The sequence below is a fragment of the Pseudomonas carassii genome (assembly GCF_036324045.1).
Taxonomy (GTDB): Bacteria; Pseudomonadota; Gammaproteobacteria; order Pseudomonadales; family Pseudomonadaceae; genus Aquipseudomonas; species Aquipseudomonas peradeniyensis.
The window spans coordinates 1-113,000 of sequence record NZ_JAZDCT010000011.1; the positions used below are offsets into that span (position 1 = coordinate 1).

103 protein-coding genes and 3 pseudogenes (1 of these 106 running past the window's edge) are annotated in these 113,000 nt (G+C 64.4%); 40 read left to right on the forward strand and 66 right to left on the reverse strand.

Annotation, left to right across the window (positions count from 1 at the left end):
• Positions 1–446: 446 nt before the first annotated feature.
• Both rhtA and V0R62_RS10270 read left to right on the forward strand, forming a co-directional pair.
• The gene (gene rhtA / locus V0R62_RS10265) at positions 447–1,334 is read left to right on the forward strand and encodes a threonine/homoserine exporter RhtA (protein ID WP_330103642.1); all 888 of its coding nucleotides are present in this window, start codon (positions 447–449) and stop codon (positions 1,332–1,334) included.
• A gap of 186 nt (positions 1,335–1,520) precedes the next feature.
• The gene (locus tag V0R62_RS10270; protein WP_330103643.1) at positions 1,521–1,802 is read left to right on the forward strand and encodes a hypothetical protein; all 282 of its coding nucleotides are present in this window, start codon (positions 1,521–1,523) and stop codon (positions 1,800–1,802) included.
• Between the two features lie 54 nt (positions 1,803–1,856).
• Here V0R62_RS10270 and V0R62_RS10275 read toward each other — a convergent pair whose 3' ends face one another.
• Together V0R62_RS10275 and V0R62_RS10280 are read right to left on the reverse strand one after the other, a co-directional pair.
• Positions 1,857–3,659, reverse strand: a complete 1,803-nt coding sequence (locus V0R62_RS10275; protein ID WP_330103644.1) for an aminopeptidase P family protein — start codon at positions 3,657–3,659, stop codon at positions 1,857–1,859.
• Between the two features lie 140 nt (positions 3,660–3,799).
• Positions 3,800–4,180 carry an antibiotic biosynthesis monooxygenase gene (locus V0R62_RS10280; protein WP_330103645.1) on the reverse strand — a complete coding sequence of 127 codons (381 nt, stop codon included), beginning with the start codon at positions 4,178–4,180 and terminating at the stop codon, positions 3,800–3,802.
• A gap of 88 nt (positions 4,181–4,268) precedes the next feature.
• Here V0R62_RS10280 and soxR point away from each other — a divergent pair, with 88 nt between their 5' ends.
• The gene (gene soxR / locus V0R62_RS10285) at positions 4,269–4,757 is read left to right on the forward strand and encodes a redox-sensitive transcriptional activator SoxR (RefSeq protein ID WP_186714889.1); all 489 of its coding nucleotides are present in this window, start codon (positions 4,269–4,271) and stop codon (positions 4,755–4,757) included.
• On the opposite strand, the gene V0R62_RS10290 is transcribed toward soxR, so the two are convergent.
• Positions 4,724–5,701, reverse strand: coding sequence for a GlxA family transcriptional regulator (locus V0R62_RS10290; protein ID WP_330103646.1), 978 nt, complete (start codon positions 5,699–5,701; stop codon positions 4,724–4,726). The two genes, soxR and V0R62_RS10290, sit on opposite strands and share 34 nt — an antisense overlap.
• 82 nt (positions 5,702–5,783) lie before the next feature.
• Between V0R62_RS10290 and V0R62_RS10295 the strand changes: the two genes are divergently transcribed.
• Complete coding sequence (locus V0R62_RS10295) at positions 5,784–6,332, forward strand: cysteine hydrolase family protein (RefSeq protein ID WP_330103647.1); 549 nt, start codon at positions 5,784–5,786, stop codon at positions 6,330–6,332.
• A 4-nt stretch (positions 6,333–6,336) separates the two neighbouring features.
• Here V0R62_RS10295 and V0R62_RS10300 read toward each other — a convergent pair whose 3' ends face one another.
• Entirely contained in the window at positions 6,337–6,900 is a 564-nt protein-coding gene (locus V0R62_RS10300; protein WP_330103648.1) for a helix-turn-helix domain-containing protein, read from the reverse strand.
• 84 nt (positions 6,901–6,984) lie between these two features.
• Here V0R62_RS10300 and V0R62_RS10305 point away from each other — a divergent pair, with 84 nt between their 5' ends.
• From V0R62_RS10305 to V0R62_RS10335, 7 genes are all read left to right on the forward strand, one after another.
• Positions 6,985–7,929 (forward strand): DMT family transporter, encoded by a 945-nt coding sequence (locus tag V0R62_RS10305; RefSeq protein ID WP_330103649.1) that lies wholly within the window; start codon positions 6,985–6,987, stop codon positions 7,927–7,929.
• 300 nt (positions 7,930–8,229) lie between these two features.
• A complete protein-coding gene (locus V0R62_RS10310; protein ID WP_330103650.1) occupies positions 8,230–11,136 on the forward strand; it encodes a monovalent cation/H+ antiporter subunit A in 2,907 nt (968 codons plus the stop codon).
• Positions 11,136–11,480: a Na+/H+ antiporter subunit C gene (locus V0R62_RS10315; protein ID WP_028690551.1), complete on the forward strand. Its 345-nt coding sequence runs from the start codon at positions 11,136–11,138 to the stop codon at positions 11,478–11,480. The genes V0R62_RS10310 and V0R62_RS10315 overlap by 1 nt, the downstream gene beginning before the upstream one ends.
• Complete coding sequence (locus V0R62_RS10320; RefSeq protein ID WP_330103651.1) at positions 11,477–13,156, forward strand: monovalent cation/H+ antiporter subunit D; 1,680 nt, start codon at positions 11,477–11,479, stop codon at positions 13,154–13,156. The genes V0R62_RS10315 and V0R62_RS10320 overlap by 4 nt, the downstream gene beginning before the upstream one ends.
• Positions 13,153–13,641 carry a Na+/H+ antiporter subunit E gene (locus tag V0R62_RS10325; RefSeq protein WP_330103652.1) on the forward strand — a complete coding sequence of 163 codons (489 nt, stop codon included), beginning with the start codon at positions 13,153–13,155 and terminating at the stop codon, positions 13,639–13,641. The genes V0R62_RS10320 and V0R62_RS10325 overlap by 4 nt, the downstream gene beginning before the upstream one ends.
• Positions 13,638–13,916, forward strand: a complete 279-nt coding sequence (locus V0R62_RS10330) for a K+/H+ antiporter subunit F (protein WP_011534656.1) — start codon at positions 13,638–13,640, stop codon at positions 13,914–13,916. Before V0R62_RS10325 ends, V0R62_RS10330 begins: the two co-directional genes overlap by 4 nt.
• On the forward strand, positions 13,913–14,278 hold the full coding sequence (locus V0R62_RS10335) for a Na+/H+ antiporter subunit G (RefSeq protein ID WP_330103653.1): 366 nt from the start codon (positions 13,913–13,915) through the stop codon (positions 14,276–14,278). Before V0R62_RS10330 ends, V0R62_RS10335 begins: the two co-directional genes overlap by 4 nt.
• A 3-nt stretch (positions 14,279–14,281) precedes the next feature.
• Here V0R62_RS10335 and V0R62_RS10340 read toward each other — a convergent pair whose 3' ends face one another.
• The 5 genes and pseudogenes from V0R62_RS10340 to V0R62_RS10360 all read right to left on the reverse strand — a co-directional run bounded on the left by V0R62_RS10340 (position 14,282) and on the right by V0R62_RS10360 (position 17,939).
• The gene (locus tag V0R62_RS10340) at positions 14,282–14,491 is read right to left on the reverse strand and encodes a hypothetical protein (RefSeq protein ID WP_330103654.1); all 210 of its coding nucleotides are present in this window, start codon (positions 14,489–14,491) and stop codon (positions 14,282–14,284) included.
• On the reverse strand, positions 14,488–14,958 hold the full coding sequence (locus tag V0R62_RS10345) for a hypothetical protein (protein WP_028690546.1): 471 nt from the start codon (positions 14,956–14,958) through the stop codon (positions 14,488–14,490). Before V0R62_RS10345 ends, V0R62_RS10340 begins: the two co-directional genes overlap by 4 nt.
• Before the next feature lie 506 nt (positions 14,959–15,464).
• Positions 15,465–15,658: pseudogene (locus V0R62_RS10350) on the reverse strand (hypothetical protein).
• A 116-nt stretch (positions 15,659–15,774) separates the two neighbouring features.
• A complete protein-coding gene (locus tag V0R62_RS10355) occupies positions 15,775–17,373 on the reverse strand; it encodes a methyl-accepting chemotaxis protein (RefSeq protein ID WP_408005665.1) in 1,599 nt (532 codons plus the stop codon).
• A 161-nt stretch (positions 17,374–17,534) separates the two neighbouring features.
• The gene (locus tag V0R62_RS10360) at positions 17,535–17,939 is read right to left on the reverse strand and encodes a TraR/DksA family transcriptional regulator (protein ID WP_050704989.1); all 405 of its coding nucleotides are present in this window, start codon (positions 17,937–17,939) and stop codon (positions 17,535–17,537) included.
• Between the two features lie 353 nt (positions 17,940–18,292).
• Here V0R62_RS10360 and V0R62_RS10365 point away from each other — a divergent pair, with 353 nt between their 5' ends.
• Positions 18,293–22,825 (forward strand): hypothetical protein, encoded by a 4,533-nt coding sequence (locus V0R62_RS10365; RefSeq protein ID WP_330103655.1) that lies wholly within the window; start codon positions 18,293–18,295, stop codon positions 22,823–22,825.
• Between the two features lie 38 nt (positions 22,826–22,863).
• Here the strand turns inward: V0R62_RS10365 and V0R62_RS10370 are convergent, their stop codons facing one another.
• The 8 genes from V0R62_RS10370 to V0R62_RS10405 form a co-directional block, all read right to left on the reverse strand.
• Positions 22,864–23,637: an enoyl-CoA hydratase gene (locus V0R62_RS10370; protein WP_330103656.1), complete on the reverse strand. Its 774-nt coding sequence runs from the start codon at positions 23,635–23,637 to the stop codon at positions 22,864–22,866.
• Positions 23,638–23,650: 13 nt separating this feature from the next.
• Positions 23,651–24,778 carry an acyl-CoA dehydrogenase gene (locus V0R62_RS10375; RefSeq protein WP_110738759.1) on the reverse strand — a complete coding sequence of 376 codons (1,128 nt, stop codon included), beginning with the start codon at positions 24,776–24,778 and terminating at the stop codon, positions 23,651–23,653.
• A gap of 8 nt (positions 24,779–24,786) precedes the next feature.
• Positions 24,787–25,980, reverse strand: coding sequence for an acetyl-CoA C-acyltransferase (locus tag V0R62_RS10380; protein WP_330103657.1), 1,194 nt, complete (start codon positions 25,978–25,980; stop codon positions 24,787–24,789).
• Positions 25,981–25,992: 12 nt separating this feature from the next.
• Positions 25,993–26,760, reverse strand: coding sequence for an SDR family NAD(P)-dependent oxidoreductase (locus V0R62_RS10385; protein WP_330103658.1), 768 nt, complete (start codon positions 26,758–26,760; stop codon positions 25,993–25,995).
• Between the two features lie 12 nt (positions 26,761–26,772).
• Positions 26,773–28,419, reverse strand: coding sequence for an AMP-binding protein (locus V0R62_RS10390; RefSeq protein ID WP_330103659.1), 1,647 nt, complete (start codon positions 28,417–28,419; stop codon positions 26,773–26,775).
• A gap of 89 nt (positions 28,420–28,508) precedes the next feature.
• Positions 28,509–33,062 (reverse strand): NEL-type E3 ubiquitin ligase domain-containing protein, encoded by a 4,554-nt coding sequence (locus V0R62_RS10395; RefSeq protein WP_330103660.1) that lies wholly within the window; start codon positions 33,060–33,062, stop codon positions 28,509–28,511.
• A gap of 56 nt (positions 33,063–33,118) precedes the next feature.
• Entirely contained in the window at positions 33,119–34,159 is a 1,041-nt protein-coding gene (locus tag V0R62_RS10400; protein WP_330103661.1) for an AraC family transcriptional regulator, read from the reverse strand.
• Between the two features lie 64 nt (positions 34,160–34,223).
• Positions 34,224–35,087, reverse strand: a complete 864-nt coding sequence (locus tag V0R62_RS10405) for a LysR substrate-binding domain-containing protein (RefSeq protein WP_330103662.1) — start codon at positions 35,085–35,087, stop codon at positions 34,224–34,226.
• A 114-nt stretch (positions 35,088–35,201) separates the two neighbouring features.
• On the opposite strand from V0R62_RS10405, the gene V0R62_RS10410 reads away from it, so the two are divergent.
• A complete protein-coding gene (locus tag V0R62_RS10410; protein ID WP_330103663.1) occupies positions 35,202–36,308 on the forward strand; it encodes a 2-aminoethylphosphonate--pyruvate transaminase in 1,107 nt (368 codons plus the stop codon).
• 34 nt (positions 36,309–36,342) lie between these two features.
• Positions 36,343–37,170, forward strand: a complete 828-nt coding sequence (phnX, locus tag V0R62_RS10415; RefSeq protein WP_330103664.1) for a phosphonoacetaldehyde hydrolase — start codon at positions 36,343–36,345, stop codon at positions 37,168–37,170.
• 58 nt (positions 37,171–37,228) lie between these two features.
• Here the strand turns inward: phnX and V0R62_RS10420 are convergent, their stop codons facing one another.
• Complete coding sequence (locus V0R62_RS10420; protein ID WP_062363610.1) at positions 37,229–37,789, reverse strand: NADPH-dependent FMN reductase; 561 nt, start codon at positions 37,787–37,789, stop codon at positions 37,229–37,231.
• Between the two features lie 158 nt (positions 37,790–37,947).
• Here V0R62_RS10420 and V0R62_RS10425 point away from each other — a divergent pair, with 158 nt between their 5' ends.
• The gene (locus V0R62_RS10425; RefSeq protein ID WP_028690532.1) at positions 37,948–38,166 is read left to right on the forward strand and encodes a hypothetical protein; all 219 of its coding nucleotides are present in this window, start codon (positions 37,948–37,950) and stop codon (positions 38,164–38,166) included.
• On the opposite strand, the gene V0R62_RS10430 is transcribed toward V0R62_RS10425, so the two are convergent.
• From V0R62_RS10430 to V0R62_RS10445, 4 genes are all read right to left on the reverse strand, one after another.
• A complete protein-coding gene (locus V0R62_RS10430) occupies positions 38,150–40,393 on the reverse strand; it encodes an Orn/Lys/Arg family decarboxylase (RefSeq protein WP_330103665.1) in 2,244 nt (747 codons plus the stop codon). The two genes, V0R62_RS10425 and V0R62_RS10430, sit on opposite strands and share 17 nt — an antisense overlap.
• A gap of 150 nt (positions 40,394–40,543) precedes the next feature.
• Entirely contained in the window at positions 40,544–41,299 is a 756-nt protein-coding gene (dnaQ, locus tag V0R62_RS10435) for a DNA polymerase III subunit epsilon (protein WP_330103666.1), read from the reverse strand.
• 161 nt (positions 41,300–41,460) lie between these two features.
• A complete protein-coding gene (rnhA, locus tag V0R62_RS10440) occupies positions 41,461–41,907 on the reverse strand; it encodes a ribonuclease HI (protein WP_330103667.1) in 447 nt (148 codons plus the stop codon).
• Positions 41,908–41,920: 13 nt separating this feature from the next.
• Positions 41,921–42,694, reverse strand: coding sequence for a class I SAM-dependent methyltransferase (locus tag V0R62_RS10445; protein WP_028690528.1), 774 nt, complete (start codon positions 42,692–42,694; stop codon positions 41,921–41,923).
• An 84-nt stretch (positions 42,695–42,778) separates the two neighbouring features.
• Between V0R62_RS10445 and gloB the strand changes: the two genes are divergently transcribed.
• The 10 genes and pseudogenes from gloB to V0R62_RS10495 all read left to right on the forward strand — a co-directional run.
• Entirely contained in the window at positions 42,779–43,558 is a 780-nt protein-coding gene (gene gloB, locus V0R62_RS10450; RefSeq protein WP_330103668.1) for a hydroxyacylglutathione hydrolase, read from the forward strand.
• 100 nt (positions 43,559–43,658) lie between these two features.
• Positions 43,659–45,086 (forward strand): lytic transglycosylase domain-containing protein, encoded by a 1,428-nt coding sequence (locus V0R62_RS10455; RefSeq protein ID WP_186733930.1) that lies wholly within the window; start codon positions 43,659–43,661, stop codon positions 45,084–45,086.
• 249 nt (positions 45,087–45,335) lie between these two features.
• Positions 45,336–47,168, forward strand: coding sequence for an extracellular solute-binding protein (locus tag V0R62_RS10460; RefSeq protein WP_330103669.1), 1,833 nt, complete (start codon positions 45,336–45,338; stop codon positions 47,166–47,168).
• Positions 47,165–48,997, forward strand: coding sequence for an extracellular solute-binding protein (locus V0R62_RS10465; protein WP_330103670.1), 1,833 nt, complete (start codon positions 47,165–47,167; stop codon positions 48,995–48,997). The genes V0R62_RS10460 and V0R62_RS10465 overlap by 4 nt, the downstream gene beginning before the upstream one ends.
• A 1-nt stretch (position 48,998) precedes the next feature.
• Entirely contained in the window at positions 48,999–50,072 is a 1,074-nt protein-coding gene (locus tag V0R62_RS10470; protein ID WP_011534684.1) for a microcin C ABC transporter permease YejB, read from the forward strand.
• A gap of 1 nt (position 50,073) precedes the next feature.
• The gene (locus V0R62_RS10475; protein WP_028690523.1) at positions 50,074–51,093 is read left to right on the forward strand and encodes an ABC transporter permease; all 1,020 of its coding nucleotides are present in this window, start codon (positions 50,074–50,076) and stop codon (positions 51,091–51,093) included.
• 1 nt (position 51,094) lies between these two features.
• A complete protein-coding gene (locus tag V0R62_RS10480; RefSeq protein ID WP_330103671.1) occupies positions 51,095–52,696 on the forward strand; it encodes an ABC transporter ATP-binding protein in 1,602 nt (533 codons plus the stop codon).
• Between the two features lie 1,163 nt (positions 52,697–53,859).
• Positions 53,860–54,105 carry a hypothetical protein gene (locus V0R62_RS10485; RefSeq protein ID WP_330103672.1) on the forward strand — a complete coding sequence of 82 codons (246 nt, stop codon included), beginning with the start codon at positions 53,860–53,862 and terminating at the stop codon, positions 54,103–54,105.
• A gap of 198 nt (positions 54,106–54,303) precedes the next feature.
• Positions 54,304–54,573, forward strand: a complete 270-nt coding sequence (locus tag V0R62_RS10490) for a DUF3077 domain-containing protein (RefSeq protein ID WP_062363628.1) — start codon at positions 54,304–54,306, stop codon at positions 54,571–54,573.
• Between the two features lie 173 nt (positions 54,574–54,746).
• A pseudogene (locus V0R62_RS10495) lies at positions 54,747–55,187 on the forward strand (GNAT family N-acetyltransferase); the annotation flags it as partial.
• Positions 55,188–55,527: 340 nt separating this feature from the next.
• On the opposite strand, the gene V0R62_RS10500 reads toward V0R62_RS10495, so the two are convergent.
• The 5 genes from V0R62_RS10500 to V0R62_RS10520 form a co-directional block, all read right to left on the reverse strand.
• Positions 55,528–55,914, reverse strand: coding sequence for a response regulator (locus V0R62_RS10500; protein WP_330103673.1), 387 nt, complete (start codon positions 55,912–55,914; stop codon positions 55,528–55,530).
• Positions 55,915–56,077: 163 nt separating this feature from the next.
• The gene (locus tag V0R62_RS10505; RefSeq protein WP_330103674.1) at positions 56,078–56,482 is read right to left on the reverse strand and encodes a DUF7878 domain-containing protein; all 405 of its coding nucleotides are present in this window, start codon (positions 56,480–56,482) and stop codon (positions 56,078–56,080) included.
• Between the two features lie 26 nt (positions 56,483–56,508).
• The gene (locus tag V0R62_RS10510) at positions 56,509–57,672 is read right to left on the reverse strand and encodes an AAA family ATPase (RefSeq protein ID WP_330103675.1); all 1,164 of its coding nucleotides are present in this window, start codon (positions 57,670–57,672) and stop codon (positions 56,509–56,511) included.
• Between the two features lie 82 nt (positions 57,673–57,754).
• A complete protein-coding gene (locus V0R62_RS10515) occupies positions 57,755–59,071 on the reverse strand; it encodes an APC family permease (protein WP_330103676.1) in 1,317 nt (438 codons plus the stop codon).
• A gap of 281 nt (positions 59,072–59,352) precedes the next feature.
• Positions 59,353–60,165, reverse strand: a complete 813-nt coding sequence (locus V0R62_RS10520) for a LuxR C-terminal-related transcriptional regulator (RefSeq protein ID WP_062363637.1) — start codon at positions 60,163–60,165, stop codon at positions 59,353–59,355.
• Between the two features lie 122 nt (positions 60,166–60,287).
• On the opposite strand from V0R62_RS10520, the gene V0R62_RS10525 reads away from it, so the two are divergent.
• Positions 60,288–61,103, forward strand: a complete 816-nt coding sequence (locus tag V0R62_RS10525; protein ID WP_330103677.1) for a carbon-nitrogen hydrolase family protein — start codon at positions 60,288–60,290, stop codon at positions 61,101–61,103.
• Positions 61,104–61,166: 63 nt separating this feature from the next.
• Here the strand turns inward: V0R62_RS10525 and V0R62_RS10530 are convergent, their stop codons facing one another.
• From V0R62_RS10530 to V0R62_RS10540, 3 genes are all read right to left on the reverse strand, one after another.
• A complete protein-coding gene (locus tag V0R62_RS10530; RefSeq protein WP_330103678.1) occupies positions 61,167–61,709 on the reverse strand; it encodes a hypothetical protein in 543 nt (180 codons plus the stop codon).
• A gap of 118 nt (positions 61,710–61,827) precedes the next feature.
• Positions 61,828–62,700 (reverse strand): contractile injection system protein, VgrG/Pvc8 family, encoded by an 873-nt coding sequence (locus V0R62_RS10535; RefSeq protein ID WP_330103679.1) that lies wholly within the window; start codon positions 62,698–62,700, stop codon positions 61,828–61,830.
• Positions 62,701–62,887: 187 nt separating this feature from the next.
• A complete protein-coding gene (locus V0R62_RS10540) occupies positions 62,888–63,991 on the reverse strand; it encodes a polyamine ABC transporter substrate-binding protein (protein ID WP_186733918.1) in 1,104 nt (367 codons plus the stop codon).
• 138 nt (positions 63,992–64,129) lie between these two features.
• On the opposite strand from V0R62_RS10540, the gene V0R62_RS10545 reads away from it, so the two are divergent.
• Positions 64,130–64,921 (forward strand): helix-turn-helix transcriptional regulator, encoded by a 792-nt coding sequence (locus tag V0R62_RS10545; protein ID WP_330103680.1) that lies wholly within the window; start codon positions 64,130–64,132, stop codon positions 64,919–64,921.
• A 47-nt stretch (positions 64,922–64,968) separates the two neighbouring features.
• On the opposite strand, the gene V0R62_RS10550 is transcribed toward V0R62_RS10545, so the two are convergent.
• Together V0R62_RS10550 and V0R62_RS10555 are read right to left on the reverse strand one after the other, a co-directional pair.
• The gene (locus tag V0R62_RS10550) at positions 64,969–65,400 is read right to left on the reverse strand and encodes an MAPEG family protein (RefSeq protein WP_330103681.1); all 432 of its coding nucleotides are present in this window, start codon (positions 65,398–65,400) and stop codon (positions 64,969–64,971) included.
• Entirely contained in the window at positions 65,397–65,711 is a 315-nt protein-coding gene (locus V0R62_RS10555) for a DUF2834 domain-containing protein (protein WP_330103682.1), read from the reverse strand. Before V0R62_RS10555 ends, V0R62_RS10550 begins: the two co-directional genes overlap by 4 nt.
• Before the next feature lie 112 nt (positions 65,712–65,823).
• Between V0R62_RS10555 and V0R62_RS10560 the strand changes: the two genes are divergently transcribed.
• On the forward strand, positions 65,824–66,648 hold the full coding sequence (locus V0R62_RS10560; RefSeq protein ID WP_330103683.1) for a helix-turn-helix domain-containing protein: 825 nt from the start codon (positions 65,824–65,826) through the stop codon (positions 66,646–66,648).
• Positions 66,649–66,693: 45 nt separating this feature from the next.
• Here V0R62_RS10560 and V0R62_RS10565 read toward each other — a convergent pair whose 3' ends face one another.
• A complete protein-coding gene (locus tag V0R62_RS10565; RefSeq protein ID WP_330103684.1) occupies positions 66,694–68,046 on the reverse strand; it encodes a spinster family MFS transporter in 1,353 nt (450 codons plus the stop codon).
• A gap of 321 nt (positions 68,047–68,367) precedes the next feature.
• On the opposite strand from V0R62_RS10565, the gene V0R62_RS10570 reads away from it, so the two are divergent.
• Both V0R62_RS10570 and V0R62_RS10575 read left to right on the forward strand, forming a co-directional pair.
• Positions 68,368–68,562, forward strand: a complete 195-nt coding sequence (locus V0R62_RS10570) for a hypothetical protein (protein WP_330103685.1) — start codon at positions 68,368–68,370, stop codon at positions 68,560–68,562.
• A complete protein-coding gene (locus tag V0R62_RS10575; protein WP_330103686.1) occupies positions 68,559–68,891 on the forward strand; it encodes a low molecular weight protein tyrosine phosphatase family protein in 333 nt (110 codons plus the stop codon). Before V0R62_RS10570 ends, V0R62_RS10575 begins: the two co-directional genes overlap by 4 nt.
• A gap of 7 nt (positions 68,892–68,898) precedes the next feature.
• Here V0R62_RS10575 and V0R62_RS10580 read toward each other — a convergent pair whose 3' ends face one another.
• The 3 genes from V0R62_RS10580 to V0R62_RS10590 all read right to left on the reverse strand — a co-directional run bounded on the left by V0R62_RS10580 (position 68,899) and on the right by V0R62_RS10590 (position 71,454).
• On the reverse strand, positions 68,899–70,122 hold the full coding sequence (locus V0R62_RS10580) for an amidohydrolase family protein (RefSeq protein ID WP_330103687.1): 1,224 nt from the start codon (positions 70,120–70,122) through the stop codon (positions 68,899–68,901).
• Between the two features lie 172 nt (positions 70,123–70,294).
• On the reverse strand, positions 70,295–70,765 hold the full coding sequence (cynS, locus tag V0R62_RS10585; RefSeq protein ID WP_330103688.1) for a cyanase: 471 nt from the start codon (positions 70,763–70,765) through the stop codon (positions 70,295–70,297).
• Positions 70,766–70,794: 29 nt separating this feature from the next.
• Entirely contained in the window at positions 70,795–71,454 is a 660-nt protein-coding gene (locus tag V0R62_RS10590) for a carbonic anhydrase (protein ID WP_330103689.1), read from the reverse strand.
• Positions 71,455–71,564: 110 nt separating this feature from the next.
• Between V0R62_RS10590 and cynR the strand changes: the two genes are divergently transcribed.
• Positions 71,565–72,452: a transcriptional regulator CynR gene (gene cynR / locus V0R62_RS10595; protein ID WP_330103690.1), complete on the forward strand. Its 888-nt coding sequence runs from the start codon at positions 71,565–71,567 to the stop codon at positions 72,450–72,452.
• On the opposite strand, the gene V0R62_RS10600 is transcribed toward cynR, so the two are convergent.
• Positions 72,412–72,837, reverse strand: coding sequence for a hypothetical protein (locus V0R62_RS10600; RefSeq protein WP_330103691.1), 426 nt, complete (start codon positions 72,835–72,837; stop codon positions 72,412–72,414). The two genes, cynR and V0R62_RS10600, sit on opposite strands and share 41 nt — an antisense overlap.
• An 84-nt stretch (positions 72,838–72,921) precedes the next feature.
• Here V0R62_RS10600 and V0R62_RS10605 point away from each other — a divergent pair, with 84 nt between their 5' ends.
• A complete protein-coding gene (locus V0R62_RS10605) occupies positions 72,922–73,278 on the forward strand; it encodes a MerR family transcriptional regulator (protein ID WP_330103692.1) in 357 nt (118 codons plus the stop codon).
• A gap of 241 nt (positions 73,279–73,519) precedes the next feature.
• On the opposite strand, the gene V0R62_RS10610 is transcribed toward V0R62_RS10605, so the two are convergent.
• Positions 73,520–73,858, reverse strand: coding sequence for a hypothetical protein (locus tag V0R62_RS10610; RefSeq protein WP_330103693.1), 339 nt, complete (start codon positions 73,856–73,858; stop codon positions 73,520–73,522).
• 80 nt (positions 73,859–73,938) lie between these two features.
• On the reverse strand, positions 73,939–74,853 hold the full coding sequence (locus V0R62_RS10615) for a LysR family transcriptional regulator (protein ID WP_330103694.1): 915 nt from the start codon (positions 74,851–74,853) through the stop codon (positions 73,939–73,941).
• Between the two features lie 228 nt (positions 74,854–75,081).
• Between V0R62_RS10615 and lysA the strand changes: the two genes are divergently transcribed.
• Entirely contained in the window at positions 75,082–76,311 is a 1,230-nt protein-coding gene (gene lysA, locus V0R62_RS10620) for a diaminopimelate decarboxylase (RefSeq protein WP_330103695.1), read from the forward strand.
• Positions 76,312–76,325: 14 nt separating this feature from the next.
• Here lysA and V0R62_RS10625 read toward each other — a convergent pair whose 3' ends face one another.
• From V0R62_RS10625 to V0R62_RS10690, 14 genes are all read right to left on the reverse strand, one after another.
• Positions 76,326–77,021 carry a response regulator gene (locus V0R62_RS10625; RefSeq protein WP_330103696.1) on the reverse strand — a complete coding sequence of 232 codons (696 nt, stop codon included), beginning with the start codon at positions 77,019–77,021 and terminating at the stop codon, positions 76,326–76,328.
• On the reverse strand, positions 77,018–79,672 hold the full coding sequence (locus V0R62_RS10630) for a sensor histidine kinase KdpD (RefSeq protein ID WP_330103697.1): 2,655 nt from the start codon (positions 79,670–79,672) through the stop codon (positions 77,018–77,020). Before V0R62_RS10630 ends, V0R62_RS10625 begins: the two co-directional genes overlap by 4 nt.
• Positions 79,673–79,831: 159 nt before the next feature.
• A complete protein-coding gene (kdpC, locus tag V0R62_RS10635) occupies positions 79,832–80,395 on the reverse strand; it encodes a potassium-transporting ATPase subunit KdpC (RefSeq protein ID WP_330103698.1) in 564 nt (187 codons plus the stop codon).
• Positions 80,396–80,405: 10 nt separating this feature from the next.
• Positions 80,406–82,460: a potassium-transporting ATPase subunit KdpB gene (gene kdpB, locus V0R62_RS10640; protein WP_330103699.1), complete on the reverse strand. Its 2,055-nt coding sequence runs from the start codon at positions 82,458–82,460 to the stop codon at positions 80,406–80,408.
• A gap of 10 nt (positions 82,461–82,470) precedes the next feature.
• Positions 82,471–84,165: a potassium-transporting ATPase subunit KdpA gene (gene kdpA, locus V0R62_RS10645; protein WP_330103700.1), complete on the reverse strand. Its 1,695-nt coding sequence runs from the start codon at positions 84,163–84,165 to the stop codon at positions 82,471–82,473.
• Between the two features lie 9 nt (positions 84,166–84,174).
• A complete protein-coding gene (gene kdpF, locus V0R62_RS10650; RefSeq protein ID WP_011534724.1) occupies positions 84,175–84,264 on the reverse strand; it encodes a K(+)-transporting ATPase subunit F in 90 nt (29 codons plus the stop codon).
• A gap of 245 nt (positions 84,265–84,509) precedes the next feature.
• Positions 84,510–85,553 (reverse strand): AI-2E family transporter, encoded by a 1,044-nt coding sequence (locus tag V0R62_RS10655; RefSeq protein WP_330103701.1) that lies wholly within the window; start codon positions 85,551–85,553, stop codon positions 84,510–84,512.
• 12 nt (positions 85,554–85,565) lie between these two features.
• Positions 85,566–86,360, reverse strand: coding sequence for a DUF4892 domain-containing protein (locus V0R62_RS10660; protein WP_330103702.1), 795 nt, complete (start codon positions 86,358–86,360; stop codon positions 85,566–85,568).
• 102 nt (positions 86,361–86,462) lie between these two features.
• Positions 86,463–87,317: an alpha/beta hydrolase gene (locus V0R62_RS10665; protein WP_330103703.1), complete on the reverse strand. Its 855-nt coding sequence runs from the start codon at positions 87,315–87,317 to the stop codon at positions 86,463–86,465.
• Positions 87,314–88,102: an alpha/beta fold hydrolase gene (locus tag V0R62_RS10670; protein ID WP_330103704.1), complete on the reverse strand. Its 789-nt coding sequence runs from the start codon at positions 88,100–88,102 to the stop codon at positions 87,314–87,316. The genes V0R62_RS10665 and V0R62_RS10670 overlap by 4 nt, the downstream gene beginning before the upstream one ends.
• Before the next feature lie 89 nt (positions 88,103–88,191).
• The gene (locus V0R62_RS10675; RefSeq protein WP_330103705.1) at positions 88,192–88,548 is read right to left on the reverse strand and encodes a hypothetical protein; all 357 of its coding nucleotides are present in this window, start codon (positions 88,546–88,548) and stop codon (positions 88,192–88,194) included.
• A gap of 103 nt (positions 88,549–88,651) precedes the next feature.
• Positions 88,652–89,110, reverse strand: a complete 459-nt coding sequence (gene sixA, locus V0R62_RS10680; protein ID WP_330103706.1) for a phosphohistidine phosphatase SixA — start codon at positions 89,108–89,110, stop codon at positions 88,652–88,654.
• Positions 89,107–89,454 carry a DUF4389 domain-containing protein gene (locus V0R62_RS10685; RefSeq protein WP_186733896.1) on the reverse strand — a complete coding sequence of 116 codons (348 nt, stop codon included), beginning with the start codon at positions 89,452–89,454 and terminating at the stop codon, positions 89,107–89,109. The genes sixA and V0R62_RS10685 overlap by 4 nt, the downstream gene beginning before the upstream one ends.
• 11 nt (positions 89,455–89,465) lie before the next feature.
• Positions 89,466–90,491, reverse strand: coding sequence for an NAD(P)H-dependent glycerol-3-phosphate dehydrogenase (locus V0R62_RS10690; protein ID WP_186733895.1), 1,026 nt, complete (start codon positions 90,489–90,491; stop codon positions 89,466–89,468).
• Between the two features lie 192 nt (positions 90,492–90,683).
• Here V0R62_RS10690 and V0R62_RS10695 point away from each other — a divergent pair, with 192 nt between their 5' ends.
• The 5 genes from V0R62_RS10695 to fabB all read left to right on the forward strand — a co-directional run bounded on the left by V0R62_RS10695 (position 90,684) and on the right by fabB (position 97,600).
• Positions 90,684–92,831 carry a TonB-dependent receptor plug domain-containing protein gene (locus V0R62_RS10695; RefSeq protein WP_330103707.1) on the forward strand — a complete coding sequence of 716 codons (2,148 nt, stop codon included), beginning with the start codon at positions 90,684–90,686 and terminating at the stop codon, positions 92,829–92,831.
• Positions 92,831–93,721, forward strand: coding sequence for an ABC transporter substrate-binding protein (locus tag V0R62_RS10700; protein WP_330103708.1), 891 nt, complete (start codon positions 92,831–92,833; stop codon positions 93,719–93,721). The genes V0R62_RS10695 and V0R62_RS10700 overlap by 1 nt, the downstream gene beginning before the upstream one ends.
• The gene (locus tag V0R62_RS10705; protein WP_330103709.1) at positions 93,718–95,646 is read left to right on the forward strand and encodes a response regulator; all 1,929 of its coding nucleotides are present in this window, start codon (positions 93,718–93,720) and stop codon (positions 95,644–95,646) included. Before V0R62_RS10700 ends, V0R62_RS10705 begins: the two co-directional genes overlap by 4 nt.
• Positions 95,647–95,852: 206 nt before the next feature.
• Positions 95,853–96,368: a 3-hydroxyacyl-[acyl-carrier-protein] dehydratase FabA gene (gene fabA / locus V0R62_RS10710; protein ID WP_102684717.1), complete on the forward strand. Its 516-nt coding sequence runs from the start codon at positions 95,853–95,855 to the stop codon at positions 96,366–96,368.
• Between the two features lie 11 nt (positions 96,369–96,379).
• A complete protein-coding gene (fabB, locus tag V0R62_RS10715) occupies positions 96,380–97,600 on the forward strand; it encodes a beta-ketoacyl-ACP synthase I (RefSeq protein ID WP_050706509.1) in 1,221 nt (406 codons plus the stop codon).
• Positions 97,601–97,690: 90 nt separating this feature from the next.
• Here the strand turns inward: fabB and V0R62_RS26795 are convergent, their stop codons facing one another.
• The 3 genes and pseudogenes from V0R62_RS26795 to V0R62_RS10725 form a co-directional block, all read right to left on the reverse strand.
• Complete coding sequence (locus V0R62_RS26795) at positions 97,691–98,554, reverse strand: methyl-accepting chemotaxis protein (protein ID WP_404940847.1); 864 nt, start codon at positions 98,552–98,554, stop codon at positions 97,691–97,693.
• Positions 98,546–99,316: pseudogene (locus V0R62_RS26800) on the reverse strand (MCP four helix bundle domain-containing protein); the annotation flags it as partial. The pseudogene V0R62_RS26800 and the gene V0R62_RS26795, both read right to left, overlap by 9 nt.
• Positions 99,317–99,430: 114 nt before the next feature.
• A complete protein-coding gene (locus V0R62_RS10725) occupies positions 99,431–100,438 on the reverse strand; it encodes an amidohydrolase family protein (protein WP_330103711.1) in 1,008 nt (335 codons plus the stop codon).
• Between the two features lie 109 nt (positions 100,439–100,547).
• Between V0R62_RS10725 and V0R62_RS10730 the strand changes: the two genes are divergently transcribed.
• Positions 100,548–101,411: a pirin family protein gene (locus tag V0R62_RS10730; protein ID WP_330103712.1), complete on the forward strand. Its 864-nt coding sequence runs from the start codon at positions 100,548–100,550 to the stop codon at positions 101,409–101,411.
• Positions 101,412–101,526: 115 nt separating this feature from the next.
• Here V0R62_RS10730 and V0R62_RS10735 read toward each other — a convergent pair whose 3' ends face one another.
• From V0R62_RS10735 to V0R62_RS10750, 4 genes are all read right to left on the reverse strand, one after another.
• Positions 101,527–102,252 carry a dienelactone hydrolase family protein gene (locus V0R62_RS10735; RefSeq protein WP_050706513.1) on the reverse strand — a complete coding sequence of 242 codons (726 nt, stop codon included), beginning with the start codon at positions 102,250–102,252 and terminating at the stop codon, positions 101,527–101,529.
• Positions 102,253–102,405: 153 nt separating this feature from the next.
• Positions 102,406–104,310 (reverse strand): molecular chaperone HtpG, encoded by a 1,905-nt coding sequence (htpG, locus tag V0R62_RS10740; RefSeq protein ID WP_330103713.1) that lies wholly within the window; start codon positions 104,308–104,310, stop codon positions 102,406–102,408.
• Positions 104,311–104,404: 94 nt separating this feature from the next.
• Entirely contained in the window at positions 104,405–104,863 is a 459-nt protein-coding gene (locus V0R62_RS10745) for a PaaI family thioesterase (protein WP_330103714.1), read from the reverse strand.
• Positions 104,860–105,336: a PaaI family thioesterase gene (locus V0R62_RS10750; protein WP_330103715.1), complete on the reverse strand. Its 477-nt coding sequence runs from the start codon at positions 105,334–105,336 to the stop codon at positions 104,860–104,862. Before V0R62_RS10750 ends, V0R62_RS10745 begins: the two co-directional genes overlap by 4 nt.
• Positions 105,337–105,472: 136 nt before the next feature.
• On the opposite strand from V0R62_RS10750, the gene V0R62_RS10755 reads away from it, so the two are divergent.
• Complete coding sequence (locus V0R62_RS10755) at positions 105,473–105,748, forward strand: hypothetical protein (RefSeq protein WP_050706517.1); 276 nt, start codon at positions 105,473–105,475, stop codon at positions 105,746–105,748.
• 67 nt (positions 105,749–105,815) lie between these two features.
• On the opposite strand, the gene V0R62_RS10760 is transcribed toward V0R62_RS10755, so the two are convergent.
• From V0R62_RS10760 to odhB, 6 genes are all read right to left on the reverse strand, one after another.
• Positions 105,816–106,565, reverse strand: coding sequence for a DUF599 domain-containing protein (locus tag V0R62_RS10760; RefSeq protein ID WP_330103716.1), 750 nt, complete (start codon positions 106,563–106,565; stop codon positions 105,816–105,818).
• A 218-nt stretch (positions 106,566–106,783) separates the two neighbouring features.
• The gene (brnQ, locus tag V0R62_RS10765; protein WP_330103717.1) at positions 106,784–108,097 is read right to left on the reverse strand and encodes a branched-chain amino acid transport system II carrier protein; all 1,314 of its coding nucleotides are present in this window, start codon (positions 108,095–108,097) and stop codon (positions 106,784–106,786) included.
• Positions 108,098–108,480: 383 nt separating this feature from the next.
• On the reverse strand, positions 108,481–109,365 hold the full coding sequence (gene sucD, locus V0R62_RS10770; protein ID WP_004376004.1) for a succinate--CoA ligase subunit alpha: 885 nt from the start codon (positions 109,363–109,365) through the stop codon (positions 108,481–108,483).
• Positions 109,365–110,531, reverse strand: coding sequence for an ADP-forming succinate--CoA ligase subunit beta (sucC, locus tag V0R62_RS10775; protein WP_003254205.1), 1,167 nt, complete (start codon positions 110,529–110,531; stop codon positions 109,365–109,367). Before sucC ends, sucD begins: the two co-directional genes overlap by 1 nt.
• A 172-nt stretch (positions 110,532–110,703) precedes the next feature.
• Positions 110,704–112,140, reverse strand: a complete 1,437-nt coding sequence (gene lpdA / locus V0R62_RS10780) for a dihydrolipoyl dehydrogenase (RefSeq protein WP_330103718.1) — start codon at positions 112,138–112,140, stop codon at positions 110,704–110,706.
• 92 nt (positions 112,141–112,232) lie between these two features.
• A protein-coding gene (odhB, locus tag V0R62_RS10785) for a 2-oxoglutarate dehydrogenase complex dihydrolipoyllysine-residue succinyltransferase (RefSeq protein ID WP_330103719.1) crosses the window boundary here: on the reverse strand, positions 112,233–113,000 show its 3' portion. It continues 468 nt past the right edge of the window; 768 of the gene's 1,236 nt are visible here — the last part of the coding sequence; its start codon lies off the right edge, out of view; it ends in the stop codon at positions 112,233–112,235.

A 113,000-nucleotide genomic window follows, 5' to 3' on the forward strand; every position in this document is an offset into this window, starting at 1 on the left:
CACCACTGCCGATCGGGTGACCGAAGCGCCTCCGATACTACCTAAAACATCCAACCAATTGATTAGCAAGAGGTTTTTCGTTTCGACTACGTCGGAAGTGGGGCGCATTATAAGGGGATTTGACAGGGCGTCAACCGTTAATTTCATTAAATTGAAATATCGGGGGAACAGACCGTGTCAGGGCCACCAGGTGTTCGCCACGCCCCTTGCAGCGCCTATGAGATCGAGCGCCGCGCGGGCGGCGCTCGATCTCATAGGCGCCATAGAACCCTCGGCGAACACCTCGCACACACAACACAATCCCAAGACAGACACCTGGCGACCATCACACCCTCTATAAACCGCCCCCACCCAATCCAACAAACCACCACCCCAACCTTGCCAACCCACCTTCCCACTGCGCACTATATTGCGCACCCCTGCGCGCACAATAAACGGAAACCTCCATGAACACCCCAAACCGCAGCCTGACCGCCACGCTGTTCCCCATTGGTCTGCTGCTGATCGCCATGGCCTCCATCCAGTCCGGGGCCTCGTTGGCCAAGAGCATGTTCCCCGTCGTCGGCGCCCAGGGCACCACCGCCCTGCGCCTCATTTTCGCCAGCATCATCATGCTCCTGCTGTTGCGTCCCTGGCGCGCACGCCTGGACGCCAGCACCCTGCGCAGCGTGATCATCTACGGCATGGCCCTGGGCGGCATGAACTTCCTCTTCTATATGTCATTGCGCAGCGTGCCGCTGGGCATCGCCGTCGCCCTCGAGTTCACCGGTCCACTGGCTGTGGCGCTATGGGCCTCGCGACGGGCGCTGGACTTCCTGTGGATCGCCCTGGCGGTTGTCGGCCTGCTGCTGCTGATCCCCGTCGGGCAAACCGGTGGCGGGCTGGACCCGGTCGGTGCCGCCTATGCCCTGGGGGCCGGGGTGTGCTGGGCGCTGTACATCCTCTATGGGCAAAAAGCCGGTGCCGAGAACGGTATCCAGACCGCAGCCCTGGGTGTGGTGATCGCCGCCCTGTTCGTCGCCCCCATCGGCATCGCCCACGCCGGTAGCGCTCTGCTGACTCCCGCGCTGCTCCCCGTGGCCCTGGGCGTGGCCATCCTGTCGACGGCACTCCCCTACAGCCTGGAAATGGTCGCCCTGACCCGTATGCCCGCCCGCACCTTCGGCACGCTGATGAGCATCGAGCCGGCTTTTGGCGCGTTGTCGGGGTTACTGTTCCTGGGCGAGAAACTCACCCTGTGGCAATGGCTGGCGATCCTCGCCATCATCACCGCCTCGGTGGGCGCGACTCTTTCCATGAAACGGGACGCCACACCGCCCGTAGCTGCCGATTGATTTGAGAAATATTTGCATTTAGCCACCCCATAGCCTTGTACCACCCGGCGTGGCTGATTAAGCTGTCACCCGAATATAATCTTGACGCTATCTACTGAGCGGTACATGGACGCTGGGGACCATCAGGGAAGAGACAAAGCGCAAATCACAGGCCCGTGAATGCAGTCGGGCCGAATAAGGACAGGAATGAAACGTATTTTGCTCATCCTGGCCATCCTGGCAATCGCTGGATGCGCCGCGACAGCCAACACCGAGGTGAAGCGGGGGAAGAAGGGCCTGCACATCAACTGCTCGGGGCTCTCCTCGTCGTGGGACAAGTGTTATAGCAAAGCCGCCAGCTCCTGCAGCAGCAAGGGTTACAAGGTCATCGCCCGGTCCGGCGACACCGACGAAGAACCTGGCGACTACGTATTCGGCATCAATCCGGCCGGCTATACCAGCCGCAGCATGATCGTGATCTGCAAGTAAGCGATACACAAAGGGCAGCCAATGGCTGCCCTTTTCATTGTAACTGCCGCCTTTTCACAGCGCCGCAGTGCGCCGCTCCAACCAGGCCAGCGCCTCGCCTTCCAGCAGCGGTGCCAGCCGTTCCCGCACCGTCTGGTGGTATCGGTTCAGCCAGGCGATATCTTCACTGCCCAGCGCCTCGAGCAGTAGGCAACGCGTGTCGATCGGGCACAGGGTCAAGGTCTCGAAGTTCAGGAACTCACCGAACTCGCTGGTACCGGCCTCACGGTTGACCACCAGGTTCTCGATCCGCACGCCCCACTGCCCCGGGCGATAGGTCCCAGGCTCGATGGAACTGATCATGCCCGGCTGCATGGCCGTCTGCGGTGTGGCAGCAGCCTGGTAGGCGATCACCTGCGGGCCTTCGTGCACGTTCATGAAATAGCCGACACCGTGACCGGTGCCATGACCATACTCGACCTGATCGGCCCAGATCGGTGCCCGGGCAATGGCGTCGAGCAGCGGCGAGAGTATCCCGCGCGGGAAACTGGCCCGCGACAAGGCAATCATGCCCTTGAGCACCCGGGAGCAATCGGCCTTCTGCTCATGGCTGGGCTCGCCGATCGGCACCATCCGGGTGATATCGGTGGTCCCGCCCAGGTACTGGCCACCCGAGTCGATCAACAGCAAACCATTGCCTTCGATGACGGCGTGGGACTCTTCGGTGGCGCGGTAATGCGGCATCGCACCGTTAGCGTTGTAGGCCGCGATGGTGGAAAAACTCAGCGACACGAAGCCCGGGCGACGGGCACGGGCCGCGCTCAACTGGTCGTCGATGGTCAATTCGGTGATCGGTTGCGCGCCAAGGTTCGCTTCGAACCAGGCGAAGAATTCGCACAGCGCCGCGCCATCCTGCTCCATGGCCTTGCGGATATGGACGAGGTCGCCTTCCCCCTTGCGCGACTTGCTCAGGGTAGTCGGGTTGATGCTCTCGACCAGCCGCACCTGCTGGTGCAGGTTGTCCAGCAGGCCACGGGTGACCCGCGCCGGGTCGACCAGCAGGCTCGCCGCAGCCGGAATCTCGGCCAGCGCGTCATTAACCCCGGCGTAGTCGCGAACCTCGATGCCATCGGCCGCCAGCACCTGGCGCAGGTGGCCATCGACCTTGTCACGCCCGACAAACAGGAACGCCTTGTCCTGGCTGACCAGCGCGAAGGAAACGAACACGGGGTTGTAGGAAACATCGCTGCCCCGCAGGTTGAAAAGCCAGGCGATGTCGTCGAGGGTGGCGATGAAATGCCAGTCGGCGCCCTTCTCCCGCAGTGTGCTGCGCAACTCGGCGAGTTTTTGCGCACGGTTGACCGTGGCATGGGGTGGCAAGTGCTGGTACACCGGATTGCCCGGCAGCGAGGGACGGTCAGCCCAGACCCGCTCCAGCAGGTCGAGATCGGTACGCAACGTCGCGCCTCGCGCCTGCAGGCGCTCGCCCAGTTGCCGCGCCGAGGCCAGGGCCATGACCGCACCATCCACCGCGACGGTGCCGTCCACTTCCGTCCCCAGCCATTCCAACGCGCCGGGCTGACCGGGGCGCAGCTTCATCAGCTCGATGCCGCTGCCGGCCAGCTCCTTGTCCGCCTGTTCCCAGTAACGGCTGTCAGCCCACAGCCCGGCAAAGTCTGCGGTCACCACCAGCGTCCCCACCGAACCGAGGAACCCGGACAGCCACTGCCGCCCTTGCCAGTAACCCGGCAGGTACTCGGACAGGTGCGGGTCGGCCGAAGGCACCAGCAGGGCATCCACGCCCTCCCGGGCCATGGCCTCGCGCACGCGGGCAAGGCGCGCCGGGATGGATTCGTGAAGGGGGGACTGACTGTTCATGCGCACTCCTGCGGATAGGTGACGACGGGTCCAGGACGCTGATAATGGAACAGCCGACAGGCGCCCGCAATCTCCGCGACCGTAACAAGGCATGCATTGCCCCATGTGCCCTGATTCGGCACCCCGTGCTTGATGCTCCGCTATGCGCCCTGGGCAGCAAGCACCGCACCCAGCTGGCAATGCAGACCGCCATCGGCGCCACGTACCAGGCTGCGCAGCGTCTGGTACGCGGCGAAGTTCACCCCACGGGCCTGATGCTCGCCCAGCAGGTCGAGGAACGGCTCCTCGATGAAGCAGCCGGCGGCGGCGGCCCAGGCCTGGCGCGATTGCCAGCGCAGGTGCTGAAGTACCCGGCGGCCGTCGTCGCTGACCTGGATGCTGACGCTGAGCAGGCCGTCGCAGCGTTGCGCCAGGTGCTCGCTGCGCACCACCAGGGCCTCGGCCAGGGCATCCTGGCGCAAGGGTGGCACGTCGTACTCGATCATCTGGGTGAACCACAGGGATTGGGTGTTGGCCGCCATGACGCATCTCCTCGTTTCGGGCTCTTGCAGCAGATGGTCGTGGAGGGTAAAACCTCCAGCTAACTCAAGGTCAAGGATTTTATTGCCGATGAAGCCCCCTTCCGCCCAGGAGCGCCTGCTCAGCGTCGGCCAACTGGCCGCGCGCAGCGGCGTGGCCGTGACCGCCCTGCACTTCTACGAAACCAAGGGGCTGATCCACAGCACCCGCAACGCCGGCAACCAGCGCCGCTATCCACGGGCCATGCTGCGCCGGGTGGCGGTGATCAAGATGGCCCAGCGCCTGGGCATCGCCCTGGCCGACATCGCCAGCGCCCTGGAGGCCCTGCCCTGCGATCACACCCCCACTGCCGACGATTGGCAGCGCCTGTCGGCGCGCTGGCGCGACGACCTGAGCCGGCGTATCGACGAGATGGTGATGCTGCGCGATCAGCTCGATGGCTGCATCGGCTGTGGCTGCATGTCGTTGAAGGAATGCCCGCTGCGCAACCACCACGATCGCCTCGCCGATGAAGGCCCGGGGCCGCACCCGACCACCAGCGAGGCTCAACCGCTGATGACCGCGAAGCGCCGCCGGTAATCGCTGGGGGTCATCCCGGTCAGGCGCTGGAACACCTTGCGAAAGGCGCTGGGGTCCTGGTAGCCGACGCCCCAGGCAATCTGGTCGACGCTGCGCCGGGTGAACTCCAGCAAGCGGCAGGCCCGACCGACCCGCACCTGCTGCGCGTATTCGGTGGGACGCAGGCCGGTGGCGGCGCGAAAGCGGCGCAGGAAGGTGCGCGGCTCGAGACCCGCGCAACCGGCCATGTCGGCCAGGCCGGCATCCCGGGCCTCCTCGGCCTGCAACCAGTGCTGCACCTTCAGCACCGCCTCGTCGCCATGGTCCAGGCGCGGCTGAAACAAGGCGCCGAGCAACGGCGCCGGCGAGGGCTCGACCGCAAGATAGCGGGCTGTCTCGCGAGCCAGGGTGTGGCCGAGGAAGCGCTCGATCAGGTGCAGGCCGAGGTCGGTCCAGGCCATCAGCCCGGCGGAGGTGACAATGTCGCCGTCGTCGAGCAGCGGCTGGCTGCCCTGCACCCGCACCTTGGGAAAGCGCTCGGCAAGGGCCTGGGCATAGTTCCAATGGGTACAGGCCGCCCGACCATCCAGCAGGCCGCTGCCGGCCACCAGGAACACACCGATGCACACCGAAGCCAGCACGGTGCCCTGGCCATGCACCTGGCAGAGCGCGGCGCGATGGGCCTGCAGCACCTCGGTCGAGGGGGTCGCCGCCAGGCTCGGCGGAATCATCAGCGCCCGCAGCGCATGGTCGCTTGCCGGCTGGCTGTCATGCACCACCTGTAGCTGACCCGCGCCATCGAGCTGCCAATGGGTCACACGTAGCACCGGCAGATCGTGTGCACCCAGTTGCCCGGCGACCCGGTTGGCCACCGCGAACAGGTCGGTCAGGCCGTGCACCGCCGCGCTCTGGGCGCCGGGATAGATCAGCACGCCGATTTCCAGGCTGTCAGTTTTTGCCGTCATTGTGTCGCTCGCGCCTATCCTCGATCGGGTCGCTCCAGCCTATAACTATCGGCAGTTCATCACTACTGCCGCAGGAGGCACCATGAGCACGCGCGCCCTGATCATCATCGATATCCAGAACGACTACTTCCCCGGTGGCAAATGGACCCTGGACGGCGCCGAGGCGGCGGCCGACAACGCCGCCCGGTTGCTGGCCGCGGCCCGCAAGCGGGGCGACCTGGTGGTGCATGTGCGCCATGAGTTCGAGAGCGCCGACGCGCCGTTCTTCGTACCGGGCTCGGCCGGTGCGCAGATTCACCCCAAGGTCACGCCGGCGGCCGGCGAGGCGGTGGTGCTCAAGCACCAGGTCAACAGCTTCCGCGACACCCAGCTGAAGGCCCTGCTCGACCAGCACGACATCAAGGCACTGACCATCGCCGGGAGCATGAGCCACATGTGCATCGATGCCGCGACCCGCGCCGCTGCCGACTTCGGCTATGAGGTCAGCGTGGCCCACGATGCCTGCGCGACCCTGGCGCTGGAGTTCGACGGCAAGTCGGTGGCGGCGGCCGATGTGCACGCCTCGGCAATGGCCGCGCTAGCGTTCGCCTATGCCAGGGTGGCCAGTACCGACGAGCTGCTGGCCGGTTGAGGGCTCAGATCACCACGTTGCGCACGAAGCGCACCGGCTCCTGGCCATCGTTGCGGTAGGCGTAGCGGCAGTCGCTGGGGAAGACGAAGAACTCGCCCTTGCCCAGTTGCCGCTCCCCCCCTTCGATGATCAGGGTCAGGCGGCCTTCGCTCACATAGATCTGCTCGCTCCAGCCAGCGGCATCGGCTTCGCTGGCGTAGCACTCGCCGGGGGCCAGGGTCCACTCCCACAACTCGACCTCGCGTCGCGCCGGGCTGCTGCCGAGCAGCACGGCGCGGCTGGCAGGGTGAACACCGGCCCAGGCCAGCTCTTCGATGCGGCTGGGGTCGCGCCGGTCCGGCGCCTGGATCAGGGTGCTGAACGCCACCCCCAGCGCTTCGGCGATCAGGTCCAGGGTGGTGAGGCTGACATTCTTCTCGCCGGCCTCGATGGCCACCAGCATCCGCCGGCTGACCCCGGAGCGCTCGGCCAGGGCGGCCTGGCTCAGGCCGGCGTCGCCACGCAGGCGACGAACGTTCTGGCTGACATGCTGCAGCACCGATGCGCGGTGCTCGGAATCTTTGTGCACTATATTGCTCACTGGTAGGGGATGCGCAGTATACTGCCCACTTTGCGGCGAATTGTGCGCCGCCCCTTCCGAGTGCGCAAGACCATGAACCAGGCCCCCACCCGCAAACCCACTGTCAGCTTGCGCCTGAGCAAGGCCGAACTGGTGCTGGTGTTCATCACCATGCTCTGGGGCGGCACCTTCCTGATCGTGCACAACGTCATGACCGTCAGCGGGCCGATGTTCTTCGTCGGCCTGCGCTTTGCCGCCGCCGCGCTGTTCGTCGGCCTGGTATCGGCCCGTTCACTGTCGGGGCTGACCTTCACCGAGCTCAAGGCCGGCATGCTGATCGGCGTATCGATCATGCTTGGCTACGGCTTGCAGACCATGGGCCTGCAAACCATCAGCAGCAGCCAGTCGGCGTTCATCACCGCGCTCTACGTGCCCTTCGTGCCCCTGCTGCAGTGGCTGGTGCTGGGCCGCCGCCCGGGCCTGATGCCGAGCCTGGGCATCGGCCTGGCCTTCGTCGGCCTGATGCTGCTGGCCGGCCCCGAGGGCGGCGCGCTGCACTTCAGCGAAGGCGAACTGGTGACGCTGGTCAGCGCCGTGGCGATCGCCGGCGAGATCATCCTGATCAGCCGCTACGCCGGCAAGGTCGATGTGCGCCGGGTCACCGTGGTGCAGCTGGCCACCGCCTCGGCGCTGTCGTTCTTGATGATCGTGCCGACCCAGGAGCAACTGCCCGGTTTTTCCTGGCTGCTGCTGGCAAGCGCGGTGGGCCTGGGGGCCATGAGCGCGGTGATCCAGGTGGCGATGAACTGGGCGCAGCAGTCGGTTTCGCCGACCCGCGCTACCCTGATCTACGCTGGCGAACCGGTGTGGGCCGGCATCGTCGGGCGCATCGCCGGCGAGCGTCTGCCGGGCGTGGCATTGATCGGCGGGCTGCTGATCGTGCTGGCGGTGGTAGTGAGCGAGCTGAAGATCCGTCGCCAGGATGAGGCCGACGCCTTGCAGGATGATGAGGCGCGCGAGCGCGAGGCGGGGTTGTAGGCAAGGCAACCACCCTGTGTAGGAGCGGCCTTGCGCCGCGAAAAGGGCTGCAAAGCAGCCCCAGCGATTGAACACTGAATCCCCGGGGCCGCCATGCGGCCCCTTTTGCGGCACAAGGCCGCTCCTACACAGGGAACGCATAACCCCACGGGCACACGATCAGCCGCTATGCTCTGAAAGAAACTGTTATAAAAAAACAGCTTGTCACAGCACATTTGTAGGATCCTGCAAACCCTTGCGTGTTGGTGATCAACCGTCCGGCACGTATGATCCTTGGCAAACTTCTCAGAACAGAACGCTATGTCATTGATTGTGCTATTGCTTCTGCCCTTCCTGGGCAGTTGCCTGGCGGCTGTACTGCCGCACAACGCACGCAACGCCGAGTCCATTCTTGCCGGGCTCGTAGCCCTGGTCGGCACCGTCCAGGTAGCGTTGCTGTACCCTCAAGTCGCCGATGGCGGGGTCATCCGCGAAGAGTTCCTGTGGCTGCCGAGCCTGGGCCTGAACCTGGTCCTGCGCATGGACGGCTTCGCCTGGCTGTTCAGCCTGCTGGTGCTGGGCATCGGCACCCTGGTATCGCTGTACGCCCGCTACTACATGTCGCCCCAGGACCCGGTGCCGCGCTTCTTCGCCTTCTTCCTGGCGTTCATGGGCGCCATGCTCGGCCTGGTGATCTCCGGCAACCTGATCCAGCTGGTGTTCTTCTGGGAGCTGACCAGCCTGTTCTCCTTCCTTTTGATCGGCTACTGGCACCACCGCGCCGACGCCCGCCGCGGCGCCTACATGGCGTTGATGGTCACGGGGGCCGGCGGCTTGTGCCTGTTGGTCGGGGCCCTGCTGCTCGGCCATGTGGTCGGCAGCTATGACCTGGACAAGGTCCTGGCTGCCGGCGACACCATCCGCCAGCATGCGCTGTACCCGGTGCTGCTGCCCCTCATCCTGATCGGCGCCCTGAGCAAGAGCGCGCAATTCCCCTTCCAGTTCTGGCTGCCCCATGCCATGGCGGCGCCCACCCCCGTCTCGGCTTACCTGCACTCGGCGACCATGGTCAAGGCCGGGGTGTTCCTGCTGGCCCGCCTGTGGCCGGCGCTGTCGGGCAGCGAGGAATGGTTCTGGATCGTCAGCGGCGCCGGCGCCGCCACCCTGCTGCTCGGCGCCTTCGCCGCGATGTTCCAGAACGACCTCAAGGGCCTGCTGGCCTATTCGACCATCAGCCACCTCGGCCTGATCACCCTGCTGCTGGGCCTGAACAGCCCGCTGGCGGCGGTCGCCGCGGTGTTCCACATCCTCAACCACGCCACCTTCAAGGCCTCGCTGTTCATGGCCGCGGGGATCATCGACCACGAGAGCGGCACCCGTGATATCCGTCGCCTGAGCGGCCTGTTCCGCCTGGTGCCGTTCACCGCGACCCTGGCCATGGTCGCCAGCGCCTCGATGGCCGGCGTGCCGCTGATGAACGGTTTCCTGTCCAAGGAGATGTTCTTCGCCGAGACCGTGTTCATCACCTCCACGGCCTGGGTCGAAGCGGCCCTGCCGGTGATCGCCACCCTGGCCGGGACCTTCAGCGTGGCCTACGCGCTGCGCTTCACCGTCGATGTGTTCTTCGGCCCCCCAGCCCAGGACCTGCCGCACACGCCTCACGAGCCACCGCGCTGGATGCGCGCGCCGGTCGAACTGCTAGTGCTCACCTGCCTGGTGGTCGGCATCTTCCCGGCGCAATCGGTCGGCCCGCTGCTGGCCGCGGCCGCGACGCCCGTGGTGGGCGGCGTGCTGCCGGAGTACAGCCTGGCCATCTGGCACGGCTGGAACGCGCCGCTGATGATGAGCTTGATTGCCATGACCGGCGGCATCGTGCTCTATCTGCTGTTGCGCAAGCAGCTGCAGCGCGGCCGTTTCCCCTACCCGCCGCTGATCGAGCGCTTCAACGGCAAGCGCCTGTTCGAGCACGGCCTGGTGCGCCTGATGCTGCTGGCCCGGCATGTCGAGCGGCGGCTGACCACCAAGCGCCTGCAGACGCAACTGTTCATGCTGGTGCTGGCGGCCTTCATCGCCGGCCTGGTGCCGTTGCTGTACAGCGGCCTGAGCTGGGGCGACCGGCCGAAGATCCCGGGCTCCGGGGTGTTCGTCGCGCTCTGGCTGATCGCCATCGCCTGTGCCATCGGCGCCGCCTACCAGGCCAAGTACCATCGACTGGCCGCCTTGATCATGGTCGGCGTTTGCGGCCTGATGACCTGCATCACCTTCGTCTGGTTCTCCGCGCCGGACCTGGCGCTGACCCAGCTGGCGGTCGAGGTGGTCACCACCGTGCTGATCCTGCTCGGCCTGCGCTGGCTGCCACGGCGTATCGAAGGCGTATCACCGCTGCCTGGCAGCCAGGACCGCGCACGCCTGCGGCGCCTGCGCGACCTGGTGCTGGCGGTGCTGGTCGGCGGCGGCATGGCGCTGCTGTCCTACGCCATGCTGACCCGCCCGACACCCAACGACATCTCGTCGTTCTACCTCAGCCGCGCCCTGCCCCAGGGCGGCGGCACCAACGTGGTCAACGTGATGCTGGTGGACTTCCGCGGCTTCGACACCCTCGGCGAGGTCACCGTGCTGGTGGCCGTGGCGCTGACCGTGTTCGCCCTGCTGCGCCGCTTCCGCCCGCCGAAGGAGAGCATGCAGCTGCCGGCCCAGCAGCGCCTGCTGGCGCCGGACGTGGTCACCGACCTGGTCAACCCGCGCCAGGCCACCGACACCGCGCTTGGCTTCATGATGGTGCCGGCCGCCCTGGTGCGCCTGCTGCTGCCGATAGCCCTGCTGGTGTCGATGTACCTGTTCATGCGCGGCCACAACCAGCCGGGTGGCGGCTTCGTCGCTGGCCTGGTGATGTCGGTGGCGTTCATCCTGCAGTACATGGTCGCCGGCACCCAGTGGGTCGAGGCGCAGATGAGCCTGCGTCCGCTGCGCTGGATGGGCACCGGCCTGCTCTGCGCCACCCTCACCGGCGCCGGGGCGATGCTGCTGGGCTACCCGTTCCTGACCACCCACACCGCCCACCTGCACCTGCCGCTGCTGGGTGACGTGCACGTGGCCAGCGCGCTGTTCTTCGACATCGGCGTTTACACCGTGGTGGTCGGCTCGACCCTGCTGATCCTCACCGCCCTGGCCCACCAGTCGGTGCGCGCCTACCGCCCCGCCAAGTCCAGCCAAGCAGGAGCCGCCTGATGGAAGAAGTCATTGCAGTCGCCATCGGCGTCCTGGCCGCCTCCGGGGTCTGGCTGGTCCTGCGCCCACGGACCTACCAGGTAATCATGGGCCTGTGCCTGCTGTCCTACGGGGTCAACCTGTTCATCTTCAGCATGGGCAGCCTGTTCATCGGCAAGGAGCCGATCATCAAGGACGGCGTGCCCCACGACCTGCTGCACTACACCGACCCGCTGCCCCAGGCGCTGGTGCTCACCGCGATCGTCATCAGCTTCGCCATGACCGCGCTGTTCCTGGTGGTGCTGCTGGCCTCCCGCGGCCTGACCGGGACCGACCATGTCGATGGCCGGGAGCGTGAGGAATGAGCGGGATGAACCAACTGATCATCGCGCCGATCCTGCTGCCGCTGGTCACTGCGTCGTTGATGCTGCTGATCGGCGAGAAACACCGCTGGCTCAAGGCGCGCCTGAACCTGCTGTCCACCGCCATCGGCCTGGGCATCGCCGTCACCCTGCTGATGTGGGTGCGCACCCAGGGCCAGGCCGAATCCATCGGCGTCTACCTGCCGGGCAACTGGCCGGCGCCGTTCGGCATCGCCCTGGTGGTCGATCACCTGTCGGCGCTGCTGCTCACCCTCACCGGCATCGTCGGCTTGAGCGCCCTGCTGTTCGCCCGGGCACGCTGGGATGGCGCCGGAGCCAGCTTCCACGCGCTGTTCCAGATCCAGCTGATGGGCCTGTACGGTGCCTTCCTCACCGCCGACCTGTTCAACCTGTTCGTGTTCTTCGAGGTGCTGCTGGCGGCTTCCTACGGTCTGCTGCTGCATGGTTCGGGGCGGGCACGGGTCAAGGCCGGGCTGCACTACATCGCCATCAACCTGTTCGCCTCGTCGCTGTTCCTGGTCGGCGCGGCCATGCTCTATGGCGTGACCGGCACCCTGAACATGGCCGACCTGGCGCTGAAAGTACCGCTGGTGCCGGAAGCCGACCGCGGCCTGCTGCATGCCGGCGCGGCGATCCTGGCCATCGCCTTCCTGGCCAAGGCCGGGATGTGGCCGTTGAACTTCTGGCTGGTGCCGGCCTATTCGTCAGCCAGCGCGCCGGTGGCCGCGCTGTTCGCGATCATGACCAAGGTCGGGTTGTACGCCATCCTGCGCATGTGGACGCTGCTGTTCTCCGGCCAGGCCGGCGCCTCGGCGTTCTTCGGTGGCGACTGGCTGGTGTATGGCGGCCTGGCGACCCTGGCCGTGGCGGCCATGTCGATCCTCGCCGCCCAGCGCCTGGAGCGCCTGGCGGCCCTGAGCATCCTGATGTCCGCCGGCACGCTGCTGGCCGCCGTCGGCTTCGGTCAATCGATCCTGACAGGCGCCGCGCTGTTCTACCTGGCAAGCTCGACCCTGGCCCTGTGCGCGTTGTTCCTGCTGGCCGAGCTGGTGGAGCGCTCACGCTCGGCCAACGAGGCGCCGCTGGATGAGGAAGAGGACGCGATGCCCTCGCCGCTGGAGTCGCTGCACCCGCCCAAGGGCATCAACCTGGACGACGAGCAGCAGGTGGTCATCGGCCAGATCATTCCCTGGACCATGGCTTTCCTGGGCCTGAGTTTCATAGCCTGCGCCCTGCTGATCATCGGCATGCCACCGCTGTCGGGCTTCATCGGCAAGCTCAACCTGATCAGCGCGCTGTTCAACCCACAGGGCATGGGGATTGCTCCGGAGCAGCCACTGGGCGCCGCGGGCTGGACCCTGGTCACCCTGCTGGTGCTGTCCGGCATGGCCTCGCTGATCGCCTTCGGCCGCGTCGGCATCCAGCGCTTCTGGAAGCCCGAGGAGCGCCCCTCCCCGGTGCTGCGCCGCTATGAATGCGTGCCCATCGTCATCCTCCTGGGCCTGTGCATCTTCCTCAGCCTCAAGGCCGAGCCGCTGCTGCGCTACACCCAGGACACCGCCGCCAGCCTGCGCACGCCGGAAACCTACATCAAGGCGGTGATGTCGACCCGACCGCTGCCCGGCCCAACCACCACCGGCCTCGAGGTGCAGCCATGAACCGACTGTTCCCCGCGCCGCTGCTGTCCGTCGCGCTGTTCGTGCTGTGGCTGCTGCTCAATCTGTCGGTCAGCCCGGGCAACCTGCTGCTGGGCGCCTTGCTGGGCATCCTCGCACCGATCCTGATGGCCCCGTTGCGCCCGCAACATGCCCATGTGCGTAGGCCCTGGCTGATCGCCAAGCTGATCGGCCGGGTCGGCCTCGACGTGATCCATTCCAACCTGCAGGTCGCCCGTGGCGTGCTGCGCGCCGGCAGCACGCCACCGCGCTCGGCGTTCGTGCACATTCCCCTGGACCTGCGCGACGCCCACGGCCTGGCGGCCCTGTCGATGATCACCACCGTGGTACCGGGCACCATTTGGTCGGAGCTGGCACTGGACCGCAGCGTGCTGCTGCTGCACGTGTTCGACCTGGACGACGAACCGGCGTTCATCGAACACTTCAAACACACCTATGAACGCCCGCTGATGGAGATCTTCGAATGAGCGGCCTGCTTGCCAATGCCGTCCTCGCCAGCCTGTTCATCTTCGCCCTGGCCATGGGCCTGACGCTGATCCGGCTGTTCCGTGGCCCGTCCGCCCAGGACCGGGTACTGGCCCTGGACTACCTGTACATCCTCGGCATGCTGATGATGCTGGTGCTGGGCATCCGCTACGCCAGCGACACCTACTTCGAAGGCGCCCTGCTGATCGCCTTGTTCGGCTTCGTCGGCTCCTTTGCCCTGGCCAAGTTCCTCCTGCGTGGCGAGGTGATCGAATGAACGAAAGCGTGGTATTGCCGTTCTGGCTGGAGCTGATCACCGCCGCCCTGCTGCTCACCGGCAGCCTGTTTGCGCTGATCGGCGCCATCGGTCTGGTGCGCCTGAAGGAGTACTTCCAGCGCATGCACCCGCCCGCGCTGGCCTCGACCATCGGCGCCTGGTGCGTGGCGCTGGCCTCGATCCTGTACTTCTCGGTGCTCAAGCAGAGCCCGGTGCTGCACGCCTGGCTGATCCCGATCCTGCTGTCGATCACCGTGCCGGTGACCACCCTGCTGCTGGCCAGGGCCGCGCTATTTCGCAAACGCACCTCTGGCGAGGACGTACCGGAAGAAGTCAGCAGCGGGCGTGATCGCGGTAACTGAGCCTCAAGGCTGGCTCAGGCGCTGCAGTTCGCGTCGCACCATGGCGACGAAGGGTGGCGGACTCATCTGATAGAGCTCGCCGGCCACCCAGGCCAGCCACGCTCCCTGCAGTTCATCCCGGCGCGCCAGCAGGCGCTCAGCCTGCTCGACCGCCCGCACCTGATGCTCACGGTGGAAGTCGGCCCGCGAGGCGGGCGCGGCCTCGTCGCTCACTCGCTGGCCTTGAAGGTGGTCAGCTCGCCCTTGCGCCACTTGGCGACCTTGCCGGTCACCGCCTTGAGCAGTTTGCCCAGGCCTTCCTGGACTTGCTGCTGGGCTGCGAACACCAGCATCACGCCCTGCCCTTCACGGAACACGATGGCCTCGCCTTCCGGCACGGAAACAAAGGCGTAGTCACCCTGACCGTACACATTGAACTTGATCTCGCGAAAACGCAGTTCGAGCTTGCCGCCTTCGCGGCTGGGCAACACCGCCGCGCGGAAGTGGTCACCCACTTTCAGCTCCAGGCGCTGCTTGTCGTCGACCACCATGGCGTCGTCGGTATCGATCTCGGCCATGTACAGGCCGTCGGGGTTCTGCTCGGTGACATACACGAAGCGCCCCTGGAACAACTTGACCAGTTTGGCGCGCAAATCGCCCAGGGCAAACAACGCATGGGTATCAAGAGTACTGACTGCCAATGAAAAGCTCCTCACATCAATTACAGCGGGCCGCACCGCGCACGCCGCTGGGCGTGGGGTGGCAGCCACTTCAAGTCGAAGTCCGATGGACCATGGATACGGTCAGCGAAGATCCACGCACACGAACGTTACGCCAAGCAGGGAATTCTTCCCGCTGGAACATCCGGCGTGCTTCGGCAAACTATCCGCAAATAGGAAACGTAATACCTGACAGCTAAGGGGTCAGGAAAGATGCGACTACTGAGGGCGACACTTCAGCTCAAGTGTGCCCCAACCCTTCATCGCGCATTACAGGGATACGAATATGCACGAAAACACTGAAATCCGTCGAGAGGCGCGTAACATTTCTTGTCATACGGATGCGTCAGGCAAGCCGCGATATCGTGTCGTGGCAGCCGGTAAAGGCCTGTTCCACATCACCGAAAGCCCGTCAGGCAAGGTCCGTGGCTTTCGCCAGCGCTATCAGGACGCCTGTGAGCTGGCATGCTACCTGGAGCGCTGAGGTCTCACACCGCATGGTTCCTGTCCACTTGCTGCTGCCACGCCGCCTGACACTCCAGGGCCTCATCACGGCTGGCGAAGGCCGTGCCACGGCGCTCGCCGTCAACCAGTACACCCAGCAGGCCCTTTTACCCAAGGCCTGCAAGGAGCGCGGCACGCCACTGCCGATCATCACGGCCACATCGACTCGGCTAGTCATCATTCCCTCCGGAATTTAATTAGCAACCTAACGATGTGCGCATGATACGACCTGGGCACCCCGCGAATAAAGCGCAAAGCGGTACAGCAGTGTTGCATGCCAGGCAACAAATCGCCTCAGTCGAGCCCGGGTTCGGGCCGATATCCCAGGCGCAGTCCGCCCCAATGCTGTCCTGCAACGAAGATCGGCACCGACAGGTCGTGCATCAGCTCACCGGTGTCTCGCGTGTACGTCTGCAGCAATACCCGCTGCTGGTGGCTGCCGCAGCGCGCCCCCGTGCGGTCGTCAAACATGCGCTTGCTGCGATTATGTGCGGTGTCGTGGGCGGTATCACCAGTCAGCGGCTGGTTGAAGGCATTGTTGTGGGTCGGCACATACCCCTGCTGGGTGCAGGCGATGGCATACACCAACCCGTCCTGCTGCAGCAGCGGTTCCTGGAGCTGTGGCAGCACGGTATCGGTGTAGTGGTCGAAGCGCGTGGAGAAACGCGGGGGCTGCATGCCGGCAATCGGCCGGTACTGCCGGTCGAACAGATCGTCCAGGCCGATGCGCCCCTGGGCGATATCCGCCTCGAAACGCTCGCCGATCTGCCGCGCACCCGCCTGAGCCAGTTCGAACACCCGCTGGTGGTAGGCGTCCAGGCCGACCTCGGCCAGCCGTTCGCTGAGGCTTTCCACCTGCCCCTCCATCTGCACGGCCGCCTTGGCCAGGCGCTGGGTCTGCTGATCGCTGACCTCCAAATCACCACGCACCTGGGCCACAGCCTGGAACAGGGTATCGAGCTGGGCCTGGTTGACCTGAGTCCCTCCGGCGATCTCGCTCACCTGCCCCTCGACACTGGCCGCCAGACTGGCGATCTGCGCCAGCTGCCCGCCGGCCTGCTCGACCTGGCCGACACCCTTGCCCAGGTCCTCGGCCAGCGTGCGAATCTGCGCCACCACCTGAGCGGTGCGTGCCTGGATATCCGCCACCATCTGCCCCACCTCCTCGGTGGCGCTGGCGGTGCGCCCGGCAAGGCCGCGCACCTCGTCGGCCACCACCGCGAAGCCCCGCCCATGCTCACCAGCCCGAGCCGCTTCGATGGCGGCGTTGAGCGCCAGCAGGTTGGTCTGGCTGGCGATGCCCTGGATCACCAGGGTAACTCGCGCGATATCCTCGCTGCGCTGGTGCAGGGCCTCGATCAGCTCACGACTAGCCGAAGCGCGTTCACTCAGTTCGCGCATACACTGGATGGATTCGGCCAGCACCTCGCTGCCGACCACACTGCTGCCGTGAGCGGTGCGAGCGGCCTCCAGCGCCTGCTGGCTAAGCTGGGCAGTCTGCTCCTCGGTGGTGATCATGATCTCGGCGCTGCCGACGATCTCCTGCGCCGCCCCCAGTTGCGACTGCACCCGGGCAGCCAGTTGCTGTACCGAATGCGCCACGGCGGCGGCCGACAGGGCATTGTGGCTGGTGCCCCGGGCCAGTTCCTGAAGTAGAGCACCGTCCTGGGCTGGTGCCAGGGGCGGCTGCACCGCAGCCACCTTGCGCACACGCGGCAGCCACAGCACCAGAAGCGCCAGTGGCAAGGCCAGGTACAAGGGCAGCCCGGCGAACGCCATGGCCGCCAACACCGCACACAGTGCAACGCCCTGCAACAGGGTAACGGCGGTCCCCGCAAGGGCCGGGGTGGCCCGCGGTGATTCGCTGGCCGGCAGAGATCCTTCTCGCATCATCTTCGTGGTCCATCCGCATGTCGTTATTGTGACGCCATTAAACGCCACTATAACGCCATTATCCACGCTCACTTGGATGCAGCCGGCCACCCGTTGATACAGGGCAAGAAAACACGAAGGCCCCAGGGATCACTCCGTGGGGCCTTGCGCAAGGCGCTGGATCAGATCTGCCGCTGGTGGCGGTCGAGCTGCTCGTGACGCTCCTGGGCTTCGATGCAGTACTTGGTGGTCGGGCTGATCAGCAGGCGCTTCAGGCCGATCGGCTCGCCGCTGTCGTCGCACCAGCCGAAGCTTTCGTCGGCGATGCGGTCCAGGGCCATCTCCAGCTGCGGCAGCAGGCGCTGGTCGCGGTCGATGGCGTTGACCAGCCAGGTGCGCTCTTCCTCGACCGAGGCCACGTCAGCCGGATCCGACGGGCTGTCCAGGCTTTCGATGGAGGTGCGGCTGAGTTCGATGCGCTCGTGCGTTTCGACTTTCATCGCTTGCAGCAGCTTGGTGAAGAACGCGAGCTGTTCGGCGTTCATGTAGTCATCGGCCGACATGGCCAGCAACTGTTCCTTGGTCATCGATTTCTCTATGAAAAAATGTGCATTGGGCGATTCGGGTGCCGCCGACGAAGCTTCGTCGGCCGCGGAATTCTTCAAGCGCCAACCGGCACTCTTTTACAGGGGGCGGCAGTCTAAGGTGCCGCGCCCGAGTGGGCAACATAAATGACGGCGGATTTGGCCGAAACACGTGAGGAATCCGCTGACTGGCGCCGTGGAAGAGTACGGATTGCGTACCTGCGCGGAGCCACTGGGTAATATGCCGAAATAATAATGGTTCTCTCGGGTAGTAGCCAGCTAGCGCACGAATCGCCAGGCAAGCGCGCTTGATTGTGGCCCTCTCAACGACCCGAGGCCCCCTCATGAACGACAATTTGCACCAACGCCTGGCCAGCTTCAGCAGCTTGGACTGCAAGGTCGCCAAGCGCTTCAGCGACCGCCCCACCCTGCTGGACGCCGCAGATGACATCCTGCGTGAACAATGGCAACAACGCCATGTCAGCAGCGTACATGATCCACTTACCCTGTACCTGGCCAGCCCCCAACCCGATCCAGGGAGCGCTTGGGTCCGGCCGCTTTCGCAGGTCTTGGTGGAGCGTTACTGTCAACCGGGCACCTTGAACCTCACCGCCGAAGAAGACTATCTCACCACCCGAGCCGAGGCTGATCCGGCCTGGAGCGTGGATATCGACCTGCACGAGGTCGAACTGCTGATCAACGAAAGCGGACCGCTGCTGCTCGAGATCTACCTGAAGCAGTTGATCGCTTACTGGAGCCGCTTCGACAGCAGCGGCGTAACGCCGTGGAGCTGGTACTCCGGTTACCTGCGCAACCAGTTCCAGCAGGCTCAACGTAAGGCAACCCGCTTGCCGGGCTTTGCCCGTGCCATTTTGCAGATGGTGCACGACGATCCCGCCGAAGGTCAGCGCGACCGCTGGGCGAACACCCAAGGGCTCAAGGCACTCAATATGGGGTTGGACTTGTCAGCCGGCGGCAGGCTCGATGCCGATTTGTCCAGCGCGGTGCTGATCGAGCACAGCGACAAAGATCCCGCGCGCAACGTAGCGCTGCTCTACACACTGACCGGTCGCCTGTTCCGCTATCCATCACGCCCGGCGTTTCTGCAAGCGCTCAGCAACGCATTGCCGGTTCCGTTGCGTTCCACGCCCCGCCAACTCGAGATCGCGGCCTCGACCGACTCGGTATTTGAAGTCCAGGCCCTCGGCCTGCTGATCCAGCTAGTACGGCTCATCGAGCACCTTGCCGGACAATACCGCGGCAGGCTCGACGCGCTTGCCATGAACCGCGATCTGGATCGCCTGACATCATTGATCGATCTGTGCGACGAAGTCGAAACCGCGCAACGCCAGGCCCTCAGCAAACAACTGCCTGACTGGCTGCGCAACGCCACAAGCCGCTCACTGATGCAGTACAGCGAACGACTGATCGATGTCGCCCAGCAATACCGCGACAACAGTGGGCAATTCTGGCTTGACGGTATCGAGCAAGCCGAAGCCTTCGCCAACCGCCAACTGGCGGCACGACTGGCCAGCGACCATCCACAGGACACGCTCAAGCCCGAGGATGTGGTGGTCACCAACTACCAGACGACCGCCAGCGCAATCGCCGGTCAGGACGTGATCATCACATCGGGGGAGATCACCCCGGTGGACTTCTCGCTGGCGCAACTGGCCATCGGCAACTTGGGGCTGCTCAGGCCAGGGCGCGTAGCCCTGAGCCGAAAGGACGGCGATACCCTGCCAGCCTGGATGGACGCCGCTTATCTGCGCCGCCTGGTCTGCGAGCTCGACATTGGCCGCGCCTATCCCGCCATGCTACGCGAAAAGCTGCTGGACGATCCGCATCGACGTCCGCAACGTCAACGCCAGCTAAGCGACCAGTTGCGGGTACAACTGCCGGCACTGGCAATGGAGCTGTACCTTCGCGGCCAACTGCCGAGCCCTACCCTGGCAGAACACATCGCCCATGTGTTCTGCCCCGGCCCCGACCAGGGCACGACGCGCTGGATCATGCGAGCACTGGGGTTCATCAAGGCGCCCGGCTCATTACCGGATCATCCGCTCAATACCTGGCTGATCGAACCCGAAACGCCCGGTACCGAGGGGTGCCTGCTGTATCGCCCCCTGCACGTGGAGCCGCTGCTGTATTTCGACGACCGCATGGCCCTGTTCGTCGCCATCAGCACCGCAGGTGCGCTGCAGGACGACCTGCTGCAACGCTTGCCCGCCGAGGACCGACGCTTCTATGCCCACGGCGGCTTTCTCGAACCCCATCTTTTCGTGCCCCTGGACGATACCAGCGCCGTGCCGTTCGGCACTCCCGCTGCGGTCACCCTGTCCGTCGAGGATGCGCTCAGCGACATCGGCAAAGCGCTCTATGAGGGATGCGTGACCGAATCAATCCAACGTTTCGAGGCGCAGTCCGCCACCACCGCCCAGACACGCTGGGAAAGCTGGAAGGAACTGGGCTGGTTGCTGTTCAACACACTACTGCCCTTGGCAGGTAAAACCCTGGGCAAGATTGCATGGCTGGCCCAGATGGAAGTCGCCCTGACCGATTTCGTCGAATCCGATGCCGAGAAAAACCCGACAGGTCATGAGCTGGCGTTGGTCAACCTGCTGGTGAACATCGCCTTGTTGCTGTTTTCCCATTCCATGTTCCGCCTGGAACTGGAACCGAGCGATACAGTGCATACGCCGCTCGAGCAAGGGGCTGAGACCATAGCTGAGAAGAGCGTGCCCCTCTCCTTCAGTTCCCAATCGTCACCCTCCCGTCTCGAGTTCGGCTGGGCACACCCCAATCGCACGCTCAACGCCACGCAGCGCAAGACCCTGGAGACATTGCAGGCTGCGGTTGCCGCTCCCGCGTTGGGCAAACCGATTCCAAATGGTACGCTCCGAGGCCTCTACCTCAAGGGCACGCGTTTCTACACACTGCTCGAAGGTAAAGTCTACGAGGTGGAGCTGGCCGAACCACAAAAAATGCACATCATCGGCCCGGAGGGCACACAGGGACCCTGGCTGCACCGCGACGAGATCGGCCGCTGGCAACTGGATCTGCGTCTGGGCCTGAAAGGCGGCATGCCATTGTCCGAGCAGATCCGCAAACTGCGCCTGGACAAGGAACAGGCAATGCGCGCTGCCAATGAGGCGATCAAGGCAGACAAGCAAAGTCTCTCCACCAAGCTTGCGCAGATGGCCACGATTGAAAAACTGGTTCACGCCAGCCCGGACGACACCATCCTCGAACAGTGCCAAGGCAAGCTGCAGGCGCTCTCACAGTTCTGGGGCGAACACAGGGAACACCTCAGGGCACGCAACGACCTGGAACCGGTGAAGGACTTCAGGAAAGTGCATGCCTTTGCCTTTTATCAGGACGCCAGCTGCCAGCATTTACTGCGCAAGCTCCTGAACAAACGCTACAAACCTAGCCGGGAACAGTTGCTGACAATTGCCCGACAGCAAGAGCAGGACCGCGAGGAACTTTCCGCCGCCGATATCCAGATCGCTACCCAACGCCTGGACAAGCTGGTCCCCCTGCTCGAGCAGATGATCGACAACAACGACCGGTTGCGCCAACACCAGGAGGCGTTGGCCAGGCTGGCCAGCCAGCGACACCCGCAGATCGTCGAATGGCGCGACCTCGCTGCTCTGCCCGCGGCCACGGCACAAAAGGACCTGCTCATGCGCTTCCTGCTGCTGGAAGGCCAACTCAATCGCCTGACCCTCGTTCATGGTCTGACCAGCGAAGCCTGCTATTGGCGAGATCGATTCTGGAGCAACTTCCAGCTGGGTATCGTCCAGCGCAGCGAGCTTTACAATCTGGTCGACCCTGCACAAGAGCTCACGGTCCGCCTGCTGCGCAGCATCCAGGGGCACTTCCAGGCGGCAGCCCGCCAGCTCGGCAATCTCGGTGAGCTGATCCACGGCAAGGCCGCGCAGCAGACCTTGCGGCTGCTGCAAGACGAGTTGGAACACATACAGGCGTTGATTGCCCAGGACCTTGGCAACCTGCCCGACTATCCTCCGGTCAGCTCCCTGAAGCAATTGCGCAACAAGGCGCCCGGCCTGATCGAGACCACAGAGCATGGCCTGCTGCTGGCCGAGCCCCGAGCGGACGATGAGAACACCGTGGACATACCCGGCCCGGACAGCAAGACACCCGGCCAGACCTATCACCTCAAGCAAGGCGAATGGGTGGAAGTCACGCCACCCTCTGCGCCAAGCCGCCCCTCGGGGCACAGCCTCAAGCGCCTGCTAAAAGACAGCGACGGTTTGATAGCAGAAGCCCAGAAAGAGGTCGCACGGCTACAGCGCGCGTCGGACAGCTACCTGCCGGTGGAGATCGAAGAGTCCGTGTTGCACCAGCGCGATCGCGTCCTGGCCATGGTCGACGGTATCGAGGCACGCCTGACCCAGGACAACGAAACCGATGAAGCCAGCCAGGGAAAGGACGCCGAAACGGTTGCCAAACACCTGCGCGAACTGGCTGAGACGTTGACCAGCCAAGCGACACGGATGCGAATTGAGGCCGCAGTGACGCGCAAGCCCAAGATGGGCGAGGTGCAGTTCCTGCTGGAGCAGGGCGAGGCGCGTATCGCCACGGTGGGCCAACGCACGCGACTGGCCAAGGTCAAAGGGCGCCCCGTCAATTACATCGATGAGTACAGCATCAGCCATGACGGCCAGGTGCTGTGGTACGCGCATTTCCACTACCCGGCCCTGGAGACGGCCAAGACCGACTTCACCGCCGGACACCTGAAGACCGCCGCCCAGCGCCATGCTGCCGGCGGACGCTACACCGACGCCAGCGGCAAGGACGTCGAGGTCTACCGCGCGCCCATCACCAGCGCTGCGGCCGAGCGCTACTTCTTCAACCTGGAGTGACGTCAGTGAGGCGCCGCACGGACGGCGCCCCCGTTACATCAACGGTCCTTGAACTGCGCCTCGCGCTTGGCGATGAACGCGGCCATGCCTTCCTTCTGGTCTTCGGTGGCGAAGGCTGCATGGAATACCCGGCGCTCGAAGCGCACGCCCTCGCTCAGGGTAACCTCGAAGGCGCGGTTGACGCTCTCCTTGACCATCATGCTCACCGGAATCGACTTGCTGGCGATGGTCGTGGCCACCTTCAGCGCCTCTTCCACCAGCTCTGCCTGCGGCACGATACGCGCCACCAGGCCGGCGCGCTCGGCTTCCTCGGCCCCCATCAGACGCCCGGTCAGGCACAGCTCCATGGCCTTGGCCTTGCCCACGGCGCGGGTAAGGCGCTGGGTGCCGCCCATGCCCGGCAACACGCCGAGGTTGATTTCCGGCTGGCCGAACTTGGCGTTGTCGGCGGCGAGGATGAAGTCGCACATCATCGCCAGCTCGCAGCCACCGCCCAGGGCAAAGCCAGATACCGCGGCGATGATCGGCTTGCGCCGGTTGGCAATGCGATCGGCATCGCTGAACAGGTCCTCGACGTAGATCTGCGGGTATTGCAGCTCGGCCATTTCCTTGATGTCGGCGCCGGCGGCAAAGGCCTTGGCGGAACCGGTCAGCACCACGCAGCCGATGTTCGGGTCACGCTCCAGCTGGTCCAGGGCCTGGTTGATCTCGCCGACGATCTGCGCGTTCAGCGCGTTCAGCGCCTGGGGGCGGTTGAGGGTGATCAGGCCGACCTTGCCGTGGATGTCCAACAGGATGGTTTCGAATGCCATGCAGTCTGCTCCTTCAAAGATTGCGCGCAATGACCATGCGCTGAATGTCGCTGGTGCCTTCGTAGATCTGGCAGACCCGCACGTCGCGGTAGATCCGCTCCAGCGGGAAGTCGCTCAGATAGCCATAACCGCCCAGGGTCTGCAAGGCGTCCGAACAGACCTTTTCGGCCATTTCCGAGGCGAAAAGCTTGGCCATCGAGGCTTCCACCAGTGCCGGACGCCCGGCGTCGCGCAGGGCGGCGGCGTGCAGCACCATCTGCCGGGCCACGGCAATCTTCGTCGCCATGTCGGCCAGGCGGAAGGCCACGGCCTGGTGCTCGATCAGCGGCTTGCCGAAGGTCTGCCGCTCGTTGGCGTAGTCGCGCGCCGCTTCGAATGCGGCCCGGGCCATGCCCACCGACTGCGAGGCGATGCCGATGCGGCCGCCTTCAAGGTTGGCCAGGGCGATCTTGTAGCCCTGCCCTTCTTCACCGAGACGGTTGGCCACCGGCACGCGCACGTTGTCGAAGACGATCTGGCAGGTGTCGGAGGCGTGCTGACCGAGCTTGTCCTCGACCCGCGCCACCTGGTAACCCGGTGAATCGGTAGGCACGATGAAGGCCGTGATACCACGCTTGCCGGCGTCCGGATCGGTCACGGCGAAAACGATCACCACCCCGGCGTTCTGCCCGGACGTGATGAACTGCTTGCTGCCATTGAGCACGTAGTGGTCGCCTTCCAGACGAGCGCGGGTCTTCAGGCTGCTGGCGTCGGAGCCGGCCTGGGGCTCGGTCAAGGCAAAGGCGCCGAGCATCGCACCGCTGGCCAACGGCGCCAGGAACTGCTGTTTCTGCGCCTCTGTACCGAACTTGAGGATCGGCACGCAGCCCACCGAATTGTGCACGCTCATGATGGTCGAGCAGGCGCCGTCACCGGCGGCGATCTCTTCCAGGGCCATGGCATAGGCCACATAACCGGTGTCGCTGCCGCCGTACTGCTCCGGCACCAGCATGCCGAACAGGCCCAGGCCGGCCATCTCTTCGATGGCCTCCTTAGGGAAGCGGTGTTCCTTGTCCCATTGCTCGGCAAACGGCTTCAGGCGCTCCTGGGCGAAGTCGCGCACGGCGTCGGCGATCTGTTGTTGCTCTTCAGTTACCAGCATGATTCACCTCAGTACAGGCACTCGACCGCCATGGCCGTGGCTTCGCCACCGCCGATGCAGATGGCCGCCACGCCACGGCGCAGGTTGTTCTGGCGCAGGGCCGACAGCAGGGTTACCAGAATGCGCGCGCCCGAGGCGCCGATCGGGTGGCCCAGGGCACAGGCGCCGCCATGGATATTGACCTTTTCATGGGGCAGATCCAGGTGCTTCATGGCCGCCAGGGTGACCACGGCGAAGGCCTCGTTGATCTCGAACAGGTCCACCTCGGCCAGGTTCCAGCCGGTGCGCTTGAGCAGCTTGTCGATGGCGCCGATGGGCGCGGTGGGGAACAGTGCCGGGGTGTCGGCAAAGGCCGCGTGGCCATGGATCACCGCCAGCGGCTTGAGGCCGCGCTTTTCAGCCTCGGAGCGACGCATCAGCACCAGCGCGGCGGCGCCGTCGGAGATCGAGCTGGAGTTGGCCGCGGTGACGGTACCGCCTTCGCGGAAGGCCGGCTTGAGCTGCGGGATCTTGTCCAGGCGCGCCTTGGGCGGCTGCTCGTCGTCCTTGATGACGCGCTTCTCCTTGCCCTCGGTGACTTCAACCGGAACGATCTCGGCGGCGAAGCGGCCGCTCTTGATCGCGTCCTGGGCACGGGTCAGCGAAGCGATGGCGAAGGCGTCCTGGGCCTCACGGCTGAAGTCGCCCTTCTGCGCGCAGTCCTCGGCGAAGGTGCCCATCAGGCGGCCCTTGTCGTAGGCGTCTTCCAGGCCGTCCATGAACATGTGGTCGATGATCTTGCCGTGGCCCATGCGGTAGCCGCCACGGGCCTTGTCCAGCAGGTACGGAGCGTTGGTCATGCTTTCCATGCCACCGGCGACGATCACGTCGGCGCTGCCGGCCAGCAGTTGGTCATGGGCCATGATCGCCGCCTGCATGCCCGAGCCGCACATCTTGTTCAGGGTGGTGCAGGTGGTGTGCTTGTCCAGGCCGGCACCCAGCGCCGCCTGGCGTGCCGGTGCCTGGCCCTGGCCGGCTGGCAGCACGCAACCGAACAGCACTTGCTCGACACTGGCGGCATCGATACTGGCACGTTCGACGGCGGCGCGGATCGCCGCGCTGCCCAACTGCGCCGCGGTCAGGCTCTTGAGGTCGCCCTGCAGGCCGCCCATCGGCGTGCGCACGGCGCTGACGATGACAATCGGATCGTGGTTCAGGCTCATGTTCGGTTCTCCTTACTTGGCAGCCATGCGCAGCGCGCCGTCGAGACGGATCACTTCGCCGTTGAGCATGCTGTTCTCGATGATATGACGAGCGAGCGCTGCGTACTCCTGTGGACGGCCCAGGCGCGGCGGGAACGGCACGCCGGCGGACAGCGAAGCGCGGACTTCGTCGGTCATGCCGGCCATCATCGGGGTTTCGAAAATGCCGGGGGCGATGGTCATCACGCGAATGCCGAAGCGGGCCAGTTCGCGGGCCGCCGGCAGGGTGAGGCTGGCGATGGCACCCTTGGAGGCAGCATAGGCGGCCTGGCCGATCTGGCCGTCGTAGGCGGCGATGGAGGCAGTATTGATGATGACACCCCGCTCGCCGCCCTCGTCCGCCGGCCCTTCGGCCATGGCCGCGGCGGCCAGGCGCAGCAGGTTGAAGCTGCCGATCAGGTTGACGTTGATGACCTTGGCGAAGCTGCCCAGGGCGTGCGGGCCGTTCTTGCCAAGGACCTTCTCGGCACCGACGATGCCGGCGCAGTTCACCAGCCCGTGCAGGCTGCCGAATGCGCTGACGGCGGCATCGACCGCCGCCTTGGCGGCCTGCTCGTCGCTGATGTCGGCCACCGCGAAACGGGCATTGGCGCCCAGTTCGGCGGCCTTGGCCTCGACGGTCGCGGCGTTCAGGTCGACCAGCATGACCTTGGCGCCAGCCTCGATGAGCATCTGCGCGGTGGCGGCGCCCAGGCCCGAGGCCGCGCCGCTGACGATGAAATTCTTTTGAGTGATGAGCATATCGGTCTTCCTTCAGGCGCCCGCAGCGATCGGCTGCGCGGCTTGTTGTCGGGCGATTTCCTGGTTGCGCAGGATGAAGCGTTGCAGCTTGCCGCTCGGGGTCTTGGGCAGCTCGCCGACGAATTCGATTTCACGCGGGTAGGCGTGGGCGTAGAGGCGCTGGCGTACATGCTGGCGCAGGGTTTCCTCAAGTTCGGCGCTGCCCTGGTAACCCTGGGCCAGCACCACGAAGGCCTTGATCAGCTCGGTGCGTTCCGGGTCGGGTTTGCCGATCACCGCCGCCTCGACCACGGCCGGGTGCTCGATCAACGCGCTTTCCACGTCGAACGGGCCGACCCGGTAGCCTGAAGTGGTGATCACGTCGTCGCTGCGGCCGACGAAACTGATGCTGCCGTCCTGGTTGAGCTCGACGGTGTCGCCGGACAGGTAGTACTTGCCGACGAAGGCCTTGGTCGGCAGCCCGTGGTAACCGGCGAACCAGCACAGCGGCGACTGCTCGCGGTCCACCGCGAGGATGCCGGGCTGGCCGGCAGGCAGTTCGTTGCCCTGCTCGTCCACCACGACGATGCGGTGGCCGGGAATGGCGAAGCCGGCCGAGCCCAGGTGCACCGGGTGCGCCAGCGCATGGTGGTTGCACAGCACCATGCCCAGCTCGGTCTGGCCGTAGTGGTCGTGGATGGTCACGCCGAGCTCGTCGGCGAACCAGCGGATCACCTCAGGGTTGAGCGGTTCGCCGGCACTGCTGACTACCCGCAGGCGCCCTTTGATCGGCGCCGAGAATGCGCTGCCCGCCGCGATCAGCAGCCTGTAGGCCGTGGGCGAGCCTGCCAGGTTGGTGATACCCAGCTTGTCGATGACCCGCGCGCAGCTTTCGACGCTGAACGGGCCGTCGTAGAAGGTGGTGGCGTGGCCCAGTGACAGCGGTCCGGTGACCGCATAGTAAAGGCCATAGGCCCAGCCGGGGTCGGCCAGGTTCCAGAAGTTGTCGTCCGGGCGCAGGCCGATGGCGTCGCGCATGTAGCCCTGGAACGCGACGATGGCGCGCAATGGTACTTCCAGCGGCTTGGCCGGGCCGGTGGTGCCCGAGGTAAACATCAGCAAGAAAGGATCGTTGCCAGTACGCATCACTGGCGCGCAATCGCCGGCGGCGGCCGCGAGACTGCGATGGAAGTCCAGTTCGCCCTCGACGGCACCGACCGTGACGACAGTCGGACAGTCCGCCACCTCATCGAGCTTGGGCCGGTTGTGGCGGTCGGTGACCACCACCTTGGCGTGGGACTGCTCAAGACGGTGCTCGATGGCCTTGGGGCCGAAAGCGGTGAACAATGGCTGGTAGACCGCGCCCAGGCGCCAGGTGGCGAGGATGGTCACCAGCAATTCGGGGGTACGCGGCATGAGGCCGGCGACGCGGTCGCCGGCCTTGACGCCCTGGGCCTTGAGCACGTTGGCAAAGCGTGCGGCCAGGGCCTGCAGTTGATCGAAGGTGTAGCACCCGCTGTTGCCATCCCGGTCTTCCCAGACCAGGGCGGGCTTGTCGCTGCCAGTGTGGCGGTCGCAGCACTCGACACAGGCGTTGAGGGCCTCGAGGTTGCCATGCAGCGCCGCAGTGGCGGCCCGGGCATGGTCGAACGAACGGGCGGCCTCGGCGTAATCGCGCATCGTCAGACTCCTGGTTTCTTATTGTTGGAGTGCACCATCGGTCTGACGATGTTCGCGCCGAGAGGCGCAGCCGACAATGGCCAAAGCTGTCAATCCGGCTGAGCGGATTCGCCATCCTCCGGATCGAGCTTGACGCCCACGGCCTCAAGGTCCAGCACCTCCTGGGTCAGCGTGACCATCATCGCGCGCTCACTGGCCTCGCGCTCTACCGCCACGGCATTGCAGGCCTTCAGGTACGCATCGCTGCTCAAGGCCTGCTCATCCAGCGCGGCAAGCTTTTCAGCGAACTCCTCATCATGCTGGGCAAAGAGTTCGCCATGCCGCACTTTCAGGTAATCACGCCAGAATTCACGATTGGCCAGGCTCTGCACCAGGTGTCCATCCGTCTCGTCCGCCAGCACCGTATCGATCGCCCGCTCCTTCAACATAGGCGTGATGTCTGCCACCGCGCCATACAGCATCGACCTGGGTTGCCCGATCAGACCCAGCGTGTCGGCCAACTCGACCCGCAGACCGAGCACGACCTCCAGCTCGTCGACCTCCTGCCCCGTCGCCTCCCGCAGCATCACCTCCTGCCTGGCGAACTCGTCAAGACGGTCCAGGCGAAACAGCGCCCGTCCCAACTTCAGCAGTTCGTCACCATTGCTGCCTACCTTGCCCTCTACTTCGGCATGGTGCACCAGCGCCCGCATCCACAACCTGCTGAAGCGTTCCGCGACACTGTCATGGCAGGTGAGCTGGATACCGGCATGGGCAAAAAGGTCATCGCGCATCACGCTGTCGGTGTCGATATCCTCGATCAACTGCCAGACCTGCTCGCCCAGGTATTCAGGAGCCTGGAGGAAATCCTGGGTCCTGGTGAGAGTGGCCAGCAACTGGAACAGTTGCGCGCTGCCATCGAGTTGCTGCACACGATGCCACATGGCACGTCGTTCAGCACGCCCCTGCGGCTCACCCGTCTCGAGCCAGCGTTGCAAAGGGTCGATAACCTCCGGTAGCTGCGCGTCGACCGGTTCGTCAGCGTCCCCGGCCATGAATGCGGTCAAAGTTGGCAGTGGCACCGGGTTGCCGTCCAGGTTCACGCGACGCCTGAAGGTCCGCGAGGTCGCCATCAGGCCATTGGGAATCGTGGAAATCAGGTTGAAGCGCAGATCGGCCAGGATCAGTTGCGTGCATCGCTCGATACCTGTCGGCACGCTTCTCAGGGAGCATCGGTTCGCCCTGAGGAATTGCAGCTCGGTAAGACGGGAGAAGTCCAGCTCGAGCGATCGCAGCGGATTGAAGTCGAGCACCAGGGTCTCCAGGCCTTCAAGGCTGGACAAGGTCGCGGCGCCCGAGGCATTCATCTGGATGCGGTTCGACCTCATTTCCAGCCGCCTGAGCCTGGGCAACTGGGCAATCTGCTCAGGTACCGAAGTCAGCAGGTTATTGTTCAGGCATAGGGTTTCCAGGGAGTCGAAGCAGCCCAGGAACATCGGCGACATGCTCATCAGGTCCATGCCGGACATGCGTAATTCGTAGATGTGCCCCATGTCGATCTCCGCCGGCAGGTCGGGCAACGAGCCGATGCGCCAGCCCTCGATGCTCAGGATACGCCCGACACGGTCATGGCCGCGGCTGCGAATGGTTTCACCCTCATGGCGCCAGGCGCTGCGCAGGCGATTGGAGAACTGCCGGCGCCGATTGCGCAGTCCACGGCTGCGCGGCTCACGCTCCCAGGCGCTTAGCGAATCTTCCAGGTAAGTGAAGTTGGTTTCCTGGGACAACAGTTCCTCGATGGCATCCCCGGTGCGCAACTGCCACTCCTGGATCATCCTGTCCACCTCGATGATACTGAGCGAGGGGTAAAGCGCCCTGACACGTAGCCTCAGGGTATCCATGGTCCCAGAGCGCCTGGAAAGAGAGCCGCCAAGGGTGTAGCCGACTCGTCCATCAGGCAAGCGCCTGCCAGGGTTGAACCTGGGGGCCACTGCCCGCCAGCCTAACCGATTGATGATGGCGTCTCGTGATTTCGGCAGTTCGCCGATGATCGCTTGGCGCAGTTGCTCGGCGGGTGACTGGCCAGTGAGTTTTAGTGCCAGCTTCCCCTCCTGCCCGAGCACGCCCACCAGGGCCTGGAACAACCCGCCCGGCGCGTCGATGTCCTGCTCCAGCGCCAACCCTTGGTGGTCATAGAGGTGGAACTGGCCCGACCGCCAGACCAGCACAGTGCGTTTCTCGCGCAGACCTTGAGGGTCCAACACACTGATCAGTCGGCCAAACGCCGAACCTTCGCGCAGCTCCAGATTCAACGAGGCAGGCCAGTTGGCAAGTCTGGGCAGCAAGGCCAGCACCAGCTCGCCAGTCCCATCGGTGTAGCTGGTATCCAGCAGAAGACCTTCCAGTGCCCGTGTCAGTCGTGCTTGCCCAAGCAGCGAGCGAACCTGCTTTAGGATCGTCATCGGCAACCGAGACTCGCTGATGGCCACCCGACGCAACATCGAATCGGCACCTTGGACCGCCTCGGTGGCATAAGCCAGGGGCAAGCCGGGAAACTCACTTTGCAACTGCTTTAACAGCGCGTCAGCAGGAGACTCATCGTCGGGCAAGGCCTCCAGAGGATCCTCGGCGAGCAGCAGGTCCTCCGCCAGGTGATTCTGCAAGGCCTCTCGCAGCTCGTAGCGTCGCGCCAGCAACTGCCTGCCGATGGCTTGGTCATCCAGCGTATGCATGTCCGCACAGGCTCTGCACCAAGCCAGCACCTGTGTGTCCTCGAGGAGCGCACCTGGCTTTTCCAGGGTGCTGAACAGCGCCGACACCCGATTCGCCGCCATGTAGCGCCTCAAGGTATCCCGCAGGGCGATCGGCGCCTGGCGATTTTCCACCAGTACCCCACGCAATGCCTCTTTGTCGACACCGCTCACCTGCAGTATCCGCGCAGCCGTTTCAGCAGACAGTGGTGGGTCCAGCGGCCACAGGCGGTTGAGCATCCGCGTGCTGTCGTTCCACTCCAGAGGTCGCTCCAGGCGTATGCGCCAGCAACGCTCGCCATTGAAGTCCACCGGCGGCCCGTAAGCATCGGCGCGATCGGCATGGCGCAAACTCCAGGGCTTACCTGGCGCCTCCCGTTGCAATTCGTAGTACTTGTCGTCGACGCGCAACCAGCGCCGGGAGCCTTCGCCGTACAAGCCGTTGTCCAACAGCCGCGCCGCCCCTGGGTCAGATTCGTACACCTGAAGGTCCGCCTGCCACAGGCGCGAGCCCTGGTTTGTCCTGACCGGATCAAGCAGGTCGACGAACGAACTGCGCTTCAGCACGCCTACCACCGCCGTGGCACCTGCGGCGGTCGCCGCGGTGATCGCCACGGTCTCGGCGACACTGAACAGGTGCTCCAGCGCTTCATGCTGGTGCCCCTCGCTCCAATCGACAGCGCCTTCATACACATGCGCGAGGGTGTCCACCATCAGGGTCGCGAAGAGCGCCACACCAACGATAGGAATACCTAGCCCCGCCAGTCCGAGCACGGTGAAACCGATCCCTGACCAGGTGGCCAGGCGCTCGTTGGCGGCCCGCTGATCGGCGTCCGCATTCGAGACCAGCAGCAGCCTGCCGTCGTCCTTGAAACGCTCGACCTGGGTAGTGGCCAGAGTGCTGAAGATGTCCTGCCCGGACACGGCACCTTCCATTTGCAGATCTGGCACATCATCACTCAGGCGCAGGTCCAGCAACTGACTGAAGGCAGCGCGGTCACGCAGACGAATCCGTTCGCGAAAGTCCCGACGGATATCCGCGTTTTCCAGCTCACTTGCCAGCGCCTGCTCCATGCACTGGGCTGAATCGAAACGGCGCAGAGAGTTCTGCCCATCATCGGGCACATAGAGGATGACGCCCTTGTCCGTACCCTGCGTGTCACGCAACTGGATCTTCAAGGCGTTCTCGACGGTGAACCCCAGCATGCGCAGTTCACCTGCGCCGGCGAAGCACTGCTGGCCTGGCTGATCTGCCTTGCCGCTCGACAGCTGGTCAAGGGCCATATGTTCCTCGACACTGATCTGCGCACGACACAGGGCAAGCTCGCACATCAGGACAAACGCGGCACGTTTGTGTTCTGCGAGCAGTGTGCGATTGGCCGGGCTGAGCACCTGTGTGATCAGGGCCTGGTACTGCTTGCCCAGGTCCAGCTTGCGGCAGGCATCGGCAACACCCTCCGGGCTGGCCAGTACAGTCGAAGTCCCGCTGTTCACCAGCCCCGTGGCGACGAAGAATGAAGCTGCCGAGGGGAAGTTCTGCATCAGCCGCAACCGTGCCGGAGAACGAAGCTCGCGTGGTTCGACGCTGGGCGTGGACATGATCGGCGTCAAGCCATACCACGCGTCGACCCACTCCAGCGCATCCAACGCCGGCCCGTCGGGCAACAGCGTCTTGAGTATCGGCTGGAAATACTGCTCGGCAAACTGTTGCGCCGATACCAGCGCAGCCGTCGCCTGCGCCAGGCGCTGACGGCTCTTTTCATGGGACTGAAACGCTTTGTGCAACGCCCGCAAGCGCTCCACGGAAGCCTGAGTGAACCAGTCCGGCAGCCTTGCGCCGATGAATTTGTCCAGAAGTAAGCGCAGTTGCGCATTCCTGCCTGCTTCGGTTGGCAAGAGGGTATTGGAAGCCATGCTGTAAGGACCTGTGCTTGAAGGTACCCCACAGTGCACAAGCCGCCCGCGCCGCTTCAGCGGGAAGGCTCACCCCCCGCCATGCCACCTTCATGCATGACCAGCGAACGGTAATGCCCGGGGTTGCAACCGAACCACTTGCGGAACGCCTTGTAGAACGAGCTGCTGTCGGCGAAGCCCAGGCGCTCGGCGATATCGCTCAACCCCAGCTGCGCCTCGGCCAGCCAGGCAATGGCCAACTCCCGACGCACGCCATCCTTGATGCCCTGATAGCTCTGGCCCTCTTCCGACAGACGCCGGCGCAACGTCGACACCGACATGTGCAGGGTGGCGGCCACCTGCTCGGCGTCCGGCCAGGCGCCCGGCGGCATCTCCAGCAAGCGGTGGCGGATCTGCCGGGCCAGGCTGGCCGGGTCGCGGAACTTGACCAGAATATTGCCTGGAGCCTCGGCCAGAAAACGCTGCAACTCCTCGTCACTGCGCCTGACCGGCAGTTCCAGGCATTCGGCGGCGATGATCATCCGCGTACGCGGACGCTCGAACTGCAGGTTTTCGGAAAACATCACCCGGTAGTCATCGCAGAATGGCGGCTCGGCGCAACGCAGGTCGATGGCCAGGATCGGAATGCGCCGCCCGGCCAGCCAGCAGGCCAGGCCGTGCACGATCATCCAGAAGGTAAAGTAGGTGAACGCCCGGCGCGGCGTGTCGCCGGGCTCGTTGATGACGATCTCGGCCAGGCTCTGCTGGCGCACCAGGCCCGGTTGCAGGTCTTCGAGCATCAGCGACAGGAACGCCAGCAGGTTGTCCAGGGCCGCGCCCAGGGTCGGCTGGGCCATGGCGCTGCGGGCCATGAAGGCCAGGCTGCCGCTGCGCAGGCCGCGCCGGTCCATGGCGAAGAACTCGTCGTTGCAGCGCCGCGCCAGCAGGCGCCAGAGCCGGGCATAGGACTCTGCCGTCACCCGCGCCTCGGGCAAGTCCAACTGCTCGGCCGCGATCCCGGCACGGGCCAGCAGCCCGGCGTCGGGTTCACCGGCCGGGCAGGTCTGCAACAGGGCCTCGCGCACCAGTTGCATGGAAATGGTGTCCTTCTCGCTCATCGACAATCCAGTCTGCGCTGTGGCGGCCATCTTAGGCCGCCACGGGGAAAACGTCAGCCGCCAATCACTGGCCGGCGGCCAGGCCCAGGAACGCCTGGATCAGGCGCAGCTCGCGGCGGCGCTCCAGGCAACCGACCATGTGCTGGTTGACCAGGCCCTGGCCAGCCAGGGGACGGGCCACCACCCGAGGGTCATGGGCCACCTCGGTCGAGGACACCACGCCGATGCCCAGTTCCGCCGCCACCGCCTCGGTGACCGCTTCGCGGCTGTCCAGCTCCAGCAGCACCCGAGGTTGCACGCCGGCGTCGGCGCAGGCCTTGTCGAAGGTGCGTCGGGTGGTCGAACTGGGCTCGCGCAGCACCATGATCTGCCTGTCCAGCTCGGCCAGCGGCAAGTCTCCCCCGGCACCCACCCACGCATGTCCCACGGGCAGCAGCGCGCACAACCGCGATTCGCGCAACGCCTGCAGGTGCAGGCCCTTGCGCGGTTCGATCTCGGTCAGCACAGCCACATCGGCATGCTCCGACAGCAACGCGGCCAGGGTTTCCTGGGCATTGCCCAGGCGCAGGTTGACGGTGATGCCGGGATAGCGTTCGCGCAACTGCGCCAGCATCGGCATCACCCGGTGCGGGCCGTCCGCCGCCACCTCCAGGCGCCCGGTCAGCAACTGCCGATTGGCCTCGAGCATGGCCTGGGCCTCCTCGGCCAGGCCGAACATGGCCCGGGTGATGGCCGCCAGGCGCGTGCCCTCCTCGGTCAGCTCGACCCGCCGGGCGGTGCGGCGCAGCAAGGTGATCTGGTAGTGCTCCTCCAACGCCTTTACATGCCCGGTCACCGCCGGCTGGCTGATGAACAGGCGCTCGGCGGCGCGGGTGAAGCTGCCCTCGCGGGCGACGGCGTCGAAAGCGCGGAGCTGGAACAGATTCATATCTATCGGCCTGACTTATGGCTGGCATACCTACAAACAATTTGATTGATGACACAGCGAATTGCAACCTAGCCCCACTAGTTTCCAGCCCACCGCATAGTGAGGAACCACGGAATGAGCAACGCCCCGATTCTGCTGACCCCCGGTCCACTGACCACCTCGATCCGCACCCGCCAGGCCATGCTCGTGGACTGGGGCTCGTGGGACCGCGACTTCAACCAGCTGACCGCCAGCGTGTGCGAACAACTGCTGTCCATCATCGACGGCAGCGCCAGCCACCACTGCGTGCCCCTGCAAGGCAGCGGCACCTTCGCCGTCGAGGCCGCCATCGGCACCCTGGTACCCCGTGACGGCAAGGTACTGGTGCTGATCAACGGCGCCTACGGCCAGCGCCTGGCGAAGATCTGCAAGGTGCTAGGCCGCGCCTACAGCACCTTCGAGACCGCCGAGGACCAGCCGACCACCGCCGCCGACGTCGACCGCCTGCTGGCCGCCGACCCTGCCGTGACCCATGTGGCGCTGATCCACTGCGAGACCAGCACCGGCATCCTCAACCCACTGCCCGAGATCGCCCAGGTGATCCAGCGCCACGGCAAGCGCCTGATCATCGACGCCATGAGCTCGTTCGGCGCGCTGCCGATCGACGCCCGCCAGATCCCCTTCGAAGCGCTGATCGCCGCCTCCGGCAAGTGCCTGGAAGGCGTGCCGGGCATGGGCTTCGTCTTCGCCGAGAAAACCGCCTTGGCCGCCGCCGAAGGCAACGCCCACTCCCTGGCCATGGACCTGCACGACCAGCACGCCTACATGGCCAAGACCGGCCAGTGGCGCTTCACCCCGCCGACCCACGTGGTCGCCGCCCTGCACGAAGCGCTGCAGCAATACAACGAAGAGGGTGGACTGCCCGCCCGCCACCAGCGCTACGCCGACAACTGCAAGACGTTGCTCGACGGCATGGCGAAAATCGGCCTGCAGAGCTTCCTGCCCGCCGACATCCAGGCACCGATCATCGTCACCTTCCACGCGCCGAAGGATCCGCGCTACCAGTTCAAGGACTTCTACGAGCGGGTCAAGGCCAAGGGCTTCATCCTTTACCCGGGCAAGCTGACCCAGGTCGAGACCTTCCGCGTCGGCTGCATCGGCGTGGTCGGTGCCGACGGCATGCAGGCCGCCGTCAATGCCGTGGCCGAGGTGCTGCGGGAAATGGAAGTGCTGGACATCTGACCCCCTGCCCACCCAATCCAAGGAAAACGCGCACATGAACTACAGCAACCCCACCCAGCTGCAAGCCGCCATCCTCGACTGGGCCGGCACCGTGGTCGATTTCGGCTCGTTCGCCCCGACCCAGATCTTCGTCGAAGCCTTCGCCGAGTTCGACGTGCAGGTGTCCATCGAAGAAGCCCGTGGCCCGATGGGCATGGGCAAGTGGGACCATATCCGCACCCTGTGCGACGTGCCTGAGATCGCCGAGCGCTACCGCAAGGTGTTCGGCCGCACGCCGACCGACGACGACGTCACCGCCATCTACGAGCGCTTCATGCCACTGCAGATCGAGAAGATCGCCGTGCACTCGGCGCTGATCCCCGGCGCCCTGGAGACCTTGACCGGGCTGCGCCAGGACGGCCTGAAGATCGGCTCCTGCTCGGGCTACCCGAAGGTGGTGATGGACAAGGTGGTCGAACTGGCCGCGCAGAACGGCTACGTGGCCGACCATGTGGTGGCCACCGACGAGACGCCGAATGGCCGCCCGTGGCCAGCCCAGGCACTGGCCAACGTGATTGCCCTGGGCATCGATGACGTCGCCGCCTGCGTAAAGGTCGACGACACCGTGCCGGGGATTCTCGAAGGCCGCCGCGCCGGGATGTGGACCGTGGCGCTGGTGTGCTCGGGCAATGCCCTGGGGCTGACCTGGGAAGGCTACCGGGCGTTGAGCACGGAGAAGCTGGAGAGCGAGCGCAAGCGGATCCATGGGATGTTCGCCGCATCGCGGCCGCACTACCTGATCGACACCATCAACGAGTTGCCCGAGGTGATTGCCGATATCAACCGGCGATTGGTCAAGGGGGAGATGCCGCAGAGCGCATGATGTCGAGAATCATCGCGGAGCAAGTCGCAGCGGCTTGCCCCGCGATGCCTTTTGGGGATCAGACCGCCCGGTTCAGCTTCACCCACGACGCGAACCGGTCGATAAAGCCCTGCAGGAACGGCCGGGTCTTGTCATTGAGCTTGCCGCTGTCATCGAACAGCGTCGCCGCCCCGCCGATATACGCCTCGGGCATCTGCATGCACGGCATGTCGAGGAACACCAGCGACTGGCGCACCGCATGATTGGCACCGAACCCGCCGATCGCCCCCGGCGACACGCTGGCCACCGCTGCCGGCTTACCGCCCCACACGCTCTGCCCATAGGGCCGCGACCCCACGTCGATGGCATTTTTCAACCCGCCCGGCACCGAACGGTTGTACTCCGGGGTGACGAACAGCACCGCGTCGCTGCGGCGGATTTCGTCGCGAAAATGCTTCCACGCCTCGGGGGCACCCTCGGCCTCGACATCTTCGTTGTACAACGGCAGGTCGCCGATCTCGACGATCCGCAGGGCAAGGCTGGACGGCGCCAGCTCAGACAGCGCGCGGGCCACCTTGCGGTTGTAGGACTCCTTGCGCAAGCTGCCGACGACAACCGCTACCGAATAGACCTGGCTCATGGCGTTTTGCAACCTCTGCTCTGGGAATGGGACCTGTTAGTTATAGATGACCGTTCCTCGGCTTCCCGGTTTTTTTCCATTCGGCTGAAAACTTCCCGGGCGTTTCACTGGTCTATGCCTACAGACATTTCCTACACGATTCAGAGGTTTCCACCTAAATGGCAGCAGTAATGGTCGGCCAGTTCCACGCCCGCGACGCCGAAGGCCGTATCTACCCCGTCCACGAATTCCAGGAATCCACCCTGCAGGCTGACGGCAGCACCCTCGGCGCGCCGGTCACCAGCTATCGGCTGGCCATCGGCGACCGCGTCAACCACCTGGGCGACGACCGTTTCGAGCTGGCCCAGACCGGCGTCGAGATCATCCGCATTCCTTGACGCAGTCGACGGTGTACAACGTCCCCTCGCGCTGCAGGCCATGCACATCGGCGACGAAACCCGGGAAGCCCTGGTCGAAGGCCCGGGCGCACTCCAGGTAGACCAGGATCGAGCGGGTCGCCTCGGTGAAGCGCTCGCCCGGCATGATCAAGGGGATTCCCGGCGGATAGGGCACCAGCATCACCGCCGCGACCCGGCCCAGCAGTTGCTCGATCGGCACCGCCTCCACCTCCCCGCGCACCATCCGGTCATAGGCCTCGGCCGGCGTCATCGCCACTTCGGGCAAACGGGTGAACAGCAGCTTGAGCTGCCTGGACGTGGCATTGCCACGATAGAAGGCATGCAGTTGCTGGCACAGGTCGCGCAGCCCCAGCCCCTGATAGCGTGACGGCTGCGGCGACACCACGCTGGGCAGGCAGTCGGCCAGCGCGGTATTGGCGTCGTAGTGACGCTTGAACTCCAGCAGTTCGGTCAGCAGCGTGCTCCACTTGCCCTTGGTGATGCCCATCGAGAACAGCACCAGGAAGCTGTACAGGCCGGTCTTCTCCACCACCAGCCCCCGCTCCCACAAAAACTTGCTGACCACCGCGGCCGGAATGCCGTGCTCGCTCGTGCCACCACCGGCCCCGGGCATCACCAGGGTGACCTTCAGCGGATCGAGCAGCACATAGTCGTCGCTCAGCTCGGCAAAGCCATGCCATTCGGCACCCGGCTGCAGCAGCCAGTCCGCCGCCTCCAGGCGCTCACCGCCCTGGGCCTGTGGCGGCTGCCAGATGCTGAACCACCAGTCGTCGGCGGCGATGTGCTCGCGCAGGTTCGCCAGCGCCCGGCGAAAGCTCAGGGCCTCGTCGAACATCTCCTGCAGCAGCGAACGCCCGGCCGGGCCTTCCATCATCGCCGAGGCCACGTCCAGCGAGGCGAGGATGCTGTACTGCGGCGAAGTGGAGATATGCATCATGAACGCTTCGTTGAAACGGTCGCGGTCCAGCTGGCGGGAGGCGCCGTCCTGCACATGGATCATCGACGCCTGGCTGAAGGCGGCCAGCAGCTTGTGGGTGGAATGGGTGCTGAACAGCAGCGGGCCCTCATCGCCGCGCGGCGTGCCCATGGCGTAGCGGCCGGCGAAGAATTCATGGAAGGCGGCATAGGCGAACCAGGCCTCGTCGAAGTGCAGCACCTCGACACTGGCGCCGAGGGTCTGCTTGATCAGCCCGGCGTGGTAGCACAGCCCGTCGTAGGTGGAGTTGGTGACCACCGCCAGCTTGATCTTCGCCGGCCGCCCCTGGGCCAGCGGATGGGCCTGGATCTTCGCCTGGATCGACGCCGGGGTGAACTCGCTGAGCGGAATCGGCCCGATGATGCCCAGCTCGTTGCGCTCCGGGCACAGGTAGAGGGGGATGGCGCCAGTCATGATGATCGCGTGCACCACCGACTTGTGGCAGTTGCGGTCCACCAGCACCAGATCACCGCGCCCGACCATGGCGTGCCAGACGATCTTGTTGGCGGTGGAGGTGCCGTTGATGACGAAGAAGGTATGGTCGGCGCCGAAGTTGCGCGCCGCCCGCGCCTCGGCGGCGGCCAGGGGGCCGGTGTGATCGAGCAGCGAGCCCAGCTCGGGGACCGACACGGACAGGTCCGAGCGCAAGGTGTTTTCGCCGAAGAACTGGTGGAAGGCCTGCCCCACCGGGCTCTTGTGATAGGCCACGCCACCGCCGTGGCCCGGCGTGTGCCAGGAATAGTTCGACTGCGCGGTGTGTTGCACCAGGGCCTTGAAGAACGGTGGCAGCAGGCCGTCGAGGTAGCTGTGCGCGGCCCGTGCCACCTGGCGGGCGAGAAAGGGCACGGTGTCTTCGAACAGGTAGAGGATGCCGCGCAGCTGGTTGAGCTCGCCCATGGCCTCGGCCGGGGCGTTCTCCAGGGTGACCTGCTCGCCCAGGGCGAAGATCGGCAGGTTGGGTGCGCGCAGCCGGGCCAGGCGGATCAACTCGGCCATGTTCTGCAGCAGGCGGCTGTTGTCGCCGACGCCCTCGGCGGCGATCAGCATGCAGGCCAGGCCGTGGTGGGTGGCGGCCACCAGGCGCGCCTCGGCCTGGTCGGCGGCGGCGAGAATGGCGAAGCCGTCCCTGGCCAGTTCGTCGGCGATGCCGCGTACCCGCTCGCCGGCGACGCTGTCGGCCTTGATCGCCCGGTGGACGATGAGGATGGGGAACTGGAGGTCCTTGTACATCGGGCGGCTACCTCTGCGGGTAATTTCCCTCAGGGTAGTTGATGCCATCGCGGGGCAAGCCCGCTCCCACGTTAACGTACACAATCTGGCGTGGGAGCGGCGGTTCGCCGCTGCGACTTGCCCCGCGATAGGGTAGGTACTGTCAGTGGATCAGCTGGCGGTTGGTTCGGTCAACGCCTGCCACATCGCCGGCCCACCCGCCGACTTGGCAATGGCCGCCAAGCGCTCGGCATGGGCCTCGAGCTCTTCATCGCTGGCCATGATCACCTTACCCGCCGCACGACCGGTAATCCGACGGATCTCACTGCCGGTACTGCCCTGCCCATCCTCGCCCTGCGCGCCATCCCCCGCCAGCGACAGGCTGGTCTGGCCGCCGGTCATCGCCAGGTAGACGTCGGCCAGCAGTTCCGAGTCGAGCAATGCGCCGTGCAGTTCACGGCCAGAGTTGTCGATACCGTAGCGTTTGCACAGCGCATCGAGGCTGTTGCGCTGCCCCGGATGGCGCGAGCGCGCCATCATCAGGGTGTCGAGGATCGGGCAGTGCTGCGAGATGTCGGCACGGTCCTGCTGGCCGATCCGCGCGAACTCGTTGTTGATGAAGCCGACGTCGAACGCCGCGTTGTGGATGACCAAGGTGGCGCCCTGGATGAACGCGAAGAACTCCTCGGCCACATCGCCGAAACGAGGCTTCCCGACCAGGAAGGCGTCAGTGATGCCGTGGACGTTGATCGCGCCCTCGTCACTGTCGCGGTCAGGCTGCAGGTAGACGTGGAAATGCCGCCCGGTCAGGCGCCGGCCCACGACCTCGACGCAACCGATCTCGATGATGCGGTGGCCTTCGGCCACCGGCATGCCGGTGGTCTCGGTGTCGAGGATGACGAACCGTTTGTCTTGCTGCTGCTCCACGGGTGACTCCAACTTGCGGGGCTTGAATTCGAGGCGGGAGTATACCGGAATCGGGGCCGCTTTGCGGCCCATCGCGGCACAAGGCCGCTCCTACAGGGACCGCGCGAATCCTGTAGGAGCGGCCTTGTGCCGCGAAAGGGCTGCGCAGCAGCCCCTATGAATTAACGCTGAGCCCGAACCTCGTCGACCCCACGATTGGCCAACTGGTCGGCCCGCTCGTTGCCCGGGTGACCGATATGCCCACGCACCCACTTCCAGGTCACCTTGTGCCGGTTGACCTGTTCATCGAGGGCCATCCACAGGTCGGCGTTCTTCACCGGCTCCTTGGCGGCGGTCTTCCAGCCACGCTTCTTCCAGTTGGTCATCCACTCATTGATGCCCTTCATCACGTACTGGGAGTCGGTGGTCAGCACCACCTCGCACTCGCGCTTGAGCGCCCTCAGGCCCTCGATCGCGGCCATCAGCTCCATGCGGTTGTTGGTGGTCTCGCGCTCGCCGCCCCACAGTTCCTTCTCGACGCCCTTGAAAACCATCAGGACGCCCCAGCCGCCCGGGCCGGGATTGCCCTTGCAGGCACCATCGGTGTAGATCTCGACGCTATCGCTCATGTACCACTCGTGTTCAGTGCTTTTCGGAATCGGGGTGGGTGGCGCTGCGGTTGACCTTGGCCAATGGCAGCGGCAGCAGCTTGCCCATCGGCTCGCGGCGCTCAAGACGCAGCGGCCGCAGGCCGACCACCATCTTGCGCGCCACCAGCAGGTAGACGCCGCCCCCGGCGCTCTGCCAGCCCCCGGCCACCCGCTCCCAGCCGGCCAGACGCTGTTGCCAGGCCGGCGAGGCAAGCGGCGGACGATAGCACCCGAAGCGGCGTTTCTCCAGCGCGAAGCCCAGCAGGTTGAGCCAGTCGCCGACCCGCGACGGCGAGATGCAGCGGGCCTTGCGCAAGGCGCCCTGGCTGAAGAAATGGCGCAGCCCCCAACTGCTCCACGGGTTGATGCCGACGATCAGCAGGTGACCGCCCGGGCGCACCGCGCTGGCCGCCTCGCGCAGCAGGCCATGGGGCGACAGGCTGAAGTCCAGGCCATGCTGCAGCACCACCACGTCGGCGGCATGCTCCGACAACGGCCAGGCCTGTTCCTCGCAGACGATCTCCACCCCCGGCAGTGGCGCACCGAGGCGCACGTTGCGCTGCACCTGTGGCGCATTGGGCGGGGGTTCGGCGCAGGGGCCGTAGTGCACCAGGTAGCCACCGAAGAACCGTCGCAGCTCCTCTTCGAGCAACTTTTCCTCTTCCTTGAGCATCAACTGCCCAAGGGGGCCATTGAACCAGTCGCGGGCCAGGCTGATGAGTTCGACCCAGTCGGGGTCGGCCTGGGCGAAGGCTTGGTCGGTCATTGCGTTCTCCCTCGAAGGTTCTCCGGCCGCGCCATCGCGGCTAAGATGCCCCCAATGTCCAGGCTTGGCGATACGGATCCGCACATGATACAGATCGATGCCCTACCCGCTTTCAACGACAACTACATCTGGTTGTTACAGGATACTGCCAATCGCCGCTGCGCAGTGGTCGATCCCGGCGATGCCGGGCCGGTGCTCGCCTGGCTCGGCCAGCATCCCGACTGGGTGCTGGAGGCAATCCTGGTCACCCACCATCACCATGACCACGTCGGCGGCGTCGAAGCCCTGAAGCAGGCCAGCGGCGCCACCGTCTACGGCCCGGCCAGCGAACGCATTCCGGCCCGCGATGTCGCCCTGGAGGATGGCGCGCAGGTCCAGGCGCTGGGCCTGACCTTCGAAGTCATGGCCATGCCCGGCCACACCTTGGGGCACATCGCCTATTACACTGCGCAATCGCCCACGCCGCTACTGTTCAGTGGCGACACCCTGTTCGCCGCTGGTTGCGGCCGCCTGTTCGAAGGCACGCCCGAGCAGATGCACCACTCGCTGCAGCGCCTGGCCGCGCTGCCCGCAGAGACCGAAGTGTACTGCGCCCACGAGTACACCCTGAGCAACCTGCGCTTCGCCCGCGCCGTGGAACCGGAAAACCCGCACGTTCTGCAACGCTTCGAAGACGTTACCCGCCTGCGCGCCGACAATCGCATCAGCTTGCCCTCCACCATCGGCCTCGAGCGCCTGACCAACCCGTTTTTGCGTACCGCTGAAACATTCGTTAAACAAAAAGCAGACGAATGGAAGGGACATTCCAACCCCACCCAAGCCACTGTTTTTGCTGCCTTGAGGTCTTGGAAGGACGTGTTCTGATAACCTCAAGATATATCGTGACATAAGCCCAAAGGTTGACCCGGCCGGGGCCGGTTTCTAGAATCGCCCAACTTTTTTGCCCGGATAACCGTTCCAGCCGATGTCTTCCCCTAGCCGCAGAACCGCTCATTCGGTCGCCCTGACGCGACTGGCACAGATCAGTGCACTGGCGCTGGCCGCCACCCTGGTCGGCTGCCAGAGCACCCGTCAGCTCGACGATTCGGACAGCGTTCGCGCGCACAACTACCAGGCGCGGATCAAGCACAAGCCCGCGCCGCTGGTGGTCAAGCCCAAGGAAGCGCCGCCACAGGACGTCTGGGAACGCATGCGCCAGGGCTTCACCCTGCAGGACGGCATGGACGTCAATCCGCGCATCGAACAGCAACGCCTGTGGTTCGCCAGCAACCCGTCGTTCCTCGAGAACGCCGGCGAGCGCGGCAGCCTCTACCTGCACTACATCGTCGAGCGCCTTGAAGAACGCGACATGCCGCTGGAGCTGGCCCTGCTGCCGGCCATCGAGAGCGCCTACAACCCGATGGCCTACTCCCGCGCGCACGCCGCCGGCATGTGGCAGTTCATCCCGTCCACCGGGCGCCACTTCAAGCTGCGCCAGACCAACTTCTACGACGGCCGTCGCGACGTCACCGCCTCGACCAACGCCGCGCTGGACTACCTGAACCGCCTGCACGACATGTTCAACGGCGACTGGCTGCTGGCACTGGCGGCCTACAATGCCGGCGAAGGCACCGTCAGCCGCGCCATCGAGCGCAACGAGCGCCTGGGCCTGCCGACCGACTACTGGAACCTGCCGCTGCCGCAGGAAACCCGCGACTACGTGCCCAAGCTGCTGGCCCTGTCGCAGGTGGTCAACACCCCGGCCGCCTACGGGATCAACCTGAACCCGATCGCCAACGAACCCTATTTCGAAGCTGTCGCCATCAACGACCGCCTCGACCTGTCCCGCGTCGCGGCCTTCGCCGACATCGACGAAGACGAACTGATCCAGCTCAATCCTGCCTTCAAGAAGCGCATGACCGTGGACGGCCCGCAGCAACTGCTGGTGCCCACCGCCAAGGCGCAGCTGCTCAGCGACCGCATGTCCAACCTCAAGCCCGAGGAACTGGTCGCCCTGCAGCCGAACAAGGCCGTGTTCCAGGCCGCCCTGGCCGATGCCAAGGCGCCGGCGGCGCGCAGCTACCGGGTCAAGCGTGGCGACAACCTGGGCAGCATCGCCAAGGCCAACCGTGTCGCGGTCAAGGACATCCAGCGCTGGAACAGCCTGCGCGGCAACAGCCTCAAGGTCGGCCAGGTGCTGGCCCTGCGTGGCGGCAACGCGCCGAGCGCGGCGGCCAACCGGGTGGCCGATGCGAAGCAGCGGTCCACCCAGTACAAGGTGCGCAAGGGTGACTCGTACTACCTGGTGGCCAAGCGCTTCAACGTCGAGATGAAGCACCTCAAACGCTGGAATCCGCGCAGCGGGCATGCGCTCAAGCCGGGGCAGACGCTGACCGTTTACCTGTCGCGTTGATGTGAATCCTGGGGGCGCTTCGCGCCCCTTTCGCGACACAAGGCCGCTCCTACAGGGATTGCGCTAGCCCTCGGGATTGCGCGGACTCTGTAGGAGCGGCCTTGCCGAGGCGTCGGACCGGCCGGAAAGGGCTGCAAAGCAGCCCCAATCAGCCACACCCATCTGACCGACCCGCACCCTTTTTCCATTCCAGACAAGCTGTTACTGTACCCCGAACCAAGCCCAACGCCTTCTGGATCGGATGCCGACTTGATACGTCCCCTCCTGCTGTCTCTCAGCCTGGCCTTGAGCTTCCCCGCCGTCGCGATGGTGAGCGAAAGCCACGGATACGCGCAGTTCGGCACGCTCAAGTACCCGGCCAGCTTCACCCACTTCGACTGGGTCAACCCGCAAGCCCCGAAAGGCGGCACCTTGCGGGCCATGGCCTTAGGCACCTTCGACACGCTCAACCCCTATACCTTCAAGGGCTCGAGCCCGGTCACCACGCCCAACTTCCTGCAGTACGGCATCAACGAGCTCAACGAGCCGCTGATGGTCGGCACCGGCATGTACGACCCCTCCGGCGACGAACCCACCTCCAGCTACGGCCTGATCGCCCGTTCCGTCGAGTACAGCGAAGACCGCAGCTGGGTGGTGTTCAACCTGCGCCCCGAGGCGCACTTCCACGACGGCGTGCCGATCACCGCCGCCGACGTCGCCTTCAGCTACCGCACCCTGCTCAAGGACGGCCACCCGATCTACCGCACCAACCTGCAGGAAGTGGCCCGGGTCGACATCCTCGGCCCGCTGCGCATCCGCTTCGTCTTTAAGCGCGCCGGCAACCCGTTGCTGATCCTGCGCCTGGGCGAGATGCCGGTGCTGCCCAAGCACTACTGGGAAAAGCGCGACTTCAAGGCCACCACCTTCGAGCCGCCGCTGGGCAGCGGCCCCTACCGCATCACCGAGGTGCAACCGGGCCGGCGCCTGGTGTTCGAACGGGTGAAGGACTACTGGGGCAAGGACCTGGCCGTGAACCGCGGCAAGTACAACTTCAAGCGCGTCGAATACGAGTTCTACCGTGACGCCACCGTGGCCTTCGAAGCGTTCAAGGCCGGCGAATTCGACATCTACATCGAGCACCAGGCGAAGAACTGGGCCAACGGCTACACCTTCCCCGCCGTGCGCCGGGGCGAGGTGATCAAGGCGCAGATCCCGCACCAGATCCCCACGCAGACCCAAGGCCTGTTCATGAACAGCCGCCGTGCCGCGTTCAGCGACCCACGGGTGCGCCAGGCGCTGGGCCTGATGCTCGACTTCGAATGGACCAATCGCGCCCTGTTCAACGGCGCCTACCGGCGCGCCACCAGCTACTACCCCAACAGCGAGTTCACCGCCAGCGGCCTGCCCACCGGCAAGGAGTGGCTGCTGCTCAAGCCGTTCCGCGACCAGTTGCCCGAAAAGCTGTTTACCCAGCCCTACCAGGTCAGCCACACCGACGGCAGCGGCATCAGCCGCGCGGCCCTGCGCCAGGCCCTCGACCTGTTCGCCCAGGCCGGTTGGAAACTCAACGGCCAGCGCCTGGTGGACGGCAAGGGCCAGCCATTCCGTATGGAACTGCTGCTGGTGAACCCGAACCTCGAACGCATCCTGCAACCTTATGTCGAAAATTTGGCCAGCATCGGCATCGATGCGCGCTTGCGCACCGTCGACCGCGCCCAGTACAAACAACGGCTCGACCAGTTCGATTTCGACATGATCCTGATGACCCTGAACCAGACCCTGAGCCCGGGCCTCGAACAGTGGCTGTATTTCCATTCGAGCCAGGCCGCCACCAAGGGCAGCAAGAACTATGCTGGCGTGAAGGACCCGGTGGTCGACCACCTGCTCGACACCCTGCTCGCCGCCCGCAGCCGCGATGACCAGATCGCCGCCGCGCGCGCCCTGGACCGCGTGCTCTCATGGCAGTACTACATGATCCCCAACTGGTACCTCGACAATCACCGCCTGGCCTACCGCAACCGGTTCGCCTTCGTCACCACGCCGCCCTACACCCTCGGGCTGAACAGCTGGTGGATCAAGAAGACTTCGGAGAAAGCCAAATGACGCCGACCCTGCGCCGCCTGGCCGCCAGCCTGCTGCTGGCCTGCCTCACGCTCCCGGCCGTGGCCGCCCCGCAACACGCCCTGACCCTGTATGGCGAGGCGCCGAAATACCCGGCCACCTTCAAGCACTTCGACTTCGTCAACCCCGACGCGCCCAAGGGCGGCACCTTCCGCCAGTCCAGCTTCGGCGGCTTCGACAGCCTCAACCCGTTCATCAACAAGGGCGTGCCCGCCGACAACGTCGGCAGCATCTACGACACCCTGATGCGCCAGAGCCTGGACGAGCCCTTCACCGAGTACGGCCTGGTGGCCGGCAAGATCGAAAAGGCCCCCGACAACAGCTGGGTGCGCTTCTACCTGCGCCCCGAGGCGCGCTTCCACGACGGCCACCCGATGCGCGCCGAAGACGTGGTGTTCACCTTCAACGCCCTGATCAAGGACGGCGCGCCGCTGTACCGCCAGTACTACGCCGACGTCGCCGAAGTGGTCGCCGAAGACCCGCTCAAGGTGCTGTTCAAGTTCAAGCACAGCAACAACCGCGAGCTGCCGCTGATCCTCGGCCAACTGCCGGTGCTGCCCAAGCACTGGTATGCAAACCGCGACTTCAACCGCGGCAACCTGGAGATCCCGCTGGGCAGCGGCCCGTACAAGGTCGCCGAGGTGAAGGCCGGCCGCTCGATCCGCTACGAGCGGGTCAAGGACTACTGGGCCAAGGACCTGCCGATCAACCGCGGCTTCTACAACTTCGACGTGATGACCTTCGACTCCTACCGCGACAACACCGTCGCCCTCGAAGCGCTCAAGGCTGGCCAGTTCGACTACGGACTGGAAGTCAGCGCGAAGAACTGGGCCACCGCCTACGACGTGCCCGCCGTGCGCGACGGCCGCCTGATCAAGGAAGAGATCCCCAACGGCAACCCGGTGGGCATGCAGGGCTTCATCTTCAACCTGCGCAAGCCGATGTTCCAGGACATCCGCGTGCGCCACGCCATCAGCCTGCTGATGGACTTCGAATGGACCAACAAGCAGCTGTTCAACGGCGCCTACACCCGCACCGGCAGCTACTTCGAGAACTCCGAGATGGCCGCCAGCGGCCTGCCCTCACCCGCCGAGCTGAAGATCCTCGAACCGCTGCGCGGCAAGGTGCCCGACGAGGTGTTCAACGGCGCCTTCCGCAACCCCGTCACCGACGGCAGCGGCATGATCCGCGACCAGCAGCGCCAGGCCTACAAGCTGCTGCAGGACGCCGGCTGGAAGATCGTCGACGACAAGATGGTCGACAAGGACGGCAAGCCGCTGAGCATCGAGTTCCTGCTGGCCCAGACCCAGTTCGAGCGCGTGCTGCTGCCATTCAAGCGCAACCTCGCGGACCTGGGCATCAACCTCGAGATCCGCCGCGTGGACGTGTCGCAGTACATCACCCGCCTGCGCTCGCGGGACTACGACATGATCGTCGGCGGCTTCGCGCAATCGAACTCGCCCGGCAACGAGCAGCGTGAATACTGGAACAGCGCAGCCGCCGACAACCCCGGCAGCCGCAACTTCATCGGCCTGCGCGATCCTGCCATCGACCAGCTGGTGGAGCAGCTGATCAACGCCGATTCGCGCCAGAGCCTGGTCGACCACTGCCGCGCCCTGGACCGGGTGCTGCTGTGGGGCTACTACGTGATCCCCAACTGGCACATCAAGACCTCCCGCGTGGCCTACTGGAACCACATCGGCCACCCCGCCGTGTCACCCAAGTACGACATCGGCATCGACACCTGGTGGATCAAGCCCGATGTCACGCCTGCCGTGAGCGAAGCCCCCGCCGTGGAAGAGGCCCACTGACATGCTGGCCTATATCCTGCGGCGCCTGCTGCTGATCATCCCGACCCTGTTCGGCATCCTCATCATCAACTTCATCATCGTCCAGGCCGCCCCTGGTGGCCCGGTCGAGCAGATGATCGCCAAGCTCGAAGGCTTCGACGGCGCCACCAGCCGCATCGCCGGCGGCGGCGCCGAAGTCTCGGTGGCCGGCTCCAACTACCGCGGCGCGCAAGGCCTGGACCCGGCGCTGATTGCCGAGATCGAGCGCATGTACGGTTTCGACAAGTCCGCGCCCGAGCGGCTGTGGATCATGGTCAAGAACTACGCCCAGCTGGACTTTGGCAACAGCTTCTTCCGCGATGCCAAGGTCATCGACCTGATCGCCGAGAAGATGCCCGTGTCCATTTCGCTCGGGCTGTGGAGCACGCTGATCATGTACCTGGTGTCGATCCCCCTCGGGATCGCCAAGGCCGTGCGCCACGGCAGCCATTTCGACGTATGGACCAGCTCGGCGATCATCGTCGGCTACGCCATCCCCGCGTTCCTGTTCGCCATCCTGCTGATCGTGCTGTTCGCCGGCGGCAGCTACTTCGACTGGTTCCCGTTGCGCGGGCTGACCTCCAACAACTTCGATGAGCTGAGCACCACCGGCAAGGTCCTCGACTACTTCTGGCACCTGGTGCTGCCGATCACCGCGCTGGTGATCGGCAACTTCGCCACCATGACCCTGCTGACCAAGAACAGCTTCCTCGACGAGATCAACAAGCAGTACGTGGTCACCGCCAAGGCCAAGGGCCTGAGCCGTTCGCGGGTGCTGTACGGCCACGTGTTCCGCAACGCCATGCTGCTGGTGATCGCCGGCTTCCCCTCGGCGTTCATCGGCATCTTCTTCACCGGTTCCTTGTTGATCGAGGTGATCTTCAGCCTCGACGGCCTGGGCCTGATGAGTTTCGAAGCGGCGATCAACCGCGACTACCCGGTGGTGTTCGGCACCTTGTTCATCTTCACCCTGCTCGGTCTTGTGGTGAAGCTGATCGGCGACCTCACCTACACCCTGGTCGATCCGCGCATCGACTTCGCCAGCCGGGAGCACTGACATGGCCCTGTCCCCCCTCAATCGCCGGCGCTTCGAGCGCTTCAAGGCCAACCGCCGCGGCTGGTGGTCGCTGTGGATCTTCCTGGTGCTGTTCGTGCTGAGCCTGGGCGCCGAGTTCATCGCCAACGACAAGCCGATCGCCGTGCGCTACGACGGCGAGTGGTACTTCCCCGCCTTCAAGCGCTACCCGGAGACCACCTTCGGCGGCGAGTTCCCGCTGGAGGCCAACTACAAGAGCCCGTACATCCGCGAGCTGCTTGAGAAGAAAGACGCCTTCGTGCTGTGGGCGCCGATCCCCTACAGCTACCAGAGCATCAACTACGACCTGAAGGTGCCCGCCCCCGCGCCGCCCTCCACCGACAACCTGCTGGGCACCGACGACCAGGGCCGCGACGTGCTGGCCCGGGTGATCTATGGCTTTCGCATCTCGGTGCTGTTCGCCCTCACGCTGACCATCGCCAGCTCCATCGTCGGCGTGATCGCCGGCGCCTTGCAGGGCTTCTACGGCGGCTGGGTCGACCTGGCCGGCCAGCGCTTCCTGGAGATCTGGTCCGGCCTGCCGGTGCTGTACCTGCTGATCATCCTTGCCAGCTTCGTGCAACCCAACTTCTGGTGGTTGCTGGGCATCATGCTGCTGTTCTCGTGGATGAGCCTGGTGGACGTGGTGCGCGCCGAGTTCCTGCGCGGTCGCAACCTCGAATACGTGCGCGCCGCCCGCGCGCTGGGCATGCGCAACGGCCCGATCATGTTCCGGCATATCCTGCCCAACGCCATGATCTCGACCATGACCTTCATGCCGTTCATCCTCACCGGCGCCATCGGCACCCTCACCGCCCTGGACTTCTTAGGCTTCGGCCTGCCCGCAGGCTCGCCGTCGCTGGGCGAGCTGGTGGCCCAAGGCAAGTCCAACCTGCAAGCCCCCTGGCTGGGCATCAGCGCCTTCGCCGTGCTGGCGGTGATGCTGAGCCTGCTGGTATTCATCGGCGAATCCGCCCGCGACGCCTTCGACCCGAGGAAATGACATGAGCCAAGACACCCTGATCGAAGTCCGCGACCTGGCGGTGGAGTTCGTCACTGGCGAGCAGGTCAACCGCGTGGTCGACGGCATCAGCTTCGACATCCGCAAGGGCGAGACCCTGGCCCTGGTGGGTGAAAGCGGCTCGGGCAAGTCGGTGACCGCCCATTCGATCTTGCGCCTGCTGCCCTACCCGCTGGCGCGGCATCCTTCCGGCACCATCCAGTACGGCGGCAAGGACCTGCTGCACCTGGGCGAGAAGCCCATGCAACGGATTCGCGGCAACCGCATTGCGATGATCTTCCAGGAACCGATGACCTCGCTGAACCCGTTGCACAGCATCGAGAAGCAGATCAACGAGATCCTGTTGCTGCACAAGGGCCTCACCGGCAAGGCCGCCACTGCGCGCACGCTGGAGCTGCTGGAGCTGGTTGGTATTCCCGAGCCGAAGAAGCGCCTGAAAGCCCTCCCCCATGAACTGTCCGGTGGCCAGCGCCAGCGGGTGATGATCGCCATGGCCCTGGCCAACGAACCCGAACTGCTGATCGCCGACGAGCCCACCACGGCGCTCGACGTGACCGTGCAGTTGAAGATTCTCGACCTGCTCAAGGAGCTTCAAGCGCGCTTGGGGATGGCCCTGCTGCTGATCAGCCACGACCTCAACCTGGTGCGCCGCATCGCCCACCGCGTGTGCGTGATGCAGTGCGGCAAGATCGTCGAGCAGGCCGATTGCGCCACGCTGTTCAGCAAGCCGCAGCATCCGTATACGCAGATGCTGATCAACGCCGAGCCCAGTGGGGCGCCTGCCGCGAATGCCGAAGGGGCGCCGTTGCTGGAGGTGAAGGATCTGAAGGTGTGGTTCCCGATCAAGAAGGGGCTGCTGCGCCGGACCGTGGACCATGTGAAGGCCGTGGATGGGGTGAACTTCAGCCTGCCCCAGGGGCAGACGCTGGGGATCGTTGGCGAGAGTGGGTCGGGCAAGTCCACCTTGGGACTAGCCATCCTGCGGTTGATTTCCAGCCAGGGTGGTATTCGCTTCCATGGGCAGAATCTTGAAGGGCTGAACCAGAAGGCCGTGCGGCCGCTGCGGCGGGAGATGCAGGTGGTGTTTCAGGATCCCTTTGGCAGCCTGAGCCCGCGCATGTGCGTGGCGGATATCGTTGGCGAAGGGTTACGGATTCACAAGATCGGCACACCGGCTGAGCAGGAAGCGGCGATTATTGCGGCGTTGGAGGAAGTGGGGCTGGATCCGCGGACGCGGCATCGGTATCCCCATGAGTTTTCTGGGGGGCAGCGGCAGCGGATTGCGATTGCTCGGGCGTTGGTGTTGAAGCCGGCGCTGATATTGCTGGATGAGCCGACCTCGGCGCTGGATCGGACGGTGCAACGGCAGGTGGTGGAGCTGTTGCGGAATTTGCAGGTTAAGTACAACCTGACTTATCTGTTTATCAGTCATGACCTGGCGGTGGTCAAGGCGTTGAGTCATCAGTTGATGGTGATCAAGCATGGGCAGGTGGTGGAACAGGGGGATGCAGGGGCTATCTTTCATGAGCCGAAGCATGGGTATACGAGGCAGTTGTTGGAAGCGGCGTTCCTTGAAAAAGAATAAACAAATTAAGTATTTATACCGACATGCACCACATAACACTAATCCTTATGCAAGTCATTCCGACACTTATTACAACCACCCTTAGCCGTCAACATCAGCAAAGACGCAAGCGCAGTATCGGCTGACCGATTACGTGGACTTACAACCAACCCCAAGCAATCAACCTAAATTTGTCAACTGACAAAATTACCAGTTGCAGCCCAACAACCATAAGCATCTACTACACTCTCATTCACACTCACCGAGGTGTATCATGAGCACGGAAAAACCAGATGAGCAAGAATTTTCGGATAAATCTGAGCCTCCGATTAAACCGGAAAATCCAGAAAAACCTGCGTCCAAAGCAGTCAAATAAGCAGTGAAACGCAGAGTCATTGGAACACATTTTTGTCGGCAATGCAGCCCAAGGAGGGTTAGCGCAAAAATTATGTGGACCAGCACAAATAAAGGCATCAGACAGGTTGGTTCGGGTAACTCACAGCCGAAAGAGTGAACGGAAACACCCCTTCCCTAGCGCCAATGAGATGCCCGCTTCTGAGCTACTGGACAGGGTCTGTCGTCAGACAGACCCTGTAAATAGTTTTCATTTAAAACTTAAACCGATGCGTCAAACCCTTAAATCCGAGATTTACCACTAGATGCTCAACACCATTAGGCCAGCCTAATTTCATAACCACCCCAAAAAAATAGCTAACTATAATTCAAAACCTACTCACCCCCAACACTTCCAACAACACTGGCGGCACCCTCACTCTTGCAGCCAGTATGAAAATCATACAGAACAATCCGACTCCAACCCTGGGCAGTTCAGCATCACACCCAGTCGAGGTTAACTCCACCTCGCCCACCCGAGTTTGTACCGCCAGCAAAAAATCAGAATTTACATCTTTCTTGTAGTCCATTTCCCAAAGATACTCCACCCTCATAATTTCCGTTGCGATCACGCTGCCAGCACTCTAGTCTCGGCAAGTCGCTGCATATCAGCGATCGGCTTTGACAGGCCGCGACGCGACACCTGCACTGCTTGCCCTTTATGGCGGCTGTGCATGGGGCACGCTTGCGTGCGCCGGTTTTTGTGTCCGCCGGTCTGTCAACCTATGCATAGCTGCCACCTACCTGTTTGACAGCAGTCCGGTAGCGGCCCCATCAAAGGGCACAAAACCATGCTGAAGATAGTTCCCGATCCACCCCACAATCACCACTCCCTCGAAGACACCATCATCCAGGCCACGGAGTACGCCCTGTGCGCGCAGACTGTGGCGCATCAGGCTGTACTGCTGCATCCCAAGTCGCCCGTGTCGATTCTGGTCATGGCCGTGATGCATGAAATGGAGGCGCTGCGGGTGCTGCTCGAATCGGCGTTGATTCAGGTGCAGATGCCGCAGGTGGAGCCTCGGACGTTGCACTAGGGCTTAAGTCATTTGTTGGCTGAGCTGACGCAATCGCGGGGCAAGCCCGCTCCCACGCTGTAATCCAAACACGCTGTGATCCATCGCTGCGATCCACGCGCAGCACCCCACATGCGCCGTGATACATGTACCCGTGGGAGCGGGCTTGTCCCGCGATTGCGCAAGCCCAGGCACCGATCATTTCAGGGAGATTGAGCAATGAGCACAGACGACACCACGCCCCACACCACGGTGGGCAAGACCAAGTTCTACCAGGGTGAAGGGCATACCGACCCGCTGTTCTGCATCGAACCCGGCATCCCTTGCCAGCACGCACGGGAACAGGCTTCGGAGTTGATGGGCTGCGTGTGCGACCTGACCATCACCGGGATCATGGAGGAGAAGCCTCAGCTGATCTGGGCATCGTATTACCTGAGCGCGCTGGCCAAGGCGCTGATGGATGATGCGGAGTTGGGGATGAAGCACTGACCTCTGGGTACATGCGGACTTTGTAGGAGCGGCCTTGTGTCGCGAAAGGGCCGCAAAGCGGCCCCCGGTTTCTGATATGTTGCGAAGATTGCTGGGGCTGCTACGCAGCCCTTTCGCGACACAAGGCCGCTCCTACACGGGCTAGGCTTTGGGCATAAATTCGGGATTTCTCCATGGAATGTCATATCCGCCGCGCTCAGCGCGAAGACGCAGAAGCCATCAGCCGCATCGTGATCACGGCATTGCGCGAATCCAACTCGCAGGATTACCCGGCAGAGGTGATCGCCCAGGTCGAGCAGAGCTTTTCACCTGCGGCGGTCAGTGCATTGCTCGATAGCCGAATGGTATTCGTAGCAGTCAACCAAAACGAATTGCTGGGGACGGCAAGCCTGGATGGCGAGGTTGTCAGGACAGTGTTCGTCGCTCCAATCCATCATCGGACAGGTGTCGGCAAACGGTTGATGGAGACCGTTCATGCTGCAGCGATCAGGGCAGGTGTCACGGCACTGCGCGTTCCTTCATCCATCACCGCCCAAGGGTTCTACGCGCGGCTGGGGTATCGGAAGCTTCGTGATGAATTCCATGGTATGGAGCGCACCATTGTCATGGAAAAGTCCACGCTGACCATGACGGAGACGGCCCTCGCGATTAACGTTTCTTGCGAGCATCTGGCAAAGCTGCTGGATGAGGGAGCAATCCCCCATGCCAGCGCTGAAGGCGAACGGGCTATCGCGTTCTCCGAGCTGATTGCCTACAAGGACAGGCATGACAAGATTAACCGGGCCGTAATGGATGAACTGGCCACCCAAGCTCAGAACCTAAGAATGGGTTACGAGTGAGTCATTTCGAAAGCGAGTCACGAAATACTACATGGTTTCGCACGAGAACGTAGTGTTCGCACTGGCTTTATAGGTAGTCGCACGGCAAGCTCCCGCCGACCCGCCCGTTAAAATCTCAGGTCTTGCTGGAGTTGAAAATTTTCTCGATTTTCTCTTGCAGCTCTGTAGCGGATACTGGCTTGATTACATAGTCATTGGCACCTGCGATGAGATCCTCACCTATAAGTGATTGCTTAGGTTCAGCCAAAACCATCAACGCCGGCAGTTTCTTGAGCCGCTCATCAGCACGTAACTTAAGCAATAAATCAGCGCCGAACATGTCTCGCAATGGATCCACTGCAATCAGAAAATCAAAGGATTCGCTTCCAAGGCGCGAGAGAGTAGCAGTACCGTTTTCTGCCTCTGAAACATTGGTAAAACCCAAATCGCCCAGGGTACGTTTGAGAATAGTCCGCATGGTGTAGCTGTTCTCAACGATCAGGATTCTCATGTTCTTGTCCATTTCAACCTCCGCAAGCCCCTCAAGGATCTGCGCCACCTGCTCGCAGTTGAGCTGAGACTAAGAAGTAGGACAGCCCTATGCAACTGACAAAAATAACAGGGTGGGTCTACGCCACGAACGGATCAAGTACGCCAATAGATGCGCAAGCGCCAGCCATCGGACATCAGGGCGAAACGGCCTGCAGGCGCTGCTCGATCACCTGCATCAAACCATGAACATACCGCTCGAAACATACGATAGCCTGCTCCAACGTCACTTCAGGACCTGGCTCGCACACCGCCCAACAGGACCATAGTGAGAAGACCGATCTGGCATGGCAGTAGCGCAGCGCGATGATCGGCTCCTCTTCTTCGTCCATCGAGGCGTAGTAGAAATCCTGAGCCCCACAGGTGGCCACGGACGCCAGCCATTGCGTCACCACGTTCGCCAATTCGAACAGCAGGCAGAACTCCACCTGCAAGAACACCCGCCCCTGCACTTCAATGCTTAGACGGCCTTCAGTAAAGGCCGCCGTGTTGTAGCCCGACATGTCGTCCGGCAATGTGAGCAATTCAAAGTCTATCTTCATCGGTGTTCGCCTGCCCTGAACGTCTATCAGCGCTTACCCAGCATCGCCTGGCGCTCCCGCCAGATCTCCTGCACGAACGGATCGGTCACGCCATACAGGCCATGCCCCCGGCGAATGATCAGGTTCGCCGCCAGCAACTCATTGGCCACCGGCTGGATTTCTTCCACCCGCACTTCACGCCCCACGAACGTCGAATACTCCCCTGCCGCCTCGCTGGAAAACACACCCCGTGTCTCGCCATCCACGGAGGCGATCCGGGCGAAAATGGCCTGGGCCAGCACGCCCAGTTCCTCGACCTTCATCAGCTCCAGGTCGGCCGCCGCCGAGCGCAGCGTGGCCGCGATCACCGGCAGCACCACATCCGCCCCGGAACCGAGGCTGGGCGAGTGAATCAACTGACGCAGGGCACGGATGAACTCTTCAGGCCGGCTGCCCAGTGTCTTGAACGCCTCGGTCGCCACCTCCAGCGAGGGCAGGTTGTCGAGGCCATCAGCGGCAAGCCGCTGGAGCCAGAACGCGACATAGCCCTCGTCCAGCACCGGATAAGCCACGTTGGTGGCGCCGGCAAACGCCTGGTTACGCCGGGCGGTCAGCTCGTTGACCATGGCCCGGTGCGAGCCGGTGCCAATGAACAGGAAATGCCCAGGCGTCGCGGGCCTTGGGTTGATGGCGTCACGTGCGGCCTTCAGGGCCAGCATCATCTGCTGCCCGTCTTCTGTGGTGATGGCATGCTGCACTTCGTCGACGATCAGCACGACAGTCGCCTTGGCCTGGTCCACCGCTTCGGTCAGCGCTTCGGCGAGTGTCACGCCGCCTGCTTCACCCAGGGTATCGAGGTTGAAACCGAACTTGAAACCGGCCAGCTCCACCTCGGCGCCACGCACGCGCCTGAGACGCTGCATGAACGACGAGGTCGTTGTCTGCAGTTCGAGCAGGGCTTTGCGCACGGCAGCCAGCACCAGCTTCACCGGGCTTGTCTGGGTGTCACTCCACAGGTCGACGTAGATCACCAGTGCGCCCTGTGCCTCCAGGGCCGGGATCAGATCGTTCTTGAGGAAGGTGGTCTTGCCCGTCCGGCGCAGGCCGGACAGGAACAACCCGGAACGCAGGCCGATATCCAGTGCAGAGGGCTTGAGCAGTTGCCTGGCCATATCGGCCGCCAGTTCCGGGCGCAGGAAAATGTCAGCCATGGGTTTATCCTGAATTATGAGTTACCAATAATTATTGGCCTGGAATAATTCCGTGTAAAGCCGCGGTGGCTTGCGCAACACCTCAAGACTCAACCTCCATCAACCCCGGCGTGGGCTTGCTGAACCCCGCCGTCAGCCACATCAGGTACAACCCGCCACACACCAGCCAAGCCACCCCGGCCAGTATCACCACCGTGCTCAGCAGCGACAGCAGATACAGGTTCACCCCAATCGCCAGCAGCGGAAACACCACGAACCCCACCCCACTCAACCGCTGCTTGCGCCGCTCACGCCGGTAGTACGCAATCACGCAGACATTCACCGCCGCAAACGCCAGAAACGCGCCGAAGTTGATCAGCGAAGCGGCCGAGCTCACATCCGCGCCGATCCCGATCAACCCCAGCCCGGCAATCAGCAGCAGGTTGAACACCGGCGTGCGCGCCTTGCCCTGCAGCTTGGCGAAATAGCGCGGCGGCAGCACACCTTCACGCCCCATGAAGTACAGCAAGCGGCTGGCGCTGACCTGCACCGCCAGGCACGAAGCGAAGCCGGCGACGATGCCGCCAAGGTTGACGAAGTCGGCGAAGAACTGCCCACCCACCTCGATCGACAGCGCATAGGTCGCAGTCTCTGGGTCGGCGAACTGGCCGCCGGGGTGGCTCAGTTGCATCAGGTAGGCCACCGCCGTGAACAGCAGCCCGCCCACGCTGATCACCAGCAGCACCGCCCGGGGGATGTCGCGCTTGGGTTGCTCGGCCTCCTCGGCCAGGGTGGTCACGGCGTCGAACCCGAGGAACGAATAGGCGGCGATGGCGGCGGCGGCGGTGAGGCCGGTCAAGGTGCTGTGCTCGTTCCATACGGGGTGGATGAAGCCGACCTGGGGCTGGCCGGCCACATAGCGCAGGCAGTAGCCAATGAACAACAGCACCAGGGCCACGCTCAGGACCGTGAGCACTTTGTTCAGGCGGTCGGTCAGGGTCATGCCGCTGACAGTCACCGCCGTGGTCAGGCCGATGTTGATCAGCAGCCAGCCCCAGGTAGGCACCTGCGGGAACTGGGCGTTAAGGAACACCGACTGCAGCAGCCAGGCCACCATGGGCATGAACAGGTAGGCCAGCAGCACCGCCCAGCCGACCACGAAGCCGCAGCCGGGGCCGAGCAGGCGCTTGGCGTAGTAGTAGGCCGAGCCGGACACCGGGAACAGGCGCGACAGCTTGGCGTAGCTCAGGGCCGACAGCAGCATGGCGCCGGTGGCCAGCAGGAAGGCGCTGGGGGCGATGCCGTCGCTGCGTTCGGAGATCACGCCGAAGATCACCATGGCCAGGCTCGGGCACATGTAGGCCAGGCCGAAGACGGTCAGGGAGGTCAGGGAGAGTTTTGCGGGGGTGGCGTCAGGCATGGGTGGCCTCCTGGCGCGCAGGGGCGATGCCACGGGCCGGGCCGTGAGCGAAATGAGCCATGGGTCATCCTCTTGTGATTGTTCTAGGAAATTGCCCAGCCGGTCTGGCTGCGCGGGGGCGCAGGGACGGCGTGCACAGCAAGTTACTCGGGGGAAGGCACCGGCTTTGCCGGTGATCGCGGGGCCAGCCCACGCCTACAAGGTGCAGGGCCAGTATGCGGATCCCCGTGCGGATTCCTATAACGTCGAAGGATTAACCTGGGGGTAATGGCCCGGGGGAATCACGGCGCCGGTTGCAGGCTGGCGAGGTCTTCACCGGCCAGGAACAGCAGCGAGAACAGCTCGCTCTGGGAGTTCACGTCCAGCTTGCGGTACACGTTGCGGCGATGGACCTTCACCGTCTCGGCCGACAGCTTGAGCTTGATGGCCGTCTCCTTGTTCGAATGCCCCGACAGGATCAGCCGCACCACGTCCAGCTCCCGCGCCGTCAGCACCGACTCCAACTGCCGCCGTGCTTCGTCGCGCCCCTGGGCCAGGCCCAGCGCGGGCTTGGCCGGTGCGCGCTCGGGCAGTTGCTCGAAGTGCAGGCGCTGGCGCAGCAGGCCGATCAGCCAGGGGCGCACCAGCTCCAGCTGGGCGATGGCCTGGGCGTCGAAACGTGAGCGCCCGCCCAGCGACAGGCACAGCGTGCGCCCATCACCCAGGGCCAGGTTGAACTGCACCTCGTCGGCGACCACGTTGTGGGTGAAGTACAGGCGGTAGTAGTCGGTCTGCTGGAACTGCTCCGGGGCCACGTCGGCCAGGCGCACCAGGCCGGTCAGCGGCCGCTCGCGGCTGCTGATGTAGAACGGGTCGAGCAGGTACAGGCCGTTGGCGTACTCGCTCACCAGCGGGTCGATGCCCTCGCGCTCGTAGGGGCTCTGGTCGAAGATCAACGGCTTGTCGTGGCTGAACAGCAGCGCCACCCAGGTATCCACCTCGACGAAGTCGCCGAGCAGCGTCGCCAGGGTGCGCCAGAAGCTCGGCCGGTCGAGGTGCTCGATGCATTGGCCCACACCCTGGTGCCACGAAAGATCCTGCAGGCTCAAGCTCATGACTACCCCCGGGTTAACCCGTCGAAGTGATTGTTTTGCCAGTGATTGTTTTCATACTTGCACCACCCTTCGCAAATGTCACTCGCCCGCGGAAGGGTCGGGCCCAGCGAGACGGATTGCCCATGAAGATCGAAGTGGTACAGACGACAACCCGCGACGGCGACACCGCCCACAACCTGCGCGGCATCCTCGAGGCCCTGGGCCAGTGCGCGCCGGACACCGATATCCTGCTGTTTCCCGAGTCGCACCTGACCGGTTTTCTCACTGAGGACGACGTCGGCATGCTGTCCGAAGCCATTGATGGCGATGCCGTGCAGGCAGTGGTCGCGGCGGCGCGCCAGCACAATGTCGCGGTGGTGCTGGGGCTGTACGAGAACGACGGCGGCACGTTCTACAACACCACCCTGTTCATCGCCCCTGAAGGTATCCTGCTCACCTACCGCAAGACCCACCTGTGGTTGCCGGAGCACGGCATCGTGGTACCGGGCGACCGTTTCGCCACCGTCGAATGGCGCGGCGTGCGCCTGGGCCTGTTGATCTGCTACGACAGCGAATTCCCCGAGACGGCGCGGGCGCTGAAGGCCTTGGGCGCGCAGTTGATGCTGATCACCGATGGCTTGGCCGAACCGGAGGATCATGTGCATCGGGTGTCGGTGATGGCCCGGGCGATGGAGAACCAGGTGTTCGCCGTGGTCGCCAACCGCGTGGGCGATGGGCCGGATGGTTGCGTGTTCGTGGGGGCGAGCCTGGCGGTGGACCCGTATGGCCGGACGTTATTCGAGGCCGGGCGTGGCGAGTCGCGGCATAGCGTGATCCTGGACCTGTCGCTGATCGGCAAGGCCCGCGCCTTCCATGACTACAGCGCCAACCAGCGCATCCGGTTGCCGGGTGAGCGGATAGAACATGCCAGTGGTGTATGGGAGCTGGTTATCGATTAAAGGAGAACACGACAGGGCAGGACGCAGAAGGATTGCATGGGGACGTACAATCGGCTCCATGCATCAACGGCCTTTCAATGCCTCCCCCGTCGCCACATCAAAACGGTAGATGGTGTCGTAGAAATCCACGACCTCCACAAGGTCAGGCGCCAGCTGAAAGCGCCCGGTGAAGATGTCGGCACCCATGGCCTTCCAGACGACGTAACCCTCAAGGGACAAACACGTGATTTCCAGCTCGCCGTGCGAAATCAATGCACGCTGCCGCGCTGCCCAATAGAGACCGAAGCACGTCGCCATATCCACCTTGCGCGACCAAAGCAGGTCATGGGGAGGGGGCAGCGACACGCAGGCAACCTGGTTGCCCACGGCCAACAGCAGCTTGTCGTCGATCACCAGCGCCGACTGTGCATGCACTCCTGTCCCGCCTCCGCCGGCACCGATCACCAGCAGGCCGGTGTCGTCCAGCATCACGCCCTGAACCGATGACACGCCATCGTCGCCCAGGATGATTTCCCGCGCATAACACCGGATATTGTCTGTGGAGTCGAACGTGTAGGTCGGCTCGTCAACGACGGTAATCACGCCATATCGAGAGTCGATGTTCATCGGTGTGTCCCACCGGGGGGCAGGGAATCGTCAGCCATGGGTTTATTCGCAATTATGGGATGCCAATAATTATCGGCCTGGAATAGTTTCGGATAAAGCTGCCGTGGCCGGAATGAGGCTATCGGCAACACAGGCACCCACTGACCCGCGGCTGGTCAGGATCGTTTCCGAGAAACGAGACCATCACCTCCATCCCCGTTCGCGGAGGCGTGACCGCACAACACCAATCGGAAGCCACCGACAGCCAGCAACAGCTCTTGTCGTCGAACCTGTCCTCAGGATCCCAGGGAAATTTGACCTGAATCCGGGCAAGGCGCCGATCACACCGGCTCTCGTCATCCTCCACGGCAATGACCACGGCGGTCTGGTTCTCCACCACCCGTGGTTTGGCATGAACCAGGGGCGGACGATAAAGCACGCCCCACGGCAGCACCGCCTGGCCATCGGCAAACACCAGCACATGGCCTTGGGCACTGTGCTGGAAATGAAAACGGATGCCCTCCTCTTCACACAAGCGCTGGACGAAGTGCAGATCCGTTTCGCCATACTGGGTGCAATAGTCGCGCTCGGGGTAGCTCGCACTCAGCTCGAAGCGATAGGCGTCTCCCACTATCCCATGCTCTTCCAATATCAAGGCGACGATCCTGGGCACCGAGAACTGTTGAAAGATCCGCTGGTTGATGCGATGGCGCAGGTAGGACAAATGCGGCACCAGGGTCAACCTGTAACGCGCCGAACACGGGGCCTGCCCCATCGGCGCGATGTGGTAGATCCGCCCATGGATGCCATTGCCGTTCCTGTCAAAGCTGAAGAACGCCTCGAGGTCGAGGAAGCGTTCGAGGTCCAGGTCAGGCCATTCGCTGGCCAGTTCCACGTTGTAAAAGAAAGGCCTGTTGGCCACCGCTTCCCCGGTGTAGCCGAGCACCTGGAAATCGTGCTCCACACCTTCGATCGTCAAGTTCAAGTGTGTCTTATGGGCTGGGCTGAACATCCGCTGTTCTCCTCCGGCTCAAGATGAAATCAGGTGCGCAAGACCATCGCCCGCCTCGGCTGAGCAGCCGGATATCGCGAGACGATGGTGTTCGCTGGTGCTTGAAGCAATCGGCCGCAGGCAACCTTGGTCAACGCGCTGTCCGGGACTCCCTTGCACCGGGCAGCGGGCGACACGTCAATTCAGGTCAAACGCCACTCTTCACCTTGGTCCAGACCCGCGTGCGGATCCGCTCCAGTTTCAACGGCAACGGCTCGAGCGGGATCAACGTGGCAACCGTCTTCTTGTCGGGGTAGATCCACGGGTTGTCCCGAAGGGCCTGTTCGACGAACTGGGTGGCGTCCTTGTTGGCGTTGGGGTACAGGGTATGGTTCGAGGTCTTGGCGATCACTTCCGGGCGCATCATGTAGTTGATGAACGCCATGCCTGCCTTGGGATGGGGCGCATCCTTGAGCAGCACCAGGTTTTCCGACCACACCAGCGCGCCTTCGCGCGGCAGGCTGTAGCCGATCCGCCGCCCGGTGTTGTTCTTCTCGTTGAGGGCCTGGGCGGCCAGGGCGCCGTTGGCCCAGCCGACCACCGCGCAGATATTGCCGTCGGCCATGTCGGTGTCGATGCGCGACGAGTCGAAATACAGCACGTAAGGGCGGATCTTCATCAGCAGGTCTTGCGCCTTCTGGTAGTCCGCCGGGTTGCTGCTGTTGCTGGGCAGGCCCAGGTAGTTAAGGGCAATCGAGATGATCTCGCTGGGCGAGTCGAGCATCGCCACGCCACAGGATTTGAGCTTGCTGATGTTCTCTTCCTTGAAGATCAGGTCCCAGCTGTCCACCGGCGCCTGGTCGCCCAACGCGGCCTTGACCTTGTCGATGTCGTAGCCGATGCCGGTGGTGCCCCACAGGTAGGGCACCGCGTAGCGATTGCCGGGGTCGTTGACCGCCAGCTGGGCAAGGATATCGGGGTCGATATGCGAAAGATTACCCAATTGCGCGCGGTCCAGCGGCTGCAGCACGCCTGCCGCGATCAGGCTGGGCAGCACGTTGGAAGTGGCCACCACCACGTCATACCCGGTGCGCCCGGCCATGACCTTGCTCTGCATGATGTCGGCGCTGTCGAACGCGTCCATGTGCACGCGGGTGCCGGTTTCCTGCTCGAACGCCTTGGGCGTCTCCGGCGCGAGCAGCCCGAACCAGTTGTACAGGTGCATCCCGGGCTCGGCGGCCAGCACCGAGGTACTGATCCCCGCGCAGAGCAGCGAGGCCGAAAAAAGGGTTCGCAAACGTGACCTTCTCATGCAACATCCTTATCGAATCGATGTATCTTCACGGCCATCCTAGGCCCAGTGAGCGACTATACCGGGCAGGACCGGATAGTAAATACCTCGGAATACTTACCTCTGACCCGCGAATGCCTAACCCAAAAGGGGTAGTTGATGCCGTTCGACCTGCAAAGCCTGGCCTGGCACCGATCGATCGGCAAGCTGATCATGCAGCTGGACCGTCCGGCGTTCTGGAGTTCGCTGGTTCGGGTGTTGAACGAGTACGTGCAGATCGACAACTGGGTGGTATTGATTTTCACCAACCAGCAAGTGGAAGTGGTGAGCCTGCCCGAGGTGGCGGATGCCGAAGAGGTCAACGCCTTTATCCATCGTTATGTGAAGGGGCTCTACCTGCTGGACCCGTTCTACATCGCCAACCGGGAAAACCCGCAGAGCGGTTTCTTCCACCTGCTGGATATCGCGCCGGAGTACTTTCTCGAAACCGAGTACTACCACCAGTACTTCGCGCACTACATCTCGGCCGATGAGGCGCAGTACAACGTTCAACTCGACGCTGACCGCACGCTGTGCATCTCCATTGGCAGCAAGGCGCGCTTCAGCCAGGAGCAAATCACCATCCTCGACCTCATCAAGCCCTGGGTGACGGCCTTGATGCACCAGCGCATGGCCTTCGAGGTGGACGTCGAGAAGGACCTTGCCGAGGCGCCGCCCTGGCAGGAAACACTGACCCAGCTGGGCGCACAGATCACCACCCGCGAAAGCGATGTGCTCAGGCTGCTGCTGAGTGGCTTCTCCAACAAAGAGATTGCCGGGAAGCTTTCACTCTCGGCGGAAACGGTGAAAGTGCACCGCCGGAATATTTACGCCAAGTTGAACATCAAGTCGCAATCGGAATTGTTTGCTCGGTTCTTTATGCCGAAGCCGGATGCTTTCTGTACCAGTTGAATTCAGGCACCTTGCCTGCCACCGGCTGCTGAACGCCTCGCAGGCCTTCAAGGCGTCGATGCCAGCGCCTCGATGACCAAGGTCGCCAACCCGATCAAACAGATTACCCCCACGCCATAACTCACCGTCCGCCACGGCTGGATACCCGCCAGGTAAGTCACCGTATGCGACACCCTGGCCACGGTGAATACCCCGCTCAGCCAAGCCGTCATGACAACGGGCGCCTCCAGCACGACCGCCAGGCCGCCCAGCGCGAGGAACATCGGGATGTTCTCCAGATCGTTGCGCCAAGCCTGCATGGCCCGCGTGACCTGCGGCAGTTCCGCAGGGCAAGCCGAGCGTTTGAACACTGCCGCATCCTCGCTGTTGGTGAAGGCCAGGAAGCGCAGGCGGAAGTAGCCCTGGTAGCAGGAAATACCCAGCATCTTGAAGCACAGCACCACCACGCAGCAGGCATAGACCGCCAGGGCGGCGCTCATGCCCCGCTCTTCTGCGCAAAGTCCTTGACCACGATGTACAGCAGCGGCCCCAGGGAGACGAAAATTGCCGTCAGCAACAGATAGGGCAAGACCCCGAGTAACGAGCCGCCTCGCTGGCGCTGGTCGCTGACCATCCACACACAGCCCAGCCCGGCCATCACATACAGGTCGATAACGACCTGGGCCGTATCTGGCCGGGACAGCAGATCAAGGCCAAAGGCGACAAGTGATTGGTCCGCAATCATCAGGGTCCAACCGGTGTACAGGGTAAACAGCAGCAACACTGGCAGCGCGATCCATCGTGCGTTCATTGTCCGATTCCTACAGGGGCGATGTTGCCGTCACGGTAGTGATAGAGTCGTCCCCGCCTCAATGACCTCACAGGTCATGGACGCTTCAGCCAAGGACAGCCAGAGTCGAAGCATGAGCCCCACTCCCTTTCACCCCACGCAAACACCTGCCATCACCGATGCCGGAGAGCACCTGCGCCGCCTACGCCGCCAGGCCGGGCTCAGCCAGCTCGACCTGGCGCTGTTGGCCGGCCTGTCGCAACGCCACCTGAGCTGCGTCGAAACAGGCCGCGCCAAAGCCAGCCCCAGTACCCTGCATGCCCTGCTCAGCGCGCTGGATGTACCACTCGAGCACTGCAATGAAGTATTCCTCGCGGCAGGTTACGCACCGCGCTACATGGCCTCTGCACCGGACGCCCCGGCCATGAAGATGGTGCATGACGCAGTGGAGCACATCCTGCTGGCCAACAACCCCGCACCGGCCATCGTCATCGCCAGCAACTGGGACATCACTGCAGCCAATGCCAGTGCCGGGCTGTTGTTCACAATGGTCGGTGTCCCAACAAACAGCACCTCGGGCCTTAACCTGCTGGACACACTGCTGCGCCCGGGCGGACTGGGAGATCATCTGCTCAATGCCGATGAGATACGGGCGATCGCCTGGCAGCGGGCGGCCAGGGAGGCGGTGGGCAATCCTGACCTGGCGCGGCGGCTGCAAGGCTTGCCCACCCCGCCCACATTGGCAGCAGGCACGCCGCAATCACCTGTGGTGTTGACGCGGGTGCGGACTGCCGAAGGTGAATTGAGGTTCCTGTCCACCTTCACCACCTTCGGCATGCCACAGGACATCACGGTGGCGTCACTACGCATCGAACACCTGGTGCCGGCCGACGGCACCACGTGGCGAACAATGACGACGGCCTATGATCAATGGCTGGCTCAGCATCACCCACGATAAAACCGATAATGATCGAGCCGCAGCATCTGGCCGAACTACAGGGATTCAGGCCTGCGCGGCCTGCCCCGCCACCTCTGCGCCATCCAGCACCATGCCCTCGCGCATCCGCTGCGCATCCCGGCTGAAACACCGCGAGGCCGCCAGCAGGAACACCATGGTCAGCAACAGGGCCACAGGGATCAGGTACATCGCGTCATGCAGCCCCTGGGCCTTGAACGCCTCGCTCATCGCCACCTCGCCCGCCGCCGCCATGGCCGACACGGCAAAATGATCTGACAGCCCACCGACCACCACCGGTCCCAGGCCGCCACCCAGCAGGTACAGCCCGGCGAAGAACAGGGCCATGGCCGTGGCCCGCAGCCGCGGTTGCACCACATCCTGAATGGCGGTGTATACGCAGGTGTAGAAGTTGTACGAAAACAGCCAGCCGACCCCGAACACCGCCACGAACACCCCCAGTTCGATACGCCCGGCATGCAGCGCCCAGGCGGTGCACAAGGTGGCAGCCAGCATGCTCAGCGCGGCGAACACCAGGCGGCCATTGGCAAAGCGCTGGTGCACCTTGTCGGCCATCCAGCCTCCAAGGGTCAGGCCCACCAGACCGCTCAGACCGACGATCATCCCGGTGGCCACCGCGGCGTCGTGCAGCTGCAGCGCGAAGTAGCGCTGCAGCATCGGCACCATGAACGAGTTGCAGGCATACGAAGCGAAGTTGAAGGTCAGCCCCGCCAGCACCAGCCAGGCGAAGGTGGGCACGCTCAGCACCCGGCGCAGGGGGCGGTCCAGCGGGGCCTGGGCGGTGACCACCGTCTCCGCCGCGCCGCGCGCGGGCTCGCGGATCATGAAGATGAACAGCGCCAGCAGCACGCCAGGCACGGCGGCGATGAAGAACGGCGCGCGCCAGCTATCGAACGCCTGGACCATCGCACCGATGGTGAAGAACGCCAGCAGCAGGCCAAGCGGCAGGCCGAGCATGAAGATGCCCATCGCCCGCGCCCGCCGTCCGGCCGGGAACAGGTCGCCGATCAGCGAGTTGGCGGCCGGCGCGTAGCTGGCCTCGCCGATACCCACGCCCATGCGCACCAGCAGGAAGCTCCAGAAACTGCCGACCATGCCGTTGACCGCCGTCAGCCCGCTCCACGCCAGCAGGCCCCAGCCCATGAGCCGGCTGCGCGAGCCGGTGTCGGCGATGCGCGCCAGTGGCAGGCCGGCGATGGCATAGACCAGGGTGAAGGCGGTGCCGATGATGCCGATCTGGAAGTCGCTCAGGTGCCACTCCAGACGTATCGGCTCGATGACGATGGCGGGGATGGTGCGGTCGAAGAAGTTGAACAGGTTGGCCAGGAACAGCAGGAACAGAATGCGCCAGGCGTTGGACGCTTGGATGGCGGTGGGCATAGTCGGGTCCCTCGTTATCGTTGTTCGGGGTTCCAGCACGCCCTGCGCAAACTAGAGGGAGATGGCAAAGCGCGTCTGCCAACATTGATCGCGTTGATAGCGGACGATAGCCAAACCTTTCACCGCGACCATGACGTGCGCTTCTGTCTCCTTTCACCACTTTCGGCATGCCGCCTGATATCACGGTGGCTTTGCTGCGGATAACCACGATTGGCACTTGGGATTTGTGCACTATCTGGCCACCCTCCCGATTACCGTGTAACCTTCTCCCCACTCGTATTGCCGTGGCTGCTGAACCCGGTTATCCACGAGGAATCTCCCATGAAAAGATCTCGCGCCTGGCGACGCTCTCAGGCCCGCAAACATGCTCACCATCCTGCGGCGTGCCCACAGGTGTTCAAGCCAGAAAAGAACTGGAAGCTGCTCTATACCCGCGCCTCGAAGCTGGCAAGGGCGCGCCAGCTCGGCTTCAGCTATCCCATCCGCACCACTCGCCAACTATTGGACCAAGCGTGACCAATCTCCTGTTCGTCTGCAGCCGCAACCAGTGGCGCAGCCCCACCGCCGAGATGATCTGGCGCCGTCGCCCGGGCTTTGCCGCCCGGTCGGCGGGCACCAGCCCGAACGCACGCAAGCCGGTTGGCCCGGCGGACATTCGCTGGGCCGACGTCATCTTGGTGATGGAGCGCAAACACCAGCAACGCTTGCTGGCTCAGTTCGCACGCTTGCTTGAACACAAACGGCTGCATGTGCTCGACATCCCCGACGACTTCCAATACATGGACCCTGAGCTTGTGCTCATCCTGGAAGCAGCAGTGGCAGCGCATCTGGCGCAGGAACCGTAGCGACCGCTCAGAACACCACCGACCGGCGATGCTCGGCCGTCGCCACCACCCGCCCACGCTTGAGCACCGCCAATCGCGCCGGCAGGTCGAGGATCACATCGCAGACGCGCTGGGTATCCACCAGCACCAGATCCGCATCCTTGCCCACGGCCAGGCCATGGTCGCGCAAGCCCAAGGCCCTGGCCGGGTTGGTCGTGAGCATCGACAACACCGTGGCCTGGTCGTCCGCCCCGCCGAGGTGGCAGGCGGGGATGGCCAGTTGCGCGATGTTCAGCAGGTCGCCCGTGCCATAAGGGGTGAAGGCGTTGCGGATATTGTTGGTGGCCAGGCACACGTTCACCCCACCATCGCGCAATGCTCGCACCGGTGTCAGGGTACGGCGCACGTTGTGGCTGTCGCCACGGGCGCCCAGGTGCAGGTCGGTGGCCGGCAGGCACATCACGCTGATACCGGCTTCGCGCAGCAGCGCGACGATACGCGCCTGCCGCTCGGGCTCGACGGCCGCGAGGCTGGTGAGGTGGCCGACGCACACCCGCCCCTGGTAACCCTCGGCGATGGTCCGGCGGGCCACGTATTCGATGGTCATCTGCTCGGCGTCATCGGCGAAATCCTGATGCAGGTCGATGTCCTTGTCGTAGCGCCTGGCCAGGTCGAAAACGAAATCAATGTGCTCGTAGGGCGATACGTCGTTGTAGGGAATGCCGCCGACCACATCGGCGCCCTTCTCCATCGCCTCGACCATCATCGCTTTCATGCCGGGCAACTTGAGGATGCCTTCCTGGGGAAAGGCGACCACCTGGATATCGATGACATCGCGGAATGTCTCCCGCAGCTCCAGCACCACATCCAGGCCAGTAAAACCCTGGGCGGGGTCGAACTCGGCGTGGGCACGGACATGGGTGGTGCCGGCCTGCACCAGCGTGCGCAACACCCGGGTCGAGCGCTCGCGGATGTCTTCGCGGGTGAGCGTGGGCTTGAGCTCGGCGGTGACGGCGATCGCCTCCTTCAAGGTGCCGGAGCGGTTGGCCTTGCGCTGCATGACGTTGGCTTTTTCCAGGTGCAGGTGGCCTTCGACGAAGCCTGGGATCAGGACATTGCCGTTGCCTTGGATTTCCTGGGTTGCCGTTGCGGTGATCGTCGGGGCGATTTCAGTGATCTTGCCGTTGCGCACGGCCACATCCATCAAGGGTTTTGCATCGTCGATGCGGACATTTCTGAATATCAGGTCCATGCCGTCGTTTCTCGTGATCAGTCATTACGGTCGACACCCTGTACTCGCGATGTCGGACAACGCGGTGGATGGCACCGGCCTTGCCGGTGTTCGCGGGGCAAGCCCGCTCCTACAGGGGGCCAATAGCGGCCCGGCCACCCTGAGGCGACCGGGCCATGTCCCTACGGGTGAATCAGAACGGCTTGGTCGGCAGGTACTTGCCGTCCAGGGTGATCACGGCGCGGGAACCGCCTTCCGGGTCGTCGACCTTCTTCACGTCCAGCTTGAAGTTGATGGCGCTGATGATGCCGTCGCCGAACTTCTCGTGGACCAGCGCCTTGAGCGTGGTGCCGTACACCTGGAGCATCTCGTAGAAGCGGTAGATGGTCGGGTCGGTCGGTATGCCACCCTCGATGCTCCCGCGCAGCGGGATGGTCTGCAGCAGGGCGATACCATCGGCGTCTAGGCCAAGCTTGTCACCCACCACCTGGGCGGCGCTGGCCGGGAGCGGGTGCTGGCCCAACAGCGCGGCGGTGACGAAGGCTTCGGACAGGCCGGTGCCCTCGGTGATCTGGGCGAACGACAGGTCCTTGCGGGCCTTGGCCAGGAGGATGACCTCGCTCAGGGCAAGACGGGCGTTCTGGCTGATTTGCGACTGAATCATGGGAGTATCTCCTTGGGTTGAAAAAAGGTTCAGGCAACGTGCCGGGAAGCGTGGGAAACAGCGCGGACTCCTGGGTTGTCCGCCAGGGATACGAACCGGCCAGTGCGTCCGTCGAAGGCGTCGATGCGACCGCTCTCGATGTCGTAGATCCATCCATGCAGGGCCACGCGGCCCTCTTCAAGGGCCAGACGCACCGAGGGATGGGTCTGGATGTTGGCCAGCTGGGCGATCACGTTCTCTCGCACCATGGCCTCGACCTTGGCGAGAGGGGTTTGATGCGGTCGGGCTTCGTTGACCACACGGGCGGAGTCGGCGTAGCGCAACCAGCCGGCCACGGCGGGCATGTGGTCCAGGCACTTGCAGGTGGCGATGGCGGTCATGGCGCCGCAGTCGGAGTGGCCGCAGATGACGATGTCGGCCACTTGCAGGGCGGCGACGGCATACTCGACCGAGGCCGACACCCCGCCGGGTTCAGGTCCGTAGGACGGCACGATGTTGCCGGCGTTGCGGATGACGAACAGGTCGCCGGGTTCACGCTGGGTAACCAGTTCGGGCACCAGGCGGCTGTCGGAGCAGGAGATGAACAGCGCCCGTGGGCTTTGCTGGGTGGCCAGGTCCTTGAACAGCTTGACCCGCTCGGGGAAGGCGTCGCGCTGGAACTTCAGGAAGCCGTCGATGATGTCTTGCATGGCTGATGCCTCAGTGTCGCGGTGTGTGAGGCAAAGGTTAGGCGGTTGATTACATAAGGTAAAAGTCTAATTTATGATGAACTGCATCCGTTTATCTTATGGGTATGAGCATGCTTGCCCGACACATCCAGTACTTCCTCGCCGTGGCGCAACACCATGGTTTCACGCGGGCCGCGGCAGCCCTGCATGTCTCTCAGCCGGCCCTGTCACAACAGATCAGACAACTGGAGGAAAGCCTTGGCGCACAGCTGTTCGATCGCTCGGGGCGCACCACACGGCTGACCGATGCCGGCGAGGTCTACCTGCGCTATGCAAGGCGGGCGGAGCAGGAACTGCTGGAAGCCCGGCGCGCCATCCATGACGTGGCTGACCTGAGTCGCGGGTCGCTGCGGGTAGCGGTGACGCCGACCTTCACCAGCTACCTGGTCGGACCGTTGGTAGAGGCTTTCCACAACCACTACCCGAATATCACCCTGAACCTGAGCGAAATCGCCCAGGAGCGCATGGAAGCGCTGCTGCTGGCCGATGAGCTGGATGTCGGCATCGCCTTCGACGAGGTCCACGCCCAGGACATAGATACCCAACCGCTGCTGGTCGAAACCCTGGCCATGGTGGTCGGCCGTCACCATCCATTGGCCGAGAAGAGCGCCGTCGGACCAGAAGCCCTGAATGACGAATCGATGATCCTGCTGAGCAGCGAGTTCGCCACCCGCGAGCAGATCGAGCGCTACTGTCGCCAGCACGGCATACGCCCGCAGGTCCGGATGGAGGCCAACGCCGTCGGCGCGGTGATCGAAGTGGTGCGCAGGACGACGCTGTCGACCCTGCTGCCCGCCGCCGTCACCCTGGCCCACGACGACCTGGTCGCCGTCGCTCTCGATCCATCGCGCCTGCAACGCGCCGCCGTGCTGATACAACGCAAGGGCGGCTACCAGAGTGCGGCGGCGCGGGCGTTCATCAAACTGGCTGCGCAGGTGGCGGCACGCTTTGCACCTTGACTGGAAGCCACTGAGCAATTGCCCACAACACTTCGAGCACGAATATGCCCCACAGCAGTCCGGACGCCCCATGGGCCAGCGCATATGCCTGCCAGGTCGCGAACAGTACCCGTCCTGCCGCGTCATAGCGCCCGAACCGTACCTGCGGATGACGTATCCGCAACCACGCCCAGACGCACACGATCGACCCCATCAGGTTGGCCATCATCATCTGCAACGGGTCGAACACCGCCAGGTTGCCACCCAGGCCAAGCCCGGTGTGAAGCGCGCCCAGCCAGTCATGCAACAGGGCAAAGCCCCAAGGCGTGACAAAACCGACCGTGACCAACAGATCGTAGATGCCGCTGGCGCGCACCAGCTTGCGGTATCGGGCCTTGCTCCACATGCTCACCTCCTCTTCCAATGAATGAGGGCACGAGGCTAAAGCGTGGAGTAAGCTCCAAGGTCAAGCCCCCATCAGGAAGATTCTGTGCGCATCGGTGAACTGGCCCAGGCCTGCGGCGTGAGTCGCGACACATTGAGGTTCTACGAGGAACGCGGGCTGATTCACGCGCAGCGTCGGGCCAACGGCTATCGCGACTACCCTCAGGAGACGGCGCAGTTGGTGCTGTTCATCCGCACAGCCCAACGACTGGGTTTCAGCCTGAATGAAATCGGCGCCAACGTGAAACAGCTCTGGCAAGCCGAAGACCCCGACCAGGCAGTTGAGGCACTGCTGCGCGACAAGCTGGCGTTGATCGAGCAGCGTCTCGAAGAACTTGGACAATTGCGGACGGCACTAAGGCAACGGCTGACACTGGCGTGCCCGCTGCGAGCGGATATTTAGCCGCGATGTTCGCGCGATTTCTTCGTGACCGACAGTACCGTTGCCGTCACGGTCGATAATCCGGAACATCGCAGGCGCCACCGAACTAATTGCCTGCCAGGCGAACATGCCGAGCAAAAGGCAGATGGAACACAGTCGGGCCAACGAGCACAGGGGAGGAAATCCCTATCGAGGGATGCGGCAAAGCCTGCACCCTGGCCGCGAGCCGTCCAGGCTTCCATAGCCCACATGTGCTAGGGGGTCAGCTCAACTGCGCAATCAACACCGCATTGGTGTAGATCAGGCTGCCATCGCTGGCCCGATGCCCGACCAGGTGGAACTGGCCCCGCTCGTCGTCGCTCAAGTAGACGCGCAGGCGGCAGTCGGACAGCGGGCCATAGCCTTCGGGCAATACCAGGTTCAGCGTGTCCATGTCGACATCCACCATCGCTTCAGACTCGTGGCTTTGCTGCAGGCGCTCTTCGGCCTGCTCCAGCGCCGTATGGGCCGGGCCCTGGATGTCGAAATGAATGTCGCCCACCGGGGTGGACCGGCGGTCACCGTTGCTTTTGCACCAGCCTTCGATTGTCAGGGTACTCATGGGCAATCCTCATGCTGCGGACCATTTTTGATCACTGCTGCAGCGGTTGACTCCAGCCTTGTCCGAAACGTTCCAACGGGTCAGACACCTCTGGCCAGTGCGCGCTCCATCGCCCTGGCCTGTACCCGCAGCGCCTGGCAGAAGGGTTCCAGCACCGCCGACGCCGGTCTCAGCTCCGGCCTGATCAGCATGACCTGATACGGTATGGAGAGACTCAACCGCCGGATCGGCAAGCCACCCTGCCCCGCTTCCAGCCCGCTCATCGGGTTGATGATCGCCACGCCCAAGCCCTGCCGGACCATCGCGCACACCGACGCCGCGCTGGTGGTTTCGATGATCGTGCGGCGGTTCACCCCGGCTTCGCGGAAGTGCCGGTCCAACTGTTGCCGGTAGATGTCCAGGCTGGCCAGGTTGATGAAGTCGATCTCATGGAAGTCGTGCAGCTCAAGCACCGGCTTGGCCAGCAACGGATGCTGCTCGGGCAGCACGCAGACCATATCGGCACTGAACAGCAGCTCCCCGACCGCGCCCCTGGGCACCTGCCCGGTTTCGGTCAGGCCGAGGTCGTGCTGCTGGGCAACCAGTGACTCTTCCAGCAACGGCGATTCCTGGGCGGTGATGCTCACGCTGACGCCCGGGTGTTGCTGGTGGAATACCTTGCAGGCCTTGGGCAGTAGTGTCTGCGAGAACAGCGGCAGGCAGGTGATGGCCAGCCGGCCCTGCTCGAAATTGCGGATGGCCTGGGCGAAGCGGTCGATGCGCTCCAGGCCGACGAAGGCGCGCTCAACCTCCTCGATCAGCAGCAAGGCCTGGGCCGTGGGCGCCAGGCGCCCGCCTTCGCGCTCGAACAGGTTCAAACCGGTGACCTGCTCCATGCGCGCCAGCTCGCGGCTGACGGTGGGCTGCGAGGTGAACAGCAGGCGGGCGGCGCCGGTGACGCTGCCGGCGGCCATAATGGCGCGGAACACTTCGATGTGGCGGATGGAGAGTTTCATGGGGGGATGCAACGCCTGAACGTTTGGCAGAGACCTGTAGGAGCGGGCTTGTCCCGCGAACACCGGCAACGCGGTGGATGGCACCGGCTTTGCCGGTGTTCGCGGGACAAGCCCGCTCCTACAGCAATCGAATGTATATCAAATACGGATGACCTTCTGAAAATTATCTATTTTTATGAATCATCCAACTCGCTCAAGATCGGTGCATCCATTACAAGGAACACCACCATGACCACCACCCTCCTGGCCCAGGCCGTCCGCCAGCACGGTTCCCCGCTGTGGGCCTACGACGCCCAGACCATCCACCAGCGCATCGACCAGCTGCAGCAGCACTTCGACACGGTCCGCTTCGCGCAGAAGGCCAACCCCAACCTGCACGTCCTGCGCCTGATGCGCGAACGTGGCCTGGTGCTCGATGCCGTGTCGCTGGGGGAAATGGAGCGTGCCTTCGCGGCCGGGGCGACGGTAGACGGCGATCCGGCCGGCGTGGTGCTGACCTGCGACGTATTGGACCAGCCCACCCTCGCACGGGCGATCGAAACGAAGATCGAAGTGAACGCCGGCTCCATCGACATGCTTCGCCAGCTGGGCGAGCACTCCCCCGGGCACCGGGTATGGCTGCGCATCAACCCGGGCTTCGGCCACGGCCACAGCCGCAAGACCAACACCGGAGGCGAGAACAGCAAGCACGGCATCTGGCACGAGCAATTGCCCGAGGCGCTGGCCTGCGTGAAACAGCACGGATTGCACCTGGTGGGCGTGCACATGCACATCGGCTCGGGGGTGGACTACGCGCACCTGGAGCAGGTGGCCGGTGCCATGGTCGGGCTGGTCGGCAAGCTGGGCATGGATATCGAGGCCTTCTCCATCGGTGGCGGACTGTCCACGCCGTACCGCAGCGATGACCAACCGGTAGACCTACAACGCTACGCCCGCACCTGGGCGGTGGCTCGGGCCGAGATCGAAACCATGCTCAGCCACCCCGTGCGCATGGAGATCGAACCGGGCCGCTTCCTGGTGGCAGAGTCAGGTTGCCTGGTGACCGAGGTGCGCGCCGTCAAGCAGATGGGCGACCGGCACTACATCCTGGTCGATGCCGGCTTCAACGACCTGATGCGTCCAGCGATGTACGGTGCCTACCACCGTATGAGCCTGTTCGATGCGGTGGGCCGGCCCGTAAGCCGCCCGCTGCAGCCGACCGTGGTGGCCGGGCCGCTGTGCGAGTCGGGGGATGTGTTCACCCAGAACGACGAGGAACTGACCCCGCAGCAACTGCCCCAGGCCAAGGTGGGCGATCTGCTGGTGATTCACGATGCGGGAGCTTACGGGGCGTCGATGTCGTCGAACTACAACAGCCGCCCCCTGCTGCCTGAATTTCTGATCGAACAGGGCAACCTGCGCATGATCCGCCGGCGCCAGACCGTGCAGGAGCTTTTGGCACTGGAACTGGGTGTTTAACGCCCAGCCCGCTCCTACAGGGTCGGCGTCACCAACCGATACCCCACCCCCGCCTCGGTAACGATGAACCGCGGCGCCGTGGGGTCATCCCCCAGCTTCTGCCGCAGATGCCCCACCACGATGCGCAGGTAGTGGGTGTCGTCCACGTGGGTCGGCCCCCAGATGTCCTTCAGCAGTTGCTGCTGGGTGATCACCCGCCCCGGATGCCCGGCCAGCTGCGCCAGCAGCGCGTACTCCTTGCGCGTCAGCGCCACCTCGACGCCCTCCAGGGTCACCTTGCGAAAGGCGAAGTCCACCACCAGCGGCCCGAAGCTCGCCGCCGACGACACGGTGCCCACCTGGGGCGCCTGACGCAGCAACGCCCGCACCCGGGCGAGAAATTCCTGGATGCCGAACGGCTTGGTCACGTAGTCGTTGGCCCCGCCATCCAGTGCATCGACCTTCTGCACCTCGCTGGCGCGCACCGACAGCACCATCACCGGTACCGCGCTCCACTCACGCAGCTCACGCAGCACCTGCTGGCCGTCCATGTCCGGCAGGCCCAGGTCGAGCACCACCAGGTCGGGCCTGTTCAGCGCAGCCTGGGCCAGGCCCTCGCTGCCGGTGGCGGCTTCAAGCACCTTGTAGCCCTGGGACGCCAGGCTGATACGCAGGAACTTGCGGATCTGCGGCTCGTCGTCGATGACCAGCAGGGTGGCGGCTTGGCTCATGGGGCTTCACTTTCGGTTTCAGGTTGAGTGGGCAGCGGCAAGCATAGAGTGATGCAGGTGCCGTGGCCATCGATGCCGTCATCGACCAGGATGCGCCCACCATGGGCGCCTATCATGCCCTGACAGATCGCCAGGCCCAGGCCGGTGCCCTGCCCGCCCCGGTCACCGCGGGCGGCGGTGTAGAACATGTCGAAGATCTTCTCGCGCTCGTCCGGGGGGATGCCGGGACCTTCGTCGGCGACGGCGAAGCACAGCTGTTCGTCGCGCACCGAAACCTGCAGCTCCAGACGGCCCTGCGGCGGGGAGAAACGGGCGGCGTTCTCCAGCACGTTGATCAGCGCTTGCTCGATCAACGCCGCATGCACGAACAGCAGCGGCAGCTCGGGCGGCACTTCGGTGTGCACGCGCAGGGGCGCCAGCACCACGCGCAGGCGATTGAGGGCACTGCCGACGATGTCGGCCGGGGCCACCCAGTCGCGGGCCAGCTTGAGGGTGCCGTGGCCCAGGCGGGTCATGTCCAGCAGGTTCTGGATGTAGCGGTCCAGGCGCTCGGCTTCGTTGCGGGTGCCTTCGAGCAGTTCGCGGCGGCCGTCCGGGGGAATGGCGTCACCCAGGGCCAGCAGGCTGTCGATGCTGCCGCGCATCGAGGTCAGCGGGGTGCGCAGGTCGTGGGACACCGAGGCGAGCAAGGCGCTGCGCAGTTGCTCGGTTTCACCGTGCAGGCGCGCGGCTTCCAGTTGCTCGCCAAGACGGGCACGGGCCAGGGCCTGGGCCAGGGGTTGTGCCAGGGCCTTCAGCAGGCGGCGGCGTTGAGCACTCAGTGGCTCGCCATCGCGGGGGCGAATGCCGAGCAACGCCAGGGGTTGCTCTTCCACGGCCAACGGCCACCACCACCAACGACCGTGAGGCAAGGTATCGCTGCCAAAGCCCGCGGCCTGGCCATGCTGCCAGGCCCAATCAGCGGCGGCGCGTTCGTTGTCGGTGAAGGCATGGTTGCCGCCGCTGGCGACCTGCAGCAAGCCATCGGCGCTGCGTTCGAGCAGGCACACCTGCACGTCCTGCCAGCCATCCATATGTTGGCCGGCGGCGCTGAACACGGCCTGGCGGTCGGTGGCCACGGTCAGGCGGCGCGACAGGTCGAGCAGCTGGTTGGTCTGCGCCTGGGTCTCGCGCAGGGCCTGCAGCTGACGGCGCTGGCGAGCGGCAAGATTGCCGGTGAGCGCGGCCATCAGCAGGAAGAACACCAGGGTCAGCACGTCTTCTTCGCGCTGGATGGCGAAGGAGAAGTTCGGCGGAATGAACAGGAAGTCATAGGTCAGGAACGACAACGCCGCGCAGGCCAACGCCGGGCCCAGGCTGCTGCGCACCGCCACCAGCAGCACGGCGGCGAGGAATACCAGGGAGATGTTGGGCAGCGCCAGCATGCTCGACACAGCCCAGGCCAGGCCGGTGGCCAGCACGGTAGCGAACAGCGCCAGCAGGTAGTGACGCCATACCCAGACGCGCTTGACCGCCGCCCGCGCCAGTTGTGGCTGCGCGTCGCGGTCGAGCACGTTGATCTCCAGGCCGTGGCTCTCGCGCAACAGGCGCGCGGCGACGCCGGCGCCGAAGAAGCGCCGACGCAGCAGATCGCGGGACTGCCCTACCAATACCAGGCTGGCGCGGCGCTCGGCGGCATGCTGGATCAGCGTGCGCGCCACCTCGCCAGCGCGCAGCAGCACCACTTCGCCGCCCAGGCGCTCGGCCAGCTGCTGGGCGGCCTGCAGGCGATGGCGAGCGGTCTCGTCGCGCAACCGACCATTGTCCACATGCACCACGCTCCACGGCAGGTGGCGACGCTGGGCCACGCGACAGGCATGGCGCACCAGACGCTCGGCCTGGTCATCGCCGTCGATGCCCACCAGCAGGCGACCGCGCAGGGCCGGGGCTTCCTGGCCGCGCTGGCGGTAGCCGCTGGCCAGGTCCGCGTCGACCTGGGCGGCGGCGGTCTGCATGGCCAGCTCGCGCAGGGCGGTGAGGTTGGTCTGGGAGAAATAAGCCTCGATGGCCGCCCGCGCCTGTTCGGGCACGTAGACTTTGCCCTCGCGCAGGCGCTCGAGCAGTTCACGGGGTGGCAGGTCGATCAGCACCAGTTCGAAGGCTTCCTGCAGCACCCAGTCAGGCAGGGTCTCGCGCACCTGCACGCCGGTGATGTCGCGGACCTTGTCGTTGAGGCTTTCCAGGTGCTGGACGTTGACCGTGGTGTACACATCGATGCCGGCGGCGAGCAGCTCCTGCACGTCCTGCCAGCGCTTGGCGTGACGGCTGCCGGGGGCGTTGGTGTGGGCCAGTTCGTCGACCAGCACCAAGGGGGGCGTGGCCTTGAGCAGGCCGTCGAGGTCCATTTCCTCGAGCATCACGCCACGGTACTCGCTGCGCAGCAGCGGTTGCTGGGTCAGGCCACCGAGCAGGGCCTCGGTCTCGGCACGGCCGTGGGTCTCGACCACGCCGGCCACCACGCGCACGCCCTGGCGTTGCTGGGCGTGGGCGGCCTGCAGCATGGAAAAGGTCTTGCCGACCCCGGGCGCGGCGCCGAGAAATACCTTGAGCCTGCCCCGACCTTCCCGGGGCAGGCCCGCCAACAGCGCGTCGGCGCGGGCGGAGTCACTCATGTCTTGTCCTTTGGTTGTGCGGTGATCGGTGGGCGCAGGGCCTGCTTTGCAGGCATTCGCGGGCAAGCCCGCTCCCACAGGTTCGGCGCAGTTCTCAAGGTCAGCGCAGTACCTGTGGGAGCGGGCTTGCCCTCGATGGGCCGCAAAGCGGCCCCACTTTCAGCGCTGGGCCACAGGCGCCAGGCGCTCAAGCGCCTGGTTCAGCGCCAGCACATTGACCACGGGCGGCCCGACCAGTGGACGCAGGGTGGCCTCATTCACCAACGCTTGCAAGCGTTCCTCCGAGACCTGCCGCGCCGCCGCCACGCGCGGCAGCTGGTAAGCGATCGCCTCGGGCGGCAGATGCGGATCCAGCCCGCTGCCCGAGGTGGTCAGCAGCGCTTGAGGCACCGGCCCCTGCTGCCCCTGGTACTGCGCGGCGGCATCAGTCTTCACGCGCTCGGCCAGCGCCGGATTGCTCGGCGCCAGGTTGCTGGCGCCACTGGCCACGGTGGCATAGGCACCCGCCGAAGGCCGCGACTGGAACCAGGCGTCACCCTTGAACTCCTGGGCGATCAGCGCCGAGCCACGAACCTCGCCACGGTCATCGCGCACCAGGCTGCCGTTGGCCTGCTTGGGGAAGGCGACCTGGGCAATACCGGTCACCGCCATGGGATACAGCGCGCCGGTGATCACGGTCATCAGCAGGACCAGGCTCAGGGCCGGGCGTACATAAGCGGTCATGTCAGTCTCCTCAGACCAGGTGCAGCGCAGTGAGCAACATGTCGATCAGCTTGATCCCGGCGAACGGCACGATGATGCCGCCCACGCCGTAGATCAGCAGGTTGCGCCGCAGCAGGTGGGCGGCGCTGGCGGCCTGCACCCGCACCCCGCGCAGGGCCAGGGGGATCAGCACGATGATGATCAGCGCGTTGAACACGATGGCCGAAAGGATCGCGCTCTGCGGGCTGGCCAGGTGCATCAGGTTGAGCACGCCCAGTTGCGGGTAGATGGCGGCGAACAGCGCCGGCAGGATGGCGAAGTACTTGGCCACGTCGTTGGCGATGGAGAAGGTGGTCAGCGCGCCGCGGGTGACCAGCAGTTCCTTGCCCACCTGCACCACGTCCAGCAGCTTGGTCGGGTCGCTGTCCAGGTCGACCATGTTGGCGGCCTCGCGGGCGGCCTGGGTGCCGTCGTTCATGGCCATGCCCACGTCGGCCTGGGCCAGGGCCGGGGCGTCGTTGGCGCCGTCACCGCACATGGCGACCAGGCGGCCATCGTTCTGCTCCTGGCGGATGCGCGCCAGCTTCTTCTCCGGGGTGGCTTCGGCGAGCACGTCGTCCACACCGGCCTCGGCGGCGATGGCGGCGGCGGTCAGCGGGTTGTCGCCGGTGACCATCACGGTACGGATACCAAGCTTGCGCAGTTCGGCGAAGCGCTCGCGGATACCGGGCTTGACCACGTCCTTGAGGTGGATCACGCCGAGCAGGTGCTTGTCGACGCACACCAGCAGCGGGGTGCCGCCACTCTGTGCGATGCGCTCGACCTCACGGGCCAGGGCGCTAGGCAGCTCCAGGCGTTGCATGCCGCAGAAAGCCAGCACCGCGTCGACGGCACCCTTGCGGTAGCGGCGCTGCTGGAAATCGATGCCCGACAGGCGGGTCTCGGCACTGAAGGCGATGGCTTCGTACTGCTCGGTCGAAGGTTCGGCAAAGTCGTGCAGTTGACGCAGGTACTCGACGATCGACTTGCCCTCGGCGGTGTCGTCGGCCAGCGAGGCAAGCAAGGCGCCCTCCCCCAGCTCCTTGGCGGTCACCCCGGAGGCGGCGTGCAGGGCGCTGCAGCGGCGGTTGCCGAAGGTGATGGTGCCAGTCTTGTCGAGCATCAGGGTGTGCACGTCGCCGGCTGCTTCCACCGCACGGCCGGAGCGGGCGATCACGTTCAGGCGCACCAGGCGGTCCATGCCGGCGATGCCGATGGCCGACAGCAGGCCACCGATGGTGGTGGGGATCAAGGTCACCAACAGCGCGGCGAGGAAGATCAGCGGCAGTTCGCCGCCGGCGAAGCGGGCGAATGGCTGCAGGGTCACTACCACGATCAGGAAGATCAGGGTCAGGCCGATCAGCAGGATGTCCAGGGCGATCTCGTTGGGAGTCTTCTGGCGCTTGGCGCCTTCGACCAGGGCGATCATGCGGTCCAGGGTCGACTCGCCCGGGTTGCTGGTGATGCGGATCAGCAGCCAGTCGGAGACCAGGCGGGTGTTGCCGGTGACCGCCGAGCGGTCGCCGCCGGACTCGCGGATCACCGGGGCGGATTCGCCGGTGATCGCCGACTCGTTGACCGCGGCGATGCCTTCAAGCACCTCGCCGTCGCCGGGGATCATCTCGCCGGCCACGACGCGCACCACATCGTCCTTGCGCAGCTGGGTGGCAGCGATGGTCTCGAAGCTGCCATCACTTTTGCGGCGCTTGGCGGTCAGGCCCTGGCTGCCGGCCTTGAGGCTGTCGGCGCGGGCCTTGCCGCGGCCCTCGGCCAAGGCTTCGGCGAAGTTGGCGAACAGCACGGTGAACCACAGCCAGACGGCGATCTGCACCGCCACGCCGGTGCTCACGCCGCTGCCGGGCACTAAGCACAGCACGGTGGTGAGTACGGCGGTGAGGGCTACCACCAGCATCACCGGGGCGCGTTTGAGCTGGCGCGGGTCGAGCTTGACGAAAGCCTGGACCAGCGCCGGGCGCCACAACGCACTGAAGCGGGTCTGGTCCTTGGCGCCTTGACGCGCCTTCACTTCGGGAATGGGCATGTTCATTGTGTATTCCTCAGAAACCCAGGCTCAGGTGTTCGGCGATCGGCCCCAGGGCCAGGGTCGGCAGGAAGGTCAGGCCACCGACCAGCAGGATGGTCACCAGCAGCAGCGTGGTGAACAGCGGGCCGTGGGTGGGGAAGCTGTTGATGCCTTGCGGCGCGCTCTTCTTCGCCGCCAAGCTGCCGGCCAGGGCCAGCACCGGCAGGATGTAGCCGAAGCGGCCGATCAGCATGGCCAGGCCGATCATCACGTTGTGGTACGCCGTGTTGGCGCCGAAACCGGCGAAGGCCGAGCCGTTGTTGGCGGTGCCGGAGGTGTAGGCGTACAGCAGCTGGCTGAAACCGTGGGCGCCGGGGTTGGTCACCGCGCCGGCCGGCCCGGGCAGGCTGGCGGCGATGGCACCGAGGATCAGCACGCCCACCGGCATCACCAGCAGGCTCGCCACCAGCAGTTGCACTTCACGGGCCTGCAGCTTCTTGCCCAGGTACTCCGGGGTGCGGCCGATCATCAGGCCGGCCAGGAATACCGCGATCAACACGAACAGCAGCATGCCGTAGAGGCCCGCGCCGACGCCGCCGAAGATCACTTCGCCAAGCATCATGTTGACCATCGCCACCATGCCAGTAATCGGGTTGAGGCTGTCGTGCATGGCGTTGACCGAGCCGTTGGAGGCGGAGGTGGTGGTCACCGTCCACAACACGGAGCCGGTGGTACCGAAGCGGCTCTCCTTGCCTTCCAGCGGCGCGCTCTGCTGTACCTGGGCGCTTTCCAGGGCCGGGTTGGGCTGATGCTCCGACCACAGCGCGGTGCTGCCGCCGATCAGGAACAGCGCCAGCATGCAGGCGATGATCGCGCGGCTCTGGCGCAGGTCCTTGACGTAATGGCCGAAGGTGAACACCAGGGCCACCGGGATCAGGATGATCGAGGCCACCTCGAACAGGTTGCTCCAGGCCGTGGGGTTCTCGAACGGGTGCGCCGAGTTGACGCCGAAGAAGCCGCCGCCGTTGGTGCCCAACTGCTTGATGGCGATCTGGCTGGCGGCCGGGCCCAGCGGGATGGTCTGGTCGGTACCTTGCAGGGTCACGGCGTGAACGTAGTCGGCGAAGGTCTGTGGCACGCCCTGCCATACCAGCAGCAGCGCCAGCACCAGGCAAAGCGGCAGCAGGCCGTAGAGGGTGGCGCGGGTCAGGTCGACCCAGAAGTTGCCCAGGGTGCTGGCCGAGCGACGGGCGATACCCCGGCACAGGGCGACCAGCACGGCAAGGCCGGTGGCGGCGCTGACGAAGTTCTGTACGGTCAGGCCGATCATCTGGCTCAGGTAGCTGACCGAGGCTTCACCGCTGTAGGCCTGCCAGTTGGTGTTGGTCATGAAGCTGACCGCGGTGTTGAACGCCAGCGACCACTCCTGGCCCGGCAGGTGCTGCGGGTTGAGCGGCAGGCTGCCCTGCAGTTGCAGGACGCCGAACACCATCAAAAAACCGACCAGGTTGAAGGCCAGCAGGGCCAGGGTGTACTGCTTCCAGCTCTGTTCCTGGTCGGCGCGCACGCCGGCCACGCGGTAGCAGCCCTGCTCCACCGGGCCGAGGATCGGCGTCAGCCAGGTGCGCTGACCTTCCATCACCTTGTAGTAGAAACGCCCGAGCCAGGGCGCCGGCAGCAGCACGATGGCGAAGAACGCCAGCAGCAGCAGGTAATCGTAACTGTGCATGGTCGCCCCTTAGCCGCGATCGGCGCGCAGCAGCGCCACCAGCAGGTAAACCGCCAACGCCACTGCAAGAAGCAGTGACAGCCCGTCGAGCATGTACATGAGTGAATCTCCCCTGATTGCGGCGTGAGGGCCGCTTTGGGGAAATTGTCCGAGGGAGGGGCGTAAAGGGGCGAGATCGGGGGTGGGGTCAGGGCATAAAGAAAGCGTAAAGATCACGGATGCCGATGGTCGCCGTAGGAGCGGCCTTGTGCCGCGAAAGGGCCGCAAAGCGGCCCCAGGGCATCAACGTTGAAGCTGCAATCGCCGGGGCTGCCATGCAGCCCTTTCGCGGCACAAGGCCGCTCCTACACGTGCTGTGTGGAGTTGCGGCTCCAGTCCAGCAGCAGGCTGTACCCCACCGCCAGCAGGGTCGGCCCGATGAACAGGCCGATGAAACCGAACGCGATCAGGCCGCCGAACACACCCAGCAGCACGATCACCAGCGGCAGGTTGCCGCCCCGGCTGATCAGGTAGGGTTTGAGCACGTTGTCCACGCCACTGATGATGAACGTGCCCCATACCCCAAGGAACACCGCCATGCCATAGTCACCCTTCGACACCAGCCAGGCGGTGGCCGGTATCCAGGCCAGCGGCGGGCCCATCGGGATCAGGCTGAGCATGAAGGTCACCAGGCCCAGCACGATGGCCCCCGGCACGCCGGCGATCAGGAAGCCGATCAACGCCAGCAGCGCCTGGGCCGCGGCGGTACCGATCACGCCGTTGACCACCCGCTGCACGGTACCGGCCACCAGATCGACGTAGTACTCGGCGCGCTCGCCCACCAGCCGTTGCAGCAGGCGGTGGACGAAGGCCGCCAGCCGCGGCCCGTCGCGGTAGAAGAAGAACACGAACACCAGGCTCAGGGTCAGCTCCAGCACCCCGCCACCGATCTGCGCGCTGCGCGCCAGCAACCAGTTGCCGACCTGGCCCAGGTACGGTTTGGCCGACGCCAGCAAGGCCGCGCCCTGCTGGTCGAACGACTCCCACCAGCTCACCAGGCGCTCGCCCACGAACGGAATGCCCGCCACCCAGGCGGGCGCATCCGGCAGGCCATCGACCTGCACGTCGCGAATGAACGCGGTGGCATCGCGCACATGGTCGGCCAGGTTGAAACCCAGCCACACCAGCGGCAGGGCCACCAGCAGGATCCACACCGTGGTCAGCAGGCTCGCGGCGAGGGTTTCGCGCCCGCCGAGCACACGGGTCAGCAGGCGCATCAAAGGCCAGCTGGCAAAGGCCAGGATGGCGCCCCACAGCAGCGCCGAGATGAACGGTGCCATCACCCACAGCGCGGCGCCCAGCAGGGTCAGCAGCAGGATCTGGATCAACAGGCGGTCATTGTTGGCCATGGTGGCGCTCACTCAACGGATCAGTTCCAGGTGCAGGCCATCGGTCGGGGCGTCGCCGACCTCCAGCCGCGCGCTGCGCACGCCGGCCTTGACCAGTTGCTCGCGCCAGTCCTCGGCGCCCTTGCCACTGAGGCTGACGCGCAGGGTGCTGTCGAGGTTCAGGCTGCGGGCCAGCAACGTTGCCCAGGTAGCCTGGGGCTCGGCCAGATCAGGGTAGTCGAGCTTGCCGGTATCGCGCAGTTCGCGCAGCACCGTGGCGGCAGTGGGCAGCAAATCGCCCAGCGGGCTGCCGGCGACGAACTCCTCGACATGCAGGTAGGCGCGGCGGTTGCCGCGGGTCACGCTGTACAGCGCCACCAGGGTGTCGGCTTCCTCGGCTGAGCGACGCAACAGGATGAACGCCTGCTGCTCGTCACCGCCATTGAGCCGGGCATTGGCGAACACGTCGTTGGCCCACAGGCTGGCTTCGCCGCAGTCGCGCCCCTGGCACCAGAACAGCGGATAGCCGCCCTCCTGCTGCAGGGCCTCGCGGGCGCTGGTGAAGGCTTCGCGGGCGCTGCGCTCGACCGGCAGTTCGTAGGTCACGGAACTGACCTGGCCACGGCTCTCGATCTTGTCGTCGACCCGCAGGCGGCCGCTGATCTTGCGCAGCGGGCCCATGGGGTAGACCCGCTCCTGCTCCACCGCCGGGCGCTGGTCGACCACCTTGGCGTCAGGCGGTACCGGCAGGCTGCCGGCCCACAACAGGGGGCTGGCGATGGCGAGGCAGGCGGCGATGGCGCCGCGAACGAAAACAGGTGCGCTCATCGACCACCCTCGCAGGTGGCGGGGCAAGACGCGTGGATGTCTGGCATGTACATGGTTGTCTCCCTTTCAACCCGCCAAGCCTCGACACTTGTCCGGTGCAAGTCAAGGAATGCCAAAGAAGCGATTGAAACAGTCTGCGACAAGGGCCGCGCCCTCGACGTCGTTCAGGTGCAGGTGGTGGCCACCCGGCAGGGTCACCTGCTCGAAGGGTAGCTGCTCCAGCAGTTGCGTGTGGCGCGCCAGCATGCCGTCGGCGGCCACCACCAGGCAGGCCGGGCAGCTGATGCGTTTGACGAAGGCCATGGCCTGGTCCTGGTTCAGGCGAGTTGGCGAGGGCAAGGTCAGGCGGCTGTCGCTGCGCCAGCTGTAGCCGCCGGGCACCGGCATCAGGCCGCGCTGGGCCAACAGTTCAGCGGCTTCACGGCTGACCGCGACCATGCCCTTCATGCGCGCCTCGACGCCCTCCTCCAGGGTCGCGTACACCGATTTGCGCTTGCCTTCCAGGCGCAGTTGCGCCTGCAGCGCCAGCCCCAAGCGCTCGGCGGCGTCCTGTTCACTGAGCGTCGGCGGAATCACCCCGTCGATCAGCGCCAGGTGACTGACCCGCTCGGGCAAGGCCCCGGCCAGTTGCACCGAGATGATCGCGCCCAGCGAATGCCCCAGCAGGCCGAAGCGCTCCCAGCCCAGTTGCTCGGCAACCCGCAGCACGTCATGGGCGTAGTCGGCCAGGGCGTAGCCGGCGCCGACCGGGCGATGCTCGGAGTAGCCGTGCCCGGCCAGGTCCAGGGCGACAATGCGCAGTCCCTTCAGTTGCGGCGCCAGGCGGGCGAAGCTGTTGGCGTTGTCCAGCCAGCCATGCAGGGCGATCACCGGCAGGCCGTCGACCGGGCCGAACAGGTGCGCGGCCAGCTCGATATGGCCGAGCGTCAGGCGGATCTCCTCGACCTGGGCGCTCATGCCTGGCTCCAGCGGTCGAACAGGCCCTTGATCAGGCCTGCAGTGTCGGTGGGCCGCTCCAGCGGGAACATGTGCCCGCCCGGCAGGCTGTGGTACTCGCCCTTGGCCATGGCGCGCACGGCCAGGGCGTGGTGCTTGCGGATCACCCGGCTCTGGGCGCCGCGCACCATCGCCAGCGGCACCTGCAACTGGCGCGGCCGGGCCGGACTGACATGGGGAATGCTGCGGTAGATGCTGATCTCGGTGGCCGGGTCGAAGCGCAGGCGCAGGCCGTCCTCCCCCTGTTCCAGGCCATGTTCCAGGTAGGCTTCGAGGCAGTCCGGGTCGAAGTGGCGGAACAGGGTCTTGCCGGCAAAATAGTTGCGCGCGCTGTCGCGGTCGGGAAATGCCTCGCGCCGGCCCAGGGTGCGCCCGGCCGGGGTGATGCGGTCGATGAAGCCCAAGCGCTTGGCGGCCTGGATCAGCCACTCGTCCGCGCGGGTCAGCACCGGCGAGTCGAGCATCACCACCCCACGGTAGAACTCCGGACGGCGCAGCGCCGCATGCAGATGCAGCACGCCGCCCAGCGAGTGGCCGACACCCCAGACCGGCGCGTCCTGCTGCTCGAGGTGATGCAGCAGTTCGTCCACCAGGTTCTGCCAGTTGTCATTGACCGGAAACCGCGGGTCGTGAGCATGCTGCGCCAGGTGCTGGACCTCGTAGTCCGGCCCCAGGGCGGCGAACAGCTTGCCGTAGGTGGCCGAGGGGAAGCCGTTGGCGTGGGCGAAGAAGATCTGCTGCGACATGGCCGCCTGCTCTGCACGGGGATGGATGGCCCATTGTCGGCAAGCCGAACCTCGGCGGCAACGTTCGGATAGGTCATCGCCAGTGACGATCAGGTCATCGAGCAGTGCTCGAGGCTGGCCAGCGAACGGTGCAGGCAGGCGCGCATGTAGCCCAATTGCCATTCCAGCGCTTCGCGGGCCAGGCTGCGGTCCGCTTCATTGTCGACCAGCCGGCGCAAGGCCAGGCAGCTGGTCTGCAGCAGGTGGGCCATGCGAATGCTGGCCTGGCGCAACTGCTCGAGCTCGTACTGGCCTTCGAAGCGGCGCATCAACTGGTCGAGCTTGGCGTCGGCGCAGTCCTGCAACAGGCGGTATTCCGCGAAGTCCAGGGCACGCGCGTCACTCAGCTTGTCGAGCAGCGGTTGCGGGTTAACGGAGCGCACCAGCTCCAAGCGATAACTGCTCATTTGCCTCTCCCTGTGCCTGCGCGGCCCCATGATACATCCCCGGCGCCACGCTACTTGGCCAGGCGACAGGCTGGCAACTGACAGAAATGCCAGTTGTCGGGGCTCAGCCGGAATGACGCAGGCCAAGCAGGGTCATCAGCCCCGCCAGTGGCCAGTCCCCCTCCAGTTCGGCCAGGCTCGCCGTGCTCAACGGCGCCGGTTGCTGGCCATGGCCATGCTCGAGCAGACCGACCAGGGTCCCCACCAGCGGCTGGTGGCTGACCAGCAGCACATGCTCGAGCCCCAGGCGCTCGACCTCGCCGATCACCTGCTGCACGTCGCTGTCCGGCGTAAGCCAGGGCACCGTGCGCACCGGCTCGGCAAAGCCCAGCGCGCCGTGCACCAGGGCGGCGGTCTGCTGGGCGCGCACGTAGGGGCTGGCGATGATCGCCTGCAACGGCTGGCCGAGCAGGTGCGCGGCGCTGCGCAGCACCTGCTCGCGACCGTGGGCGGTCAGGCGTCGCTCGGCATCGCTGTTGGCCCGGGGTTCCGCCTCGCCGTGGCGCAGCACCCAGAGCTTCACAGCTTGGGCTCCTCGTCACGTACCGGATGCGCTGCCGGGGCGACGGCGTGCGGCGCCTCGCCCTCCGGGGCGCGCGGCGTCGGCCAGTCGGCGAACGGCCAGGGTTTCTGGTCCGAATGGAAGGTGCCGAACCGACCGATCTGCGCCAGGTACTGGCTGAGGCTGTCGCCGAAGTTCATCAGGCTGGCGCTGGGCGCGCCGTAGATCAGCCGATAGATCAGTTGCACCAGCACCAGGCCGCCAAGCAGCAGCTCGGCCAGTTGCCAGGCCACCAGGAACACCAGCATCCACAGCACCCGCAGGATGATCGACTCGCGCTGGGCGCGCTCAGGGGTATCGTTCATGGGTCGCTCCTTCAGTTGAAACCGCTGGTGGAAATGAAATCGACATCGGTCTTGGGCTCGGCGCGCATCAGGTGCTCGATCACCTGGTTGAGCGTGCGCCCTTCGAACAGGATCGCGTGCAGGCCCGCCACCAGCGGCATGTACACGCCCACTTCCTGGGCCTTGGCCTTGAGCACCTTGAGCGTGTTGACGCCCTCGGCCACCTCGCCCAGGCGGCTGACCGCCTGTTCCAGGCTCAGGCCCTGGCCCAGGGCGTGGCCGACCTGGTAGTTGCGGCTCTTGGGCGACGAGCAGGTGACGATCAGGTCGCCGACCCCGGCCAGCCCCAGGAAGGTCATGGGGTTGGCGCCCTGGCTCACGGCGAAGCGAGTCATCTCGGCCAGGGCGCGGGTGATCAGCATGCTCTTGGTGTTCTCGCCCATCCCCAGGGCCACAGCCATGCCGGCGATGATGGCGTAGACGTTCTTCAGCGCGCCGCCCAGTTCGACACCGAAGCGGTCGGCACTGGCGTAGACGCGGAAGGTACGGCCATGCAGCACGGCCTGTACCTGCTGGCACAGCGCCTCATCCTCGCTGGCGACCACGGTGGCGGTCAGCGCATGCTCGGCGATCTCGCGGGCCAGGTTGGGGCCCGACAGCACGCCGATGCGCGCCTGGGGGGCGATCTCTTCGAGGATCTGGCTCATCAGCTTGAAGGTGTGCGCCTCGATGCCCTTGGTCAGGCTGACCAGGCCTTTGCCGCGCAGCAGCTCGGCATGGGGCGCGAGCACGCTGCGCAAGGCGCTGGAGGGCAAGGCGACGAAGATCAGCGCGCTGCCCTGCAGGGTGGCGAGCAGATCGTTGACCGGCTCGACGCCGTCGTGCAGGCGGATGCCCTTGAGGTAGCGCGGGTTCTCGCGATCGACGCGCATCGCCTCGGCCTGCGCCGGGTCGCGCATCCACTGCCGCACCGGATGGCCGTTCTCGGCCAGGAGGTTCGCCACGGCGGTGCCGAAGCTGCCGCCTCCAAGAACCGCAACAGGTTGCTGTTCAGTCATATCCAATCCGTTAACCAATAAAGTAAGTGGCGACCCGGGCATTATACGGTGCCGATGCGACAGAACCAGTGCGTATGCATCGTGGGGCCAGCCGGCGGCCACGCAACCCACACACCAGAGTGGTAGGGAAAGCCCGCAATGCGGCAATAGGCCATCCGCCGATCACTGGCAAAAGCCGTAGGGTCGGTTAACATGCCTGATTCATTTCTGAAACAAGGCCGTTTCGTGTTTCCTGGCACGCCACCGTACCCTCGCCTGCTGTTGCTGACTGCCCTGCTGGGCAGCCCCGCCGTGGCCGACGACCTGTTCATCGACAACCAGGACCTGCCGCAGGTTCTGACCGCCACGCGCCTGAAACAATCCCCGGCGGCGGTCCCGGGCAGCATGACCGTGCTCGACAGCGAGCTGATCCGCGCCAGTGGCGCCCGCGATATCCCCGAGCTGCTGCGCCTGGTGCCGGGGATGATGATCGGCTACGGCGCCGGCAACCAGCCGACGGTCAACTACCACGGCAGCAACGTCAGCGACGCCCGGCGCATGCAGGTGCTGATCGACGGCCGCTCGGTGTACCGAGCAGGCCTTGCCACGGTGGACTGGAGCGATATCCCGGTGGCGATCGAGGACATCGAGCGCATCGAGGTGTTCCGCGGCCCCAACACCGTCAGCTACGGCGCCAACGCGCTGATGGCGGTGGTCAACATCCTCACCCGCAACCCAGCCGACAGCCACGGCACGCGGGTCAAGCTGACCCGCGGCCAGGATGGCATCAACGACTACTACGCGAGCCAGGGCTTTGGCTGGGACGGCGGCGACCTGCGCCTGTCGCTGTCCGGGCAGCAGGACGATGGCTTCGACCAGGACCAGTTTGGCCGCGACTACCGCGACAGCCGCCGGCTCAACCGCGTCAACCTCAACGCCAGCCACACCCTGGCGCCGAACCAGACCCTGGAATGGCAGCTGGCGGCCAAGGAAGGCAGCAACCAGCGGCCCTATACCTACCAGCCGGTGTTCGGCAACTACCGGGCCGGCGACAACGCCGATGTCAACGCCAAGGATTACGCAGGTTCGGTGCGCTGGAACATCGACCTGAACCCCGAGCACAGCCTGTATGTGCAGGGTTCGGCCCAGCACTTCGACCGCCAGCAGGTGTGGCGCGCCTGTGATGCGGCGATCGCCTTCAGCCCGGAGCTGACCCGCCTGTGGCAGCTCGACCCGAACTTCGCCGAGAAGGTCGCGCGCAACCTGTTTACCGGCAACCTGCCCAGCACCACAGACCCGGTGCTCGGCTCACTGATGGGCCAGGTGCAGAACCAGTGGGCCAACGGTGGCCGCAACACGGTCTGCGGCGACGTCGACCAGAGCACCCGCGAGACCCGCTACGACCTGGAAATCCAGGACACCCTGAGCCTGACCGACAGCCTGCGCCTGGTCACCGGCATGAACTACCGCTATGACAAGGCCGACTCGCAGACCTACTTCAACGGCAGCATCGACGACCAGACCTGGCGCCTGTTCGGCCAGCTCGAATGGCGCATCGACGAACACTGGATCGTCCAGGGCGGGGCAATGCACGAGCACTCGCAGCTGTCGGGCAACTCGCTCACGCCACGAATGGCGGTGAACTACCTGATCACCCCGCGCCATGGCCTGCGCGCCGTGTATTCCGAGGCGATCCGCTCGCCGGACATGTTCGAGAACAACGTCAACTGGAGCTACACGGTCAAGAACCTGTCGCCCAACCTGTATGGCCTGCAGAACGGCGAATATTTCGTCAAGACCCGCGGCCCGGGCAACCTCGACCAGGAGCGCATGCGCTCGCGTGAGCTCGGCTACAACGGCTATTTCACCGACATCGACCTGAGCATGGACGTGAAGCTGTTCTACGACGAGATCACCGGGATGATCAGCGAGCCGTTGAAGAACAACCAGTACATCGCCAGCAACGCCAACAAGGCGCGCTTCAGCGGCAGCGAGGCGCAGTTCGACTGGCGCGCTACCCAGCGCGACCGTCTGCGACTGACCTACGCCTACGTCGACGCCTGGGCCAGCAACCCCAACGACCGGCGCCTGAGCGCCCGCAACAGCGGTTCGGCCGGCTGGCTGCGCGACTGGGGCGAAGACTGGTCCAGCGCCCTCTTCTACTACGGTGACGACGCCCTCAACGGCTATCGTTACGAGCGGGTCGACCTGCGCCTGGCCAAGCGCTTCAAGGTGCAGGGCAGCAACCTGGAACTGGCCGCGCTGTGGCAGCAGCGCCTGGATGACGAGCCGGTCACCCTGGAACAGAACCGGTACGACAGCCGCCACCGCCTGAGCGTCAGCGCGGAGCTGGAATTCTGATGGTCCGTCTGCTGCGCCTGTTGCTGTTGTGCCTCTGGCCCCTGGGATCGCTGTCCGCCAGCGAAATCCTGCTGGTGGGCGCCGAGGACCAGCCCGGCATCCGCAGCTTCGTCACGGCCCTGGAAAAACGTCGCCCCAACGACCAGGTGCGGTTCCAGACCGTCGAGCAGTTGCCGAGCCCGGGCAAGCTCAAGGCCGACACCCGCCTGATCCTGCTCGACACCCCGGCCCTGGAGTGGCGCCTGGGCGAAACTGCGGGGCCGGCGGCGCTGGCGCTGCGGGTCAGCCGGGTCCAGGCCGAGCAGCGCCTGGGTGCCTCGCGCCCGGCCTACCTGACCCTGCTGTGGAGCGACCCACCCCTGGCCCGGCAACTGCGCCTGACCCGTTACCTGTTACCGCAGGCACGGCGCATCGGCGTGCTCTACGGTGAACACAGCCGCTTCCTGCTCGACGAGCTGCGCCAGGCCGCCAGTTCACTGGGCCTGGAAATCGTCGCCCAGGACTGGCCCGACCTGCGCGACAGCCGTCCCCTGCAAGACCTGCTGGGCAATAGCGATGTGCTGCTCGGCCTGGACGATCCTGATCTGTACAACTCCAAGTCGGCCAAGAACGTGCTGCTGAGCAGCTATGGCCGGCAGATGGCGCTGATCGGGCCTAACGTCGGCTTTGTCCGCGCCGGCGCCCTGGCAAGCACCTACAGCGATCAGGACGACTGGCTGGCGGTGCTTGGACAACTGCTCGACCTGCCACCGACCCGCTGGCCACGCAGCCTCTACCCCGCGCACTTCGGTGTCAGCGGCAACCAACAGGTGGCCCGCGCCCTGGGCCTGGAGGCGATCGACCCGGTCGCCGCCGCCCTGGCCCTTGCCGAAGGAGCCTCCATCCCATGAGCAAGCGCCTGAGCTGGGACATCCACACCCGCACCCAGATCATCAGCCTGGGCCCTGCCCTGTTGCTGACCCTGCTGCTGATCAGCTTCTTCACCTTCGTGCGGATCCAGGACCTGCGCCAGGAACTCAACCACACCGGGCAACTGATCGCCAACCAGCTGGCGCCGGCCTCCGAGTACGGGGTGATCTCGGGCAACAACGAAGTGCTCGAGAGCCTGATGCGCGCCACCCTGAGCATTCCCCACGTGCGTTTCCTCGAGGTGCAGGACAGCCGCAACCATATCCTGATGTATGTCGAGCAACCCGATGAAAGCCACAGCCGCGCCCAGCGCGTCGAGGTGTTCCAGGCGCCGATCCGCCTGCAGCAGATTCGCCTGGACAACGACTTCCTGCAGGGCAAGGCGCCAGCGCCGAGCATCGGCGACGATTATCTCGGCCGGGTGATCGTCGGCATGTCCGATGACGCCTTCAGCCAACGCCAGCAGGAGATCGTGATCAAGGCCGCGATCCTTGCCCTGTTCGCCTTGCTGTTCACCTTCCTGCTGGCGCGGCGCCTGGCCACCAGCCTGTCCAAGCCGATCAGCGACATGGGCCACGCGGTCCGGGCAATCCAGCAAGGCGACTTCAACGCGCCGCTACCGGTGGTCGACGACAGCGAGCTGGGCCACCTGGCCCGGCACATCAACAACCTGGCCAGCGCCCTCGACCAGGCCGCCCACGAACAGCAACAAGCCATGGGCCAGCTGATCCAGGCCCGCGAGGAGGCCGAGCAGGCCAACCGCGCCAAGTCGGACTTCCTGGCGATGATGAGCCACGAGCTGCGCACGCCCATGAACGGCGTGCTGGGCATGCTGCAACTGCTCGAGACCACCGAGCTGACCAGCGAGCAGGCCGACTACACCGCCGTGGCCAGCGAATCCACCGGCCACCTGCTCAAGGTGATCAACGACATCCTCGATTTCTCGCGGATCGAGCGCACCAACCTGGAGCTGGAGCACATCGACTTCAACCTCGGCGAGCTGATCACCAGCAGCGTGCTGTCGTTCCAGCACAGCGCCCAGCAGCGCAACCTGGACCTGCGCCTGCAGTTGCCGCCGGGCATGAACGCGCTGCAGGTGGTGGGCGATCCGACGCGGATCCGCCAGATCCTGCTGAACCTGGTGGGCAACGCGCTGAAATTCACCGAGCGTGGCGAGGTGGCCATCGAGGCGCGCTGGCAGGTGCTCGACCGCCAGTTGATCTGGCTGACCTGCACCGTGCGCGACACCGGCATCGGCATCGACAGCAACCGCCTGGAGATGATGTTCGTGGCCTTCCAGCAGGCCGACAACACCATTTCCCGGCGCTACGGCGGCACCGGCCTGGGCCTGTCGATCGCCCGCACACTGGCCGAGCGCATGGGCGGCCAGCTGCGCGGCGAGAGCCGCGAGGGGTTGGGCTCGACCTTCACCCTGGAGATGCCGCTGGCCCTGGCCAGCGCTCCCGCCGCCCTGCCCGGCGCCGCGCCCCGGGACAGCACGACGGACGCAGGCGGCGGGCGGGTCCTGCTGGTGGAGGACAATCCGGTCAACCAGAGCGTCATCGAAGCAATGCTGCGCAGCCTCGGTTTCGAAGTGAGCCTGGCCATGGACGGTGCCCAGGCGGTCGATATGGTCGGCCAGCAGCGCTTTGCCGCCGTGCTGATGGACTGCCGCCTGCCGAATGTCGACGGCTACGAGGCCACCCGCCGCATCCGCCAGTTGCCGCGCACCGAGGGCCTGCCGATCATCGCCCTGACCGCCAGCGCGCTGCAGGGCGACCGCGAACGCTGCCTGGCAGCCGGGATGAACGATTACCTGAGCAAGCCGTTCAAACGCACTGATCTGCAACGCATCCTGCAGCGCTGGTTGCCGGGTCGGACAGCCGCGACTGGCGATAAATGCTAAATTGCGGCAGTCTTAAGGACTGGACAGGACCGCCTCAGGGCCGGAAAATAACATTTCAGTGCACACCTGTACTTCTTTTGCCAGGTGCGCTGTGACTTTCACCACAACGCAATAGTCTACCTGTAGGCTGCCGCCTCGAATGCCAAGCGCTTCGGGCCGGCCGGGAAGATTCATCCCCTGCCGCAGGGGGTTATTGAGGAGCTCGCATGACCAAACAACACGCCTTTACTCGGGAAGACCTGCTGCGCTGCAGTCGCGGTGAGCTGTTCGGCCCCGGTAATGCGCAACTGCCCGCCCCGAACATGCTGATGGTCGATCGCATCACCCATATCAGCGAGGAAGGCGGCAAGTTCGGCAAAGGTGAATTGGTCGCCGAGCTGGATATCAATCCGGACCTGTGGTTCTTCGCCTGCCACTTCGAAGGCGATCCGGTGATGCCGGGCTGCCTGGGCCTGGATGCCATGTGGCAGTTGGTCGGTTTCTTCCTCGGCTGGCAGGGCCTGCCGGGCCGTGGCCGTGCCCTGGGTTCGGGCGAAGTGAAATTCTTCGGCCAGGTATTGCCTACCGCCAAGAAAGTCACCTACAACATTCATATCAAGCGCGTCCTGAAGGGCAAGCTGAACATGGCCATCGCCGATGGCTCGGTCAGCGTCGACGGTCGCGAGATCTACACCGCCGAAGGCCTGCGGGTCGGCGTGTTCACCTCCACTGACAATTTCTAAGGGTTATTCGCATGCGCCGCGTCGTGATCACTGGTCTGGGCATCGTATCGTGCCTGGGCAATGACAAAGCTACCGTCACCGAAAACCTGCGCAACAGCCGTCCGGGTATCCGTTACAACCCGGAATACAAGGAAATGGGGCTGCGTAGCCAGGTTTCCGGTTCCATCGACCTCAACCTCGAAGAGCTGATCGACCGCAAGGTCTATCGCTTCGTCGGCCACGCCGCCGCCTACGCCTACCTGGCGATGCAGGACGCGATCAAGGACTCGGGCCTGACCGAAGAGCAGGTTTCCAACCCGCGTACCGGCCTGGTTGCCGGCTCCGGCGGCGCTTCCACCCTGAACCAGATGGAAGCCCTGGACACCCTGCGCGAAAAAGGCGTCAAGCGCGTCGGCCCGTACCGTGTCACCCGCACCATGGGCAGCACCGTGTCGGCGTGCCTGGCCACTCCGTTCAAGATCAAGGGCATCAACTACTCGATCTCGTCGGCCTGCGCCACCTCCGCGCACTGCATCGGCACCGCCCTGGAGCAGATCCAGTGGGGCAAGCAAGACATCGTCTTCGCCGGTGGCGGTGAAGAAGAGCACTGGAGCCAGTCGTTCCTGTTCGACGCCATGGGCGCCCTGTCGACCAAGCGCAACGAAACCCCGGAACTGGCCTCGCGCGCCTACGACGCCGACCGTGACGGCTTCGTCATCGCCGGCGGCGGCGGCATGGTGGTGGTCGAGGAGCTGGAACACGCCCTGGCCCGTGGCGCCAAGATCTACGCCGAGATCGTCGGCTACGGCGCGACTTCCGACGGCTACGACATGGTCGCCCCGAGCGGCGAAGGCGCGATCCGCTGCATGCAGCAGGCGCTGTCCACCGTCGACACCCCGATCGACTACCTGAACACCCACGGCACCTCCACCCCGGTCGGCGACGTCGCCGAGATGAAGGGCGTGCGTGAAGTGTTCGGCGACAAGGCACCGAAGATCAGCTCGACCAAGAGCCTGTCGGGCCACTCGCTGGGCGCCGCGGGCGTGCACGAGGCGATCTACTGCCTGCTGATGATGGAGAACAACTTCATCGCCGGCTCCGCCAACATCGACGAGCTGGACCCAGAGGTCGCCGACCTGCCGGTACTGCGCAAGACCGAAGAGAACGCCAAGATCGACACGGTCATGAGCAACAGCTTCGGCTTCGGCGGCACCAACGCCACCCTGGTGCTCAAGCGCTGGACTGGCAAGTGATCGCTTGATCTGCTGAACGAGAACGCCCGGACCTTGGTCCGGGCGTTTTTGTTTGTGCTGCCGGACGAATCACATCCACCTGTAGGAGCGTCAGACAGAAAACCGCTGTACCAGGGTGTTCAGGTCCACCGCCAATCGCGACAGCGCCTGGCTCGCGGCGGACGTCTCCTCGGCCCCCGCCGAGGACTGGTGCGCCAGGTCGCGGATGGTGGTCAGGTTGCGGTCCACCTCCCGCGCCACCTGGGCCTGCTGCTCCGAGGCACTGGCGATCACCAGGTTGCGTTCGTTGATCTGGCCGATGGCTGCGGCGATCGCCTCCAGCGCCTGGCCGGCGGCATGGGCGCCGTCGAGGGTCGAACGGGCCTGGGCGTCGCTGTGCTGCATGCCCTGCACGGCCCGCTCGGCGCCGCTGCGGATGGCAACGATCATCTGCTCGATCTCCTGGGTCGAGGTCTGCGTGCGATGGGCCAGCGCCCGCACCTCGTCGGCGACCACGGCGAACCCGCGCCCGGCCTCACCAGCCCGCGCCGCCTCGATGGCGGCATTGAGCGCCAGCAGGTTGGTCTGCTCGGCGATCGAGCCGATCACATCCAGCACCTTGCTGATGTCGTGCACCTGCTGGGCCAACTGCCCCACCTCTTCGGCGTTGCCCGCCACGCCATTGGCCAGCGCCTCGATGGCGGTGACCGTGGCCTGCACCTGCTCGCGCCCACGGCGGGCGATCTGGTCGGACTCGCGGGAAGCCTCCGAAGTGGCCACCGCATTGCTCGCCACCTCCTCCACCGCCGCCGTCATCTGGTTCACCGCAGTCGCGGCCTGCTCGATTTCCATGCTCTGCTGCTGCAGACCACGGGTGGCATCCTCGGTGACAGCACTCAACTCCTCCGACGCAGAAGCCAGCTGGCTGGCCGAGTCGGAAATCCGCCCGATGGTCTCGCGCAGGCTCTGCTGCATGCTCTTGAGCGCCGCCAGCAGGCGCGCCGGCTCATCGTCGCCCTGCACGGTGATCTGCGGCGTGAGGTCGCCCGTGGCGACCGTCTCGGCCACCTTAAGTGACTGCCCGAGTGGTCGCACGATGCTGCGGGTCAGGGCCAGGGCGAGCACCACGGTGAGGCTCAGGGCGATCACCAGCAGCACGCCGACCCACACCTTGGCGCCGTTGTACACGGCCTCGGCCAGGTCGGTGGCGGAGTTGGCCTGGTGGTTGTTCAGCTCGATCAGCTCGTTGAGCGTGGCCGTCATCTGGTCGGCCAACTGGTTCATCTCGCCGTTGACCAGCGCCGCTGCAGCCTGGACATGCCCATCGGTGGCCAACTGCACCACCTGCCCCTGCAAGGTCATGTATTGACGCTCCAGGACCTGGTAGCGGTCGAACAAGGTCCGCTCCTCGGGCAGCACGATCAAGGCGTCGTAATGGCTCTGGGCCTTGCTCAAGCCACCTTTGATTTCTTCTATGCGGGTACGGTTCAGCTGCTGGGCGGCCGGCTCGGTGTTGACCAGCAGGCGCAGGGTCAAGGCGCGGATGCGCAGCATGTCCTGGGTCATGCGGCCCACCGAGATCACGCTCGGCAGCCAGTTGTTGTCGACCTGCTCGGACTGCTGGCGCATGCTGGTCATCTGCTGCAGCGCGAAGCCGCCCAGCGCCACCACCAGCAGCGCCATGATGCCGAAGCCCAGTCCCGCGCGCGGGGCGATATTCAAGCGTCTCAGGCTCATTTCCAGGATCCCTCCCAAAAGCGTTGTTCCGTCGCTTAATGAAGGTATCGGGCCGCCTGGAAATTGCGTAAGACGAAAAGGCGATATCAAAAAGCTATCTACTGCTATAACGCGCTACTTCGCCGCTTTTGGCAGCAGATTGACAAAATTTGTCCGACTCACCTGCTCCGCCACCGCTGCCGGCAAGGCATCGAGGAAGGGGTCGAAACCGTGCATCTGCTCACCCAGGCTGTCGAACCGCCCCACAAGATCGGAGCCGAGCACGAAGCGCTGCGGGAAGCGCTCGACCAACGCCAGCCAGTCCTGGCGCGGCGCACCCTGTGGATCCAGCAGGTAGGGCTCGAGCACACTCCAGGACAGGTCGACGTACAGGTTCGGGTAGTCCTCCAGCAGGCGGGTCAGCACCGGCAGGAGAAAATCCATCTGTTCCTGGTGCCGATGGATCTCCAGACTGCTGCCGGCGTGAGCCCAGATGAAGCGGGTATGCGGGTGGTTGCGCAGCGGTTCCTCGATCTCGGCCAGGTACAGCGGGTTGCGTTCGCGCTTGGAGGTGATGTTCGAATGCAACAGCACCGGCAGGTCGCGCTCGGCAGCCAGGTGATAGATACGGGTCATGGCTTCATTGTTGGCCCGCGGCGTATCGCCGCTGGTCAGGGCGGTGAGGTCGTCATGGCGGGTGAATACTTCGCCGATGCCCTGCCACAACCCCGGATAGAGGTCGAGCATGCGCTCGATATGACTGACGGCGTTCTTGTCCACCGGATTGAAGCCGGTGAGGAACGGGTGGAAGCGACGGCGTTGCTCCGCTGGCAGCTTCTGCAACGCGGCGGCGACATACAGGTCGGTGGCGCTGTACCAGTAGGCGTCAGCGTCGTCCCCGGCGTAATAGCGAGGGCGCTTGGGCTCATCCTCATGCCACTTCTTGGCCACCGGGATGCCGGAGATCATCGACTGCTCAACCCCGGCCGCGTCCATGGCCTTGAGCAGCGCCGGCATGCCCTCGGTTTCCTGGAAGAAGTCCACGTAGTGCAGGTGCGCATCGCTGTAGCGGTAGTCGCGGGCCTGCGCGGCGTCGAACAGGCCTGTGCTCAGCAACAGGCAAGCCAGTGTGCGGGCGATCATCGAAGCCTCCTTTGCCGGTCCCGCAAGAGTAGACCGGACAGCACCCGCGACGGTTCAGCCACGGACGGTGAAACGCTATGCTTGCAGGCATCCCTCAAGGAGTTTCGCCATGAGCAGTCCCCTGGTCATCCGCCCACGTGCCGAATCGGTCGAGGGCCAGCCGATCCTGCGCCCGCTGCCCTCGGCGCAGTGCCGCAGCGTCGGCCCTTTCGTGTTCTTCGACCATATGCTGGAAACCGACTACGCGCCGGGGCATGGCATGGACATTCGCCAGCATCCGCATATTGGCCTATCCACCCTTACCTACCTGTTCGAGGGTGAAATCCAGCACAAGGACAGCCTGGGTTCGGACCAGCATGTACAGCCGGGGGATGTCAGTTGGATGACCGCCGGCGCAGGCGTGGCGCATGTCGAGCGCACGCCGGCAGAAGTGTTTCGCAAAGGCTCGCGCCTGCATGGACTGCAGGTATGGCTGGCTTCCCCGCAAAGCGCCGAACAAGGGCCGGCGAGCTACAGCCACCACCCGGCGGCCAGTCTCCCGGTCAGCGACAACCTGGGCGTGCAGATCCGCATGATTGCCGGCACTGGGTTCTGCCTGACATCACCGGTGCCAGTGCTCTCCCCTACCCTCTATGCCCATGTGCACATGCAGCCGGCCACCACCCTGATCGTGCCCGACGAGCACGAACAGCGCGCGTTGTATCTGCTCGAAGGTGAGTTGATGCTAGATGATGAGGAAGTCGAGCCATGCAACCTGATCGTGCTGCCCGAGGGCGAAGAGCTGGTGTTGTATGCCGAGGAAACGTGCCAGTTTGTACTGATCGGCGGCGCGGCATTGGACGGACCGCGGCGGATGAACTGGAATTTCGTCGCCAGTGATCCGGAGTTGATCGAGCGAGCGCGAGCCAAGTGGGCTGCGGGGGATTGGCCGACGGTGCCGGGGGAAACTTCGAGAATCGAGTTGCCTCGCTGAATTGGGGCTGCGTTGCAGCCCTTTCGCGACACAAGGCCGCTCCTACAGAAATACGCGCCCCCCTGTAGGAGCGGCCTTGTGTCGCGAAAGGGCCGCAAAGCGGCCCCCTGCGGTATCAGCGCTGGAACACTTCCTTGAGCAGGTTATGCATCGAGCGGAACGCCCGCTCGGACGTACGCCGGTCATACTGCATCTTGCCCGGCACATTGGCATTCGGGTCGGTGAACGAGTGCACCGCACCGCCATAGCTAAGCAACTGCCAGTCGACTTTAGCGGCATTCATCTCCTCCTCGAAGGCCGGTAGCTGCTCTTTGGGCACCAGCGGGTCAGAGGCACCATGCAGTACCAACACCGAGCCTTTGATACGCTTGGCATCCTCGGGGTTCGGCGTGTCCAGGGTGCCGTGGAAGGAAACGGCGGCCTTCAGGTCGGCACCGGTACGAGCCAGCTCCAGGGCGCAGCAGCCGCCGAAGCAGAAGCCGAAAGTGGCTACCTTGCCGGGCTCCAGCAAGGCCTTCGATTGCCCCACCAGTTGCGCCAGCGCCTCCTGCATGCGCTTGCGCAGCTCGGCGCGATCGTTCTTCAGCGGCATCATCGCCGCGCCCGCCTCGTCGGCATTGGACGGGCGCACCGACTGGCCGTACAGGTCGGCAATCAGCACCACATAGCCTTGCTCGGCCACTTCCTTGGCGATACGTTCGGCGCCCTCGCCGATACCCATCCAGTTCGGCGCCATCACCAGGCCCGGCTGCGGCAGCGCGCCCTGGGTGTAGACCAGACGGCTTTCGTAGGCTTTGCCTGACAGGTGATAGACCAGCGATTCGACGATGACCTTGCTCATTCAGCTCTCCTTGGGCTTCACGGGTCAGCACATGATAGATGTATTCGTGGGAGCGGGCTTGCCCCGCGAAGCAGGTATCGCGGGCCCGCTCCCACAAGTGAGTCCCCGCCAGAAACGAAAAAGCCCGCCGAAGCGGGCTTTGTCTGCGTCAGATCAAGCGGACAGCTCGACCAGCAGCTTGTTGAGGCGACGCACATAGGCCGCCGGGTCCTTCAGGCTGTCGCCGGCCGCCAGGGCCGCCTGGTCGAACAGGATGTGCGAAAGCTCGGCGAAGCGGTCTTCGCTCTGCTCGCCATCGAGCTTCTCGATCAGCGGGTGGGTCGGGTTGAACTCGAAGATCGGCTTGGACTCCGGCACCTTCTGCCCGCTGGCTTCGAGGATCTGGCGCATCTGCAGGCCCAGGTCCTGTTCGCCGATGGCCAGGATCGCCGGCGAGTCGGTCAGGCGGTGCGAGACTCGCACCTCGGCCACGCTGTCACCCAGCGCGCCCTTCAGGCGCTCGACCAGGCCTTCCTTGTCCTTGGCAACTTCTTCCTGGGCCTTCTTGTCCTCTTCGGAGTCCAGCTTGCCCAGGTCCAGGTCGCCACGGGCGACGTCGACGAAGGCCTTGCCATCGAACTCGCTGAGGTAGCTCATCAGCCACTCGTCGATGCGGTCGGTCAGCAGCAGCACTTCGATGCCTTTCTTGCGGAAGACTTCCAGGTGCGGGCTGTTCTTGACCTGGGCGTAGGACTCGCCGGTCAGGAAGTAGATCTTGTCCTGGCCTTCCTTGGCGCGCGCCAGGTAGTCGGCCAGGGCAACGCTCTGCTCGCCGCTGTCGTCATGGGTGGAGGCAAAGCGCAGCAGGCTGGCGATCTTCTCCTTGTTGGCGAAGTCTTCGGCCGGGCCTTCCTTCAGCACCTGGCCGAAGTTCTTCCAGAAACCCTTGTACTGCTCGGGTTCGTTCTTCGCCAGCTTCTCCAGCATGTCCAGCACGCGCTTGGTCAGCGCGGTCTTCATCGAATCGATGATCGGATCCTTCTGCAGGATCTCGCGGGAAACGTTCAGCGACAGGTCGTTGGAGTCGACCACACCCTTGATGAAGCGCAGGTACAGCGGCAGGAACGACTCGGCCTGGTCCATGATGAACACGCGCTGCACGTACAGCTTCAGGCCGCGTGGCGCTTCGCGCTGGTACAGGTCGAACGGTGCGCGGGCCGGCACGTACAACAGCGAGTTGTATTCGAGCTTGCCTTCGACCTTGTTGTGGCTCCAGGCCAGCGGGTTCTCGAAGTCATGACCGATGTGCTTGTAGAACTCCTGGTATTCCTCGTCCTTGACCTCGGTACGCGAACGGGTCCACAGGGCGCTGGCGCGGTTGACGGTTTCCCACTCCTGCGCCGGCTGCTCCTCACCCTCGGCGGTGGACTGCTCCTTTGGCAGCTCGATCGGCAAGGCGATGTGATCGGAGTATTTCTTGATGATGTTGCGCAGGCGCCAGCCATCGGCGAACTCGTCCTCACCCTTTTTCAGGTGCAGGACAATGCGGGTGCCGCGCTCTGGCTTGTCGACCGTGGCAACTTCGAAGTCGCCCTCGCCCTTGGACGACCAGTGCACGCCTTCGGCGGCCGGCAGGCCGGCGCGACGGCTGAACACATCGACCTTGTCGGCGACGATGAACGCGGAGTAGAAGCCCACGCCGAACTGACCGATCAGGTGCGAGTCCTTCTTCTGGTCACCGGTGAGGTTCTTCATGAAGTCGGCGGTGCCGGACTTGGCAATGGTGCCCAGGTGGGCGATGACGTCTTCGCGGCTCATGCCGATACCGTTGTCCTCGAGGGTCACGGTATTGGCGGCCTTGTCGAAGCTCACGCGGATCTTCAGTTCGGCGCCACCTTCAAGCAGCTCGGGCTTGGCCAGGGCCTCGAAACGCAGCTTGTCGACGGCGTCGGAGGCGTTGGAGACCAGCTCGCGCAGGAAGATTTCCTTGTTCGAATACAGGGAATGGATCATGAGGTGCAGCAGCTGCTTTACCTCGGTCTGGAAGCCCAGGGTTTCTTTTTGAGTCTCCACACTCATGGTCTTCAAAACTCCAATCTGTTGGTTGTTGGCGCCTGGCGGCCGTCTGGCCTGCTTTTGATGGCGGATGTCCAACAGATGGGGGCAGCCCTGACTATTTCAAGGGCTTTTCCGGTTCGATCTTGAAATGCGCGCGCGCCGTGGCAATCGGCGTGTCGCGATCGCCCTGCCAGGCGGTGATCGCCACGTTGGTCACCCTCCGCCCTTGGCGCCAAAGCTGACACTGGGCATAAGTGTCACGAAAATGTCCGGCGCGCAGGTAGTCGATGGAGAAATCGATGATCTTGGGGATGCTCGCGCTCTCGCTGTAGATCAGCAGGTAGAGCGCCGCGGACAGCTCCATGAAACCGGCGATGACGCCACCATGGATCGCCGGCAGCAACGGGTTGCCGATGTTGTCGGGGTTGGCCGGAAGGCGGAACAGCAGGTCGTCGTCCTGGCGCTCGCATTCGATGCCGATCAGCCCGGCATACGGGATCAACGCCAGCAGGGGCTGGTAGTCGCCCCGCGCGTGGGCCTGGTTCAGCTGTTGACGGATATCGGCGGGAATCACGCGCGGCCCTCCTTGAGGCTGTTGCCGAAGCGGATGCCGCCCTTGACGTCCTGCCCCAGGCGCATGAAGGTGCCGACCACTTGGCAGATCGGTTTCGAAGGGTCGTCCTGGTAGGCGGTGCCACGGGTGAAAATGACATCGCGGGTCACCCGGTAGCATTGGGCGTGGCCGTAGATATCCTTGCCCGCCTCGGCCGGGTGCATGTAGTCGATGCGCAGGTCCAGGGTCGGGCACACCTCGAAACGCGGCAGCGCGCAGAGCGTGGCCATGCCGCAGGTGGTATCCATCAGCGTGGTCAGCACGCCACCGTGTACCGCGCCGTTCTGCGGATTGCCGACTATAACCGGCGACCAGGGCAGTACCAGCGTCATGCCGTCGGTGTCGGCGTGGTGCACACGCATCTGCAATACCTGGCAATGTTTCAGCGCCGAGAGAAAACGCTCGGCCATCGCCATCAAAGGCGTCTCGTTCATTTTCCCTCGCTGCATAAAATGAATAAAAAGTCTATATAGGCCAGACAGTTATATATCTGTAACCTGCGTGGAACTTATTCGCCATCGGCGAACTCGAAGGAACAAGTAAAGTTATTCCACCCAGGAGAAACACCCCATGCGTAAACCTTTTGCTTTTGCTCTGATGCTGGCCGCTGCCATGGGCCTGGCTGCTTGCGATAAAGCGAGCGAAGACAAAGCCCAGGACGCACAGCAACACGCCGAGCAAGCCCAGGAAAAGATGGGCGAAGCTCAGGATAAAATGAACGAAGCCGCCAAGGAAAACGCCGAAGCCGCCAAAGATCAGGCCGAAGCGCAGCAGAAGGCCGCCGAGGAAGCCGCGCCGACCACTCCAGCGCCGACCACTGCGCCTGCCGAGCCTGCCAAGCAGTAATCGCGCAGTACAAAAAAACCCGACAATGTCGGGTTTTTTTGTACCTGGAGTTTAACGCTGAAAGGCTTCAGCTGGTAATACCGGAAGTGTCCTTGCCTGCCTCGACCGAGACACTTTCGGTCGGTGTGAACACCATCACTTCCAGTACATGGGAGTGGAACTCGCGGCGATACAGGATGAATACCACGCCCACGCTCATGACCATGAACAACCAGGGGCTGATGAACCAGCTCAGCATGGCCATGCCGAAGTAATACGAACGCAACCCCAGGTTGAACTGGTTGGCGGCCAGCGACAGTACCCGCGCAGCCCGAGAGGCGAAAGCCTTGCGCTCGAGTTCGTTGACCAGGCGCTCGCCGATCATCGGCGCCGAGCCCACCAGCACGGCGGCGAAGTTGTATTGGCGCATGCACCAGCTGAAGGTGAAGAAGGCGTAAACGAACACCATCGCCAGGCACAGCAACTTGATTTCCGACATCCCTTGCGAGGCCTGCTGCACCAGTGGCAGGTCGGCCAGCAGCGACAGCGCGCGATCCGACGCACCGAGCACGGTAAGGATGCCGGCGAGGATGATCAAGGTACTGGAGGCGAAGAACGACGCGTTGCGCTCCAGGTTACCGATCACGCTGGCATCGGCGATGCGGTTATCGCGCAGCAGCATGCGGCGCATCCAGTCTTCGCGGTACAGGTGCAACACGCTGGCCAGGCACGCTGTGTCGCGGCCTTTCCAGATGGCATAGCGGGTATAGCCGCCCCAGCAGATGGCGAACCAGCAGGCGGCCAGGAGGTTGCCCAGGTTGTTTTGGATGAAGCTCATGCAGGAATCCCGTCAAAGAGAAACAGACCGGTTTTCGACGCCCGGATTCGGTAAAAGACACGCCATCCGGTGAAAATCGCCGATGCGACTTGCCCCGCGATAGCGTCGGTACAGCCCACAAAAAACCCCGCGCCTTTCGGCAGCGGGGTTTCGATATCCACCTTGGTCAGGCGCCCTTCGGCTTGTGGCCGGCGCCCTGCCCTTCGGGCTTCAATCCATCAAGCCAGCGCCTCGCGCGGCTTGCCCAGCATGCGGTCGAAGACCACGGCGGCGGCCAGGGTGACCACCGAAGGCACCAGCCAGGCCATGCCTTCGTTGCTGAACGGCAGGTGAGCCAGGGCGTCAGGCAGTACGTGGGCAAAGCTGCTGCCCTTGATGGCGTCGACAACGCCGAACACCAGCGACACCAGCATGACCGGGGCCAGGATGCGGGTTGGCGAATTCCACAGGTCCTTCACGAAGCTCAGGCCCACGACCACGATGCACGGCGGATAGATCGCCGTCAGCACGGGAATCGAGAACATGATCAGCTTGGTCAGGCCCAGGTTGGAGATCACCAGCGAGAAGCCGGCCAGGATCACCACCAGGGTGCGGTACGACAGCGGCAGGATCTGGCTGAAGTACTCGGCGCAGGCGCAGGTCAGGCCAACAGCGGTCACCAGGCAGGCCAGGGCGATCAGCACGGCGAGGAAGCCGCTGCCCAGGGAGCCGAAGGTGTGCTGCACATAGGCATGCAGGACCATCGCGCCGTTGGTGGCGTCGGCGGCGATGTCATGGCTGCCCGCGCCGAGGCGGAACAGGCTGACATACACCAGCACCAGGCCGACACCGGCAATCAGGCCGGCGATGATGGCATAGCGGGTGATCAGCTTCGGCGACTCGACGCCACGCGAGCGGATGGCGTTGACGATGACGATACCGAAGACCAGGGCGCCCAGGGTGTCCATGGTCAGGTAGCCATCGGAGAAGCCTTTGGAGAACGCAGCGGCGGCGTAGGCAGGCTGGGCCTCGCCAATGGTGCCGGCAGGCAGGGCGAAGGCCGCGATGCCCAGCACCGCCAGGGCGATGATCTTCAACGGCGCGAGGAAGCGGCCCACGGTGTCGAGCAGCTTGCCCGGGTACATGGACACGGCCAGCACCACGGCGAAGTACACAACGCTGTAGATGAGCAGCGCCACTGGACTCTCACCGGTCAGCGGTGCAACGCCCACTTCGAACGACACGGTCGCGGTGCGCGGAGTGGCGAACAGCGGGCCGACCGAGAGGTAGCACACGGCCGCCAGCAGGCCACCGAAGAACTTGCCGATCGGGCTGCTCAGGGCGTCCATGCCGCCACCGACCTTGGCCAGGGCGACCACGGTGATGACCGGCAGGCCCACGGCGGTGACCAGGAAGCCGAGTGCGGCCATCCACACGTGCGGACCGGATTGCAGACCGACGATAGGCGGGAAGATGATGTTGCCGGCGCCGACGAACAGCGCGAACGTCATAAAGCCAAGCGCCAGGATATCCTGGCCTTTTAACACTTTCATTTAAGGAAATACCACACTGCTGAAATCGGGAGTCGGAGGGGATTTCCCACAGGATGAAGGGAAATGCTGCCCGGCTTGGTGAGCCAGACCCGTTTAGCGTGTCGTTCCCTTTTGGGGTACGGGCACAGAGTGAACGCGTAGCCTACCTGTTTTGCCTGACAAACGCACTGGCACAGTGCTGCTTGTCCGATGTGCGTATGTGTTTGTCGTCTGGTTGAACGTGTTAGGCGACAATTTATTGCGGATTTGGGCAGATGTCTGGTTGAAAATCCTGATTGAAGGGATCGAATTTTCATAGGTGTGAGAGCGCGGATGACCGAAGAAAAACGACAAAGGCCACCCGAAGGTGGCCTTTGTGCGCGTGGGGGGGTACTACGTGCTACTTACTTCTTGACTTCCCAGCCAGTCAGCTCGGCCAGGGCCTTGCCGATGTCAGCCAGGGAACGCACGGTTTTCACACCAGCGTCCTGCAGGGCGGCGAACTTCTCGTCCGCAGTACCCTTGCCACCGGAGATGATGGCGCCAGCGTGGCCCATGCGCTTGCCAGCAGGTGCGGTAACACCGGCGATGTAGGAAACGACAGGCTTGGTCACGTTGGCCTTGATGTAGGCCGCGGCTTCTTCTTCAGCGGAACCGCCGATCTCACCGATCATGACGATCGCTTCGGTCTTCGGATCTTCCTGGAACAGCTTCAGGATGTCGATGAAGTTGGAGCCCGGGATCGGGTCACCGCCGATGCCGACGCAGGTCGACTGGCCGAAGCCGGCGTCGGTGGTCTGCTTCACAGCTTCGTAGGTCAGGGTGCCGGAACGCGAAACGATACCGACCTTGCCTGGCAGGTGGATGTGACCCGGCATGATGCCGATCTTGCACTCGCCCGGAGTGATCACGCCTGGGCAGTTCGGGCCGATCAGGGTCACGCCCAGTTCGTCGCACTTGACCTTGGCGTCCAGCATGTCGAGGGTAGGAATACCCTCGGTGATGCAGACGATCAGCTTGATGCCACCGAAGGCGGCTTCCAGAATCGAGTCCTTGCAGAAAGGAGCCGGTACGTAGATGACCGACGCGTCAGCGCCGGTGGCTTCCACGGCTTCTTTCACGGTGTTGAACACCGGCAGGCCCAGGTGGGTGGTGCCACCCTTGCCCGGGGTGACGCCGCCGACCATCTTGGTGCCGTAGGCGATGGCTTGTTCGGAGTGGAAAGTACCCTGCGAGCCAGTGAAGCCCTGGCAGATGACTTTGGTGTCTTTATTGATCAGGACGCTCATTACTTGCCCTCCGCAGCTTTGACAACTTGTTGAGCAGCGTCGGTCAGGCTGGTTGCCGCAATGATGTTCAAACCGCTTTCTGCCAGTACTTTAGCGCCCAGTTCGGCGTTGTTGCCTTCGAGGCGAACGACAACCGGAACTTTAACGCCGACTTCTTTCACAGCGCCGATGATGCCTTCGGCAATCATGTCGCAGCGAACGATGCCGCCGAAGATGTTGACCAGAACGGCCGCGACATTGCTGTCGGACAGAATGATCTTGAACGCTTCGGTAACGCGCTCTTTGGTAGCGCCGCCGCCCACGTCGAGGAAGTTGGCTGGCTTGCCGCCGTGCAGGTTGACGATGTCCATGGTACCCATGGCCAGGCCAGCACCGTTGACCATGCAGCCGATGTTGCCTTCGAGGGCAACGTAGTTCAGTTCGAACTTGGCGGCGTGGGCTTCACGGGCGTCGTCCTGCGACGGGTCGTGGAAGGTCTTCAGCTTCGGCTGACGGTACATGGCGTTGGCGTCGATGTTGATCTTGGCATCGAGGCAGTGCAGATCGCCGTCGGCCTTGATCACCAGCGGGTTCACTTCCAGCAGGGCCAGATCGTGATCCTTGAACAGCTTGGCCAGGCCTACGAAGATCTTGGCGAACTGTTGCACTTGCTTGCCTTCCAGACCCAGCTGGAACGCCAGTTCACGACCCTGGAACGGCTGAGCGCCGACCAGCGGATCGATGGTGGCCTTGAGGATCTTCTCAGGAGTTTCGTGAGCGACTTTCTCGATGTCCACGCCACCTTCGGTGGAGGCCATGAACACGATGCGACGGCTCGAACGATCGACTACAGCGCCCAGGTACAGCTCTTTGGCGATGTCAGTGCAGGATTCGACCAGGATCTTGGAAACTGGCTGACCGTTGGCGTCGGTCTGGTAGGTGACCAGGTTCTTGCCCAGCCACTGAGCAGCGAACGCCTTGGCGTCTTCCTTGCTGCGAACCAGCTTGACGCCGCCCGCCTTGCCGCGACCACCGGCGTGGACCTGGGCTTTGACGACCCACTCGTTCCCGCCGATCTTGTCGCAGGCTTCTGCAGCTTGCTCAGGGGTATCGACAGCGAAACCCTTGGAAACTGGCAGGCCGTACTCAGCGAACAGCTGCTTACCCTGATACTCGTGAAGATTCATGCTTTTTACCGTCTTCGTTAGGTACTGCGCTTCGGCGCTGCGCCATTACTGGCGCCGCACCACCTGTGACCGTTGACCCCGGGTTTTCCCGTGTGATCCGGTCCGGCGGACGTTCCGCGGTGAGTCTTGCACGCAAGACCCACGACGGGCAGCCCGCCGTGGTTTCTTATAATTAACGCTTCTTACGGTTGGCGACGTGAATGGCACCGCCATTCACCGCCAGCGCTGCTTCATGCAACGCTTCGGACAGGGTCGGATGGCTGAAGACCATCATGCCCAGGTCCTCGGCACTGGTGCCGAATTCCATTGCGATCGCGCCCTGCTGCACCAGCTCGGCAGCCGATGGGCCGATCACGTGAACGCCCAGTACGCGGTCGGTCTTGGCATCAGCGATGACCTTGACGAAACCACCGGTGTCGTTGGCCGCCATCGCACGGCCGCTGGCCGCGAACGGGAAGGTGCCCACGTTAACCTCAACGCCTTCGGCTTTCAACGCCTGTTCGGTCTTGCCGACCCACGCGATTTCCGGGTGGGTGTAGATGACCGACGGGATCAGGTCGTAGTTCATCTGGGCTTTGTGGCCCTTGATGCGCTCGACGACCATGATGCCCTCTTCCGAGGCCTTGTGCGCCAGCATCATGCCGCGTACCACGTCACCGATGGCGTAGACGCCCGGAACGCTGGTGGCGCAGTGATCGTCGACGAAGATGTAGCCACGCTCGTCGATGGTCACGCCGCTGTCGGCAGCCAGCAGATCGGTGGTCACCGGACGACGGCCGACCGCAACGATCAGCTTGTCGAAGGTGATCTTCTGCTCGCCTTCGGCGTTGGTGTAGGTGACTTCGACTTCGTTGCCGTTGACTTTCGAGCCAGTGACGCGAGCGCCCAGCTTGATGTCCAGGCCTTGCTTGGTCAGGGTCTTCTGGGCTTCTTTCGACACGGCGGTGTCGGCAGCCATCAGGAAGGTGTCCAGGGCTTCCAGGACGGTGACTTCGGCACCCAGGCGGGCCCATACCGAGCCCAGCTCCAGGCCGATGACGCCGGCACCGATGACGCCCAGGCGCTTCGGTACGGTCTGGAATTCCAGGGCGCCGGTGGAGTCGACGATGACGTTCTGGTCGACCGGGGCCGGCGGAATGTCGATCGGGCGCGAACCCGAAGCCAGAATCACGTTCTCGGCTTCGATGACTTCGGTGGTGCCGTCAGCCTTGGTGACTTCGACTTTCTTGCCGGCCAGCAACTTGCCGTGGCCCTGGATCGAAGTGACGCCGTTGGCCTTGAACAGGGTGGCGACGCCACCGGTCAGGTTCTTGACGATGCCGGCCTTGCGGCCAACCATCGCGGCCACGTCCATCTTCACTTCGCCAGTGGAGATGCCGTGCACGTTGAAGCTCTCTTTGGCTTCCTTGTACTTCCAGGAGCTGTCCAGCAGCGCCTTGGACGGAATGCAACCCACGTTCAGGCAGGTGCCGCCCAGGGCCAGCTTGCCCTCGGCGTCGGTGTATTTCTCGATACAGGCAGTCTTCAGACCGAGTTGGGCAGCCTTGATGGCGGCAACATAGCCGCCAGGACCTGCACCAATCACCACTACGTCGAATTTCTGGGTCATAAAAGATTCCTTATCAGCTACAAGCTACAGGCCGCGTACCGCACGGCCCCGCCTCTTGCGAAGAGCGGGGCCGGCGGCGCGCAGCTAGTTGATTAGATGTCCAGCAGCAGGCGAGACGGATCTTCCAGCAGGTTCTTGATGGTCACCAGGAAGGTTACCGCTTCCTTGCCGTCGATCAGGCGGTGGTCATAGGACAGCGCCAGGTACATCATCGGGCGGATCACCACTTGGCCATTGATGGCCATCGGGCGCTGGATGATGTTGTGCATACCCAGGATCGCGGCCTGCGGCGGGTTGACGATCGGGGTCGACATCATCGAGCCGAAGGTACCACCGTTGGTGATGGTGAAGGTACCGCCAGTCATCTCTTCGATCGACAGCTTGCCGTCACGGGCTTTCTTGCCGAAGGTGGCGATGCCGTTCTCGATCTCGGCCAGCGACATCGATTCGGCGTTGCGCAGCACCGGTACCACCAGGCCACGGTCGCTGGAGACGGCAACGCCGACGTCAGCGAAGCCGTGGTAGACGATGTCGTTGCCGTCGATCGAGGCGTTGACTGCCGGGAAGCGCTTCAGCGCCTCGGTGGCAGCCTTGACGAAGAACGACATGAAGCCCAGGCGCACGCCGTTGTGGGTCTTCTCGAACAGGTCCTTGTACTTCGAACGCAGGGCCATGACTTCGGTCATGTCGACTTCGTTGAAGGTGGTCAGCATTGCCATGTTCGACTGTGCTTCGACCAGACGCTCGGCGATCTTGGCGCGCAGGCGGGTCATCGGCACGCGCTTCTCGGTGCGGTCGCCAGCGGCGACGACGACCGGGGCAGCGGCAGCAGCGGCCGGCTTGGCAGCCGGTGCAGCGGC

Excerpts from the sequence above, each read along its gene's own strand:
- V0R62_RS10475 (WP_028690523.1), top strand. The coding sequence starts at position 50,074 with ATGGCCCTGTCCCCCCTCAATCGCCGGCGCTTCGAGCGCTTCAAGGCC.
- phnX (WP_330103664.1), top strand. The coding sequence starts at position 36,343 with ATGAACTACAGCAACCCCACCCAGCTGCAAGCCGCCATCCTCGACTGG.
- brnQ (WP_330103717.1), bottom strand. The coding sequence starts at position 108,097 with ATGAAAGTGTTAAAAGGCCAGGATATCCTGGCGCTTGGCTTTATGACG.
- cynR (WP_330103690.1), top strand. The coding sequence starts at position 71,565 with ATGCTTGCCCGACACATCCAGTACTTCCTCGCCGTGGCGCAACACCAT.
- fabB (WP_050706509.1), top strand. The coding sequence starts at position 96,380 with ATGCGCCGCGTCGTGATCACTGGTCTGGGCATCGTATCGTGCCTGGGC.
- V0R62_RS10685 (WP_186733896.1), bottom strand. The coding sequence starts at position 89,454 with ATGAACGATACCCCTGAGCGCGCCCAGCGCGAGTCGATCATCCTGCGG.
- V0R62_RS10660 (WP_330103702.1), bottom strand. The coding sequence starts at position 86,360 with ATGAGCGCACCTGTTTTCGTTCGCGGCGCCATCGCCGCCTGCCTCGCC.
- kdpF (WP_011534724.1), bottom strand. The coding sequence starts at position 84,264 with ATGTACATGCTCGACGGGCTGTCACTGCTTCTTGCAGTGGCGTTGGCG.
- V0R62_RS10540 (WP_186733918.1), bottom strand. The coding sequence starts at position 63,991 with ATGAGAAGGTCACGTTTGCGAACCCTTTTTTCGGCCTCGCTGCTCTGC.
- V0R62_RS10310 (WP_330103650.1), top strand. The coding sequence starts at position 8,230 with ATGTCATTGATTGTGCTATTGCTTCTGCCCTTCCTGGGCAGTTGCCTG.
- V0R62_RS10445 (WP_028690528.1), bottom strand. The coding sequence starts at position 42,694 with ATGACCGACCAAGCCTTCGCCCAGGCCGACCCCGACTGGGTCGAACTC.
- V0R62_RS10480 (WP_330103671.1), top strand. The coding sequence starts at position 51,095 with ATGAGCCAAGACACCCTGATCGAAGTCCGCGACCTGGCGGTGGAGTTC.
- V0R62_RS10670 (WP_330103704.1), bottom strand. The coding sequence starts at position 88,102 with ATGTCGCAGCAGATCTTCTTCGCCCACGCCAACGGCTTCCCCTCGGCC.
- V0R62_RS10410 (WP_330103663.1), top strand. The coding sequence starts at position 35,202 with ATGAGCAACGCCCCGATTCTGCTGACCCCCGGTCCACTGACCACCTCG.
- kdpB (WP_330103699.1), bottom strand. The coding sequence starts at position 82,460 with ATGAACATGCCCATTCCCGAAGTGAAGGCGCGTCAAGGCGCCAAGGAC.
- V0R62_RS10375 (WP_110738759.1), bottom strand. The coding sequence starts at position 24,778 with ATGCTGGTAACTGAAGAGCAACAACAGATCGCCGACGCCGTGCGCGAC.
- V0R62_RS10500 (WP_330103673.1), bottom strand. The coding sequence starts at position 55,914 with ATGGACAAGAACATGAGAATCCTGATCGTTGAGAACAGCTACACCATG.
- V0R62_RS10525 (WP_330103677.1), top strand. The coding sequence starts at position 60,288 with ATGAAGATCGAAGTGGTACAGACGACAACCCGCGACGGCGACACCGCC.
- V0R62_RS10290 (WP_330103646.1), bottom strand. The coding sequence starts at position 5,701 with ATGACGGCAAAAACTGACAGCCTGGAAATCGGCGTGCTGATCTATCCC.
- V0R62_RS10330 (WP_011534656.1), top strand. The coding sequence starts at position 13,638 with ATGAGCGGCCTGCTTGCCAATGCCGTCCTCGCCAGCCTGTTCATCTTC.
- V0R62_RS10600 (WP_330103691.1), bottom strand. The coding sequence starts at position 72,837 with ATGTGGAGCAAGGCCCGATACCGCAAGCTGGTGCGCGCCAGCGGCATC.
- V0R62_RS10430 (WP_330103665.1), bottom strand. The coding sequence starts at position 40,393 with ATGTACAAGGACCTCCAGTTCCCCATCCTCATCGTCCACCGGGCGATC.
- V0R62_RS10425 (WP_028690532.1), top strand. The coding sequence starts at position 37,948 with ATGGCAGCAGTAATGGTCGGCCAGTTCCACGCCCGCGACGCCGAAGGC.
- V0R62_RS10465 (WP_330103670.1), top strand. The coding sequence starts at position 47,165 with ATGACGCCGACCCTGCGCCGCCTGGCCGCCAGCCTGCTGCTGGCCTGC.
- V0R62_RS10470 (WP_011534684.1), top strand. The coding sequence starts at position 48,999 with ATGCTGGCCTATATCCTGCGGCGCCTGCTGCTGATCATCCCGACCCTG.
- V0R62_RS10560 (WP_330103683.1), top strand. The coding sequence starts at position 65,824 with ATGAGCCCCACTCCCTTTCACCCCACGCAAACACCTGCCATCACCGAT.
- V0R62_RS10700 (WP_330103708.1), top strand. The coding sequence starts at position 92,831 with ATGGTCCGTCTGCTGCGCCTGTTGCTGTTGTGCCTCTGGCCCCTGGGA.
- V0R62_RS10335 (WP_330103653.1), top strand. The coding sequence starts at position 13,913 with ATGAACGAAAGCGTGGTATTGCCGTTCTGGCTGGAGCTGATCACCGCC.
- V0R62_RS10295 (WP_330103647.1), top strand. The coding sequence starts at position 5,784 with ATGAGCACGCGCGCCCTGATCATCATCGATATCCAGAACGACTACTTC.
- V0R62_RS10390 (WP_330103659.1), bottom strand. The coding sequence starts at position 28,419 with ATGCGCGATTACGCCGAGGCCGCCCGTTCGTTCGACCATGCCCGGGCC.
- V0R62_RS10360 (WP_050704989.1), bottom strand. The coding sequence starts at position 17,939 with ATGACCAAGGAACAGTTGCTGGCCATGTCGGCCGATGACTACATGAAC.
- V0R62_RS10280 (WP_330103645.1), bottom strand. The coding sequence starts at position 4,180 with ATGGCGGCCAACACCCAATCCCTGTGGTTCACCCAGATGATCGAGTAC.
- V0R62_RS10655 (WP_330103701.1), bottom strand. The coding sequence starts at position 85,553 with ATGGCCAACAATGACCGCCTGTTGATCCAGATCCTGCTGCTGACCCTG.
- V0R62_RS10690 (WP_186733895.1), bottom strand. The coding sequence starts at position 90,491 with ATGACTGAACAGCAACCTGTTGCGGTTCTTGGAGGCGGCAGCTTCGGC.
- V0R62_RS10730 (WP_330103712.1), top strand. The coding sequence starts at position 100,548 with ATGAGCAGTCCCCTGGTCATCCGCCCACGTGCCGAATCGGTCGAGGGC.
- V0R62_RS10505 (WP_330103674.1), bottom strand. The coding sequence starts at position 56,482 with ATGAAGATAGACTTTGAATTGCTCACATTGCCGGACGACATGTCGGGC.
- lpdA (WP_330103718.1), bottom strand. The coding sequence starts at position 112,140 with ATGACCCAGAAATTCGACGTAGTGGTGATTGGTGCAGGTCCTGGCGGC.
- cynS (WP_330103688.1), bottom strand. The coding sequence starts at position 70,765 with ATGATTCAGTCGCAAATCAGCCAGAACGCCCGTCTTGCCCTGAGCGAG.
- V0R62_RS10555 (WP_330103682.1), bottom strand. The coding sequence starts at position 65,711 with ATGAACGCACGATGGATCGCGCTGCCAGTGTTGCTGCTGTTTACCCTG.
- V0R62_RS10455 (WP_186733930.1), top strand. The coding sequence starts at position 43,659 with ATGTCTTCCCCTAGCCGCAGAACCGCTCATTCGGTCGCCCTGACGCGA.
- V0R62_RS10545 (WP_330103680.1), top strand. The coding sequence starts at position 64,130 with ATGCCGTTCGACCTGCAAAGCCTGGCCTGGCACCGATCGATCGGCAAG.
- V0R62_RS10755 (WP_050706517.1), top strand. The coding sequence starts at position 105,473 with ATGCGTAAACCTTTTGCTTTTGCTCTGATGCTGGCCGCTGCCATGGGC.
- V0R62_RS10760 (WP_330103716.1), bottom strand. The coding sequence starts at position 106,565 with ATGAGCTTCATCCAAAACAACCTGGGCAACCTCCTGGCCGCCTGCTGG.
- V0R62_RS10420 (WP_062363610.1), bottom strand. The coding sequence starts at position 37,789 with ATGAGCCAGGTCTATTCGGTAGCGGTTGTCGTCGGCAGCTTGCGCAAG.
- V0R62_RS10305 (WP_330103649.1), top strand. The coding sequence starts at position 6,985 with ATGAACCAGGCCCCCACCCGCAAACCCACTGTCAGCTTGCGCCTGAGC.
- kdpA (WP_330103700.1), bottom strand. The coding sequence starts at position 84,165 with ATGCACAGTTACGATTACCTGCTGCTGCTGGCGTTCTTCGCCATCGTG.
- V0R62_RS10325 (WP_330103652.1), top strand. The coding sequence starts at position 13,153 with ATGAACCGACTGTTCCCCGCGCCGCTGCTGTCCGTCGCGCTGTTCGTG.
- V0R62_RS10665 (WP_330103703.1), bottom strand. The coding sequence starts at position 87,317 with ATGAGCGCCCAGGTCGAGGAGATCCGCCTGACGCTCGGCCATATCGAG.
- V0R62_RS10615 (WP_330103694.1), bottom strand. The coding sequence starts at position 74,853 with ATGAAACTCTCCATCCGCCACATCGAAGTGTTCCGCGCCATTATGGCC.
- rnhA (WP_330103667.1), bottom strand. The coding sequence starts at position 41,907 with ATGAGCGATAGCGTCGAGATCTACACCGATGGTGCCTGCAAGGGCAAT.
- V0R62_RS10270 (WP_330103643.1), top strand. The coding sequence starts at position 1,521 with ATGAAACGTATTTTGCTCATCCTGGCCATCCTGGCAATCGCTGGATGC.
- V0R62_RS10610 (WP_330103693.1), bottom strand. The coding sequence starts at position 73,858 with ATGAGTACCCTGACAATCGAAGGCTGGTGCAAAAGCAACGGTGACCGC.
- V0R62_RS10625 (WP_330103696.1), bottom strand. The coding sequence starts at position 77,021 with ATGAGCCAAGCCGCCACCCTGCTGGTCATCGACGACGAGCCGCAGATC.
- V0R62_RS10355 (WP_408005665.1), bottom strand. The coding sequence starts at position 17,373 with ATGATGCGAGAAGGATCTCTGCCGGCCAGCGAATCACCGCGGGCCACC.
- soxR (WP_186714889.1), top strand. The coding sequence starts at position 4,269 with ATGAAGCCCCCTTCCGCCCAGGAGCGCCTGCTCAGCGTCGGCCAACTG.
- V0R62_RS10550 (WP_330103681.1), bottom strand. The coding sequence starts at position 65,400 with ATGAGCGCCGCCCTGGCGGTCTATGCCTGCTGCGTGGTGGTGCTGTGC.
- V0R62_RS10565 (WP_330103684.1), bottom strand. The coding sequence starts at position 68,046 with ATGCCCACCGCCATCCAAGCGTCCAACGCCTGGCGCATTCTGTTCCTG.
- V0R62_RS10380 (WP_330103657.1), bottom strand. The coding sequence starts at position 25,980 with ATGAGCCTGAACCACGATCCGATTGTCATCGTCAGCGCCGTGCGCACG.
- gloB (WP_330103668.1), top strand. The coding sequence starts at position 42,779 with ATGATACAGATCGATGCCCTACCCGCTTTCAACGACAACTACATCTGG.
- V0R62_RS10515 (WP_330103676.1), bottom strand. The coding sequence starts at position 59,071 with ATGCCTGACGCCACCCCCGCAAAACTCTCCCTGACCTCCCTGACCGTC.
- sucC (WP_003254205.1), bottom strand. The coding sequence starts at position 110,531 with ATGAATCTTCACGAGTATCAGGGTAAGCAGCTGTTCGCTGAGTACGGC.
- V0R62_RS10580 (WP_330103687.1), bottom strand. The coding sequence starts at position 70,122 with ATGGACCTGATATTCAGAAATGTCCGCATCGACGATGCAAAACCCTTG.
- V0R62_RS10385 (WP_330103658.1), bottom strand. The coding sequence starts at position 26,760 with ATGCTCATCACTCAAAAGAATTTCATCGTCAGCGGCGCGGCCTCGGGC.
- V0R62_RS10530 (WP_330103678.1), bottom strand. The coding sequence starts at position 61,709 with ATGAACATCGACTCTCGATATGGCGTGATTACCGTCGTTGACGAGCCG.
- V0R62_RS10320 (WP_330103651.1), top strand. The coding sequence starts at position 11,477 with ATGAGCGGGATGAACCAACTGATCATCGCGCCGATCCTGCTGCCGCTG.
- V0R62_RS10735 (WP_050706513.1), bottom strand. The coding sequence starts at position 102,252 with ATGAGCAAGGTCATCGTCGAATCGCTGGTCTATCACCTGTCAGGCAAA.
- V0R62_RS10485 (WP_330103672.1), top strand. The coding sequence starts at position 53,860 with ATGCTGAAGATAGTTCCCGATCCACCCCACAATCACCACTCCCTCGAA.
- V0R62_RS10395 (WP_330103660.1), bottom strand. The coding sequence starts at position 33,062 with ATGGCTTCCAATACCCTCTTGCCAACCGAAGCAGGCAGGAATGCGCAA.
- V0R62_RS10535 (WP_330103679.1), bottom strand. The coding sequence starts at position 62,700 with ATGTTCAGCCCAGCCCATAAGACACACTTGAACTTGACGATCGAAGGT.
- V0R62_RS10630 (WP_330103697.1), bottom strand. The coding sequence starts at position 79,672 with ATGAGTGACTCCGCCCGCGCCGACGCGCTGTTGGCGGGCCTGCCCCGG.
- V0R62_RS10510 (WP_330103675.1), bottom strand. The coding sequence starts at position 57,672 with ATGGCTGACATTTTCCTGCGCCCGGAACTGGCGGCCGATATGGCCAGG.
- V0R62_RS10725 (WP_330103711.1), bottom strand. The coding sequence starts at position 100,438 with ATGATCGCCCGCACACTGGCTTGCCTGTTGCTGAGCACAGGCCTGTTC.
- htpG (WP_330103713.1), bottom strand. The coding sequence starts at position 104,310 with ATGAGTGTGGAGACTCAAAAAGAAACCCTGGGCTTCCAGACCGAGGTA.
- V0R62_RS10315 (WP_028690551.1), top strand. The coding sequence starts at position 11,136 with ATGGAAGAAGTCATTGCAGTCGCCATCGGCGTCCTGGCCGCCTCCGGG.
- V0R62_RS10675 (WP_330103705.1), bottom strand. The coding sequence starts at position 88,548 with ATGAGCAGTTATCGCTTGGAGCTGGTGCGCTCCGTTAACCCGCAACCG.
- V0R62_RS10400 (WP_330103661.1), bottom strand. The coding sequence starts at position 34,159 with ATGAGCGAGAAGGACACCATTTCCATGCAACTGGTGCGCGAGGCCCTG.
- rhtA (WP_330103642.1), top strand. The coding sequence starts at position 447 with ATGAACACCCCAAACCGCAGCCTGACCGCCACGCTGTTCCCCATTGGT.
- V0R62_RS10570 (WP_330103685.1), top strand. The coding sequence starts at position 68,368 with ATGAAAAGATCTCGCGCCTGGCGACGCTCTCAGGCCCGCAAACATGCT.
- V0R62_RS10370 (WP_330103656.1), bottom strand. The coding sequence starts at position 23,637 with ATGGCATTCGAAACCATCCTGTTGGACATCCACGGCAAGGTCGGCCTG.
- sucD (WP_004376004.1), bottom strand. The coding sequence starts at position 109,365 with ATGAGCGTCCTGATCAATAAAGACACCAAAGTCATCTGCCAGGGCTTC.
- V0R62_RS10405 (WP_330103662.1), bottom strand. The coding sequence starts at position 35,087 with ATGAATCTGTTCCAGCTCCGCGCTTTCGACGCCGTCGCCCGCGAGGGC.
- V0R62_RS26795 (WP_404940847.1), bottom strand. The coding sequence starts at position 98,554 with ATGCAGCAGAGCCTGCGCGAGACCATCGGGCGGATTTCCGACTCGGCC.
- kdpC (WP_330103698.1), bottom strand. The coding sequence starts at position 80,395 with ATGACCGCTTATGTACGCCCGGCCCTGAGCCTGGTCCTGCTGATGACC.
- V0R62_RS10750 (WP_330103715.1), bottom strand. The coding sequence starts at position 105,336 with ATGAACGAGACGCCTTTGATGGCGATGGCCGAGCGTTTTCTCTCGGCG.
- V0R62_RS10490 (WP_062363628.1), top strand. The coding sequence starts at position 54,304 with ATGAGCACAGACGACACCACGCCCCACACCACGGTGGGCAAGACCAAG.
- V0R62_RS10705 (WP_330103709.1), top strand. The coding sequence starts at position 93,718 with ATGAGCAAGCGCCTGAGCTGGGACATCCACACCCGCACCCAGATCATC.
- fabA (WP_102684717.1), top strand. The coding sequence starts at position 95,853 with ATGACCAAACAACACGCCTTTACTCGGGAAGACCTGCTGCGCTGCAGT.
- V0R62_RS10695 (WP_330103707.1), top strand. The coding sequence starts at position 90,684 with ATGCCTGATTCATTTCTGAAACAAGGCCGTTTCGTGTTTCCTGGCACG.
- V0R62_RS10520 (WP_062363637.1), bottom strand. The coding sequence starts at position 60,165 with ATGAGCTTGAGCCTGCAGGATCTTTCGTGGCACCAGGGTGTGGGCCAA.
- lysA (WP_330103695.1), top strand. The coding sequence starts at position 75,082 with ATGACCACCACCCTCCTGGCCCAGGCCGTCCGCCAGCACGGTTCCCCG.
- V0R62_RS10275 (WP_330103644.1), bottom strand. The coding sequence starts at position 3,659 with ATGAACAGTCAGTCCCCCCTTCACGAATCCATCCCGGCGCGCCTTGCC.
- V0R62_RS10590 (WP_330103689.1), bottom strand. The coding sequence starts at position 71,454 with ATGCAAGACATCATCGACGGCTTCCTGAAGTTCCAGCGCGACGCCTTC.